The sequence below is a fragment of the Pseudomonas syringae pv. tomato str. DC3000 genome (assembly GCF_000007805.1).
GTDB lineage: Bacteria > Pseudomonadota > Gammaproteobacteria > Pseudomonadales > Pseudomonadaceae > Aquipseudomonas > Aquipseudomonas avellanae.
Genome location: NC_004578.1, coordinates 1991300 through 2106642, shown reverse-complemented (window position 1 = coordinate 2106642; position 115343 = coordinate 1991300). Strand labels below are relative to the sequence as shown.

General features: G+C 58.7%; 95 protein-coding genes, 4 tRNA genes, 2 pseudogenes and 1 riboswitch (2 of these 102 running past the window's edge). Of the genes and pseudogenes, 43 read left to right on the top strand and 58 right to left on the bottom strand.

What is annotated here, in order from left to right:
• Positions 1–80, top strand: partial view of a flagellar brake protein gene (locus PSPTO_RS10005; protein ID WP_005771573.1) — the end only. It extends 667 nt beyond the left edge of the window; 80 of the gene's 747 nt are visible here — the last part of the coding sequence; the start codon falls outside the window, past its left edge; its stop codon occupies positions 78–80.
• A gap of 96 nt (positions 81–176) precedes the next feature.
• Here PSPTO_RS10005 and PSPTO_RS10000 read toward each other — a convergent pair whose 3' ends face one another.
• Positions 177–1574, bottom strand: coding sequence for an MFS transporter (locus PSPTO_RS10000; protein ID WP_011103773.1), 1398 nt, complete (start codon positions 1572–1574; stop codon positions 177–179).
• Positions 1575–1628: 54 nt separating this feature from the next.
• A complete protein-coding gene (locus PSPTO_RS09995) occupies positions 1629–2870 on the bottom strand; it encodes a glutamine synthetase family protein (RefSeq protein ID WP_161797788.1) in 1242 nt (413 codons plus the stop codon).
• Positions 2871–3269: 399 nt separating this feature from the next.
• On the opposite strand from PSPTO_RS09995, the gene vioA reads away from it, so the two are divergent.
• From vioA to PSPTO_RS09975, 4 genes are all read left to right on the top strand, one after another.
• Positions 3270–4388: a dTDP-4-amino-4,6-dideoxy-D-glucose aminotransferase VioA gene (vioA, locus tag PSPTO_RS09990; RefSeq protein WP_007244389.1), complete on the top strand. Its 1119-nt coding sequence runs from the start codon at positions 3270–3272 to the stop codon at positions 4386–4388.
• A complete protein-coding gene (locus tag PSPTO_RS09985) occupies positions 4388–5113 on the top strand; it encodes a methyltransferase domain-containing protein (protein WP_005771583.1) in 726 nt (241 codons plus the stop codon). Before vioA ends, PSPTO_RS09985 begins: the two co-directional genes overlap by 1 nt.
• A 74-nt stretch (positions 5114–5187) precedes the next feature.
• The gene (locus PSPTO_RS09980; RefSeq protein ID WP_011103771.1) at positions 5188–8709 is read left to right on the top strand and encodes a glycosyltransferase; all 3522 of its coding nucleotides are present in this window, start codon (positions 5188–5190) and stop codon (positions 8707–8709) included.
• Between the two features lie 268 nt (positions 8710–8977).
• Positions 8978–10225, top strand: a complete 1248-nt coding sequence (locus tag PSPTO_RS09975; RefSeq protein WP_011103770.1) for an MFS transporter — start codon at positions 8978–8980, stop codon at positions 10223–10225.
• Positions 10226–10274: 49 nt separating this feature from the next.
• Here PSPTO_RS09975 and PSPTO_RS09970 read toward each other — a convergent pair whose 3' ends face one another.
• From PSPTO_RS09970 to PSPTO_RS09940, 7 genes are all read right to left on the bottom strand, one after another.
• Complete coding sequence (locus tag PSPTO_RS09970; protein WP_024667998.1) at positions 10275–11297, bottom strand: ketoacyl-ACP synthase III; 1023 nt, start codon at positions 11295–11297, stop codon at positions 10275–10277.
• On the bottom strand, positions 11297–11938 hold the full coding sequence (vioB, locus tag PSPTO_RS09965) for a dTDP-4-amino-4,6-dideoxy-D-glucose acetyltransferase VioB (RefSeq protein WP_003382700.1): 642 nt from the start codon (positions 11936–11938) through the stop codon (positions 11297–11299). Before vioB ends, PSPTO_RS09970 begins: the two co-directional genes overlap by 1 nt.
• Positions 11935–12696 (bottom strand): SDR family NAD(P)-dependent oxidoreductase, encoded by a 762-nt coding sequence (locus PSPTO_RS09960; RefSeq protein WP_046463592.1) that lies wholly within the window; start codon positions 12694–12696, stop codon positions 11935–11937. Before PSPTO_RS09960 ends, vioB begins: the two co-directional genes overlap by 4 nt.
• A gap of 54 nt (positions 12697–12750) precedes the next feature.
• Positions 12751–12957 (bottom strand): acyl carrier protein, encoded by a 207-nt coding sequence (locus tag PSPTO_RS09955; RefSeq protein ID WP_003382703.1) that lies wholly within the window; start codon positions 12955–12957, stop codon positions 12751–12753.
• Positions 12958–13222: 265 nt separating this feature from the next.
• The gene (locus PSPTO_RS09950) at positions 13223–13918 is read right to left on the bottom strand and encodes a sensor histidine kinase (protein ID WP_005771596.1); all 696 of its coding nucleotides are present in this window, start codon (positions 13916–13918) and stop codon (positions 13223–13225) included.
• Entirely contained in the window at positions 13915–15516 is a 1602-nt protein-coding gene (locus PSPTO_RS09945; RefSeq protein WP_011103766.1) for a response regulator, read from the bottom strand. The genes PSPTO_RS09950 and PSPTO_RS09945 overlap by 4 nt, the downstream gene beginning before the upstream one ends.
• 398 nt (positions 15517–15914) lie before the next feature.
• Positions 15915–16589, bottom strand: coding sequence for a TIGR04211 family SH3 domain-containing protein (locus PSPTO_RS09940; protein WP_007244400.1), 675 nt, complete (start codon positions 16587–16589; stop codon positions 15915–15917).
• A gap of 450 nt (positions 16590–17039) precedes the next feature.
• Here PSPTO_RS09940 and ppnN point away from each other — a divergent pair, with 450 nt between their 5' ends.
• Positions 17040–18413 (top strand): nucleotide 5'-monophosphate nucleosidase PpnN, encoded by a 1374-nt coding sequence (gene ppnN / locus PSPTO_RS09935; RefSeq protein ID WP_005771604.1) that lies wholly within the window; start codon positions 17040–17042, stop codon positions 18411–18413.
• A gap of 51 nt (positions 18414–18464) precedes the next feature.
• Here ppnN and PSPTO_RS09930 read toward each other — a convergent pair whose 3' ends face one another.
• On the bottom strand, positions 18465–19334 hold the full coding sequence (locus PSPTO_RS09930; RefSeq protein ID WP_007244403.1) for a helix-turn-helix domain-containing protein: 870 nt from the start codon (positions 19332–19334) through the stop codon (positions 18465–18467).
• Between the two features lie 150 nt (positions 19335–19484).
• Here PSPTO_RS09930 and pobA point away from each other — a divergent pair, with 150 nt between their 5' ends.
• The 4 genes from pobA (at position 19485) to PSPTO_RS09910 (ending at position 26731) form a co-directional block, all read left to right on the top strand.
• Positions 19485–20669, top strand: a complete 1185-nt coding sequence (gene pobA / locus PSPTO_RS09925) for a 4-hydroxybenzoate 3-monooxygenase (RefSeq protein WP_011103764.1) — start codon at positions 19485–19487, stop codon at positions 20667–20669.
• Between the two features lie 316 nt (positions 20670–20985).
• A complete protein-coding gene (locus PSPTO_RS09920; RefSeq protein ID WP_011103763.1) occupies positions 20986–22311 on the top strand; it encodes an MFS transporter in 1326 nt (441 codons plus the stop codon).
• Positions 22312–22649: 338 nt separating this feature from the next.
• Entirely contained in the window at positions 22650–26048 is a 3399-nt protein-coding gene (locus PSPTO_RS09915; protein WP_159229446.1) for a toxin VasX, read from the top strand.
• Positions 26045–26731, top strand: a complete 687-nt coding sequence (locus PSPTO_RS09910) for a hypothetical protein (protein ID WP_011103761.1) — start codon at positions 26045–26047, stop codon at positions 26729–26731. Before PSPTO_RS09915 ends, PSPTO_RS09910 begins: the two co-directional genes overlap by 4 nt.
• Before the next feature lie 52 nt (positions 26732–26783).
• Here PSPTO_RS09910 and PSPTO_RS09905 read toward each other — a convergent pair whose 3' ends face one another.
• The 7 genes from PSPTO_RS09905 to PSPTO_RS09875 all read right to left on the bottom strand — a co-directional run bounded on the left by PSPTO_RS09905 (position 26784) and on the right by PSPTO_RS09875 (position 34795).
• Positions 26784–29021 (bottom strand): ATP-binding protein, encoded by a 2238-nt coding sequence (locus tag PSPTO_RS09905; RefSeq protein ID WP_011103760.1) that lies wholly within the window; start codon positions 29019–29021, stop codon positions 26784–26786.
• Positions 29018–29632, bottom strand: coding sequence for a biliverdin-producing heme oxygenase (locus PSPTO_RS09900; protein WP_011103759.1), 615 nt, complete (start codon positions 29630–29632; stop codon positions 29018–29020). The genes PSPTO_RS09905 and PSPTO_RS09900 overlap by 4 nt, the downstream gene beginning before the upstream one ends.
• Before the next feature lie 356 nt (positions 29633–29988).
• A complete protein-coding gene (locus tag PSPTO_RS09895) occupies positions 29989–32022 on the bottom strand; it encodes an LTA synthase family protein (protein ID WP_011103757.1) in 2034 nt (677 codons plus the stop codon).
• A 10-nt stretch (positions 32023–32032) separates the two neighbouring features.
• A complete protein-coding gene (locus PSPTO_RS09890) occupies positions 32033–32653 on the bottom strand; it encodes a hypothetical protein (RefSeq protein WP_005767853.1) in 621 nt (206 codons plus the stop codon).
• Positions 32650–33948 (bottom strand): sialidase family protein, encoded by a 1299-nt coding sequence (locus PSPTO_RS09885; RefSeq protein ID WP_011103756.1) that lies wholly within the window; start codon positions 33946–33948, stop codon positions 32650–32652. The genes PSPTO_RS09890 and PSPTO_RS09885 overlap by 4 nt, the downstream gene beginning before the upstream one ends.
• Positions 33949–33986: 38 nt before the next feature.
• Positions 33987–34532: a cytochrome b/b6 domain-containing protein gene (locus PSPTO_RS09880; RefSeq protein WP_007245030.1), complete on the bottom strand. Its 546-nt coding sequence runs from the start codon at positions 34530–34532 to the stop codon at positions 33987–33989.
• On the bottom strand, positions 34532–34795 hold the full coding sequence (locus PSPTO_RS09875; RefSeq protein ID WP_005767847.1) for a PepSY domain-containing protein: 264 nt from the start codon (positions 34793–34795) through the stop codon (positions 34532–34534). Before PSPTO_RS09875 ends, PSPTO_RS09880 begins: the two co-directional genes overlap by 1 nt.
• Positions 34796–34962: 167 nt before the next feature.
• Between PSPTO_RS09875 and PSPTO_RS09870 the strand changes: the two genes are divergently transcribed.
• A complete protein-coding gene (locus PSPTO_RS09870; RefSeq protein ID WP_011103755.1) occupies positions 34963–35625 on the top strand; it encodes a response regulator in 663 nt (220 codons plus the stop codon).
• Positions 35622–36995 (top strand): sensor histidine kinase, encoded by a 1374-nt coding sequence (locus PSPTO_RS09865; RefSeq protein WP_011103754.1) that lies wholly within the window; start codon positions 35622–35624, stop codon positions 36993–36995. The genes PSPTO_RS09870 and PSPTO_RS09865 overlap by 4 nt, the downstream gene beginning before the upstream one ends.
• 12 nt (positions 36996–37007) lie before the next feature.
• Here the strand turns inward: PSPTO_RS09865 and PSPTO_RS09860 are convergent, their stop codons facing one another.
• Entirely contained in the window at positions 37008–38297 is a 1290-nt protein-coding gene (locus tag PSPTO_RS09860; protein WP_011103753.1) for an L-pipecolate oxidase, read from the bottom strand.
• 43 nt (positions 38298–38340) lie between these two features.
• A complete protein-coding gene (locus PSPTO_RS09855; RefSeq protein ID WP_005767841.1) occupies positions 38341–39831 on the bottom strand; it encodes an L-piperidine-6-carboxylate dehydrogenase in 1491 nt (496 codons plus the stop codon).
• 264 nt (positions 39832–40095) lie between these two features.
• Between PSPTO_RS09855 and PSPTO_RS09850 the strand changes: the two genes are divergently transcribed.
• The 3 genes from PSPTO_RS09850 to PSPTO_RS09840 all read left to right on the top strand — a co-directional run bounded on the left by PSPTO_RS09850 (position 40096) and on the right by PSPTO_RS09840 (position 44787).
• Positions 40096–41343 carry a 2-aminoadipate transaminase gene (locus tag PSPTO_RS09850; protein WP_005767839.1) on the top strand — a complete coding sequence of 416 codons (1248 nt, stop codon included), beginning with the start codon at positions 40096–40098 and terminating at the stop codon, positions 41341–41343.
• 23 nt (positions 41344–41366) lie between these two features.
• Positions 41367–42752, top strand: a complete 1386-nt coding sequence (locus PSPTO_RS09845) for a 2-oxoadipate dioxygenase/decarboxylase HglS (RefSeq protein WP_011103752.1) — start codon at positions 41367–41369, stop codon at positions 42750–42752.
• 706 nt (positions 42753–43458) lie between these two features.
• A complete protein-coding gene (locus tag PSPTO_RS09840) occupies positions 43459–44787 on the top strand; it encodes a DUF3100 domain-containing protein (RefSeq protein ID WP_005767836.1) in 1329 nt (442 codons plus the stop codon).
• Positions 44788–44799: 12 nt separating this feature from the next.
• Here PSPTO_RS09840 and PSPTO_RS09835 read toward each other — a convergent pair whose 3' ends face one another.
• Positions 44800–45711, bottom strand: coding sequence for a LysR substrate-binding domain-containing protein (locus PSPTO_RS09835; protein ID WP_005767834.1), 912 nt, complete (start codon positions 45709–45711; stop codon positions 44800–44802).
• A gap of 128 nt (positions 45712–45839) precedes the next feature.
• On the opposite strand from PSPTO_RS09835, the gene PSPTO_RS09830 reads away from it, so the two are divergent.
• Complete coding sequence (locus tag PSPTO_RS09830; protein WP_011103750.1) at positions 45840–47216, top strand: L-serine ammonia-lyase; 1377 nt, start codon at positions 45840–45842, stop codon at positions 47214–47216.
• A 13-nt stretch (positions 47217–47229) separates the two neighbouring features.
• Here PSPTO_RS09830 and PSPTO_RS09825 read toward each other — a convergent pair whose 3' ends face one another.
• Both PSPTO_RS09825 and PSPTO_RS09820 read right to left on the bottom strand, forming a co-directional pair.
• Positions 47230–47871: a LysE family translocator gene (locus tag PSPTO_RS09825; RefSeq protein WP_005616684.1), complete on the bottom strand. Its 642-nt coding sequence runs from the start codon at positions 47869–47871 to the stop codon at positions 47230–47232.
• Between the two features lie 6 nt (positions 47872–47877).
• Positions 47878–48660 carry a YqcI/YcgG family protein gene (locus PSPTO_RS09820; RefSeq protein WP_024666576.1) on the bottom strand — a complete coding sequence of 261 codons (783 nt, stop codon included), beginning with the start codon at positions 48658–48660 and terminating at the stop codon, positions 47878–47880.
• Positions 48661–48811: 151 nt separating this feature from the next.
• Here PSPTO_RS09820 and PSPTO_RS09815 point away from each other — a divergent pair, with 151 nt between their 5' ends.
• A complete protein-coding gene (locus PSPTO_RS09815) occupies positions 48812–49738 on the top strand; it encodes a LysR family transcriptional regulator (RefSeq protein ID WP_005767830.1) in 927 nt (308 codons plus the stop codon).
• A gap of 431 nt (positions 49739–50169) precedes the next feature.
• On the opposite strand, the gene PSPTO_RS09810 is transcribed toward PSPTO_RS09815, so the two are convergent.
• From PSPTO_RS09810 to PSPTO_RS09800, 3 genes are read right to left on the bottom strand one after another with little or no spacing between them, the layout of a single operon-like run.
• The gene (locus tag PSPTO_RS09810) at positions 50170–51327 is read right to left on the bottom strand and encodes a M20 aminoacylase family protein (protein ID WP_005767827.1); all 1158 of its coding nucleotides are present in this window, start codon (positions 51325–51327) and stop codon (positions 50170–50172) included.
• Positions 51328–51331: 4 nt separating this feature from the next.
• Positions 51332–52849 (bottom strand): aldehyde dehydrogenase family protein, encoded by a 1518-nt coding sequence (locus PSPTO_RS09805; protein ID WP_011103748.1) that lies wholly within the window; start codon positions 52847–52849, stop codon positions 51332–51334.
• A gap of 3 nt (positions 52850–52852) precedes the next feature.
• Complete coding sequence (locus PSPTO_RS09800) at positions 52853–53743, bottom strand: NAD(P)-dependent oxidoreductase (protein WP_005767820.1); 891 nt, start codon at positions 53741–53743, stop codon at positions 52853–52855.
• Positions 53744–53903: 160 nt separating this feature from the next.
• Here PSPTO_RS09800 and PSPTO_RS09795 point away from each other — a divergent pair, with 160 nt between their 5' ends.
• The gene (locus tag PSPTO_RS09795; RefSeq protein ID WP_011103746.1) at positions 53904–54755 is read left to right on the top strand and encodes a LysR family transcriptional regulator; all 852 of its coding nucleotides are present in this window, start codon (positions 53904–53906) and stop codon (positions 54753–54755) included.
• Here PSPTO_RS09795 and PSPTO_RS09790 read toward each other — a convergent pair.
• Positions 54686–55919 (bottom strand): IS3 family transposase gene (locus PSPTO_RS09790; RefSeq protein ID WP_159229444.1). Its coding sequence is split into 2 segments (ribosomal slippage): positions 54686–55559 and positions 55558–55919, totalling 1236 coding nucleotides; the frame shifts between segments, so codons are not numbered across the junction. The two genes, PSPTO_RS09795 and PSPTO_RS09790, sit on opposite strands and share 70 nt — an antisense overlap.
• A gap of 52 nt (positions 55920–55971) precedes the next feature.
• Here PSPTO_RS09790 and PSPTO_RS09785 point away from each other — a divergent pair.
• Positions 55972–56136, top strand: a pseudogene (locus tag PSPTO_RS09785) (LysR family transcriptional regulator); the annotation flags it as partial.
• Between the two features lie 104 nt (positions 56137–56240).
• Complete coding sequence (locus PSPTO_RS09780; protein ID WP_005767816.1) at positions 56241–57476, top strand: zinc-dependent alcohol dehydrogenase; 1236 nt, start codon at positions 56241–56243, stop codon at positions 57474–57476.
• 142 nt (positions 57477–57618) lie between these two features.
• Here PSPTO_RS09780 and PSPTO_RS09770 read toward each other — a convergent pair whose 3' ends face one another.
• On the bottom strand, positions 57619–58350 hold the full coding sequence (locus PSPTO_RS09770; RefSeq protein ID WP_005767814.1) for an aspartate/glutamate racemase family protein: 732 nt from the start codon (positions 58348–58350) through the stop codon (positions 57619–57621).
• Between the two features lie 10 nt (positions 58351–58360).
• Entirely contained in the window at positions 58361–59080 is a 720-nt protein-coding gene (locus tag PSPTO_RS09765; protein ID WP_046463915.1) for a GntR family transcriptional regulator, read from the bottom strand.
• 343 nt (positions 59081–59423) lie between these two features.
• Here PSPTO_RS09765 and PSPTO_RS09760 point away from each other — a divergent pair, with 343 nt between their 5' ends.
• From PSPTO_RS09760 to PSPTO_RS09745, 4 genes are all read left to right on the top strand, one after another.
• The gene (locus PSPTO_RS09760; protein WP_011103740.1) at positions 59424–60875 is read left to right on the top strand and encodes an NCS1 family nucleobase:cation symporter-1; all 1452 of its coding nucleotides are present in this window, start codon (positions 59424–59426) and stop codon (positions 60873–60875) included.
• A gap of 347 nt (positions 60876–61222) precedes the next feature.
• Entirely contained in the window at positions 61223–63298 is a 2076-nt protein-coding gene (locus PSPTO_RS09755; protein ID WP_011103739.1) for a hybrid sensor histidine kinase/response regulator, read from the top strand.
• Between the two features lies 1 nt (position 63299).
• Positions 63300–63623 carry a hypothetical protein gene (locus PSPTO_RS09750; protein WP_005767805.1) on the top strand — a complete coding sequence of 108 codons (324 nt, stop codon included), beginning with the start codon at positions 63300–63302 and terminating at the stop codon, positions 63621–63623.
• A gap of 363 nt (positions 63624–63986) precedes the next feature.
• Positions 63987–65399, top strand: a complete 1413-nt coding sequence (locus tag PSPTO_RS09745; protein WP_011103738.1) for a saccharopine dehydrogenase C-terminal domain-containing protein — start codon at positions 63987–63989, stop codon at positions 65397–65399.
• A 32-nt stretch (positions 65400–65431) separates the two neighbouring features.
• On the opposite strand, the pseudogene PSPTO_RS09740 reads toward PSPTO_RS09745, so the two are convergent.
• Positions 65432–66323, bottom strand: a pseudogene (locus tag PSPTO_RS09740) (alpha/beta hydrolase).
• 131 nt (positions 66324–66454) lie between these two features.
• On the opposite strand from PSPTO_RS09740, the gene PSPTO_RS09735 reads away from it, so the two are divergent.
• From PSPTO_RS09735 to PSPTO_RS09705, 7 genes are all read left to right on the top strand, one after another.
• Positions 66455–67054, top strand: a complete 600-nt coding sequence (locus PSPTO_RS09735; RefSeq protein ID WP_005767798.1) for a TetR/AcrR family transcriptional regulator — start codon at positions 66455–66457, stop codon at positions 67052–67054.
• Positions 67055–67317: 263 nt separating this feature from the next.
• A complete protein-coding gene (locus tag PSPTO_RS09730; RefSeq protein WP_005767796.1) occupies positions 67318–68400 on the top strand; it encodes an alkene reductase in 1083 nt (360 codons plus the stop codon).
• A 41-nt stretch (positions 68401–68441) separates the two neighbouring features.
• Positions 68442–69230, top strand: a complete 789-nt coding sequence (locus PSPTO_RS09725) for an SDR family NAD(P)-dependent oxidoreductase (protein ID WP_011103737.1) — start codon at positions 68442–68444, stop codon at positions 69228–69230.
• 16 nt (positions 69231–69246) lie between these two features.
• Positions 69247–70107, top strand: coding sequence for an alpha/beta fold hydrolase (locus PSPTO_RS09720; RefSeq protein ID WP_011103736.1), 861 nt, complete (start codon positions 69247–69249; stop codon positions 70105–70107).
• Between the two features lie 79 nt (positions 70108–70186).
• Positions 70187–71188 (top strand): NADP-dependent oxidoreductase, encoded by a 1002-nt coding sequence (locus PSPTO_RS09715; RefSeq protein WP_005767792.1) that lies wholly within the window; start codon positions 70187–70189, stop codon positions 71186–71188.
• 77 nt (positions 71189–71265) lie between these two features.
• The gene (locus PSPTO_RS09710) at positions 71266–72078 is read left to right on the top strand and encodes an oxidoreductase (RefSeq protein WP_007245058.1); all 813 of its coding nucleotides are present in this window, start codon (positions 71266–71268) and stop codon (positions 72076–72078) included.
• A 103-nt stretch (positions 72079–72181) separates the two neighbouring features.
• Positions 72182–72643 carry a thiol-disulfide oxidoreductase DCC family protein gene (locus PSPTO_RS09705; RefSeq protein WP_032640304.1) on the top strand — a complete coding sequence of 154 codons (462 nt, stop codon included), beginning with the start codon at positions 72182–72184 and terminating at the stop codon, positions 72641–72643.
• A gap of 95 nt (positions 72644–72738) precedes the next feature.
• Here PSPTO_RS09705 and PSPTO_RS09700 read toward each other — a convergent pair whose 3' ends face one another.
• Positions 72739–73284, bottom strand: a complete 546-nt coding sequence (locus PSPTO_RS09700; protein ID WP_011103735.1) for a cysteine hydrolase family protein — start codon at positions 73282–73284, stop codon at positions 72739–72741.
• A 94-nt stretch (positions 73285–73378) separates the two neighbouring features.
• Positions 73379–74260 carry an MBL fold metallo-hydrolase gene (locus PSPTO_RS09695; protein ID WP_011103734.1) on the bottom strand — a complete coding sequence of 294 codons (882 nt, stop codon included), beginning with the start codon at positions 74258–74260 and terminating at the stop codon, positions 73379–73381.
• Positions 74261–74499: 239 nt separating this feature from the next.
• Between PSPTO_RS09695 and PSPTO_RS09690 the strand changes: the two genes are divergently transcribed.
• Complete coding sequence (locus PSPTO_RS09690) at positions 74500–75477, top strand: GlxA family transcriptional regulator (protein WP_046463917.1); 978 nt, start codon at positions 74500–74502, stop codon at positions 75475–75477.
• A 99-nt stretch (positions 75478–75576) separates the two neighbouring features.
• On the opposite strand, the gene PSPTO_RS09685 is transcribed toward PSPTO_RS09690, so the two are convergent.
• Positions 75577–76539 (bottom strand): GlxA family transcriptional regulator, encoded by a 963-nt coding sequence (locus tag PSPTO_RS09685; protein ID WP_011103732.1) that lies wholly within the window; start codon positions 76537–76539, stop codon positions 75577–75579.
• 201 nt (positions 76540–76740) lie between these two features.
• Here PSPTO_RS09685 and PSPTO_RS09680 point away from each other — a divergent pair, with 201 nt between their 5' ends.
• Entirely contained in the window at positions 76741–77022 is a 282-nt protein-coding gene (locus PSPTO_RS09680) for a hypothetical protein (RefSeq protein ID WP_046463918.1), read from the top strand.
• A gap of 95 nt (positions 77023–77117) precedes the next feature.
• On the opposite strand, the gene PSPTO_RS09675 is transcribed toward PSPTO_RS09680, so the two are convergent.
• Positions 77118–79112, bottom strand: coding sequence for a TonB-dependent receptor (locus PSPTO_RS09675; protein WP_226992700.1), 1995 nt, complete (start codon positions 79110–79112; stop codon positions 77118–77120).
• Between the two features lie 195 nt (positions 79113–79307).
• Positions 79308–79697: a DUF2946 family protein gene (locus PSPTO_RS09670; RefSeq protein ID WP_011103730.1), complete on the bottom strand. Its 390-nt coding sequence runs from the start codon at positions 79695–79697 to the stop codon at positions 79308–79310.
• A gap of 544 nt (positions 79698–80241) precedes the next feature.
• Between PSPTO_RS09670 and PSPTO_RS09665 the strand changes: the two genes are divergently transcribed.
• From PSPTO_RS09665 to PSPTO_RS09650, 4 genes are all read left to right on the top strand, one after another.
• On the top strand, positions 80242–82656 hold the full coding sequence (locus PSPTO_RS09665; protein WP_011103728.1) for a DUF3772 domain-containing protein: 2415 nt from the start codon (positions 80242–80244) through the stop codon (positions 82654–82656).
• Positions 82657–83093: 437 nt separating this feature from the next.
• Positions 83094–85286, top strand: coding sequence for a hypothetical protein (locus tag PSPTO_RS09660; protein ID WP_164923174.1), 2193 nt, complete (start codon positions 83094–83096; stop codon positions 85284–85286).
• The gene (locus PSPTO_RS09655) at positions 85262–86851 is read left to right on the top strand and encodes a hypothetical protein (protein WP_164923173.1); all 1590 of its coding nucleotides are present in this window, start codon (positions 85262–85264) and stop codon (positions 86849–86851) included. The genes PSPTO_RS09660 and PSPTO_RS09655 overlap by 25 nt, the downstream gene beginning before the upstream one ends.
• A gap of 86 nt (positions 86852–86937) precedes the next feature.
• The gene (locus PSPTO_RS09650) at positions 86938–87153 is read left to right on the top strand and encodes a hypothetical protein (protein ID WP_226992689.1); all 216 of its coding nucleotides are present in this window, start codon (positions 86938–86940) and stop codon (positions 87151–87153) included.
• A 109-nt stretch (positions 87154–87262) separates the two neighbouring features.
• On the opposite strand, the gene PSPTO_RS09645 is transcribed toward PSPTO_RS09650, so the two are convergent.
• A tRNA-Arg gene (locus PSPTO_RS09645) sits at positions 87263–87339 on the bottom strand.
• A gap of 316 nt (positions 87340–87655) precedes the next feature.
• Here PSPTO_RS09645 and PSPTO_RS09640 point away from each other — a divergent pair.
• From PSPTO_RS09640 to PSPTO_RS09630, 3 genes are all read left to right on the top strand, one after another.
• Positions 87656–87895: a hypothetical protein gene (locus PSPTO_RS09640; protein ID WP_010204340.1), complete on the top strand. Its 240-nt coding sequence runs from the start codon at positions 87656–87658 to the stop codon at positions 87893–87895.
• Positions 87896–87930: 35 nt separating this feature from the next.
• Complete coding sequence (locus PSPTO_RS09635; RefSeq protein WP_057443210.1) at positions 87931–88116, top strand: PA3371 family protein; 186 nt, start codon at positions 87931–87933, stop codon at positions 88114–88116.
• Between the two features lie 444 nt (positions 88117–88560).
• Positions 88561–88887, top strand: coding sequence for an Arc family DNA-binding protein (locus PSPTO_RS09630; RefSeq protein WP_002554423.1), 327 nt, complete (start codon positions 88561–88563; stop codon positions 88885–88887).
• 204 nt (positions 88888–89091) lie between these two features.
• On the opposite strand, the gene mgtE is transcribed toward PSPTO_RS09630, so the two are convergent.
• The gene (gene mgtE, locus PSPTO_RS09625) at positions 89092–90534 is read right to left on the bottom strand and encodes a magnesium transporter (RefSeq protein ID WP_005767763.1); all 1443 of its coding nucleotides are present in this window, start codon (positions 90532–90534) and stop codon (positions 89092–89094) included.
• Between the two features lie 323 nt (positions 90535–90857).
• On the opposite strand from mgtE, the gene bamE reads away from it, so the two are divergent.
• Entirely contained in the window at positions 90858–91349 is a 492-nt protein-coding gene (gene bamE, locus PSPTO_RS09620; protein WP_007245069.1) for an outer membrane protein assembly factor BamE domain-containing protein, read from the top strand.
• Positions 91350–91392: 43 nt separating this feature from the next.
• On the opposite strand, the gene PSPTO_RS09615 is transcribed toward bamE, so the two are convergent.
• The 7 genes from PSPTO_RS09615 to ltaE form a co-directional block, all read right to left on the bottom strand.
• A tRNA-Arg gene (locus PSPTO_RS09615) sits at positions 91393–91469 on the bottom strand.
• A gap of 87 nt (positions 91470–91556) precedes the next feature.
• Positions 91557–91633 (bottom strand) — tRNA-Arg (locus tag PSPTO_RS09610).
• Positions 91634–91742: 109 nt separating this feature from the next.
• Positions 91743–91833: transfer RNA gene (locus PSPTO_RS09605), tRNA-Ser, on the bottom strand.
• A 62-nt stretch (positions 91834–91895) separates the two neighbouring features.
• A complete protein-coding gene (gene csrA, locus PSPTO_RS09600) occupies positions 91896–92084 on the bottom strand; it encodes a carbon storage regulator CsrA (RefSeq protein WP_002554426.1) in 189 nt (62 codons plus the stop codon).
• A 171-nt stretch (positions 92085–92255) separates the two neighbouring features.
• On the bottom strand, positions 92256–93488 hold the full coding sequence (locus PSPTO_RS09595; protein ID WP_005731386.1) for an aspartate kinase: 1233 nt from the start codon (positions 93486–93488) through the stop codon (positions 92256–92258).
• Between the two features lie 90 nt (positions 93489–93578).
• On the bottom strand, positions 93579–96203 hold the full coding sequence (gene alaS, locus PSPTO_RS09590; RefSeq protein ID WP_011103723.1) for an alanine--tRNA ligase: 2625 nt from the start codon (positions 96201–96203) through the stop codon (positions 93579–93581).
• Positions 96204–96347: 144 nt separating this feature from the next.
• Positions 96348–97352: a low-specificity L-threonine aldolase gene (gene ltaE / locus PSPTO_RS09585; RefSeq protein WP_011103722.1), complete on the bottom strand. Its 1005-nt coding sequence runs from the start codon at positions 97350–97352 to the stop codon at positions 96348–96350.
• Positions 97353–97564: 212 nt separating this feature from the next.
• A riboswitch (FMN riboswitch) is annotated at positions 97565–97731 on the top strand.
• A 133-nt stretch (positions 97732–97864) separates the two neighbouring features.
• On the opposite strand from ltaE, the gene PSPTO_RS09580 reads away from it, so the two are divergent.
• Positions 97865–98377, top strand: coding sequence for a 6,7-dimethyl-8-ribityllumazine synthase (locus PSPTO_RS09580; protein WP_005616613.1), 513 nt, complete (start codon positions 97865–97867; stop codon positions 98375–98377).
• A gap of 138 nt (positions 98378–98515) precedes the next feature.
• Here the strand turns inward: PSPTO_RS09580 and astE are convergent, their stop codons facing one another.
• The 14 genes from astE to acs all read right to left on the bottom strand — a co-directional run bounded on the left by astE (position 98516) and on the right by acs (position 114248).
• Positions 98516–99523 carry a succinylglutamate desuccinylase gene (astE, locus tag PSPTO_RS09575; RefSeq protein WP_005767756.1) on the bottom strand — a complete coding sequence of 336 codons (1008 nt, stop codon included), beginning with the start codon at positions 99521–99523 and terminating at the stop codon, positions 98516–98518.
• An 11-nt stretch (positions 99524–99534) separates the two neighbouring features.
• The gene (locus tag PSPTO_RS09570) at positions 99535–99822 is read right to left on the bottom strand and encodes a hypothetical protein (protein ID WP_005767754.1); all 288 of its coding nucleotides are present in this window, start codon (positions 99820–99822) and stop codon (positions 99535–99537) included.
• Between the two features lie 61 nt (positions 99823–99883).
• Positions 99884–101230 (bottom strand): N-succinylarginine dihydrolase, encoded by a 1347-nt coding sequence (gene astB, locus PSPTO_RS09565; RefSeq protein WP_011103720.1) that lies wholly within the window; start codon positions 101228–101230, stop codon positions 99884–99886.
• Positions 101231–101310: 80 nt separating this feature from the next.
• Entirely contained in the window at positions 101311–102780 is a 1470-nt protein-coding gene (astD, locus tag PSPTO_RS09560) for a succinylglutamate-semialdehyde dehydrogenase (RefSeq protein WP_161797808.1), read from the bottom strand.
• A complete protein-coding gene (gene astA / locus PSPTO_RS09555; protein WP_007245075.1) occupies positions 102777–103802 on the bottom strand; it encodes an arginine N-succinyltransferase in 1026 nt (341 codons plus the stop codon). The genes astD and astA overlap by 4 nt, the downstream gene beginning before the upstream one ends.
• A 63-nt stretch (positions 103803–103865) precedes the next feature.
• Positions 103866–104897 carry an arginine/ornithine succinyltransferase subunit alpha gene (gene aruF / locus PSPTO_RS09550; protein WP_005616608.1) on the bottom strand — a complete coding sequence of 344 codons (1032 nt, stop codon included), beginning with the start codon at positions 104895–104897 and terminating at the stop codon, positions 103866–103868.
• Positions 104898–105030: 133 nt separating this feature from the next.
• Positions 105031–106248, bottom strand: coding sequence for an aspartate aminotransferase family protein (locus tag PSPTO_RS09545; protein WP_011103718.1), 1218 nt, complete (start codon positions 106246–106248; stop codon positions 105031–105033).
• 236 nt (positions 106249–106484) lie between these two features.
• On the bottom strand, positions 106485–107477 hold the full coding sequence (argR, locus tag PSPTO_RS09540) for a transcriptional regulator ArgR (RefSeq protein WP_005740596.1): 993 nt from the start codon (positions 107475–107477) through the stop codon (positions 106485–106487).
• 135 nt (positions 107478–107612) lie between these two features.
• Positions 107613–108377 (bottom strand): ABC transporter ATP-binding protein, encoded by a 765-nt coding sequence (locus tag PSPTO_RS09535; protein WP_011103716.1) that lies wholly within the window; start codon positions 108375–108377, stop codon positions 107613–107615.
• A 22-nt stretch (positions 108378–108399) separates the two neighbouring features.
• Positions 108400–109512, bottom strand: coding sequence for a succinylglutamate desuccinylase/aspartoacylase family protein (locus PSPTO_RS09530; protein ID WP_005767739.1), 1113 nt, complete (start codon positions 109510–109512; stop codon positions 108400–108402).
• A 1-nt stretch (position 109513) separates the two neighbouring features.
• Positions 109514–110212: an ABC transporter permease gene (locus PSPTO_RS09525; RefSeq protein WP_011103715.1), complete on the bottom strand. Its 699-nt coding sequence runs from the start codon at positions 110210–110212 to the stop codon at positions 109514–109516.
• Positions 110209–110898 carry an ABC transporter permease gene (locus PSPTO_RS09520; RefSeq protein WP_005740602.1) on the bottom strand — a complete coding sequence of 230 codons (690 nt, stop codon included), beginning with the start codon at positions 110896–110898 and terminating at the stop codon, positions 110209–110211. The genes PSPTO_RS09525 and PSPTO_RS09520 overlap by 4 nt, the downstream gene beginning before the upstream one ends.
• A gap of 84 nt (positions 110899–110982) precedes the next feature.
• Positions 110983–111759: an ABC transporter substrate-binding protein gene (locus PSPTO_RS09515; RefSeq protein ID WP_005767735.1), complete on the bottom strand. Its 777-nt coding sequence runs from the start codon at positions 111757–111759 to the stop codon at positions 110983–110985.
• Between the two features lie 533 nt (positions 111760–112292).
• Positions 112293–114248 carry an acetate--CoA ligase gene (gene acs / locus PSPTO_RS09510; RefSeq protein ID WP_007245081.1) on the bottom strand — a complete coding sequence of 652 codons (1956 nt, stop codon included), beginning with the start codon at positions 114246–114248 and terminating at the stop codon, positions 112293–112295.
• A 356-nt stretch (positions 114249–114604) separates the two neighbouring features.
• Here acs and PSPTO_RS09505 point away from each other — a divergent pair, with 356 nt between their 5' ends.
• Positions 114605–114871, top strand: coding sequence for a DUF2790 domain-containing protein (locus PSPTO_RS09505; RefSeq protein WP_005740605.1), 267 nt, complete (start codon positions 114605–114607; stop codon positions 114869–114871).
• Between the two features lie 96 nt (positions 114872–114967).
• Here PSPTO_RS09505 and PSPTO_RS09500 read toward each other — a convergent pair whose 3' ends face one another.
• Positions 114968–115343: the final stretch of a sigma-54-dependent phenylalanine hydroxylase transcriptional regulator PhhR gene (locus tag PSPTO_RS09500; protein WP_005767731.1), read on the bottom strand. Its footprint extends 1190 nt past the window's final position; 376 of the gene's 1566 nt are visible here — the last part of the coding sequence; its start codon lies beyond the right edge, outside the window — the gene reads right to left on this strand; it ends in the stop codon at positions 114968–114970.

Genomic DNA, 115343 nt, shown 5'->3' with positions numbered 1-115343 from the left:
TGGTGCAGCGCCAGGTCGAGCGCTTTGTCTATCAGTTGCAGCGTGAAGCGCGCCGCTTCGATAAAGACGACGACTTCTGACAGCACATTCTCCGCCTGCCGGTGATTGCGGCAGCCCTGCCGCAATCACCGTTCAGTTACCAGCCTCGAACTATCAGCAACGCCCTTCTGCCTCGATCAGGCCTTCCAGGTCTCGCTTTCGCGCTCCCGCTCGTCTTCTTCAGCCACCTGCGTGCTGGCAGCTGGCTCAGCTTCGGCTTCAGCCACTGTTTCAGGCTCAGGCTCAGGCTCAGGCTCGGGTTCTGGCTCCACAGTGGTCTGCATCTGGTCCTGCACAACCTGTTCGTCCACGCGTGGGTCGAGTGCCACCACCAGCGGCGAGCTGGACATACTGTCCGGCATCGCAACGTGATGCAGTGGCGCGTTCTCGACCTGATGCAGGTGAGTAACCGCTTTGGGCCTGATCAGCAGCACGAGGATGGCAGCAGCGCCACAGACGAACGCGTACAGCATGTGGCCGCCAAACACTTTCATGATCACGCCAGCCGCCAGCGGGCCGATACTCGCACCGATGCCGTAGGTCATGAGCAGCATGGCCGTCAGCGACACCCGGCGCTCGGCCTCGACGTGGTCATTGGCGAATGCCACGGCCAGCGGATAGAGACAGAACTGCATCAGCGAGGCCAGAAAGCCGACGCCGAACAGCACCTCGACCGGCACGCTGGGAAACAATGCCAGCGGCAACGACGCCACCACCAGCGCAGCCGCGAATATGCGCATCAGCACCGACCGGTCATAGCGGTCCGACAGCAGGCCCAGCGGCCACTGCACCAGAAACCCGGCCAGAATGCAGCACCCCATGAACAGACCGACCTGCTCGGTAGACAACCCTTGCTCGGCGGCATACACCGGTGCCAGGCCGTAAAACGAACCGATGATCAGCCCCGCGCCGAGCACCGCCGTCAATGACTGGGGAACGCGCTTCATGAAGAATCGCGGCTCCAGCGGTGCCGGGTGCAAAGGCGCCGGGTGAATGGCGCGGGTCATGGCGACGGGCACCAGGCACAGCGCAAAGCACAACGCCACCAGCATCAGCAGTTCCGGCCCCAGTTGCGGGTGAACCACCAGTACCAACTGGCCCAGTACCAGCCCCAGATACGAGGCAATCATGTAGCCGCTGAACACCATGCCGCGCTGTTTGGCAGCAGCCTGCTCATTCAGCCAGCTCTCGATGACCATGTACTGACACATCATGCCCAGGCCGACGATGACCCGCAGCACCAGCCAGGCGGGCAGCCAACTGATCAGGCCATGACCGAGCACCGCCGCGCCGACGATTCCGGCGCAGGTGGCATACGCGCGAATATGACCGACGCGGCCGATCAGGCGGTGACCGATCTTGCCGCCCAGCACCAGACCGAAGTAGTTGGCCGCCATCAACGCACCGACCCACAGGCTGTCGACCTGATCGGCCGCCAGGCGCAGGGCCAGATAAGTGCTCAGCAGGCCCGAGCCGATCAACATCATCAACGAGGCGAAATAAAGCGCTCGAAAGGATTTCCAGATTTGGCGCATCAACGTTCCAAAAATTGGGAGTCGCCCGAATGAGCGAGCCCGACACTGCGATTCTTAAACCTGGGCAGCCAGAACGCGCCGTTCCCAGGGAGTTATTTCGTCGAAAAAACTGGTCAGTTCCAGGGTCTTCGATGCGACGTAGCCTTCGATGAACTCATGACCAAACAGTTCCTTGGCCAACTGACTGCTTTTCAGACGCTCAACAGCCGCATGCAAGGTACAAGGCAGCGATAATTCTTTCGGCACCTGGATCTCGCCCTGCATCGGCGCCGTCGGCTCCAGGCGCTGTTCGATGCCGTGCAGACCGGCCGCCAGGCTTGCGGCAATGGCCAGATAAGGGTTCGCGTCGGCGCCCGGCAGACGATTTTCCACCCGTCGGGCCGCCGCCGCACTTGCCGGAATACGTAGCCCGGCAGCGCGATTGTCGTGGGACCAGCAAGCATTATTGGGCGACGCATAAGGATGGTAGAGGCGCTGGTAGGAATTCACGTTAGGGGCAAACAGCGCGGTAAAGTCAGCCATGCACGCCTGCTGGCCGCCAATGAAGTGGCGGAAGGTGTCTGTGGCCTCGCCGTTCGCATCGCTGAACACGTTTTGTCCGGACTCGGCTGCCACCACGCTTTGATGAATATGCATCGAGCTGCCCGCGGTGTGCGCGAGCGGCTTGGCCATGCAGACCACAATCAGGCCGTGCTTGAGCGCGACCTCCTTGAGCAGGTGCTTGAACAGAAAGGTCTGGTCGGCCAGCAGCAACGGATCGCCATGCAACAGATTGATCTCGAACTGACTGACACCCATTTCATGCATCACCGTGTCACGCGGCAACCCGAGCGCCGCCATGCAGGCATAGACCTCGGCGAAAAACGGCCGCAGACCGTTGTTGGAACTGATACTGAACGCCGAATGCCCCAGCTCACGTCGCCCGTCCAGCCCGAGAGGCGGCACAAACGGCTGGAGCGGCTCGGGGTTGGCCGCGAAGACAAAAAATTCGAGTTCGGTGGCAACCACCGGGGCCAGCCCCTGCGCGGCGTAGCGGGCGATCACCGACTTGAGCTGGCCGCGTGTCGATAACAGGCAGCGTTCACCATTCAATTGCTCGGCATCGCAGATGGCCAGGGCGCGAGGCTGCTCGCTCCAGGGCAGGCGGTGGACCTGCTGCGGGTCGCTGACCAGCGCAAGGTCGCCGTCATCGCTGCCGTAAAATCGCGCAGGTGGATAGCCGCCCATGATGCATTGCAACAACACGCCCCGCGCAAGCTGCAATCGCCTGCCCTCCAGAAAGCCGGCAGCGGTCATCACCTTGCCACGCGGCACGCCGTTCAAGTCCGGAGTCACGCACTCCACTTCATCAATGCCCATCAGCAGTTGCGCCAGCGAATGGGGGTCATTGCGTGTCATGGTTCAATCCCTTCTTTATGGTTAGAAAGTCAGCGTCCAGGCCGCCAGGCGGCAAGCCGTACAAAATACGCAGCGGGCGTTCGGGATATCAAGCACTGAAACGACTTCGTGCACCCGGTCACAACTGACCTGATGCATCACCCGGCAGCGGCGGTCTTGGCCGGGTTCTTGCTGGTACCCCATACACAACAGTTCGACTGTCATTTTTATGTCAATGGCCATTCCTTTGCAGGGAAGCGCTTGAAGCCAATGCCCTTTCGAACAGCAATCGAATAAAACACGAGCAGAGAACCCTCCATGAGCGCACCGATCCCCGTCACTCGTCCTCTGTTACCGCCTCTGGAGGAGTTCATTCCCTACCTTGAACACATATGGGAAAGCCGTCAGCTCACCAACGGCGGCCCGTTTCACCAACAGCTCGAACATGAACTGGCCGAGTATCTGGGCGTGCAGCACCTCTCGCTGTTCTCCAACGGCACCCTGGCATTGATGACCGCGATTCAGGCGCTGCGCATCAAGGGCGAAGTCATCACCACGCCCTACTCCTTCGTCGCCACAGCGCATTCGCTGCTCTGGAACAGCCTGACACCGGTATTCGTCGACATCGACCCCGGCACCTACAACCTCGACCCGGACCGCATCGAAGAAGCCATCACCCCGGCGACCACGGCAATCATGCCGGTGCACTGCTACGGCATCCCGTGCGACGTGGATCGCATTCAGCAGATTGCCGACCGCTACGGCCTGAAGGTCATCTACGACGCCGCCCATGCGTTCGGTGTCCAGCACCGTGGCCAGAGCCTGCTCAATCATGGCGACCTGTCGGTGCTGAGCTTCCATGCCACCAAGGTTTTCAATACGTTCGAGGGCGGCGCCATCATCAGTCCGGACGCCAAGACCAAGCAGCGCATCGACTACCTGAAGAATTTCGGGTTCGCCGATGAAGTCACGGTGGTGGCACCGGGCATCAACGGCAAGATGAGCGAGATCAACGCCGCATTTGGCCTGCTGCAACTGAAATACATCGATGAAGCGCTGCTCAAGCGCCAGCGCATCGACGAACGCTACCGTGACGTACTGGCGGCGATTCCGGGGCTGAAAATCCTCTGGAAGACCACCGAAAAGCACAACTACTCGTATTTTCCGGTACTGGTCACCGAAGACTTCGCCATTTCCCGCGATGACCTCTATCAGCGCTTTCGCGACCACAACATCCTTGCCCGCCGCTACTTCTACCCATTGATCTCGACGTTCCCGATGTACCGGGGCCTGGACTCGGCAAAACCCGATCGCCTGCAGGTTGCGACCAGCCTGTCCAGCCAGATCCTCTGCCTGCCCATTTTCGACAGCCTGACCGATGAAGCTTTCGACAGCATCATCGATGTGATCGTCGCTGCCAGTAAAGAGAACCGCTAATGCGAACATGCCCGGTCTGCTCAAACCGTTTTGCGAATTTCTACCCGATGGGCAGAGGCCATCTGGAAATTCTCCACCGCTTGAACGTCCATTACTGCATCGAAGACTTTGAAACGCTCAATGTCGGGCAATACAGCTGCCCCGAATGCGCGGCCTCGGACCGCGACCGGCTTTACGCGCTGTACGCCATGCACCTGCTCGACAACCCGCCCGGCCAGCCGTTGCGCATCCTAGACATCGCGCCAGCCGTGCTGCTTTCCCGGTTTCTGCGCAGTTTGCCCAATGCGCGGTATCGCTCGGCCGACCTGTTCTCGCCACTGGCTGACGACGTGGTCGATATCATGGACATGCACATGTACGCCGACGAGTCTTTCGACTTCATCGTGTGTTCGCATGTACTCGAGCACGTACCCGACGACCGCAAGGCCATGTCCGAACTGTTTCGGGTGCTGGCCAAAGGCGGCTCTGCGATCCTGATGGTGCCGATCCTGCTGACCGCCACCACCACCGAAGAAGACCCGGAAGAGTTCAGCGTCGACGAGCGCTGGGCACGCTTTGGCCAGGACGATCACGTGCGCATGTACGCCAGACATGACTTCCAGTCACGCCTGACCCAAGCCGGCTTCAGCGTCGATGCGCTCGGCTCGCAGGCATTCGGTGAAGGCGTTTTCAGGCAGCACGGCATTACCGAGCAGTCGGTGCTGTACATCGGCCGAAAGACCTGACGACACCCGCGGATCATGGACGCCGACTGCGTTGCCCGGTTGGTTTATAAAACTTCTTCACACGTGGTATTGCGATGAGTTCTTCACGCCTGGTCAGTATTGTCATCCCCGCTTACAAACCGGCTTTCTTTGAAGCTGCACTTGCCAGTGCGCTGCGACAGAACCATGACGACATCGAGATCATCATCACCGATGACTGCCGCAACGACGGCATCAAGGACATTGTCGAAAAGCTCAGGCCGACCAGCCCTTGGCCGATTCTTTATGCAAAGAACCAAACGCCGCTGGGCGAGCCGCACAACATCGCGCAGGGCATACGCCTGGCAAGCGGTGAGTACATCAAGTTTCTCTACGACGACGACATCCTGCTTCCCGACTGCGTGCGATTGATGTTCGATGTCCTGCACGACAGCCCCGATATCAAAGTGGTGTCCGCGACCCGAAAGAGAATCGATGCCGCTGGCGCGCTGCTGGCCGACAATCTCTACACCGTCTACCCGTTCGGCAAGAACGTTGTTCTCAACGGTCCCGAGCTGGTGTCGTTTCTGGCCCAGTACCCTATCAATTTCGTCGGCGAGCCGAGTGCCGTCATGTGTCGTCGTGAAGACCTGCTGGTATTTGGTCAGGACATCATGTCGCTGGAGCAGGTGGTGATCTGGGGGCTGGGTGATCTGGCCATTTATGCAAAGCTCTTGCGCCAGGGCAATCTGGCGATGCTGGCCCGCCCGCTGTCCTATTTCCGCGTGTCCGATCAGCAGAGCAGTGAGGCATTCCGAAAAGACCCGACCCTGCCCCGCGAGGGCCACGCCAATTTCACTCGCATTCCCGCAGCGCTGGGCTGGGTAAGGCCCGAGGAGCTTAACGGCAAGGTCAAGATTGCGCCCTTGTCACAACGTGACAACGTCCAGGAAATGGACTTGCTGGCCTACTTCGACAGAAGGTCCGACGCCACGGTGCGCAACACCCGTATCGCTGGCTGGCTGGGTCAGCGCAGACCGACGCCAGCCCAGCACGCCCTGCTCAACGAATACCTGCAGCAGCACAACGGTGGCCCGACGATCGCGATTGTTGTATCGGACTTCAATCAGCAACCCGAAAGCGTACTCAGCACGCTGCAAAGCCTCGCCTCGGATGCGCCGCTGCTCGACAAGCTGAAGGTGTTTGTCCTTGCCGACTACGACAGGGACCAGCAGACACCTCTGCAAGCGCAACTGCCCTGGCGGGATGCCAGCCTGGACAACCGCGCAACCGTCATCAACGAGCTGATGCAGGATAACGACCACGACTGGTGGATTCTGATCGACGCCGGCACAACCTTCACGCCGAGCGGCCTGTTGTGTGCGGCCATGACCCTGATCGACGCGCCACAGGCCTGTGCGGTGTTCGGCGACGAAGTGACCCTGCATGCGCAGGCCGGGGCCCACCTGGCCTTTCGCCCGGATTTCAGTCTCGACTACCTGCTGGCCTGCCCCGCTGCGACCAGCCGCAACTGGCTGTTCAACCGCGAAAAAGCCCTGGCGGTGGGCGGCTTCGACTCAAGCCACGCGCACGCCATCGAACTCGACCTGATCCTGCGCATGATCGAGGACGCGGGCTTTACCGAGTTTGTGCATTCGCCAGAGCCAATGATCATCTCGCCGTTGTGGCAAGCGCAGGACAACTACGATCAGGCGCGCACGATCCAACGGCACCTGCACGCGCGCGGCTATGCGGGTGGTCAGGTGCACGCCCTTGAGTCGGGGCATTACCGGATCGAGTACGGCCATGCCGATCAGCCGCTGGTCTCGATCCTGGTCACCTCTCAGGATCAGTTGCAGACGCTGCTGCCCTGCGTCGAAAGCATCCTGGAAAACACGACGTATCCGTTCTATGAAATTCTGATCTGCGACAACAACAGCCAGTCGGCCGAAACCACAGAATGGCTGGCGACCATCGACTCGATGCAGTCGGAACGCATCCGTGTGCTTCGTCATGAACAGACAGTCAGCCCGTCGGCGCTGCTCAATGCTGCAGCCAGCCACGCACTGGGCGACTACCTGCTGACGCTGGACAGCCATGGGTTGATCATTCAGAAGGACTGGCTCGACCATTTGCTCAACCACGCACTGCGCCCTGAAGTAGGCGTTGTGGGGGCAAAAATCATTTCAACGGATGGCAATGTCGTCGGGGCGGGTATCATCCTGGGGCTCAATGGCACCGCCGGGGCAGTCACCGCCAGCGCGATCGCAGCGTCTGTCAGCTATGCGCAACGCCTCGAAACAGACCAGAACTACAGTGCTGTGAGCGGATCCTGCCTGATGATCCGCAAATCAGTGTATGACCAGGTGCAAGGCCTGGACGAGCACCTGTTCCCTGCCCGGTTCAATGATGTGGACCTCTGCCTGAAGGCGCGCAGCGCCGGGCATCTGGTGGTCTGGACGCCACATGCCATCGTTGCGTTGCGCCCCAATGAGGTCCAACACGACGCCGAGGCAATGGATTTCGCGGCACGCGCCCTCTCCCACCGCTGGCTGCATTACATGGCCTGGGACCCGGCCTACAACAAGAACCTGGCGCTGACCGACAGCTTCGTCACCCAGAGCAACCAGGCGTTGAGCTGGCGGCCTTTGGTTCATCGCCCGTTGCCTGTGGTCCTCGCTCAGCCCTGCAATCACAGCGCTGCCGGCAATCGCATCGCGGCCACACTGCAAAGCCTGTGCAGCAAGCGCGAAGCAGACGGCGTCGTCAGCTATACGGCGCTGCCGCTCGTGGAGGTCGCCAGGCTCAGCCCGGACTCGGTGGTCATTCAGGGGCCGATAGACGAAAACCTGATCGCCAGCATCAGCGCCATCAAAGACCACACCAATGCCTGGGTGACCTACGACCTGCCAGAGTTTCCGTCTTACGCTGAAGTCGACAAGAGCGCAGCCCCACTCGCCACAGTCCAGGCATCACTGCGCCACGGGCTGGCACGGGCAGACCTGATAACCGTTCCGACCAGCGCCTTGGCGCAACTGCTCGAAGACTCACACCCCAATGTTCAGGTCATCGAAACGCGACTTGCACCTGCTCCCTGGTCAACGCTGCACAGCGAGCATCGGACTCGCTCCAAACCTCGCGTAGGCTGGGTCGGCACAGCGAGTGAACTGGGCAACCTGCTGATACTGTCAGAAGTCATCAAGGCGCTGGCAGACCGCGTGGAATGGGTCATCATGGGCCCTTGCACACGCTGGTTGCGCCCCTACATCCACGAGCTGCGCTCGCCAGTGGAGGGCGCATTGTTCCCACAGGCACTGGCCAGTCTGAACCTGGATCTGGTGCTGGCGCCTGCAGAATCCAACCTGATCAACACGAGCAAAAGCCCGGTGGCCTTGCTGGAGTTCGGTGCGTGTGGCTTTGCAGTGATTTGCAGCAACCTACTGAGCATTCCTGAAGGCCTGCCCGTCACCCGCGTTGAAAACAGCACGGATGCCTGGATAAGTGCCATCGAGCAACACATTGATCAGATGGATGAGTGCACCCGCAAGGGCGAAGCGCTGAAGCAGGCGGTCATGGACAACTGGATGCTGACGGCCGATCACCTGCAAGGCTGGCGCACTGCCTGGCTGAAGGGCTGATCAGGCAAGGAGTCGATGGCGACGATGCTCTGCATCCATTGGGGCGCAGAGCAGCCGTGTACTCAGGTATCAGTGAAAGGCCTGCATCATCGTTTGGCCAAATCAGGCGAATCAGCTACGCATGATGTAATGCCCGAATGCACATCGAGTAAAACTGCACATTCTTTTTATCTTTCGCATTCCATAAAGGAATGCAATATATAAAAAACATGAATTTTATTTATTGGAGCACCCTCGTTATTCTGGCTTTTCTTACCAGGAGCTCCCGATGTCATCCTCAACCGAGCGGCCCGCGCTACCACTGAATGAGTGCGACCCTCACTGGCTTCGCAATTTATGGGTGTGTGTATTCGGTGTGTTTACGACCATCGTTGCCATGACTCTACTGCTGCCGTTCCTACCGCTGTATGTGGAACAACTGGGAGTCGATAATCACGCTGCGGTGGTACTTTGGTCGGGGGCGACATACGGGGCAACATTCCTGTCTGCCGCGATAACGGCCCCTTTATGGGGGCGCCTCGGTGATCGTTACGGGCGTAAGCTGATGTTAATCCGTGCCAGCCTGGGCATGGCCGTGGCAATGTCCTTGATTGGTTTAGCGCAAACGGTGTGGCAGTTGTTATTGCTGAGGCTTCTGGCCGGCTTGCTGGGCGGGTACGCCTCAGGTGCAACCATATTGGTCGCCACGCAAACGCCCAAGGCGCGTTCTGGCTGGGCACTGGGTGTTTTGTCATCAGGAATTATGGCCGGAAGCCTGGCCGGGCCTTTGATGGGTGGTGTGTTGCCGCCGCTGATAGGTATCCGCAACACCTTTTTTTTAGCAGGAGGTGTGATTTTCATCACTTTTCTTGCAACCCTGTTGTTGCTGCGTGAAATGCCGCGCAAAGCTCCTTCGCGGGCAACTGATAGTGCGTTGCCAGCAGTGGTGAAGCTCAGCGGCGAGCAGCGACGAATGATCACCTGTATGTTTGTCGTCGCCAGCCTGGTGATGTTCTCGACCATGTCAGTCGAGCCGATCATTACGGTTTACCTCAGGCAATTGAAGACTGATAACGTGACGATGATGGCTGGCGTGGTCATGTCGGCCACAGCACTGGGTAGCATTCTTGCGGCGTCGCGGCTGGGTCGTTTGGCAGACCGAATCGGTTATCTACCGGTGCTGACCAGCTGCCTGGCCATGACAGCGCTTACCCTGATCCCTCAAGCATGGGTCAGCAACGTCTGGCAACTGGCAGCATTGCGTTTCTTCATGGGCCTTGCACTGGGAGGCTTGCTGCCCTGCGTCGCGGCTATTATCCGTCACACCGTACCCAATGAAGTCGCTGGTCGAATGCTGGGCTACTCCACGTCCAGCCAGTATCTTGGGCAAGTGCTCGGGCCGTTGGCCGGCGGGCTATTGGGCGGGTACTTGGGCATAGGCAGCGTATTTTTAGGGACTGCCATGGTGCTCGCTGCCTGTTCGATCATGGTCGGCAGAATGGACATGATACGCACACCTGCCTCAAGCAAGCTTTGAGGTATCTGCCGCATCTCGCATCTGCAGGTGCTTGGTAGCCTGTGACTGCTTACCAGCGTATGACGCACGCACCCCACGAATAACCCACGCCAAAGCCGACCGTTGCAACCCGGTCACCCGGTTTGAGCACGCCCTTGTCCATCGATTCCTTCAAGGCAATCGGAATGGTGCAAGACACCGTATTGCCACAATGCTGGAAAGCCGAAACGAATTTCTCGGCGGGTAATTTCAGGCGTCGGCGCAGTGCATCCAGCATGAAGTGGTTTGCCTGATGGAACACGAAGAGATCGACATCGGACACGCCCACTTCATCATCAAACAAAGAGGCGAACAACTGCGGCACGCGCTTCATGGAAAATTCAAAAATCGCCGGGCCATTCATGTACAGATTGGCATCGGTACGAACATTGCCACTGTCGTCGCCATAGGCCGGAGGCTCGATATTTTCGGCCGAAGGCCTGCGCGCGCCGCCGATGGGCACAATCAGGTTTTCAGCACCGGAGCCGTCACTGCCATAACGGAACCGGTCCAGAAACGGGCCGCCTTCAGTGGCACGGAGCAGCGTCACCGCTGCTGCATCACCAAACAGGGTGCGAACACTTTTATCCTGCGGATGAATGTAACGGCTGTAGGTTTCCGCCGTCACCAGCAATACATTTTTGCATTGCCCTGACTCGATCAGCCCCTTGGCGATGCCCAGCCCGTAAATAAAGCCGGAACAGCCCTGATTGAAATCGAATGCAGCGCACGTCGTGGGCAATTGCAGGCGATGTTGCAGAATGCACGCGGTGGCGGGCAACACGTAATCCGGACTTTGCGTGCAATAGATCAATGCGTCTATTTCATCGCGTTGAATATGGCCCTTGAGAAACAACTTCTCGCAGGCACGGTAAGCAAGGTCCGACGCCGTTTCATTCTTGTCGATGATGTGCCGTTCACCGATACCGGTCTTGGCGAATATCTTGTCGACATCCCACTCGGGAAACTCGCGGGCCAGTGTTTCATTGTCCAGCGAATGAACAGGCAGTTCGTATTCTATGTCCACGATCCTGGCATGAGATGTCATGAGCATTACCCCGATATGCGTTTGGCAGGTACACCGAATACTGTAATGCCTGCGGCCACATTGCGTATCGCAACGCTGCCGGCTCCGACTACAGCCTGTTTGCCGACTTTGACGTTCGGCAGGACGCTGGCATGGGTGCCCATGAACACTTCCTCCTCCAGCACCACGCCGCCGGTAATATCGCAGTGCCCGCTCAATGTCGAGAAGTCACCGATGTCTGCATCGTGCCCCACCAGGCAGCCGATGTTGAGGGTCACGAATGCGCCAATGCGCAGGTCCACCGAAAGAACGGTTGAAGGACAGATAACCGCACCCTGCCCGATAACAACGTTCTCGCCCATGATGACCGAGGGATGGATAAGCGTGAAAAACCGGGCTCCTTTGCCGAGTAGTTTTTCCACGACCAGACGCTTGTCGGCCGGCTTGGCGATGGCGCAGACGAGGTAATCCTCAGGCCCCGGCTCGTAGCCCTCCACCGACGAAACAACCGCCGGGTAATGATCGAATCTGGCGATGGAACCGGGGCCGTCATTGATGAAGCCGGCGATGACCCAGCCTGGGTTCAGCTTCACCCAGTCCAGCAGCCACGCATGCACTTCACGCCCGAAAGCGCCGGCACCGACGATGAGCAATCTGTTCACGTTCATTGCGCCAGATACCCCCCGTCAACGACCATCGACGTCCCGGTCACCCAGCGAGCCGCCGGGGACAGCAGGTAATTGACCGCATAGGCGATGTCCAGCGGCTCACCAAAACCCAATGGATGCCGCTGCTCGACTGCGCTCATGGCATCGACGCCGACCGTGTCCTCAAGTTTGCGAGTCATTTCGGTTTTCACCACGCCTGGCGCGATGGCGTTCACGCGTATTCCGTCGCGGGCCAACTCGAGCGCCGCCGCGCGAACCATGGATTCGACCGCGCCTTTGCTGGCGCAGTAGGCCATCAGCGACGGCTGGGCGACCTGCGCCATCACCGATGACAGCAGAACGATGCTGGCGCCTTGAGTGAACACCCCTTTCTGCCTGAAAGACTTGATCAGCGAAAAGCCCGAGGTGACGTTGGTGGCAAAGACCGTTTCCCACTGATCAATGCCCAATGCGCGAATGGGCAGCGGCATTTGCACACCTGCGGCATGTACCAGCCCGTCGAAGGGAGCATAGGTTTTAGCCAGATTCTTCATCCAGCCGCCAACCACCGAGTTCTCAAGCAAATCGAATGGCTCGACACCATGCCCTTCACCGTGAAGCTGCTGCCTGGTTGCCTCGAGCCGCTCCTGATTTCTGGCAACCAGCACCACCCGAGCCCCCTGCTGACTTAACCAGATCGCAACCTGGCTGCCGATGCCGGAAGAAGCTCCCGTGACCATGACCACTTTGCCGCTCAGTGAAAAAGGATTACTGCCCACTCAACGCTCCTCTTGGGGGCTGACCTGTCCGATCCGGAAAAAACCGATCAAGGATTACTCTGTGACGAGGCTGATGACGTCATCCACACTCTTGCACGCGTTCAAGCGATTGGCCGACAGGCTCTTGCCCAAATGCTCATCGGCAAGCGACATGAAGGTCACCACGGCGATCGAGTCCCAATCGAGATTCTGCCCTTTGCTCAGACTGCCTTCGTCTGCTTCCATCGCTTCTTCGATCAGCCTGAGTACTTTGTCTTCCATCGCTCTGCTCCCTGACACAACCAACTGTTGGATAACGGTCTGCGCAGGCAACGCCTGCACCTGATAGCAACTTAGCAATAATCGAACCAAGCCACAGCAGGTACACGGACGCCCTGATTACAGGGCGAATCACCGAGAAAAAATCAAAGGAGAAGCAAAGAAGCCAAAAATATGGCGACCAGGCGACAGGATGATCGCGGCGTGCCTGCGGCATTGCGTCAATATAATGTCCACGCCCGTCGAGCATCGCTCACAGCAGCGAGATTCAAGGCAAATAGATGCTGAACATCGCCCCGCCGAGCACCCCGCCATTGGCGATCTCGATGCGCCCCTGCATGCCGCCACGGGCGTGCAGTCGGGCGATGTGCGCGGCAAAATACAGGCCCAGCCCGGTGCTGCCGCTGCCCTGATTGATGCCCTGTACATAGTCGGTCTGCTGATCGATCAGATAGGCCGGATAGCCTGGGCCGTCATCGTTGATGGTGATTTTCAGTTGACCGTCTTCATCGCCGACACTGATGACAAGCTGCTCACGAGCAAAGCCAATGGCGTTGACGATGATATTGCCCACCACCGAGCCGACCAGTTCGCGGTCGAAAAAGCCCAGCGGGCTCAGGATGTCGATGTCACAGCGCGCGGTAATGCCACGGCTGGCCAGCACTTCCTGATGATGAGCCAGTTGCGCCTCGATGAAATCGTCCAGCTCGTGATAATCGGGGCGTAACGGCATCTGATTGACGCCCAGTTTGTAGAGGCCGAGCAACTGCACCAGCATGCCATTGAGGTTGGCAAACTCGTAGCCGATGATGCCATGCTCCGGGGTGTCACGCTGCTGGCTGGAAAGCTTTGCCTGCCACTCGCTGTGCGCCTGGGTCAGCATCGCCAGCGAGTTCTTCATGTCGTGCACGGTGGAGGCAATCACCATGGAAAAATCGAGGCCCTGCTCTGGTTGTCGAGTCATGCGCCAAATGCCCTCTCCCTGAGTTTCTGATAGCGCTCGTAACGCGCATCGCTGTCCGGGATCTTGCCCAGTGTCGTCAGGCTGGCACGGCATTCGTCTATCGCCGCCTGCCCAAGGCTCTGGCCCGGATGAAGCAGTGACTGCACCATGTTCAGCACAATACTGATGTTTTTCGGCTGCAACCCCAGCGCACTGCGGAAAAACGCCTGCGCCTCAGGGAGGTTGCCTGCCTTGTAACTGCGTACGCCCTGCAGGTTGAAATCGACGGCCGCCTTGCTGGCCTCCAGAATCGCCGGATCGTCGGTCATGCTGGCCACGCTTTTCATCACGGCCGGGTCATCGCCATAGGCTTGTGCGCAGCTCTTCAAGACACTGGCGCCAGCTTCTTCCTGCCCCAGTTGCTTGAGCTGCGCCGCGACCATCAACGCAGCGTCGGCGCTGAGCACCTGCTCCATGCCGTCGAGTCTGGCCATCGCCTGCTCGGTGAGCCTGGCGGCAGTTTCCGGGTCCGAGTGCTGCAGGCTGGCGGCTTTCATCAGCCGCGTGCGCACTTGCAGGCCTTCGTCGTTGGTGTGTTCCTTGGCGACGTCGACAAGGGCGTTGTTGATCTCGACCCGCGTGCGTGCATCGAGCCCCTGATCACCGCCCTTGCTGATCAGCGCGTGTGCCAGGCCGAGGTTGGTCTCCGGGTCCTTGAAGCGCGAATGCTGGCCTTGGGAAACCGCCTGGCGATACGCCTTGGAGGCGCTCTCGAAATCCTCGTTGCCGAGCGCCAGCTTGCCCAGCAGCTTCTGCCGGCGCACCGCCAGCGGCGACAGGCGCACCGCGCTTTCCAGCACGGTTTGCGCCCGTTTGCCATCACCCAGCGCCACCAGCACATCAGCCAGACCGTCGAACAATGCCGGCATGGTCGGAAACGCCTTGATGGCCTGTTCGTAAACGGCCTGCGCCTCGGCGGTTTTGCCGCGTTTGAGCAGCAGGCTGCCCAGCGCGCCGTACGCCCAGGGCGTGGCACGATCAGCCAGGATGGTCTTGAGAAACGCTTCCAGCGGCTCGTTCTGCTTCAGGTCGCGCAAGGCATCAGCCTTGTGGCGCAGGCACAACGGCGCGTAGCGCGGGTCCTGCTCGATCAGCTTGTTGCAGGCCGCCAGCACCTCGGCCGGCTTGCGACGATCAAGGGCCTGCAAAATCGGTTTGAGCAAGGTCTTGCGCTGTACCAGCTTTTCCAGGCGCTGGGCCAGCCCGGCGCGGTTGAACGGCTTGGTCAGGTAGCCATCCGGCTCCCACTCCAGCGCACTCATGACCATCGCCTGACTGTTTTCCGCAGTCACCATGATGAACACGCTTTCGTAACTCAGCAGCCGCTCGATCATCAGGTCTTCGAGCACCTGCTGACCGTTCTTGCGGCCATCGCCGAGGTTGAAGTCGTGCAGCACGAAGTCATAACGCTTTTGCGAGCACATGCGCAGAGCCTGCTCACCGGAGTCGGCGGTGTCCACTTCCTTGACGCCCAGTTCACGCAGCATCGACCTCACTGAACTGCGAAAGTCAGAGAAGTCATCGACGATAAGAAAGCTTTTTTGGTTGTACGCCAGCATCCGGATTCCTGCACAGGAGAGGGTGAAAATATGAGACCCACAGCCTGAAAATCAATCAGGCCCGGCTCGGCAGCCCATTTTCAGGGCGCACATAATAACTGATGGCAACATGCCATAAACTAATTCGCCGTTACCGCCCTTCCCGCAACAAGCCACGCAGTTCAGGGCAACACTCAGTTTTTCGACCATCCGGGCAGAAACTGTAGAACGAACATCAACTTCGCACCTCATGCGCATGGCAAACAGGCGATGATTTTGCGCAGTGGATCGACATTGCAGAAATGAGAAGGGAGTTTTCGGGAAGCAGAGCACAGATTGGTCGCGCGGCGTACGCGGCGCAAATCAGCAGACAGCGGGCCAACGCAAAAAACGTTGACCCACTCGACATTCAGGCAGGTTTACACCCAGCCATCATTCTTTTTGCGGCCCTTGGTCAGCGCCGGAAGAATCAGGCCGACTAACAGGCCCGCACCAGCAATGCTGCCGCCGTAAACCATGTAACGCATCATGACCTGTTTGTTTTCATCGCCAAGCCGCGCCTGCGTGGAGCGCAGTTCGGCCTGGGAGTCGGCCAACTGATCGTTGAGGACCTTGGTGCGGGCTTCCAGTTCATCGACCAGTTTCTTGCGCGCATCCAGCGTTTCCTGCATGCCTTGCACGCGGGTTTTCCAGGTGTTGTCGATGCCTGCCAGTTGCTCGGTCAGCTCGGCGACCTGTTGGGTCAATTGCGGCACGCGCTCGATCTGGCCAGGGACGTCCTGCAGGTCGCTGCTGGGAATCCACACTGTCGCGCCGCCTTCGCCACGCACCTGGCTGAAGTTACCCGAGGTGGTGAGCAGCTCAAGCTTCTGCCCGGATTTCAACGTGCCGACGATCCGGTGGCCATCAGTCGGCCCGCTGCGTACGTAAGTGGTGAGGCTGTCGCTGACCCAGCGATCATTGCCCGCGGCCTGCACGCTGGCAGGTACCACAAGGGTCAACGCAGCGCCAAACAGGCCAGCGCCGAGCACGCGACGCGAAACGGCGAACAGGCCGGGAGCACGAGAAAGAAGTGCAGAAAAATGACGAGACATGGCGATAATTATCTTTATCTGAATGAAAATAAAGCCTCGTTGAACGGGCCGGCTAACGATGGGAGCGGCAGGCAATTGAACGTTTTGCAACTCCTGCCCGGACGGGGTGTCTGCCAATCAGGCGTAATTGAAAGCGCCTGAAAATCCCTTTCTTGCAGGCCGTCCAGAAAGTCCATCAGCTAACAGACTCTGTGAAAGGGGTCAGGTTCACTATTGCCCTGCACAGGCGCCAAGATTCAGCCGCACGGTCATCGGAGCAAGTGCCTGCTTTCAAACGAATTCACCCCGCTGATTCAACCCCGCGATGCCGTATCAGGGCGCAAACAAGGATCGTGTGCTGTCCGACGTTTGCTTTCCCGGCCAAGTGCTGTAGAAAAGGCCTGACAGGCGTGAACATCAATGATGTTCACCATCCTGATGCTCGACTGCATCGCTCTAATGGAAAATAGAATGCTCCCAAGACAAGTGATTAACGCCACCGTAAGCCCCAAAGGCAGCCTTGAAACCCTGTCCCAGCGTGAAGTGCAGCAACTCAGCGCGGCCGGTTCAGGCAGCACCTACACCCTGTTTCGCCAGTGCGCCCTGGCCATTCTCAATACCGGCGCCCATGTCGATAACGCCAAGACCATTCTTGAAGCGTACGAAAGCTTCGAAGTGCGTATTCATCAGCAGGATCGTGGCGTGCGCCTGGAGCTGCTCAACGCTCCGGCAGACGCGTTTGTCGATGGTGAAATGATCGCCAGCACCCGCGAGATGCTGTTCAGCGCCCTGCGCGACATCGTCTACACCGAAAGCGAACTGGACAGCCAGCGCATCGACCTGAGCAACTCTCAGGGCATCACCGATTACGTGTTCCATCTGCTGCGCAACGCCCGCACCCTGCGCGCCGGTGTCGAGCCAAAGATGGTGGTGTGCTGGGGTGGCCACTCGATCAACACCGAAGAATACAAATACACCAAGAAAGTCGGCCACGAACTGGGCCTGCGCAGCCTGGACATCTGTACCGGCTGCGGCCCCGGCGTGATGAAAGGCCCGATGAAAGGCGCAACCATCGCCCACGCCAAGCAACGCATTGTCGGCGGTCGCTACCTAGGCCTGACCGAGCCGGGCATCATCGCTGCCGAAGCGCCTAACCCGATCGTCAACGAGCTGGTGATCCTGCCGGACATCGAGAAACGTCTCGAAGCCTTCGTGCGTGTCGGTCACGGCATCATCATTTTCCCGGGCGGCGCAGGTACTGCCGAAGAATTCCTGTACCTGTTGGGCATCCTGATGCACCCGGACAACAAGGACGTGCCGTTCCCGGTGATCCTGACCGGCCCTAAAAACACCGAGCCGTACCTGCAACAGCTGCACGCGTTTGTCGGTGCCACGCTGGGTGAAGAAGCGCAGCGTCATTACCAGATCATCATCGACAACCCGGCGGACGTCGCCCGGCAGATGACTCAGGGCCTGAAAGAAGTGAAACAGTTCCGCCGCGAGCGCAACGATGCGTTTCACTTCAACTGGCTGCTGAAGATCGAAGAAAGCTTCCAGCACCCCTTCGATCCGACCCACGAAAACATGGCAAAACTGCAGCTCAACCACGACGTGCCTACGCACGAACTGGCCGCCAACCTGCGCCGGGCGTTTTCCGGGATTGTGGCGGGCAACGTCAAGGACAAGGGCATTCGCCTGATCGAAGAGCACGGCCCCTATCAGATTCAGGGCGACCCTTCGATCATGGGCCCGCTGGACAAGCTGCTGCAGGCGTTTGTCGACCAGCACCGGATGAAGTTGCCGGGTGGCGCGGCCTACGTGCCGTGCTATCAGGTTGTGGCTTGACCCCATAACCTTGACCGGCAGGCAAACGGGGCGCGCTTGAGCGCTCCGTTTTCATTTCTGCTGACGAAATTCTCTGGGCGACTGCCCGGTGGCGCGCTTGAAAAACCGCGAAAAATAAGCCGGCTCGGAAAACCCCAGGCTGTCGGACACCTGATTGATGGTCAGGGTGGTGTAAATCAGGTTGCGCTTGGCCTCCAGCAACAGTCGCTGGCTGATGATCTGCAACGCCGACTGGTCGCACAGCCGCCGACACAGCGCATTCAAATGCGCGGCGCTGATGCCCATGGCCTGCGCATGTTGCTCGATGGACCAGTGCTCGCGAAAACATGTTTCCAGTTGATGCATGAACACCTGCAGATGCTCTCGCCCGCGGTCCATTGTCTGCACCTGTTCGCCGGCCTCTTCGCTGTTGCGCCGACTGAGCCAGACCACCAGCACGTTGATCAATGAATGCAGCATCAGATCACGACCGGCTCTGGGCTGTCGGTATTCACGAGCGATGGCGCTGAACAGCGTGTCGACGTAATGGCTGTCCGCCCCTAGCTCGTAACACCGTGCCGTGCGCATCGCCGAGCTGTCGAGCGTCGTCTCAAGCTGCTCCACCAAGGGTTTGGCCAGGCTGAGAATGTGCCCCTGAATATCTTCGGCAAACCTGAAAGTGTGCACGCTCAATGCGGGGACCACCTGCAGCGAAGCGGTCTCGACCTTCCTGACCCGGTCCTCGACCTTGAGCATCGCCTTGCCCGATTGCACATACAGCAACTGCACCAGGTCGCCATGCCGATGCGGCTTGATCTCCCAGTCGTGCATCCTGCTGCGCTCGGGGATCGACTCGCAGTGGATCAGGTCCGGCGTCGGCCAGGCGGTGGTTTCGCCATAAAGCTTGAACACCGGTATCGCGGTAATGGCAGGTCTGGACATGCGGCACGCCTCCTGAACCCTCGAAAAGTCCACATAATGCGCTGAATATTGCCTTCTTATCTCGACAGCATCCATTAAAAATACAGGAGACAAAAATAAACGCATCCCGCCGATCACGGTTGGCAGGGGGCATCAGAGAGGGCAACCATCATGAAAACCCAAGTCGCGATTATCGGTTCAGGCCCTTCCGGGTTGCTACTGGGCCAACTGTTGCAGCGCGCCGGCATCGACAACGTGATTGTCGAGCGCAAGAACCCCGACTACATTCTCTCGCGCATCCGCGCAGGGGTGCTCGAGCAAGGCATGATCGATCTGCTGCGCGAGGCAGGCGTCAGTGAGCGCATGGACGCCGAGGGCCTGATTCATGATGGTTTCGAACTGGCCTTCGACGGCCGCTGCGAACGTATTGACCTGAAAAGCCTGGCCGATGGCAAGACCGTGATGGTCTACGGCCAGACCGAAGTCACCCGCGACCTGATGAAGGCCCGCGCGGCGATCGGCGCGATGACGGTCTATGACGCGTCCGACGTGAATATTCACGCGCCAAAAACCGACAGCCCCTACCTGACGTTCGTCAAAGACAGCGAAACCGTACGTCTGGACTGCGACTACATTGCGGGCTGCGACGGTTTTCATGGCGTGTCGCGGCAATCGATCCCGTCTCAAGCGCTGAAAATCTTCGAACGCGTCTACCCGTTTGGCTGGCTCGGCGTGCTGGCCGACACACCGCCGGTCAACGAAGAACTGGTCTACGCCAACCACCCGCGCGGCTTTGCCCTGTGCAGCATGCGCTCGGCCATTCGCACGCGTTATTACGTGCAGGTCAGCGCCGACGAGAAGGTCGAAGACTGGTCAGACGAGCGTTTCTGGACCGAACTGAAATCCCGTTTGCCCGCGCACCTGGCAGACCGCCTGGTGACGGGCCCGTCCATCGAGAAAAGCATCGCGCCACTGCGCAGTTTCGTGGTGGAACCCATGCAGTACGGCCGCCTGTTCCTGCTCGGCGACGCCGCCCACATCGTCCCGCCGACCGGCGCCAAGGGCCTGAACCTGGCGGCCAGTGATGTAAGTACGCTTTACCGGATCCTGCTCAAGGTCTATCGCGAAGGCCGCACCGACCTGCTGGAAAAGTACTCGCACATCTGCCTGCGCCGGGTGTGGAAAGCGGAACGCTTCTCCTGGTGGATGACCTCGGTGCTGCACAACTTCCCGGACACCGATGCGTTCAGCCAGCGCATCCAGCAGACCGAACTGGACTATTACGTCGGCTCAGAGGCCGGGCGCAGGACCATTGCAGAGAATTACGTGGGTTTGCCGTATGAGGCGATTGAGTAGCAGATGAGGACGCGGAGCGTCCAGAAAGGCATGCCGACGCGGAGCGTCGCACGATAGCGGTAGTGAGATTATCGTTCCGCACGCTCTGCGTGGGAATGCAGTTCTGGACGCTCTGCGTCCGATCTTGAGCAGCGTCGCAACGAGGACGCCGAGCCACGCAATACATGCCAGCGCAGAGCCATACGTTGTGCAATCACACAACACACCCCCCGCGTAGCCGTGCAAAACCCCAAAGCGTTTTCGCGACCCGCCCCCTATGATCAGGCGTGCACCCGGCAAATCCCCTAAAAACAACAAGCATAGAGGAACACACGCCATGACCCTTACTTCGACCCACGAGGTGGGCGACGCTGACGGCAATCATGTCTACCGTCGCATCACCCTGCGCCTTATACCGTTTATCTTCATCTGCTACCTGTTCAACTACCTGGACCGCGTGAACGTCGGCTTCGCCAAGCTGCAAATGCTTGACGCCCTGAGCTTCAGCGAGACGGTCTATGGCCTGGGCGCCGGTATTTTCTTCATTGGCTACGTGTTGTGCGGCCTGCCCAGCAATCTGGCGCTGAACCGCTTCGGGCCACGCCGCTGGATCGGCCTGATGATGATCACCTGGGGCATCTTTTCCACCTGCCTGCTGTTCGTCACCACGCCGGTCGAGTTCTACGTGCTGCGCTTTCTGACCGGCATGGCCGAGGCCGGTTTCTTCCCCGGTATCGTGCTGTACTTCTCGCGCTGGTACCCGAACCAGCGTCGCGGCCGAATCATGGCACTGTTCATGTCGGCCATCCCGGTCTCCGGGCTGCTCGGCGGGCCGTTTTCCGGCTGGATCCTCAACCACTTTGCCGCCGGTCAGGGCGGCATGGCGGGCTGGCAGTGGATGTTTCTGATTCAGGGCCTGCCTACCGTGGCGCTTGGCGTGCTGGCGTTCTTTGTGTTGTGTGACAAGGTTGAAGACGCACGCTGGCTCACGCCTGAACAGCGCCAGCGGGTCAAGACCGATATCACCCACGATGAACTGAATCGACCGGTGCAAGGCAAAAGCTCGGTGGCTTCGGTGCTGACCATGCCATTCATCTGGGTTCTGGGCTTTATCTACTTCTGCATTCAGAGCGGTGTGTATGCGATCAACTTCTGGCTGCCTTCGATCATCAAGAACCTGGGTTTCAGCGACGCGCTGGTGATCGGCTGGATCAGCGCCGTGCCATACCTGATGGCAGGCGTGTTCATGCTGCTGGTCGGCCGCTCCGCAGACCTGCGCAATGAGCGCCGCTGGCATTTGGTAGTACCGATGCTGATGGGCGCGACTGGCCTGATCATCGCCGCCAACTTTGCGACAGTGCCCCTCATCGCCATCCTCGGCCTGACCATCGCGACCATGGGTGCGCTGACCAGCCTGCCAATGTTCTGGCCCTTGCCCACCGCACTGCTGAGCGCCAGCGTTGCAGCGGGCGGGCTGGCGCTGATCAATTCAATCGGCCAGATGGCAGGCTTCCTCAGCCCGTATCTGGTGGGCTGGATCAAGGACCAGACCGGTTCGACCACCCTGGCGCTGTACTCGCTGGCCGCGCTGACCATCGTCGGCAGCCTGGTGGCCTTGCGGGTCAGCCGTCAGAGCGCGGTGAAGGTCGCAGCCGCTGCCTGAACACGCTTGTCCCCTGCCCCGAGCCAGGCCTGGTGCCTGGCTTTTTCTGTGATGCACTTCGGGGCGCTCTCCGTGTGCAAGCCTTTGCGCACAGAGAGCAGGCCGAAATCAGGTGCGGCTTTTATTTCACGCCCTGCAGCACCTAAACGAGCTTGCGCATATGTGCGCAAAAGGTTGCTCAGTATTGAGTGCTTTTTGCCTGGCAATTGAGCCTGGCCTTTATCGATTAACTCTATCTACTTGTTTTAGATAGATAAAATTTATCTCGGCATAATTTTTGGAACCCTGTTCTGCATACGGCGGGTGAATTGCCCGTTGCTGCGCAGAGAATTTCCCGCATGACCGATAAAAACGGCACCCATCGACAACGACGTGCTGCACTGTTCCCCAAAACCCCGGCGACCGCCACCAGCCTGTGCCCTTTCAGAGGGCCTAATATCGCCATCGTCCCGGTGCGCTATGCGCTGGATCGCTCGCGCTATGACGCTGACCCCACGCAACTGAAGCCACTGCCCAAAGATGGCCAATGGGCCCGCTTGCCGACGCTGAAAACACGCAGTTACACCTTGCGCCAACTGTACGACGGCTACGTTTACGTGTTCGACGAGACGGCCGGCACGTTGCACGAATACGCAGCCTCAGCCAGCGACGGCCATCTGAGCCGCATCGTCTGGAGCGATGCGCACATCGGTAATGACCAGCGAACCGGTGCCGATGAGGGACAACCCTTTCTGCTGTATCCACGAGAGCACCGCCTGCACATCGCCTTTTCCCCGATGCAGTGGACGTGGCGAATGTGCGAGCACATGCGCTCCCATGCCCCAAGCCGCGCGTTGTGGATGAAGGCGCTGGACCTGGCCAGCTACTGCCTCACCATGGCCGAGCCGGACACCCTGCCGCTGGATCGCATCGCCGAGGCCGTGGCGGATATCGACAAAGACTGTGTTGTGGAAGATGGCCGTTTTGCAGATTCGGCGATTCCCAGTGTTCGCCCGCCATCAGAAGGCGCAGAACCCGATCCGTTATGGGCACCGCTGGGCGCCGATGTCTTCTGGCAAGGCAGCGTCTACGATCAGGACAGCTCTCTGGTCATTGCCCTCGATGACCCGCTCGCCGTTTTCAACGACTTGGGCATGCAGCTGGCCGCCGATCAGGCGGCTTTTCGGGAATGGCAAAGCGCCCACGAACACAAGATCCAGATTGCCCAGACCGTCGCCACGCTGTGCGGTGCAGAGAGCGAAGCAGAGAAGCTGCCGGCGTCGGTGCGTGGTGATGCGCTGCGCACGCATCAGTACCTGAGCGAGGTCGAAGCCTACTTTGAACAATGCATTCTTGAAGAAGCACAGATCAGCAGTAGCAACGTTCCTGGAGATTTTCTGCTGCTGCCGGACATGTTCAAGAGCCTGGACATGCGCAAATCGATCGAAACACGTTATGGCAGCGCGCCGACCGATGAGGGCGCGCAGGCCTGGAAAGATCGCCACAAATGGCGGCGCGAGGTCGATCTGAGCAGTGCCCGCCAGTACCTTTTGCAGCACCTGCCGACCGGAGACAAACGCCTGCAACAGGTGCGTGACACGCAAAGCGATTTCCAGCACTGGGCGGCACATATAGGCACCGAACCGCTCAAGCTGTTCATCGACACCACACACCCGAAAACCCTGCTGTATTTGCAGACGATCATGCTCAATCTGCAGATCATCTATGCGCAGGACAGCGCCGCAAATGCCTGGCTGGCCGAGCAGGAAGCCAACACCAGCAGCCTGTTTGGCACCCTGCGTTATGGTTTTTCGCCAGCGCTCAAGCACGCCCTGCATCAGGAAGCCGACGCACTGCTGAACGGCCTCGGCGACGTCACCAATCTGGCCACGCGCATCGGTGAACTCAATGGCGTGCTCAACCATCGGGGCTTTGCCGACAAGCCGTGGATGAAGGCGCTGAAACAGCCTGTTCAAGACACCTTCAAAGCCCTCGGCGAACTGGCCAGCGGTGCCGGCAAAGCCAGGTTTGAAAGTGTATTACTGGCATGGGTGCCCATCGACAGCCGCATGGCCCTTGGCAAGCAGCAGAACATCGTTGCGTTGCTTCGCACCCTGCTGATCGGCCAGATATTGCTCGACTCGACAGCACGCGTCGCGATCAATGAGCAGACAGTGACCAAGCTCAAACAGTGGGTAAGTGAGTGGCAAGTCCTCAACAAGCAAATCAGCGAGCTGGTGCGCAGTTGGCAATACCCGAACGCCTACAACACGCGCCAAAGCACCGCTCGCAAATTGCAGGCCCATAAACACAAACTGCGCGTTCACGAACTGAGCATCCCTGCCCTGCTCGACTTTCAGAACAACGAATACGCCAAGCTATTGCAGGACGAGATTCGCCAGTACTTCCAGTCCGGCAAAACCCTGGCCAAGGACTGGCTCGCCCGCGCCAGAGGCTGGACCGACCGACTGGGCGGCACGGCAGGCTCGATCACCTCGGGCGTGGTCATGCTTAACCTTATCAATACTGCCTTCCTCTATCGGGACCTTACCCGGGATGGGGATTTCAGTACCAAGGACATTGGCAAGGTGACGTATGGATTGGGGTACAGCTTCAATCTGTTGATGGCGGTGTTTGTTGAAGCGCCGTGGGCGATTATCCGTACGGCCAAGCCACTGGTTATTGGCGGGTATGACGTGGGCATTCTTGATAAGTCGGCAGCTTATTGGAAAGCACGGGGTAATGCAGTCTGGGGTGATGCGATACGCGGGTTCAGGGGCTCGATGGTGGCGATGGGTGGGTTTGGGCTAGCGGCGGTTACGCTTGAACTATTTGATGTTATAGATGATTTTTTCGCAGCGAAAACATCAGAGGAAACATATGGGATTGGCATTAAGGGTTTTTCTGTACTGGTGATGGGATTGGGGGCTGCCGCCCAGCTAATGGCAGGCATTTCCCCCGCTGGCGTCTTTACGATTATCGCAATGAGTCCGTGGTTCAGCGTAGCTCTGCTGGCAACTGGTTTTATTTATCTCCTTGCTACGATGGCACTGAATTACTTCAAGCAAGACAGTGTCGGCTGGTGGCTACGCAAGTGCTGTTGGTCCAGTACCTTAGACTATCGCTACGCCGAGACTACCGATGGCGAGCATGAAGAAGTGCGCGCGCTGATGGAAATTCAATTATCTCCGCAGGTTCATGTAAAAAGCACAGTGAATTATGAAAATCGTTATCTTGGCAAAGGCGATTATTACAGCGTAGCGGTACAAAATGGTGCTGGAGTACAAGTGCGATTGCCAAACGTGTTACGCGGGCAGACCGTGCATTTCAATGTCATCAGCAGCAAGCGACCATTGGGCGTGCTGACTGTAGAAAAAATAGACCAGCCAATATATGAAGCTTTTTTGGACCGCGGGCAATTCAGGAACACCGAACAGTTCGGGACGCTTACCAACAAGCCTGCTGGCAAGGCGAGTGAAGACTTTACCTACCCCCGCATGCCACCTGAAAACGAAGACCTCATCTGGGAAACCTGGGTGCCGCTGGACAAGGACGCAACGTATCTTGAGTTGCAAATCTGGTACCCGGCCAATTTTTTAAATCCTGGCGGAGACGATAGAAGCTATCTGTTTCAGATGGAGCTTGGTATACGAGGCGATACCGCTATTGACGGCTTGGCTGCTGTGGAGCTCGAGGTAAAGGCATCAAGCAGGATTGGCGCTTTGACCCTGGAAGTCGCAGAGGGCACACCTGTATGACTCAGCTAGAAAAAGCTTTGGATCTGCCGAAAGGTAAAGACATTCTAAACTGGAAAATAAAAACACTTGCAAGATCACCTAAAGAAATCATGATAGCGCAGTCTATATTTGCCGCAATTCATCTAACTGGAAGCTCACTTTTCATTTGGGGAGGCTGGAAAGTATTTTTAAAAAATCCGCCTCTACTGGTGGGCCTGATACTTGCCCTTGGAGGGGTTCTTGCCTATTTCATAGGCCTGCTCATCCGCCAAAAAACCATCTACAACTACACCCTTAAAACCGACGGTGCCACAGTCGAGTATTACCTCCACTATCCAGACTTTGCCTCAAGTTTCTTTAAGGGCATCGCCGTAGCCGTCATCCTGATATTCGTTTTTATCGCTCTTCTCACCGGCTCACTGCTCTTCCTGATCGGCCCGGTAGCGATGGCCGTTATCGCAGCCGTCAAGCTGCTGAATTGGGAAAACCCCATCCACCATCGACAAACCGCCCCTTGGCACCTGCATGAGTTTGTCACGGTTGATCACAAGCGCCTGATGGTCATCATTCACTGCGACGACGTCACCACAGGCTTCGCCGCCCGCTTTCCCAGTAAGGAATTGATGACAAAGTACCTCGCGTTTCTCCACGAGGTCCTTCCTCCAAGCGCGGAGTACATCGAGAAGGCCTCGAACTGGAAGTAGCGCTGATGCTGTTCAGGCTTGAGTCTTCAACCCTCAAGCCCGAGAAAGCACATCAATGTGCGATCGGCACCGTGAAGCGAAACTCGCTGCCGTGGCCAACCTGGCTTTGCGCAGCTAGTTCGCCGCCGTGGGCCTTGATGATGCCTTGCGAGATATACAGGCCCAGGCCGGTGCCGGTCGGGTTGCCTTCCTTGACGGTCCAGTAGCGCTCGAAGATGTGTGGCAGCTGTTCAGGAGGGATGCCCTCGCCGGAATCGCGTACGGTAAACACCACTTCGTCGCCGTTGGACATCGCCGCCACACCGATCCTGCCCAGTTTCGGGGTGAACTTGATCGCGTTGCCGATCAGGTTGGACAGCACCTGGAACAGCCGCTCCGGGTCAGCATTGACCTTGATGTCGGGCTCGGCATTGAAGGAAATCTCGATGGACTTGTCCATCGCCAACGGGGCGAGCAGCGTATAGGCCTCTTCGAATATCTGGCTGACTTCCAGCGGCTGCGGCGTGATGGTGTAGCGGCCGGCCTCGATTTTCGAGGTGTCGAGCAAATCCTCGAGCAACACGTTCATGCGGCTGGCAGCTTGCTGCATGGTGTCGATTGCCGTGGAAATACGTCGCGAGGTGTGCGGGCCGTCGGAGCTGAACGACTTCTGCATCATGCCGCACAGCATCGAGATGACCGTCATCGGATTGCGCAGGTCGTGAGACACCACCGCCACCAGTTCATCGCGAGCACGCACCGCCTGCTGTTCCTTGCTGACCTGCCGGGCCAGGTCATTTTCCAGTGCGGAGCGGCGCAGGTCGTTGGCGGCGAACACATCGCCGTGGCTCCACTTGGTGGCGATCCCGGTCATTTCGACCTTCCAGATCTCGAACGACGTACGTGGCTGCAAACGCAAAGTGTTGTCCGAGGCGTCCAGGTTCAGCGGTTTGTTCGGGTCGCCGCTCCACTGAACACTTTGCTTGACCTCCGGACGAAACCAGATCACGCCGTTATCCACAGGCTTTGGCAGGCTCATGGCCAGCACGCCGCTGGCCAACGTTTGATAGGCCTCGCCGGGCGGGTAGACACTGGAAAGATGATGACTGGCATACACCGGCTCACCGCCTGCCATCATCCAGGTGTGCAGCGCGCGGATATCCGACGGCTCCGGGCAGTTGCCGTAGCAGTGTGTTTGCCGGTCTTCGATGATGGCGACGCCGGTGGCGCCGACCAGGTCCATCAACAGCTGCGGCTGCTGCGCCAGGCCATCGAACACGTCCGTGTCGGAGGTCGCCATCATCTGATGCAACTGCTGCAGGGTCTGAATCTTGGTCTCGCGCTGGCGGCTGACTTCCAGCGCTTCCATAGCGCTGATCTGCAACGACAGCACCTGGCCAATTGCCTGGCACGCGCTGCGCAGCTCATGGGACACGTACAGCGGCGTGCGATGCCCGCAACTGATCAGGCCCCACAGCTTGCCGCCCTGAATCAGCGAAACACTCATGGACGACAGCACGCCCATGTTTTTCATGTATTGGCAGTGAATCGGCGACACGCTGCGCAGTGTCGAAAAACTCAGGTCAAGCTGCTGCTGGGTGTCCGGGCGCAATTGCGGCACCAGGGGCACCGGCGTGTAGTTGGCATCGGGAATGATGCGCAGCCAGTTGCGGCGATATAGTTCGCGCGCCTGCTCGGGAATGTCCGACGCCGGGAAAAACAAGCCGTTGAACAGTTCCATGGCCGGTGCCGATGCTTCAGCGATCACCTGACCGTGACCTTCCTCTTCAAAACGATAGATCAATACCCGGTCGTAGCCGGTCATCCTCTGGATTTCACGGACACTGACTTCGTAGAGCGTCTGCAAATCAGCGGCGGCATGCAGTTGACGCAACATGCGCCCCATATTACCGGTGCGCTCGGAATAACTGATCGCCTGCGCCGCCTTGTCCTGAATTTCGAGTTCCAGAACCAGCGCCTCCTGGCTGCGGTGCAACAAGGCCTCGAACTCGACGCCTTCGACCGACATCAATAAACGTGGCACATCAACGAGCGAATCGTTGGCACTGGTGCTTCTGATCACTTCAGCCCAGCCTGCACCTAACACGCAATCCAGCGTCTGCCCGGCAAGTTGATCGGGAACCTTGCCCAGCACGCTCTGCACATTGGCGCTGACTTGCAGGATCGTCAGTTCAGGCTCTTTGAGCGTGAACAACAGACCATGAGGCTGAATGGCCCCGGGAAACTGAATGGGCTCATCCGCACAATTGGCCAGGAGGACTTCAAAAGCGTCCTTGTCGAGTTGGCTCATAGCAGTACCTCTTGACCGTCGAGCCAGTGCTCGAAACATGCAAATGTGGAATGGGCCGCATGGGCTGCAGCCTCGGTGAATTCAACGCCCCGCGGCACAGCGTCAAGGTGGTTCAGAAAAACCTTCCAGCGCGGTCCGGTTTCAGCACCGTACACATCAAGAAAAGCCGCTCCGCTGTATTCATCCAGCCCCAGACGCTTGAGCACCTCGCGGCGCAACACTTGCCCGCCCAACGTCGCGCCTTCAAGCACATACATTACGCCCAGACAGGCGCCGGGAGAATTGGTTATCGGTAATTGCGTGCACTGCGGAAGTTGTCTGATGTCATGTTCGGACATACCCAGCGCGCACAAGTCTTTCACCAGCACACACGTCTTGATCCGGTCATCTGGAGTGAGCGCACGGGGCATGAACGTGCTGTCACGCAATGCCGCCTCAAGCGGTGCATAGAAGCCGTAATAGGCCTGCAACAAGCGAAGGTACAGCGCGTGGTCCAGAACAGACGAGAAAAAAGGCATGCGTTTTTCAAGTTGAACGTGCAACTGATTCGTTTCAGCGCGAAGTGCACCAATCAACTTCGGCGGGGTGACAGGTGAAAAACTTGCCGGCATCCAGAAAGGCTCTTAAGAGTGCGATAGACGGAAAACGTATCCGTGCGAAAACAGGCCGCCAAAATACAGATTCAACGCAGAACCTGACAGGCTTTTCCGGAATTGGCGACGAAACACCGTAGTGCATAACGAAAAACCGCCAGCGCTGCACAGTGGCGGTTTTTCATCGCCGGATAAATCTGCTATCGACTCAATGACAATAGTCGAAAACCGGCCGATGTACGTGTTTCGTAAAGATGCGGATCACAGTGGAAAGCACTTTAACATCATCGCGTGCCGAGTCCAGCGCTGCGCAAGCACCCGGCCCCAACGGATGGTTTGCGCACTGCGCTTTGCCTGAAAACATGTCCGATTGGTCAGCGCACGTTCTGGTACAACATCATTCGCGACGTTTCATGCAGGCCACGGGTCAGGTCTCGCAGGCGCTCGAACTCTTGCGGGTTCTGCTCAGCAACGTTGTCCAGCGGCGTTGGCGAGGCCAGGTCGTGAAGCGTCGGCGAGCTACCATCGTGCTCCATCTGCAGCAGGTAATGACGCGTGACCCCGCCGATCAACGGGAACGTACCCTCACGCAACACCAATGGCACAACACGCTCGCCCTCCGGAGCAGGCTGCTGAATGTCGCGCCCCATCGTACCGCTGGTGAATTCCATTCCGGCCATGCCTGCCAGCGTCGGCAGCAGATCGGTGAGGCCGACCGCTTCATCAATGACCCGTGTGCCCAATAAACCGGGCGCGTGAATCAGCATGGGCACATTGTTGCTTTCCAGCCCCAGTTGCTCGAACGCCGGTGCCATGTGCGGAATCTGGCTGATGCGTGTGTTGTGGTCGCCAAACAGCACAAAGATGGTGTTCTCGTAATAGCCGCCAGCCTTGGCCAGGTCCATCAACCGTCCGATATTGAAGTCCAGCAGGCGCACGGCGTTGTACTGCTCCACGCTACGTGAACCGGCAGCCTGAACTTGCTCCAGCGTCTTGTCGCTGACCTGAAAACCGTCGTTGTCCTTGGGAATGGTGAAAGGCCGGTGATTGCCTGCGGTCTGCACGTAGGCAAAGAAAGGTTTGTCGGCGGGCAGCGCACGCAGAATCCGGTCGCTTTCCTTGAACAGGTCGAGGTCGGAAATCCCCCAGACATCCACCTGCGGTGACTTCCAGTCGCGCTCGTCGTACAGGCGCACGTCGTCAATGCTGCGGCGAATCAGCGCGTTCATGTTGGCCCAGCCGGAATTGCCGCCAATCATGTAGAGCTTCTCGTAGCCCTTGAAGTCATTGATGATGGTGTTCTGGCGTGTCAGCAAGGGGTGGCGCGTCGCGGTCTCCTGCCGGGTGACGTCGGGCACCCCGGTAATGCTCGCCCAGACGGTTTTCGCGGTGCCGGTCACCGGCACATAGAAGTGCTTGAAGAACCAGCTTTGCGTGGCCAGATGATCGATATTCGGGGTCGGATTGAGCGGGTTGCCGTAGGCACCCACCGCGCTGGTGCCCAGTGATTCGAGCATCACGAACATCACGTTCGGCGGCCGCTCACCGGGCAGTCGATAAGGCTGCTCAGGTTGCTGACGCTTGAAATTCAGCGCCTGTGCATCGGGCTGCTGAACGCCCAGATAACGCGCCACCACCTCGTAATGCTCGCGCACTTTCGCTTCGTCGAAGTGCGACTGGGAAACCTTGAGCGTGTCGTACAAAAACAGCGCCGGGTTGAGCCCCAGCGCAGCCACCTGACTGTTACCGGAGAAAAACGCATCGCTCCAGCGCAACGGCACGGGGTTCTCCAGATTGAGATTCTCGACCCGGCCCAGCAAGCCGAGAAAGGTCGCGCAGACCATCAATGCCGAGCCCCAGACCACCGACCAGCGTTTGATCGGCCGCGCCTGGCGGTTCAGCGTCACGCGTTCAAGCCTGAGCAACGCCCAGCCCAGCGCGACGACCGTCAGCAGCCAGCCGGCCGTGATCCACACCACCGGGTAAGTTTGCCAGAGCATGTCGCGGGAGATCTGCGCGTCTTCCAGATAGCGCATCACGCTGGCGTTGAGCCGCACACCGAGGTAGGCGTAGTGGCCGAAGTCGACGACATGAATCATCGTCAGAATCGCCAGCGCAATAATCAGATAACCCCGTGCCACCCAGCGCAGGGCAGGCACATTGATCAGGTTCCAGCGTGGCAGCCAGAGCAGCAGCGCAACCGGCAGCACGATCAACAGTGCCAAACGCAGGTCGAAGCGCAAGCCGATGCCCAAGGTCTGCACAACTTCACTGTGGGTAAACAGCGTGCCCGGCTCGACGCCGGAAAACCCGTAGAAAAACACACCCCTGAGTAACGCCGACAGCAGGAACACCAGCGTGACCGCGCCCAGCCAATAGCGCAGGCGTCGCGATTGCAACCAACTCATTGTTCTTCCTCTACACATTGCCGGCAGACAGCGCAGCCGAACGGCGCTGCCCCATTGCCCGGCGATAAACAAAACGGATGGCCAGGCCCAGCAGAGCCCCGCAGCAATACAGCGCAAGCAATGGGTCGATCAGGTAGTCCCAATAGTTTTCCGACGGCTTGATTCTGAACGTGAACGCCAGCGTGGCAAGTGTCAGCATCGCCACGGCCAGCACATTGCGCAGATAGATCAGCCCCAGCGCGATGACGGCGACAATGATGATCATCGGCCGCGGGTTGTAACCCCAGCGGTAGGGGTCGAAATAGGTCAGGCCGAGCGTGGCCGGGTACAGCGTCAGCGCCAGCGCGGCAAACACCAGCAGCATCACCCATCGGCGGGATGGCGCTATGGGCTTGAGCACGCCGAGCCGCTGCAGGGTCAGCCAGCCCAGCACCACCAGGCTGCTGATCGCCAGGTCGTCGGTCAGGCTGCGGGCGTAGGACGCCATCGACAGGCCGTCAACCGAGACCACACTCAACAGCGACGCCGCTGCCAGCATGCCGCAGCGCCACCATAACGATGCGGTCAGCGGGGCGAACACAATAAATAACGTCCAGGCAAATGCCAGATGAGCCAATCCCAAAGCGATCATAAAAGCTGCTCCGCCAGCCAGGCCTCGTTGAAGCTGACATGTTTGATAAAGGTGTTATTCCACGAATAGACCAGGTGATACAGACCGTCAGGGCTACGTATGAAGTACGGATACTCGTACTCGAAATCGCAGCCCTGGGGCGCACAGACACGTTGATCCAGGTTACTCAGAAACTCTGCTTCCATCGGCTGGCGAAGTGCGCCACTGGAAGCCCGAAAGCCCTGACCGATGACCTCTTTATAAACTTCCAGAGAAAACGGGGTGCCCAGCGGATCAGGCGACTTGTCCAGATCAGGCAGCGGTCGCCAGACTTTCATCTGCTCGTCGGTGCTGTACAGGCTGAGTTTGAAGCGCCCTTCGCGCAGGTCATTGAGCGCCACCAGCAGGCCCTTGCCAGGCACACCCACCGCCGCCAGCGACGAGTTAGGGTTGCTCGGCGCCAAGGGATACGGCTCGCTCCAGGTCTGCCCGCCGTCCTCGGTGCGGCTCGCCAGCACGCGGTGGAAGGTTTCGCCTGCATAACGCAGCAAGGCGACCGCGCGCTGCCCGTCGAGTGGTACGACAGTCGGTTGCAGGGAGTTCTTGCCTCGGCTGATGCGAAACTTGTCGATCACCTCGCCGTCAGCACTCAGGTACAGATATTCAGCAAACTTTCCGAGAAACTCATGATACACAGGCAGGCCGATCGAGCCGTCGGCATGAAACACCGGCGCACCCCGAACCAGCGTGCTGATGTTCAGAAACGGTGAGGTCACCAGTTGGCGCGGCGCCGACCAACTGGCCCCCATGTCGCTGGAGACCATCGCATTGACCGAACTGCCGGCCCAGCCACCGACCGAAACCGACACATAGAACAGCCACAGGCGGTTGTCCGGGGCCAGCGCAATCACCGGGTTACCCAGCTTGCGGATGTACTTGCCGGTACCGGTCTGGGTGGATTCGCGGGTCGCCAGCACCTGCTCGCCGCCCCACTCCTCGGCCTGCGCGTCGAAGCGCGAGGTGCGGATTTCCACGTCTCCTGCGCCCTCGCGGGAACCGGCAAACCACACCGACATCAGATCGCCGCCGGGCAACGCCGTCACCGCTGAGGAGTGCACGAAATCGTTCAGGTCAGAGGACGCAAAGCGCGAACTATAGGAAGCCTTGGGTGGCAGGCTCTCGGTGCCAACCGGGGCCGGGGTGACCGCAAAGCCGGAAATACGGTGCAGCGGATGGCTGAGCCATGCGCCGAGAAAAATCGCTACAACAATCAGGCCTGCGCTCCATGCAGTCAGGTTTCGGGAAATAACACGCATCAGGAGGCATCACTGTAGTGAAGGACAAGGATGGGGGTTCAGCGATAGTCATCTTCAGGCAACGGACGTCGTTTTCCTGTCAGCATCGACAACGGCAGGTTGTCACGCACTTGAAAACTTTCGAAGATGGCTGCGGCCATGTGCAGCACCACCAGGGCACACAACGTATTGGCGAGGATTTCATGGGTCTGCAAAGGCCAGTCGGCCCCCCACAGGGCATCGACCTCCTCCATCAGGAAACCGGTCAGGCCCATGCCGAAAATCAGCGCCATCATGAGTACCATGACCAGCGCGCCGAGCGGAGAATGACCGAGCCGGTGGACCGGCTTGCGGTCTATCAGCGAGCGAACATGCGCGCGCAAACGCGCAGGGCTCGGCCAGAAATCGCTCCAACGGGCGCTGGTCGGCCCGAGGAAACCCCACACCACTCGCACCGCCAGCCAGGCAACCGCGTAATAGCCCAGCCAGATGTGCCAGTCGTCGCCCGCTTCATTGAAGAAATAATTGGCAACGAAAACACCCGCGATCGAGACGTGAAATAGCCTGACCAGCGGGTCCCACAGGCGCAGGGAGACCCGGCTCATTACTTGATCTCGGTCTTGACCGCTTTACCGGTGACCGGATCGTGATAGATCTCGACCTTGCGCTTGTCCTTGTCGAAGCCGTAGATCTCGTAGCAGTTGCCGTCAGTCACCTTGAACTTGCTGATCTCGTAACCCTGAGCCTTGAGCTGCTCCTGGAACTTGGCCTGATCCTGCCATTGGGACTTTTCAGCGGTGGTGCATTGCGGGCCGGCGAGCGCCAACGGGCTGGCCAACAACAGGGAAATCAGCAGAATTTTACGCATGGCAAATGCTCTCGGGCAGTGAAGGAGCGCCTACTGTGCGAAACCAATCTTAGGAAAAGCTTAATACGTAACAGCTGGTAACATCTTCCCGGACACACGGCGCTTCGCGGCACTGCGCGCGGGCGGCATCATGGCGCCCTTCTCACCCTACTCATTGGTCACCCGTTATGCGCCTGCTTCTTGTCGAGGATGATCGTGCGATCGGCCAAGGTATCCGCGTGGCCCTTAATACCGAAGGCTATACGCTGGACTGGCTGGAAGACGGGCTGAGCGCGCTGCATGCCCTGCGCAGCGAACCCTTCGACCTGCTGTTGCTCGACCTCGGCCTGCCACGCATGGACGGCTTCGACCTGCTGCGCCAGTTGCGCGCCGAAGAACTCGCCCTGCCGGTGCTGATCCTGACAGCCCGCGACGGCACCGCCAACCGCATTGCCGGGCTGGACGCGGGGGCCGACGATTACCTGATCAAGCCGTTCGACGTCGATGAACTGAAGGCCCGCGTGCGTGCCCTGCTCAGGCGCAGCCAGGGGCGCGCGCAGCCGTTGCTGGAACACGCCGGCATCAGCCTCGACCCGGCGTCGCAGCAGGTCAGTTTTCAGGGCAGCGAAGTACTGATGACGCCGATGGAATATCAACTGCTGCACCAACTGATGATCCGCCCCGGCAAAGTGGTGACCCGCGAGCGCCTGTCCAACACCCTGTACGGCTGGCAGGACAAGGTCGAAAGCAACACCCTGGAAGTGCTGATTCACAACCTGCGCAAAAAACTGTCCACCGAGCTGATCCGCACCGTGCGCGGCGTCGGTTACCTGCTGGAGCTCAAGGCATGACCTCGGTACGTGCGCGCATTCTGGTCCCGGTGCTGCTGCTGTTACTGCTCGGCAACCTGGCCATCAGCCTGCTCGCCCTGCGGGACAGCCATCACGAAATCGAAGAAGTCTACGACGCGCAACTGGCCCAGAGCGCCCGCTTGCTGCAAGGCGTATTGAGCCAGCGGGCAGCCGGCGAACAGGACCTGGACAAGCTTTATCAGGCGTTCGATCAAGCCATGAGCCGGGTGGGCACCAGCGGCGTGGCCCACCCCTATGAAACCCGCCTGACGTTCCAGGTCTGGCGCACCTCGGGCGAGCTGTTGGTGCGCTCGGCCGAAGCGCCCCTGCTCAGTGCGCCACCCGCCGCAGAAGGCTCACATGACCTGATTGAAAACGGCCACGAGTGGTGCGGCTTTTTGCTGGCCGATCCACAGCAGGGTTTCCTGATCTGGGTCGGTGAGCGTGACGATGTCCGTCAGGACCTGATCCAGCGCATTGTCAGTCACACGTTATGGCCGACGCTGATCGGCGTGCCGTTACTGGTGGTGGCGATCTGGCTAGCCATCGGCTGGGGCCTGCGCCCGTTGCAGTCGATGGCCAAGGTCATTCGCAAACGCGATGCCGAAAGCCTCGAACCCCTCGACGTAGCCCCGCTGCCCAAGGAACTGGAGCCCATGCAGCACGCGCTCAATCGCCTGCTGACCCAGATCGAAAGCGTGCTGGAGCGCGAGCGACGGTTCATCGCCGACGCCGCCCATGAACTGCGCACACCGCTGACCATCCTGCGTATCCACGCCCAGAACGCCCGCCAGGCGGAGAGCCCGGAGCAACGTCTGGAAGCACTGGATTTTCTCGTGCACGGCGTCGACCGCGCTGCCCGTCTGGCCAGTCAGTTGCTGACCATGGCCCGGCTTGAGCCGCGCCTTGAAGTCAGTCAGCTGCAAACCTTCGAGCTGAACACGCTGGTACGCGAGGAAATGGCCGAGCTGACCCCACTGGCGCTGGAAAAGCGTGTCGATCTGGTCTTTGAAGCAGGCGATGACTGCGTGATTCACAGCGACCCCTCAGCCATCACCATCGCGCTGCAGAACCTGCTGACCAACGCGCTCAACTTCGCTCCGCCTGCCAGCGAGATTCGCGTGATGCTCCACCGCCAGGAAGACGGCAGCGCGCACTTGTCCGTCGAAGATGCAGGGCCGGGCATCGATGAGAAACAGAAGGCACGTCTGTTTGAGCGCTTCTACAGCCAGGGCCACAGCAATGGGGCAGGACTGGGCCTGGCGATTGTCGACATGATCGTCCGCAAACTGGAAAGCAGCCTGCACCTGCGCAATTCGGCGCAGGGCGGGCTGTGTGCGGAGTTGAGGCTCAAGAGTCGAACAGCCTGACGCTTGATCGCCTCAGAGCACGACGCGCAGGCATTGCCCGGCGTGGTACAGGGTGAAACCGGCGTCGTAGGCCAGCGTGCGCAGGCCATTGGCCGAGACCTTTTTGTTGTTGCTGGAAAAACTCACCGGCAGCGCCGCAGCATCACCGCTCAGCAGGTAATCGGCAAAGCATTTGCCCACCAGCGTTCCGGTGGTCACGCCTCGGCCATTGAAGCCGGTCGCGGCCAGCAGACCGGGCGCAGGCTCGAACAGGCGCAGCAAGTGGTCTGGCGTAAAGCCGATGCGGCCGGTCCAGGTGCTTTGCCACTGGACCCGGCCCAGTTGCGGAAAATAATGCTGCTGGACGCGATCTGCCCACTGACGAATGAACCACAGCGGATAATTGCCAGCATTGCCGAGGCTGCCCAACAGCAGCCGCCCGTGAGCATCGCGGCGAATGTTGCTGAGCACCGTGCGCGTATCCCATGACCCCTGCCCGCCACGCAGAATCTGCGCCTGCTCGGCACCGCTGAGTGGCTGCGAAGCCACCTGATAGTAGTAACCCGTGAAGATGTGATCCTTGATATCGGTCCACTCGCCTTCGGTGTAGGCATTGGACGCGATGATCACTTTCTCGGCGCTCACACTGCCCGCAGCAGTAGAGACCTTCCAGCCGTCAGCGGTGCGTTGCAAGCCGTTGACAGGAGAATCACCGAACACTTGCCCACCCTGCGCCACCACGTTGAGCGCCATGCCCGAGACATAGGCCATCGGGTTCACCGTGCCGGCGCGGTGATCGAGCAAGGCACCGCTGACCTTGTCGGTGCCACAGGCGTCTTCGCAGGGTTTGCCGGTCAGTAATTCGACGTTGGCACCGCGCCGCTGCCACTGTGCGGCGCGGCTGCGCAAGTCAGCCAGGCCCTTGGCGTTATGCGCCATGTGCAGGTTGCCGGTGCGCGTGTCCTGGCAATCGATGCGGTACTGGTCGATGGTCGCAAACACCAGTGCCGGTGCCGCGCCCAATGCGCCATTCAGTCGACTGGCGTCGACGCTGCCCAGTACTTTGTCCAGCTGATCGGGCGCCACCCAGGTCCCGGCATTCACCAGGCCGACGTTGCGTCCGGAACCGCCATGCCCGACCTGGTGCGCTTCGACCACACACACCGACTTGCCGCCTTCCAGCAAGCGCAACGCCGCCGACAGACCGGTAAACCCGGCGCCGATGATGCACACGTCGGCGCTCCGCTCACCGCTCAGGGCCGGGCTGACCGGACGTTGCGGAGTCAATTGTTCCCACAGACAGCCTTCAGCAAACTGCACCATCGAAAAAACTCCAGCAATGTCGGTGATAAGCGCCCGGTTCACATCAGTCGAAAACGATGCCCTGAGCCAGTGGCAGCTCGCGGGAATAGTTGACGGTGTTGGTTTGCCGACGCATGTAGGCGCGCCACGAATCGGAGCCTGATTCGCGACCGCCGCCGGTTTCTTTCTCGCCACCGAACGCGCCGCCGATTTCTGCGCCGCTGGTGCCGATGTTGACGTTGGCGATGCCACAGTCGCTGCCCGCCGCACTCTGGAAAGCCTCGGCTTCGCGCAGGTCAGTGGTGAAAATGCACGACGACAGGCCTTGTGGCACTTCGTTGTTCAGGCGCAAGGCTTCTTCAAAGTCGTCATAAGCCAGTACGTAAAGAATCGGCGCGAAGGTTTCGTGACGGACGACCTCGGTCTGACCCGGCATTTCGGCGATGGCCGGCGTGACGTAATAGCCGTTCGGGTATTTATCCTGCAATTGACGCTCGCCGCCGAACACCTGACCGCCCTCGTCACGGGCCTTGGTCAGGGCGTTCTGCATGGCCGAGAACGCCTGTTGATCAATCAGCGGGCCGATCAGATTGCCTTCGCGCGGGTCACCGACACGCACCTTGGCGTAGGCCGCTTTGACGCAGGCGACCACTTCATCCTTGATCGAACGGTGCACAATCAGACGGCGCAGCGTGGTGCAGCGTTGACCGGCGGTGCCCACGGCGCTGAACAGAATGCCGCGCACGGCCAGGTCCAGATCGGCGCTGGGGGCCAGAATCATCGCGTTGTTGCCGCCCAGTTCCAGAATAGTGCGGCCGAAACGTGCGGCAACCCGCGGACCGACTTCGCGGCCCATGCGGGTGCTGCCGGTGGCGCTGATCAGGGGCACGCGCGGGTCATCGACCAGCGCTTCACCGGCGTCACGATCACCAATGACCAACTGCGCCAACGCGGCCGGTGCGTCACCGAAAATCGTCAGCGCCTTGTCGAACAGCGCCTGGCACGCCAGCGCGGTCAACGGCGTTTTTTCCGACGGTTTCCAGATCACCGGGTTGCCGCAGACCAGCGCCAGCGTGGTGTTCCATGCCCAGACCGCGACCGGAAAGTTGAAAGCGCTGATCACGCCGACCACGCCCAGCGGATGCCAGGTTTCACGCATATGATGGCCAGGACGTTCGGAAGCGATGGTCAAGCCGTACAACTGACGCGACAGGCCGACGGCGAAGTCGCAGATGTCGATCATTTCCTGCACTTCACCCAGACCTTCCTGAGTGATCTTGCCCGCCTCGACCGACACCAGTTCGCCAAGGTCAGCCTTGTGCTCGCGCAGCACTTCACCAAAGATCCGCACCAGCTCGCCACGGCGCGGGGCCGGTACGGTGCGCCACTTCAGGAATGCGCTGTGGGCGCTGTCGATGCGCGCCACCACCTGCGCCTCGTTTTCCAGGGTGACCGAGGCAATCTGGCTGCCATCAATCGGGGTGTAAACCGGATAGTCCCCTTGTGTGTGGGCACTGTTCGCCACGCCCAGACGTGCTAATAACTCGGCAACCATGTTGATGCTCCTGTCATGGACTAAAAATCATTGATGACAGCAGTATCGACCCGGACGCGGCTCGTCCACAAACGACGTTTTTGAAAAACATGATTCCTTTTAGGAATGAACTATTGGGTTTTAAAGCCGTTAAATGCCGCAACATCGGGAATTATTGGAATGACCCGGTGATTTTATTTCGTTTGCGGGCGAGGTCCGATGTTTGTTTGGATACGGCCATCATGATCACCACCAGTACGATCACCTGTAGCCAAGGCCAGACCGATGAGCGAACACATCAGCGAATCCATTTCCTTTGTCCACAGCATGACCTTGTCCCACGGGCGCAACGCAGAAGTATGGGACACCACCGGCAAGCGTTACATCGACTTCGTCGGCGGCATCGGCGTGCTCAATCTGGGGCATTGCAACCCGCAGGTGGTCAAAGCCATTCAGGATCAGGCGGCCAGACTTACCCATTACTGCTTCAATGCCACGCCTCACGATCCGTACATCCAGTTCATGCGGCAACTGACGCAATTTGTGCCGGTGAGCTATCCGCTGAGCGGCATGCTTACCAACAGCGGTGCGGAAGCGGCGGAAAATGCCCTGAAGATCGTGCGCGGCGCGACGGGTCGCAGCGCGGTGATTGCCTTCGACGGCGGCTTTCATGGCCGCACGCTGGCGACGCTGAACCTCAACGGCAAGGTGTCGCCCTATAAACAGAAAGTCGGCGTGCTGCCCGGCCCGGTGTTCCACATTCCGTTCCCCAGCAAGGACAACGGCGTGAGCACCGAACAGGCGCTCAAGGCGCTGGAGCGGCTGTTCAGCGTCGAAATCGATGTCAACGATGTGGCCTGCATCATCTTCGAACCGGTGCAGGGTGAAGGCGGTTTTCTGGCCATGCAGGCGGATTTTGCTCAGGCGCTGCGAGCGTTCTGTGATGAACATGGCATCGTGTTGATCGCCGATGAAATCCAGTCCGGCTTCGGGCGTACCGGGCAGCGCTTTGCGTTCACCCGGCTGGGCATAGAACCGGACCTGATTCTGCTCGGCAAAAGCATTGCCGGGGGTATTCCGCTGGGTGCGGTGGTCGGTCGCAAGGCGCTGATCGACAGCCTGCCCAAGGGCGGACTGGGTGGCACCTATTCCGGCAACCCGATTGGCTGTGCGGCGGGCCTCGCCTCGCTGGCGCAGATGACCGATGAAAACCTGTCCACGTGGGGTGAACAGCAGGAGAGTGCCATTGTTTCGCGCTACAACGCCTGGCAGGCGAGCAACCTGTCACCCTACCTGGGCAGGCTGACCGGTGTGGGCTGTATGCGCGGCATCGAACTGATCACGCCGGATGGCAATCCCGGCACCCGACAGCTCGCCGAACTGCTGGGCGCGGCCCGTGACGCCGGGCTGTTGCTGATGCCCAGTGGCAAGTCGCGGCACATTATCCGGCTGCTGATCCCGCTGACCATAGAGCCCGACGTGCTGCACGAAGGGCTGGATATTTTCGAGCGTTGCCTGGCGGCGCTGGCCTGACCCCGTACGGAGAAAACACCCTGATGAGCACTGCACGCTTTGCCGACCCGGACCAGATTCGCGCCGGGTTCTCACGCGCCATGTCGCAGATGTACCAGCACGAAGTGCCGCTTTACGGCACGCTGATGGAACTGGTGAGCGAGGTCAACGCGCAGGTCATGAGCCGCGACAGCCAGGTGCTGAACAGTTTGCGCCAGACGGGCGAAATCCAGCGTCTGGACATGGAGCGTCACGGCGCGATTCGCGTGGGTACGGCGCAGGAACTGGCCACCCTCGCCCGCCTGTTTGCGGTGATGGGCATGCAGCCGGTCGGTTACTACGACCTGACGGCAGCCGGCGTGCCGGTCCACTCGACTGCCTTTCGTGCTGTGCACGAGCAGGCATTGCAGGTCAGTCCGTTTCGGGTGTTCACCTCGTTGCTGCGTCTGGAGCTGATCGAAAGCGACAGCCTGCGCGAGTTCGCCAGTCGTGTGCTGGCCAAGCGCACGATCTTCACGCCTGGCGCCTTGGCGCTGATCGAAAAGCATGAAGCAGACGGCGGCTTGAGCGAGCCCGACGCCGCCGAGTTCATTCAGCAAGCGCTGGAAACCTTTCGCTGGCATCACACGGCGACGGTCTCGCTCGACGAGTACCGGCAATTGAATGCTCAGCATCGCCTGATCGCCGATGTGGTGGCGTTTCGTGGCCCGCACATCAACCACCTGACGCCGCGAACCCTGGACATCGACGCCGTGCAGAGCGGCATGCCCGGCAAGGGCATTACGCCCAAGGCCGTGGTTGAAGGACCGCCACCTCGTCAGTGTCCAATCCTGTTGCGCCAGACCAGCTTCAAGGCGCTGGAAGAACCGATCAGCTTCATCGGTCAGGGTGGCAGTCAGTCGGGCAGTCACTCGGCACGCTTCGGCGAGATCGAACAGCGCGGCGCCGCCCTGACGCCCAAAGGCCGCGAGCTGTATGACCGGCTGCTGAACGAGGCCCGCGATGCACTGGGCGAGTTCCCCAATGAGGCCAATGCCGTGCGCTATGCCGGGCTACTGGAAAAGGCCTTTCAGGCATTCCCGGACAGCCATGATGAAATGCGTGCGCAGGGTCTGGCGTATTTTCGCTATTTCCCGACTGACACGGGCGTTGCGGTCCGTGTATCCGGCACGCTGGAGCAGCTTATCGAAGCGGGTCATGTACGCTTCGAGCCTTTGGCGTACGAAGACTTCCTGCCCGTCAGCGCGGCAGGTATCTTCCAGTCCAACCTGGGTGACAACGCCCAGGCGCACTACGCAGCGAATTCGAATCGGCAGGATTTTGAGCGGGCGCTGGGGCGTGGGACGCTTGATGAACTGGCGCTGTACGCCGACACCCAGCGGCGGTCACTGGAAGACTGCGCCGAGGTGCTGGGGTTGAATGAGTCATAACGGGTGAGAGTGCGTGGGAATACAATTCGCGACGCTCTGCGTCGTAAAAAGAGGACGCGGAGCGTCCGGAACGGCATGCGACGCGGAGCGTCGCACGATAGTTGAGGTAGTTGAGGTTATCGTTCCCTACGCTCTGCGTGGGAATGCAGTTCGCGACGCTCTGCGTCGCAAAAAGAGGACGCAGAGCGTCCGGAACGGCATGCGACGCGGAGCGTCGCACGATAGTTGAGGTAGTTGAGGTTATCGTTCCCTACGCTCTGCGTGGGAATGCAGTTCGCGACGCTCTGCGTCGCAAAAAGAGGACGCAGAGCGTCCGGAACGGCATGCGACGCGGAGCGTCGCACGATAGTCACTTTCAAGGGCCGTGCGGCCCTTCCTGTGTTCTGTTTAAAGCAACGGTAAATAAAATTCGCAATATTGGTGTGCACCCCTGCGCTATGCATACTGCGATGGCGAGTGGACAGCAAGGTGCTGTATTCACAGGCTCATCCCTTCGAATAACGCACATGATGATCCGCTGGCATTGGCTCGAAGCAGCCTGGGTCTGAGTCACGTTCCAGACCTCATAAAAATACTCGGCCGGATAACGGTCTCCATGGCTCCATGGACTTCAAAGCTGCCCTGGCGTGTGACTGCGCCGACCTGAAAAACAGAATAACGATTGATAAGGCCTGTAAAAGGCCATTCAGCAGGCAAGGGGATCATCATGCAAAACTCACACGCTGCAGCGTCGGGCGACAATCAGGCCGTCTCATCGATGGTGAAACTGTATGTCTGGGCCGCCGTTATCCTCATCATTGCCGAAATGATCGGCGCGATCAGCATTCCGCTGGGCCCCGGCAAAGTGGTGTTGCTGCCCATGGTCTGGGCGCTGCTGATCGGTGCGATGGTCGGCATCGCCAGCCGCCGCCTGCCGGGCAGTATCGGGATCGATCACGGCATCCAGCTGCGTGCAGCCTCGATCCTGCAACCCGCCCTGCTGATTTTCATCGCCAAACTCGGCCTGGTGGTCGGTGGTTCGCTGCCCGTGGTGTTCGCTTCCGGATGGGCGCTGGTGTTTCAGGAGTTTGGGCACTTTGTCGGCACCGTGGTCCTGGGCCTGCCGGTGGCACTGATGCTCGGTATCAAGCGCGAAGCGATTGGTGCGACATTCTCGGTCGGCCGCGAGCCAAGCCTGGCAATCATCGGCGAACGTTACGGCATGGACTCCCCGGAAGGTCGCGGGGTGCTCGCCGAGTACCTGACCGGCACGCTGTTCGGTGCGCTGTTTATTGCCATCGTCGCCGGTTACATCGCCAGCCTGGGGATTTTCCACCCCAACTCGCTGGCGATGGGTTCGGGCATCGGTTCGGGCAGCATGATGGCGGCCGCAGCAGGTGCAATCGCCGCGCAACAAACGCCGGAAGTCGCCAAGGAAGTCATGACCCTGGCCGCTGCGTCCAACCTGATCACCACCACCATCGGCACCTACTTCACCCTGTTTATCTCCCTGCCGCTGGCGGTGTGGGGCTATCGCGTGCTCGAGCCGCTGATCGGCCGCACTACCAAAGCGTCCATGAGCGAGGAAGGCATACGCCACAGCGACGTGTCGCTGGACGTGCCGGAGCTGGGCTGGTCGGGCAAGATCAGCGCGTGGCTGGCAGCCGGCGCGCTGGCATTGATTGCCAACTATGTCGGCTACAAGACCTTGTCGGCGGATGCGTTTACCGGCATGGGCATCATGATTTTCTGTGCCTTTGTCGGCGAGGCGCTGTGCAGCCTGATCGGCCGCAAGATCCCGGCAGTGTGCATGGTTTCGCTGGTGGCGATGTTCCTCACCTCCCCCGCTTGCCCGTGGGCCGCCGAGATTGCGCGGCTGACCAGTTCGATCAATATGCTGGCGGTCATCACGCCGATGCTGACCTTCGCCGGCCTGTCGATTGCCAAGGACCTGCCAGCCTTCCGCCGCCTGGGCTGGCGCATCGTGCTGGTGTCGTTCCTGGCCAACTTCGGCACCTTCATCGGCGCGGTGTTGATTGCCGAGATGTTTCACTGATTCTGTGCACGGCTAATGTGCTGCCTCGCCCACCAGCCAGTCATGCACCGCGCGGCGTGCCGGGGTGCTGAGCGCACCTTCGCGATAGGCCAGGACGTATTTTTTTCTGGCCTTGATCGGATGCCCGAACGGCACGATCAGCAAGCCTTGTTCCAGCTCGTCGGTAATCAGTGCCTTGCGGGCAATGGCCACGCCCATGCCCATGCGCGCGGCGTCGATGGTCAGGTGATTGCGGTTGAAGGTGTGGCCGCGACGCACGTCGATGCCATCTGCACCGATGGCGGTCAGGTAAAACTCCCACTCCGCGTATTCGTAGCTGCCGCGCCAGGCAGTAATGTCGTGCAACAACGGAAAATGCACCAACTGGCTGGGCGTATCCAGCGGCGGCTTGCCCACCAGCAGGCTTGGCGAACAGACCGGGAACAGCTCTTCTTCCAGCAACGGCGTGGTCGATAACCCCGGATAGCTGCCGTCATTAAGGTCAATGGCCAGATCGAAATCGTCATCGCGCAACGACCCGCTGCTGTCTTCGGCGATGATCCGCAACTGGATGTCCGGAAACGCGTCCTGCAAGCGCGGCAGGCGTGGCATCAGCCATTTGCTGAGGAATGACGGAATGCAACGCAGCTTGAATACCCCGCCGATGCGCCCCGAATACAGCAGGCGCAGCTCTTCGCTGATGCGGCTCTGCACTTCGTTGGCGACCACCGCCAGGCGCTGACCTTCGGCGGTCAGCTCCAGCCCGCGCCCGACCCGATGAAACAGTGCAAAACCCAGACGCTCCTCAAGCTGGCGCATCTGCTGGCTGATCGCGCCGGGGGTGACGTGCAGTTCCTCCGCGCAACGGGTGAAAGAGAGGTGTCGGGCCGCACAGGCAAAGACCTGTAACCAGGCGTGCATCTGCGCGTTGAAGATTCTGCTCATTGAAGAGTTCCGCTAAAGCGTTGCATAGCAACAATCGTTTGTCGTTTTGCCAGTCCAAGCCAAAGATGAAGACCAGAAAGAAGGAGTCTGCAACTCCTCTGCATCATCTCATTTGAAGGACCTCCGTGATGGCCATCAGCGTCTTCGACATGTTCAAAATCGGCATCGGGCCGTCCAGTTCCCATACTGTCGGGCCGATGCGTGCCGGGGCACTGTTCGTGACCGAGCTGCGCAACCAGAACCGGTTGCATAGCGTAGAACGTATCGAGGTGCGATTGTACGGTTCTCTGTCGGCCACGGGCATCGGTCATGGCAGCGACCGTGCGACCGTCATGGGCCTGATGGGCGAATGGCCAGACCAGATCGACCCCAGCCAGGTCAACCAACGCATCGACGCCTTGCGCGCCGACAACCAGCTGATGCTGGCGGGCGAACAGGCCATCACCTTCGTTTGGGAGCGGGACATGTGCCTGCTCGACGAAAGCCTGCCCTACCACCCCAACGGCATGACCCTGTGCGCCTACGGCAAGACCGGTGAAGTGCACGAGCAGACCTACTATTCAGTGGGCGGCGGTTTTGTGATCGATGCCGAACAGGCCGCCAGCGGCGTGCTGGACAATGACACCACCGTGCTGCCCTACGATTTTTTCAGCGGCGCGCAGTTGCTGAAACTGTGCAAGACCCACGGCATGAGCATTTCCGAACTGATGATGGCCAACGAGAAGGTCTGGCGCAGCGAGGCAGAAATTCGCGAGAAGATCATGGTCATCTGGACGGCAATGCGCGCCTGTGTGGACAAGGGCCTGCTGGAAACCGGCATTCTGCCGGGCGGTTTGAACGTGCGTCGTCGCGCTTATCGCCTGCACCAGAGCCTGCAAAACCTCGACAACCCGAACGTGATCGGCTCGACCCTGAGTGCCATGGAATGGGTCAACCTGTTCGCCCTGGCGGTCAACGAAGAAAACGCCGCAGGCGGGCGCATGGTCACCGCGCCCACCAACGGCGCGGCCGGTATCGTGCCTGCGGTGCTGCATTACTTCATGAAGTTCAAGCCCACGGCCAATGACGACGATGTGGTGCGCTTCTTCCTGAGCGCCGCAGCGGTCGGCATTCTGTGCAAGAAAAATGCGTCGATCTCGGGTGCCGAAGTGGGTTGTCAGGGTGAAGTCGGCTCGGCCTGCGCCATGGCCGCCGCCGGGCTGGCGGAAATTCTCGGTGCGACCCCCGAGCAAGTCGAAAACGCCGCCGAAATTGGCCTGGAACATAACCTGGGGCTGACCTGCGACCCGGTCGGCGGGCTGGTGCAAATCCCCTGCATCGAACGTAACGCGATTGCTGCCGTGAAGGCCATCAATGCCGCACAAATGGCCCTGCGCGGCGACGGCGAGCACCACATCTCGCTGGACCACGCCATCCGCACCATGCGCGACACCGGTGCGGATATGCACGACAAATACAAGGAAACCTCACGCGGCGGGCTGGCGGTGAACCTGATCGAGTGCTGATCGGCCCAGGCGTTTACTGATTCAACAGCGTCGAGCCCGAATAGAAAATCCCGCCCAACGCGATCAGCAGCAAGGTCACGCTGGAAACGATTTCGATCTTGCGCTTGTACTTCAAGGCCAGTTTCTGACGCATGAGGAAGATGTAGGCGAACAGGATCGACAGGTCAATGATGATCCACAGCACCGACAACAAAGCGATGCTGCCCTTGAACGACTCGGTGACGTGGATGAACTGCGGGAAAAACGAGACGAAGAAGATAATGTCCTTAGGGTTGGAAATCCCTACCAGAAAGCCGGTCACCAGCCCGCTGTGCCGGCTGCGCGCAGGCAACGGCGCTGGCGCGGCTTCGGGCTGCGACGGGGCGTAACGCAACGCCTGCTCCAGCGCCTGCACCGACAGGTAAGCGATAAAGAAACAGCCGACCAGACTGATCCAGTTGAGCATGCTGACGCTCACCGACAACGTGCCCGTCAGGATCAATGCCGCGACCATCACCAGCACCAGCGACGCCCAGTTGGTGCCCAGCGCCGTCAACATCGCGCGTTTGGGCCCGCACGCCAGGCTGGTGTTGACGATCAGCGCCACCACCGGGCCCGGGGTGATGATCAGCATGAACACGCTGAACATGTAAATCAGCAGCAACGATATATCCATGGGTACTCAACGCTCGTTCAAATGGTCAGTCTTGTCGACTTTGATGTGCAGAGGGCAACGGGACAACGCCAGCCCGCCCTCTTCATATAACTGATACTGCTTCCATTCCAGGCTGCTGCGATCACCGAAAAAGCCCAGTGTGTCGGGCACTACCCCGTTGTTGTAATCGGCGATGCGCTGACGAATCTTTTCCCTGACCTTGCGACCGCTTTCCGTCTCGGCGCTCGCTACTTCGTCAAAGTTCTCCCGAGGGTTGACCACAAACACGATGTGCCCACCCAGCGAGCGGCTTTTCATGGCGCTGTGACGGGGAAAGCTCATGTTGATGAACATCGGCAGCCCGGCGAAGTGATAAGTCCATTCGAACACCTCAGGGTCTGTGCAGGCCTTGGCTGGCCAGGGCGATCGGTCGCCGTCATGCAACTGTTGCAACGTGGCCCACGCATAGGCCTGTTCTTCAGCCAGGCTGTTGAAATCGTTTTTCTCGAAAATGACAATCAGCGGGTTGAACAGACGGTCTTCAAGGGGCGTGTCGTTGACGAACTTCACGTACTCTTCCATGCCGTCACGAAGCGCTTGTTGCTCATGTTCACAGGGGATGAACAGCAGCAGACAACTTCCGGACTTGTTGGCACGGCGTCCAAACAGGCAAGGGAACCCCTTGTCACTCAGCACCTGTTCAAATTGCCTGTAAGCCTGAACCCTCCAGCCCATTTCCAGGGCGGTGTCACTTTCCAGCAAGTGCCTTACAACGGATTGACGCAACAGCATTTCGGACTTGGGCAGCATATTCCCTCACGCACGCAGCAGATAAGAACACCGCCTTATTGTTTAATTTTTACGACAGTGGATGAACAGGCGATTCTGACCGCAGGCGCGTGCGCGGAAAAATGGAAAAAGGTGTAACCTACTATGACAAATAATCATGGTTAGTTATCACATGACTGAACGTATCCCGCCGCTTTACGCGCTGAGAGCCTTTGAAGTAGCGGCTCGATCATGCTCGTTTACGCGTGCTGCGCAGGAATTGTCGCTGACCCAGAGCGCCATTAGCCGCCATATTCGTACGCTGGAAGAAACCCTCGGCTGCCGATTGTTCGAGCGCAATGGCCCACGGCTTTCGTTGAGTGACGAGGGGCGGCGGTTGTCGAGTCAGCTCAAGATCGGCTTCCGGATCATCGAAGACGCTTGTCAGCCCTTCCGGGGTCAGGGCGCGAATTTGCGCCTCAAGTCACCGTCTACCCTGACCATGAGATGGTTGCTGCACGCACTGGAATCCTTTAAACGACCCGCGCCCGCCCTGCCGGTCCAGCTTTCCAGCGTGTGGATGGACTTTGACAGCGTGGACTTTTACTCGGAGCCGTTCGACTGCGCGATTCTGCTGGGCAATGGCAGCTTTGGTGCCGAGGTGGAAACCTGCAAGCTGTTCGATGAATGGCTGATTCCGATCTGCTCGGCAGACACTTTGGGCGATCAGCCGTGGGGAACGGAGCGTTTGCAGGCGGCTGAACTCATTCATCCGTCCAGTGACCGTCGCGACTGGCGGCGCTGGTTGAACCGGATGGATCTGGCCGGTCAGGTGACATTGAGCAAAGGCAAGGTGTTCGACACGCTCGATCAGGGCATTACGGCTGCTGTCAGGGGGCATGGGGTGTCGATTGGCGATCTGTTTCTGGTCGCTGATGACCTGAACGAGGGGCAGGTGTTTTTGCCGTTCAATGCGGCGGTTGGCACCGGGGACGCCTATTACCTGGTCTGGTTGCAGGACAGTTTCAAGCGCCAGCGGGTACTGGAACTGCGTGACCACCTGCTGACCTGCCTGCCGGACATCTCCAGTATTGAAGTGCAATTGCTCACTGCGCCTTGATTTGCCGCCTACCGCCAGCGTTATAGATAAATCTGAAGACCCCGACAATGCGAGCTTCTGCGGGAGGGTGTGCGACCGGGGCGGCGGTCCGCATTGTTCGCAAATACGGTAGTTCAAACGATACACTTTCGCTGAATGCACTGGCGCTTTCGTGAACAAGTTCACTCCCACGGCCTTCGGCCAGAAGCAGAAGCAGATTTTGCTCACCTGGCATTGATTCGCCGCGGCTCGCTAGCGTCATGCACACATCTAACTGACTATCGTGCCGATGCTGCGCGTCGGCATGCAGTTCTGGACGCTCTGCGTCCTCTTTGTGGCGCTCCGCGTCACATAGCGGTTTTGCGAGGTCAGTTGCAGGCATGACGTTGTGCTGCAACATAGATTTGACGCGCTGCGCGCTCAAGATCAAGCGCGCAGGCAAGCCATTTAACTCAACTCACCGGCAAACACTGCTCCACCAGCGAAGTCCAGACCGCGACACCCGGCTCAATCACCTGGTCGTTGAAGTCGTAGTAGGGGTTGTGCAGCGCCGCTGACGGTTTTTCGCCATCGACGCCCATCCAGATGTAGGCACCCGGACAGGCGTGCAGCATGAAAGCGAAGTCTTCGGAGGCCATGGAGGGGTTGCAGCCCCACTGCACGTTGACTTCGCCCACGGCCGCAATCGCTGCACGGCGAATCGTGGCGGCGGCTTCGACGTGGTTTTCGGTCACCGGGTAACCGACGTTGTAGACCAGTTCGCCACGTACGCCAAAAGCCGTCGGCAGACGCTCGACGAATTCGCCGATCAGTTGCTGGACCTTTTCGCGCACCGGCGTTTGCAGGCAGCGCACGGTGCCGCGCAACACCGCGGTTTCCGGTATTACGTTGATGGCCTCGCCGGCATTGAACTGGGTGATGCTGACCACCGCAGAATCCAGTGGCGACAGGCGCCGGGAGACAATGGTTTGCAGCCCCAGTACCAGCTCGGCGGCGGCCACGATCGGGTCATTGCCCTTGTCCGGCATGGCCGCATGGCTACCTTTGCCGGTCAGGGTGATTTCGAAGGTGTCCAGCGACGCCATCATCGGCCCGGGATTGATCACCACCTTGCCCGCTGGCACGCCTGGCCAGTTGTGCAAGCCGTAGATGGATTCCATCGGGAAGCGCTCGAACAGACCGTCTTCGATCATGCGTTGCGCGCCGCCAAGGTTTTCCTCGGCAGGCTGAAAGACGAAGTGCACGGTGCCGGCGAACCGGAGGGTTTCCGACAGGTGCCGGGCGGTGGCGAGCAGAATCGCCGTGTGGCCGTCGTGCCCGCAGGCGTGCATGCAGCCCTTGTGGGCCGACTTGTGCAGGCTGTCGCCCAGCTCCTGAATCGGCAAGGCGTCCATGTCGGCACGAATGCCGATAGTCGGGCCCTCGCCGTTGCGCAAAGTGCCGACCACGCCGGTGCCGCCCAGCCCACGATGCACCTCAAGGCCAAAACCGGTCAGCAGCTCAGCCACTTTGTCGGAGGTTTTCAGCTCTTGAAAACCAAGCTCCGGTGCAGCGTGGATCGTGCGGCGCCAGACGGTTGCTTCGTCAATCAGTGTCTTTGAAATAGGCATTTACTTACTCCAGGCTCGCGCCGTAGCCAAAACTGGCGGCCGGCTTGGCGGCGGTTTCGACCCAGACGCTTTTCACTTCGCTGTACTCGCGCAAGGCATCCAGACCGGAAGAGCGGCCATAACCGCTTTCACCATAGCCGCCGAAAGGCGAACTGACGTGAATAGTCTTGTAACCATTGACCCAGAACGTCCCGGCCCGCACCTGTTTGGCGACTCGGTGAGCTCGGCCGACGTCGCGGGTCCAGACGCCACCGGCCAGGCCGAAGCGGCTGTCGTTGGCAATGCGGATCGCGTCTTCTTCGTCCTTGAACGCAATAGCCACCACCACCGGGCCGAAGATTTCTTCCTGCGCGCAATGCAGCTCGTTGGTGCCTGCCAGCACGGTCGGGTTGATGTAGTAACCAGGTCTGTCCGGGATCGGATCAGCCTGCTCGCCAACCAGTTTTGCACCGTCTTTCAACGCGCGTTCGACCATGCTTTTCACATGGTTGTACTGCTTGGCGTTGTTGATCGGGCCGATCTGGGTTTCCGGGTCGCCGGGGTCGCCGACCTTGAATTGCGTGGCGGCTACGGCCAGCGCATTGGTGAATTTCTCGAAGATCGATTGCTGCACCAGCAAACGCGAGCCCGATACGCAGCTTTGCCCGGCACCGGAGAAAATCGCCGCCTGAGCGCCGCGCAAGGCGACCTCCAGATCAGCGTCGTCGAACACGATATTGGCTGATTTGCCGCCCAGTTCCAGCACCGCCGGAATACAGCGCTGCGCCGCTGCCACGGCAATATGCCGACCGGTCGCTGGCGAACCGACGAACACCACTTTGCGGATATCGGCCTTGGCAATGAACGCCTGACCGATGGAATGGCCGAAACCGGCAATCACGTTGACCAGCCCTTTGGGCACGCCCGCGCGCTCGATCAGCACGCCGACTACCAGCGAGCTGAGCGGCGTCAGTTCCGACGGTTTGAGGATGACTGCGTTACCCGCCGCAATAGCTGGGGCAATCTGCCACCCGCAGGTGAAAATCGGCGCGTTCCACGGCGTGATCTGCAACACCGTGCCCAGCGGTTCGTAGGTGACGTAGTTGAGGTGCGTGGTCGGCACCGGAATAACCTCGCCGTGCAGCTTGTCTGCCCAACCGGCGTAATACTCGAACATCTCGGCGACTTTGAGCACTTCGACGCGAGCATCACGGATCGGCTTATTGGCGGTCAGGGACTCGATCTGCGCGAGGTTTTCCTGCTCTTCACGAATCAGATTGCCCACCTGATACATGGCACGGCCCCGCGCCTGGGCAGTCATTGCCCACCACTGTTGCTGCGCCGCTTTAGCAGCCTTGTCGGCCACTTCGACCAGCGACTCATCGGCATCCGGAAAGCTCAACAGCAGGCTGTCATTGTGGGCATTGCGCACTTCAACCGGCGCGCCGTGGCCTTCGATGAAAGCACCGCCGACGTAGCTGGCGATGACACTGCGATCGCCCCAGTAAGGGCGCATCAGTTCGAGGATAGTTGCAGTGCTCATCGGTTATTCTCCATGACCGTAAAGGGTGGCATCGGTGCGTTGCACGATGGCGCAGAAGTCTTCGTTGTCCGCCAGGGTCTCGCTGCTGGCTTGCCACAACTGCGCGACCACGCGCGACAGCGGCAGGTCCATGTCGAGGCTGTCCGCCAGGTCGCTGGCCAGGCCCACGTCCTTGCGCATCAGGCCCATGGTGAAGCCCGAGTCATAGGCTTTGTTGAGCACCCAGGTGGGGAACATCACTTGCGTGGCACCGCTACGGCCGGAGCCGGCGTTGAGGCCTTGCAGGAGTTTTTCCGGGTCGACGCCCGCGCGCGCTGCCATCGCTACGGCCTCGGCGGTGCTGATCAGGTGGCAGGCGGCAAGCATGTTGTTGGCGATCTTGGCCACGTTGCCCGCGCCGCATTGCCCGACATGCACCCGCGTGCCGCTCATGCCTTCCAGCACCGGCATGGCGCGGGCAAGGTCGGCATCTTCAGCACCGATGACCATCGACATGGTGCCGGTGGCAGCACCTTTCGGGCCGCCCGAGACCGGCGCGTCAATAAACGCGATGCCGGTTTTCGCCAGTTCGGCAGCCACCTTGCGGCTCATTTCCGGCGTCGAGGTGGTGGTATCGACCACGATCAGCCCCTCGTGACCCCATTCGCTGATGCCGCCTGCACCCAGACACACCGACTCCACATGCTCGGCCTTGGGCAGCGACAGGATCAGGATGTCCACGCTCTGAATCAGTTGCTTGCGCTCGGCAACCGGCTTGACGCCTTTGCTCTCGGCCTGGGACAGCGCAGCCGACGACAAGTCGAAGCCACTGACATCAAAGCCCTTGCTCGCAAGCGTCGCGGCCATGCCACCGCCCATGTTGCCCAACCCGATCACACCTGTTTTCAACGTCATGTCTGCATCTCGATTAGTTTTATAGGCGTTCAAGAAGGATGCCGGCAGCCCTGTGAAGGCTGCGATTTGCTGATGAACCGAGTATGGACAGCGCTCTCCCCTCTCAGCAATAATCCAAAAATCGAATTTATGTTGCCTTTAGCGCAACACAGGAAACCCCATGAGCCTCGTTCAGGATCGACGTATTCTGTATTTCTTCGAAGCGGTGCGTCTGGGCAGCGTCCGGGCAGCGGCTGACTATCTAAACGTCGCGCCGTCTGCGGTCAGCCGGCAGATCGCCCAGCTCGAACAGGAACTCGGCTCGCCGCTGCTGGAGCGCCATCGCCGTGGGGTCAAGCCCACGGAAGCAGGTGACAAGGTGCTGGCCTATTACCGCCAGCGGTTGACTCAGCAGGAAGTGTTGCTGGATTCGATTCAGGCGCTCAAAGGCCTGCACAGCGGCTCGGTGACGCTGGTGTCCGGGGAAGGCTTTCTTGAGAGTCTGGCGCAACCGCTGGCCAGGTTTTCCGAGCTGTACCCGCGAATCGAGCTGATCGTGAACGTCTGCGGCAGCAACGAGGTGATTCGTCAGGTGGTGGAGGATGAGGCTCACATCGGTCTGGTCTTCAACCCTGCCGCCGACCCGAAAATCCGCTCTCACGCGCATCAGCGCAAGCCGGTGTGCGTCATCACTGCGCCCGATCATCCGCTGGCTCAGGAGCAGAATCCCATAGCGCTGCAGGCGCTTGAGCACTACCGTGTCGCGCTGCCTGCCGTGTCTTACGGCATTCGCCAGATTCTTCTGCAAGCCGAGCATCAATTGGGCATCACGGTGCAGCCGACGCTGACCTGCAGCACGTTCGCCATGCTCAAGCATTTCGCCGTGCAGGGCGGCGTCACGCTGCTGCCGACCTTCGTTGTGGAGGTGTCTAGTCCTGAAATAGGTTTACACCTGTTTCACGCTCAAAACGCCCGATGCACCGCATCTGGCGTTTTGTATTTCAGGGATAAGTGTGGCCGCTCCCCATTGTAGATCTGCACCGATTCGTCAACCATTTTCACTGCATCTGCCAAGTCTTTAGGCCGATGGAGTAGAAACTCGGTCTTCAAAATCCCGTTTACTCGCTCGGCCATAGCGTTCTGATAACAGTCATAGCCATCAGTCATCGAGCACCGGATTCCATGCCTGGTATGCAGCTGCTGATAGAGATCGGAGCAGTACTGGGCGCCGCGATCTGAATGATGAATCAGCATCTGATCGGTTTTTCGCTCTCCTACCGCTTTTTCCAGTGCCTTCATCACCGATTGGGCATGCAGGCTCTCATGCACGTGATGGCCAACGATCTTACGTGAGTACGCATCTGTCACAAGGCTCACGTAGGCCACGCTTTCCTGCGTAGGCAGATAGGTTATGTCTGCAACCCAGACCTGTTCGGGTCCATTGGCCACGACTTGTTCTGGACCTGCTTTGAGCAGGTTGGGGTGGCGACGGAAGCGATGATGGCTATGAGTGGTCTTGTGATAAGCCCGTTTACGCGGAACCAGCTCGCGCGCACCACGAAGGATAGTAAACATACGATCTCTACCCACGCACGACGACGCAGGAGCTTCGACGCTCATCAAGTAGTGCAGCTTGCGCGTTCCCAACTTGGGCTGGCGACGCCGCTTTTCCAGGACGAAGTCCACCACCTCTTGGTCTTGGCAGACTCTCGCGTCAAAAGCGCGATTACGCTTGTAATACGCTTGTAATACGCTTGGCGCGAAATACCCATGAACAGGCAAGCCCTGGTAATGCTCAGGTCTTGGATTTGCCCTTGCGAGAGGACTTGCCGGGTGGCTTTTTTACGACAGAAACGCCGTAGTCATTTTTCAGAACGTTGACGACGGCTTCAAAGAACTGAGCCTTCTGATTGCTCAGCTCCAGCTGTTCTTCAAGCTCTTTAATCCGCTGCTCGGGTGTCGGCGGGAGGGTTGGCTCGGTCATGGACCTGCTCCTCTGCTCTCGAATTGATGCGCCTTGGCTCCAATCCTGTCGACCGTGCTTTCGTAACCAGACCAGCACCGTCGACCGGCCTTGGATGCCATAGCGTCGTTGGGCTTCTTTATAACTCAACTCGCCTTTTTCAACCTGATCTACGACCGATAATTTAAAGGCTAGCGTGTAATCGCGCTGGCTGCGCCTTTTACCCGAATCCATTGAGTCCTCCTGAGGAAAGGTCAGAAGGTGTAAACCTTATTCAGGACGGGACAAGGAAGAAATAAAGGCCGGTAAATTGCGCGCGCTGCCGCTGCAGGATGAAGTCTTCAGCAGCCCACAGACCCACCTGATCAGCCGCCTGGGCCGTCAGCTCAGCGTCGGTGCCAATCGCCTGATGGGCATGCTGTTGCAGGACATGACGGCGTTTCGTAGCTGACGACGCCGTTAGTCTCGCTTCAGCCAATCGCGCTGAACCATCAAAAATCCTGTGGTTCCTCTTTAGTAACGGATCAGAACGTCTGGTGCGATTGAGGATTAATCATGAGAGCTCTGACTTACCACGGCGCCAACAGTGTCAAGGTCGACAGCGTCCCAGACCCGGAACTACAAGAAGCCGACGATATCATCCTGAGAGTCACCGCCACAGCAATCTGCGGCTCAGACCTGCACCTTTACCGTGGCAAGATTCCGACGGTCGAGCATGGCGATATTTTCGGCCATGAGTTCATGGGTATTGTTGAAGAAACCGGGTCGGCAGTGACCGCAGTGCAAAAAGGTGATCGCGTGGTGATCCCTTTCGTCATCGCCTGCGGCAGCTGTTTTTTCTGCAACATCGACTTGTTCGCCGCCTGTGAGACCACCAACACCGGGCGTGGCGCAATCATGAACAAAAAGTCGATTCCGCCAGGCGCGGCGTTGTTCGGCTTCAGCCACCTGTATGGCGGCATTCCTGGCGGCCAGGCTGAATACGTGCGCGTGCCCAAGGCCAACGTCGGCCCGTTCAAGGTGCCCGGCACCCTGGCTGACGAGAAAGTGCTGTTTCTCTCCGACATTCTGCCCACTGCGTGGCAAGCGGTGACCAACGCCGGGATTGGTCCGGGATCGAGCGTTGCTATCTATGGCGCTGGCCCGGTGGGACTGATGAGCGCGGCATGCGCAAAAATGCTCGGTGCCGAACGTATTTTCATGGTCGATCACCACCCGTATCGCCTGGCCTATGCGCAGAAAACCTACGGTGTGATCCCGATCAACTTCGATGACGACGATGACCCGGCCGACACTATCATCCGCCAGACGCCCGGCATGCGCGGCGTCGATGGCGTGGTGGACGCAGTGGGCTTCGAGGCCAAAGGCAGTACAACGGAAACCATTCTGGCGACACTGAAACTGGAAGGCAGCAGCGGCAAGGCTTTGCGCCAGTGCATCGCAGCAGTCAGGCGCGGCGGAGTGGTCAGTGTGCCGGGGGTTTATGCGGGGTTCATTCACGGCTTCATGTTCGGCGATGCCTTCGACAAGGGCCTGACCTTCAAAATGGGCCAGACGCATGTGCACCGCTTCATGCCTGAATTGCTCGAGCATATTGAAGCGGGCCGACTCGCACCTGAAGCCATCATCAGCCACCGCATGTCACTGGAAGATGCAGCGAAGGGTTACAAGCTGTTCGACAAGAAGGAAGAGGACTGCCGCAAGGTCATTCTGACGCCTGGTGACAACACCATTGTCGTGCCTGACACGCAAACCGAAGCGCTGGTTGGGGGTGTCGTGCCAGCGATGTGAGGCGCATGCACGGCGCTGCGTCGCCCTCTCAAGATCGGACGCAGAGCGTCCAGAAGTGCGCTACCACGCAGAGCGTGGGAGCGATAGCCCCTTGGGTATCGTTCCCTACGCTCCAGCGCGGGTATGCAGTTCTGAACGCCCATCACCGGCTCAGGTAGGCAAATCGCCCTTTGAACGGTTTGCCTACAGGATCTGCCAAGTCGCCATGCTTGCTGGTACTCAGCCCCAGTTCTACCAGTGATTCGGCCAGTTTCACCGCCGCCGCCACACCATCAATCACCGGCAAACCAATCGCTTCGCTCAGTTGCCTGGCAAGATCCGCCATGCCGCCACAACCAAGCACGATTGCTCCAGCCCCCTCTTGATCGCGGGCGATGCGTGCCTGTTCGGCCATCGTTTCGATCAGTTCCGGCCCGCTTTCTTCCAGTGCCAGCACCGGCAGGTCGATACAGCGCACCGACGTGCACAGCTCGCTGAAGCCGTAACGCTGCAACAAGTGCTCGGCAATGATTCGTGTCCGGGTCAGCGTTGTGACGACCGCAAAACGGGTGGAAATCAGACTGGCCATGTGAAAGGCCGCTTCGGCGATGCCGATGACCGGCGCGCGGGCGTATTCACGCGCAGCCAGCAGGCCGGGGTCGCCAAAACAGGCGATGATGTGCGCATCGACCTGCTGCTCGCGGCCCTTGCGCACTTCTTCCAGCACACCAAGGGTGGCGATGGCCTCGTCAAAGTGCCCTTCGATGGACACCGGACCATCGGCCGGGCTGCAGGCGATGATCTGTGTGCCTGGACGCGCCACGGCTTGCGCCGCCAAGCCAATCTTGCGGGTCATGGCTTCGCTGGTATTGGGGTTGATCACTTGAATACGCACCGGAACTCCTTCAGCGCTGCTTGAAAATGCTATGAAAATCCACTGTTTCGCTGACCGGTTCATCCACGTTCAGGCTGGCACGAATACGCCGCAAGTGCTCGGCCATCCATTCGCGCGCCGGCTCGCCCTGCCCGGCTTCGAGCAGCGCCAACAAGTCCACATGGTCGCCGCAATCACAGCCCACGCTGCGCCGCGAGCCATACACCGCGACGACCAACGAAGAGCGCGTGGTGAGCTGCGCGACCTGTTCGGTCAACACCTGATTGCCCGCCAGCGCGCACAGTTGCACATGAAAACGCGCCGACAACTGAATGGCTTCGCTGTGTCGGCCAGCACGTTGCGCCTCGTGCTCCTGATCGCAAAGCGCACGCAGTGTCTCAAGACGCTGGCCACTGACCCGTGCCGCGATATCCGCCATCAGCGCCGGTTCGATCAGTTGCCGGGCGCCCAATACATCCTGCGCTTCCTGCGCCGAGGGCTGCGCCACTTCAGCGCCGCGCTTGGGACGCAAGGTCACCAGCCGCTCCAGCGCCAGCCGTTGCAAGACCTTGCGAATGCCGGTCCGGCTGATCTCGAAAACCTCGGCCAGCGCGTCTTCCGGCAACCGCGTGCCCGGTGCCAGCCGGTGCTCGACGATGGCTTCCAGCACATGTTGATAAATCTGTTCGTCCCGGCCTTTTTCATCGGCAGCGGGCGTGAGAAACAAAGGAGCGCTGGAAGGTCGGGTCATGGCGTCACATCGTATTGGCGGTACAGATCGTATACAAGAATAGTGCCCGATGCCGCGCCTGATGAGTAGCGCTTTTTCAATGCAGCAATAAACGTCCCACAGTCTAAAATCCACAAAATCGCACCGCTAACGAGCAAAAGCGCCCTGTTTACGTGCACTTCACTGGCAAGGCCAACCTGCCTGATACAACAGCGCTTGCTCCGAAGATGGCCAGCCCGCAACGTCTGCGTTCATTTCAAAACCGGTAAAAATCGTCTGGCACAGCTTTTGCGTACACGATCGTATACAAAAATACCGTCGATCGTACCCCGATCCCGTCATGACTCAGCGAGGGAGTAATGCAATGACAGACCAACGCCCGGCCGGATACAGCCCGCGCCTGCACAACGACGACCTGGGGCCGGTGCCGCAGAAATGGACCTGGTACAACATTCTGGCGTTCTGGATGAGCGACGTGCACAGCGTCGGCGGTTACGTGTTCGCCGCCAGCCTCTTCGCGCTTGGCCTGGCCAGTTGGCAGGTGCTGATCGCCCTATTGGTCGGTATCTGCATTATTCAGGTGATTGCCAACCTGGTCGCCAAACCCAGCCAGCAAGCCGCCGTGCCCTACCCGGTGATTTGCCGTCTGGCCTTCGGCGTCTTCGGCGCCAACATCCCAGCCATCATTCGCGGGCTGATCGCTGTGGCCTGGTATGGCATTCAGACCTACCTGGCGTCCAGCGCCCTGGTGATTGTGGTGCTGCGTTTCTTCCCGGACCTGGCCGCGTACCAGAGCGTGACCTTTCTTGGCCTGTCGTGGCTTGGCTGGTTCGGTTTTCTCGCGCTGTGGGTGGTGCAGGCCGCGGTATTCTGGACCGGCATGGAGTCGATCAGACGCTTCATCGACTGGGCCGGCCCTGCCGTTTACGCCGTGATGTTCGCGCTGGCTGGCTGGATCGTCTGGCGTGCCGGCTGGGAAAACATCAGTTTTACCCTGGCGGAAAAAGAGCTGTCTGGCTGGGCTGCGTTCGGCCAGGTGGTCATGGCCATCGCGCTGGTGGTTTCGTATTTTTCCGGGCCAACCCTGAACTTCGGTGATTTCAGCCGCTATTGCCGCAGCATGGCGGACGTGCGCCGGGGCAACTTCTGGGGCCTGCCGGTGAATTTTCTGGCGTTCTCGCTGGTGACGGTGGTGATTGTCTCGGGCACCCTGCCGATCTTCGGCGAAATGATCCACGACCCTATCGCCACCGTCGCACGCATCGACAACACCACGGCAGTGCTGCTTGGCGCGTTCACCTTTGTAACCGCCACCGTCGGCATCAACATCGTCGCCAACTTCGTCTCCCCGGCCTTCGATTTCGCCAACGTGGCGCCCAGCCGCATCAGCTGGCGCGTGGGCGGCATGATTGCCGCCGTGGCGTCGATTTTCATCACGCCCTGGAACCTGTTCAACAACCCTGAGGTAATCCATTACACACTGGACGTGCTGGCAGCCTGCATCGGCCCGCTGTTCGGCATCCTGCTGGTGGATTACTACCTGATCAAGAAACAGCAGATTGATGTCGACGCGCTGTTCAACGACACGCCGAGCGGCCGCTACTGGTACACCAACGGCATCAACTGGATTGCCGTCAAAGCCTTGCTGCTGACGGCGCTGGTCGGCCTGTGCTTCACCTTCATCGAGTGGTTCAAGCCGATTGCCAATTTCGCCTGGTTCACCGGCTGCATCCTCGGCGGTGCGCTGTTTTATGCAATGACCCGCTGGTCGCCCGTGCAGTCGGCGAACATGCCGACACCCGTCGCCCAGAGCTAGACGCAGCAGCAGGCGCCAGCCGCTTGAATCGCGCTGGCGCCCGAACGCTGTCCCCCTGCCCGTCAACAACCGGACCCAGGGCGGATACACCGCCGCCCGGATCACCCGCAAACGCAACGCCCGCTACGACGTAAACCCCCGCCTGTCTTGAAGATCACACAACGGCACAGCTGAAATGATATTAATTTAATATCACCCATCACCCGAACCCCCAGAATGATTGTGTGTCCCCGAACGGCAGCACAGACGTTCGTAAAAAATAGAATAAATTTTGTACAACTTTCAGGCCGCAGCGCTGCCCTAACACTGATGCTTTGCGAACCAAGCGTTCAAGTGGGTTGATAGTAATGAGCAATGATGTTTCCGGCGGCAGATCGTTTGCCCCTCAAGTACCCCGTCCCTCGGCGCATGAAGCTGCTGAAAGGCTGCAACTCGCCCTGGATTCAGGCGCGGTTGCCGGCACGTGGGTGTGGGACATCATTGCTGATCAACTGACCGGTGACGAGTGGTTTGCCCGCACATTCGGTTTGTGCCCCAAGCTGTGCGCCAAAGGGTTGCCGCTGGCGTTGGTGACCGCGTCCATTCACCCGGACGACGCGCTCAGGGTCGACAAGGATATCGAGGAGGCGCTGTCCAACGGCGATACCTATCGATGCGAGTATCGGGTGCTTCATCAGGACGGTGTCTATCGCTGGGTTGAAGCCAGTGGCCGGATCGAGCGTGATGTTCAGGGCAAGCCGATTCGCAGCCCTGGTGTGCTGCTCGACATAGACAGCCGACGCACTGCCGAGGCAGAGCGAGACCGTCTCAACGAACTGCTGCAGATATTCACCGCTGCCGTCCCGGGTGTCGTGTATGCCAAGGATCTGGAAGGCCGAATGCTCGTCGCCAACCGTGGCACCGCCGAACTGGTCGGCAAGCCGCCGGAATTCTTCATCGGCAAGACCGATCTGGAGTTTCTGGATGATGAGCAACAGGCGCGCGTCCTCATGGAAACTGATCAGCGGATCATGCAGAGCAACGTCAGCGAACAGATAGAAGAGAAGGTCAATCTGGCGGATGGCTCCGCTGCAATATGGTTGTCCACCAAGGCCCCGCTGCTCGATCGCAACGGCGACGTTATCGGCCTGATCGGCTCTTCCATCGACGTAACGGCACGAAAGAAAGCCGAAGAAGCGGTCAGGGAACTCAATCAGACACTGGAACAACGCATCGAGCAGGCCGTTTTCGAGCGTGAGCAGATCGAGGATGCCCTGCGCCATTCGCAGAAGATGGACGCCGTCGGGCAATTGACGGGTGGCATCGCACATGACTTCAACAACCTGTTGGCCGGTATCTCGGGCAGCCTGGAACTGATTACCAAACGACTGGCTCAGGGACGCGTCAGTGACGTGGACCGTTATGTGTCAGTCGCCCAGGGCGCGGTGCGTCGCGCAGCTTCACTGACTCACCGCCTGCTGGCCTTTTCCAGGCGCCAGACCCTGTCGCCGAGAGTGACCGACGTAAACGTGCTTATTCATGACATGGAAGAAATGATCGCGCGCACGGTCGGCCCGGAAATAGACATCAAAGTGGTCGCCCAGAATGATCTGTGGCCAGCCTTGATCGACCATGCCCAACTGGAAAGCTCGCTGCTGAACCTGTGCCTGAATGCCCGTGATGCGATGCCCAATGGCGGGCACATCGTCATTGAAACCGCAAACGCTTCGCTCGCCGAGTGTAACGACCCGGACCACGGCATTCCTGCCGGTGAACACCTGAGCATCCGTATTACCGACACCGGCAGCGGCATGAGCCCGGCGATAGTCGCCAAGGCCTTCGAGCCATTTTTCACCACCAAACCCATTGGTGCAGGTACCGGCCTGGGACTGTCGATGGTGTATGGTTTTGTACGCCAGTCCGGCGGGCAGATCCGGGTTGAATCGGTCGAAGGCCAGGGCACCAGCGTGGTGATGCACCTGCCGCGCCATACGTCCGAAAGCACTCCGCGCGCGGCCGAACCCGAAGTCTTCGAAGAGCCGGCGCATCACACCGGTGAAACCGTACTCATCGTCGATGACGAATCCTCCGTGCGGATGCTCGTTGCCGAAGTGATTACCGGGCTGGGCTTCAACTGCCTGGAAGCAGCCGATGCTCAGGCCGGGCTGCAGATTCTGCAATCCGACGCCCGCATCGACCTGCTGATCAGCGACATAGGGCTGCCGGGTGGTATGAATGGCCGCGAAATGGCCGATGCCGCAGGCGATTGCCGACCCGGTCTGCCGACATTGTTCATCACCGGCTACGCGAAAAGCTCCGTGCTGGACGACTGCCACCTGCGGCCCTGCACGCAAGTATTGACCAAGCCATTCGGGCTGGACGCGCTCGCCGGACGAGTCACCGGGCTGATTGGCGCTGACGCCGTGGCACGGGGTTATCAGTAGGGTGAATCCGACCACGCCAGACGGTCGCTATTTTGTGGTCAAGGAACAGCTCTGGCGCTGCTCCAATCCTTCTTTGAGCGAAGACGTTCGTCAACGGCTGGTGGACGAACTGATGGCTGCGCGGCGCGCGGTCAAGAATGCCAAGGCTGGGGCAGATGATGCGGCATTGAAGACAGCTCGCGCCGGGGTCAACAAGGCCAAGGTCGCACTGGGGGAGCGCGGCGACGTCTGGTGGACCGACGGTGCCGAGGATTTCAATCGGCGCCAGGTCAAGAACACGCCGTATGCGCAGTGGTATGAAAGCCTGAATAATCCTCAAGCCTGAACCCGCCGGGCGATATTTCTATTCAGCCACTCATCATGCATTCATATGTCCTATCAGCATTGGTACTGAATGCCGAAAGGCTGTAGATATCAATCATCACGCTAACGTTTTAACGCCTGGTATGCAGCGTGTAACGTTGCATCATGCTCTACACGTTGCAGGACGATAACTCATGGACGATAACGTTATTACCGGTAACACCACGGATAGGTTTCTGCATTGCGCGCGCCTAACGGCAGACATAAAAACCTGTAAAGCTGGCTAATCACTTATTGCTTTTACGCGACAGCGCCTGTCCATGAGCGCATCGGTATTCATGTGCCTGTTTAGCCTGTTGAGTACAATCAGCGGGAGACCCCTGAAATGAACCACAAAGCGTTGTTCTCTGGAAAACTGGTATTTATCGGTTTTGGTTCCATCACCAGAGCCACTCTCGGATTACTTGGCAACGTCCAGAGATTCGACGTGTCCAGGATTGTCGTCATCGCACCGGGCATCAAGGGCTCTGAACCGTTCGTCAAGTCAGGGGTAACCTTTATCGATCAGGCACTGACGTCAGACACAATGGAAAGCGTGTTGGGCAGCATTGTGGGGCAAGGTGACTTTATCGTTAATCTTTCGGTTAATGTCTGCAGTGCCGACGTCATCCGATTTGCATACGCCCACGATGCGCTGTACCTCGATACGTGCATCGAGCCTTGGGGAAACACGTACAACTCACCCAGCCTGACAGCGTCGCAACGTTCTAACTATGCGCTGCGTGATCAGTTGCGTACGCTGGGTGCAGAACTTGGCCCAGGGCCCACTGCGGTGGTGGCCCACGGTGCAAATCCGGGCTTGATATCACACTTTCTCAAGTGCGCATTGTCAGCGCTTGCTGAACAACTTTCGGTGGCTGTACCGCGACATCAAGGGGGCATTGATTGGGGCAATCTGTCGATGAAGCTGGGCGTCAAGGTCATCCACATTGCCGAGCGTGACACTCAACGTTCAACGCGTATCAAGTCCGATGGCGAATTCGTCAACACCTGGTCTGTCGATGGATTTGTCAGCGAGGCGGGACAACCCGCCGAACTGGGCTGGGGCTCCCACGAAAAAAACTGGCCGCCCTTCGCCCGTCATCATCAGTTTGGCTCTGACAACGCTATCTACCTTGATCGGCCCGGAGCTTGCGTGTCAGTCAAAACCTGGACGCCCAACGGCGGGCCTTGCAACGCAATGTTGATCACGCACAACGAAGCGATCTCCATTCCTGAATTGCTGACCGTCAGAAACGAAGGAGCGCTTAGTTACCGCCCGACCGTGCACTATGCCTACCACCCGTGTGACGATGCGTTGCTTTCAATCAATGAATACACCGGGCGAGGATGGCACGCGCAGGACCGTCAACGAATCATGCTGGATGAAATTACCCCAGGCGGTATCGATGCACTGGGTGTATTGATCATGGGGCATAAACTTAATGCCTATTGGTACGGTTCGATCCTGAACATTGATGAGGCTCGACGCCTCGCGCCCTTTAATAATGCCACCAGCCTGCAAGTTGCAGCAGGCGTTTATTCGGGCATTATCTGGGCCATCGAAAACCCTGACCGGGGAATCGTCGAACCCGAACAGATGGATCACCAGCGAGTCATGGAGATCGCCCTGCCCTTTCTGGGTAAGTTCGGAGGCGTGTTGACTGACTGGACACCGTTGAAGACTGGCAATGCGCTGTTCCGTAAACCCGACGCCGATGCCTGCCCCTGGCAGTTCGAGCATTTCACGGCAGCGTGACCGTATCGGGTTCACCCATGATCACCTACAACTTAATGCTCAGGCACATCCGGCGTTGCGCAGTGGTTATCCAACGTCAGAAACTTCATTACTTCGTCAATAACCGACGGGTGATCGATCAGCCGATTGTGCCCAAGCCCTTCGGTAGTAAACAGACGTGCTCCAGGCCATAACTTTGCAAACCGGGCACCCTTTTCCCATGGGGTTTCACGATCTCGGCGGTCATGAATAATCAGCGCCGGACGATCAAGCAAGTGCAGTCGAACAGACGCGTCATAATCCACGAAACGGCGGCCGCTCAGCGCATGCAGGTATCCTTCAAAATGGGGGAAGACCCTTATGTGCGACACCAAAAGCATCAAACTGATGAAACGCATTGTCAGCAGGGGCCAGGAACGGCGCGATCAACACAAACCGTTCAGGACGCCAATGCTCTTCCTGAGCGAATACGATTGATGAAGCGCCCAACGAATGAGCAATTACGGCTGCTGGCTTTCCGAAATGACGTCCTACCTGCTGCAGTATCTCTACAAACTGCGGCATGTGGCTGGTCGTGCCGCCGCTCAGGCCATGGGCAGGCTGATCAAAACCGACCACCGCGTAGCCCATCGATTGCAGTGAAGGCACCCAATCGGCAAAACGCATCGCGTAACTTGACCAGCCATGCGCGAGCAATACATAGGGTTGCTGCGCCGGGTCGCCCCACACATAAGTGGATATCTTGATGCCGTCCAGTTCCAGCGTGCCTGTTTGCACATCCTGCGAGGTGCGCAGAACGGCGGCCGCCCTGGCTCGTCCGGCAGCCTGAGGTGTCACGAAACGTCGGCCAAGGTATCTTCCGGTAAGGCCCGGTAGAATGCGGCTGGCAAGCATGAGTGTGCCGCGCATTGTCATTAGTCGAAGCGTGTTGGTGAATTTACTCATCGGTATTTTCCGCGTCAGCCACAAGACTTGACGGCATTAAAACAGCCAATCTTGTCAGTGACAAGTTTGCAAGCGCAAGATAGCGCAGTCCGATGGGTTTCTAACGTTTATTTCATGATAGGGAGCGTCATATGTCGACATCAGACACCCCGCGAACCTACCACCACGGCAATCTGCCTGCCGTGCTGCGCCAGGCGGCCTGGGACATTGTGGGGGAGGCTGGCGTGCGTAGCGTCTCGCTAAGGGAATGCGCCAGGCGTGCGAATGTTTCCCACGCCGCGCCGGCTCATCACTTCGGCTCTCTGGAAAATCTTCTGGCGGAGGTTGTGGCAGATGGTTATGAGCGCATGGTCGACGCTGTTCAAGCTGCGCAACGCGAACTGGACGACCCTGTTCTCGGCTGCGGAATGGGTTACGTAAACTTCGCCAGACAGTACCCGCAGCACTTTCGCCTGATGTTTGGCATGACAGGTGTCAACCGCGCGTTACCCAGACTCGTAAACTCAGGCGAAGCCACGCTGCAATTGCTTCGTCAGTCGCTGCGCACGGCCTGGATAGCTAAAAACGGCGTAGAGCCTGAGCCTGCCTTGCTTGAGCAACGCACCTTGCTTGCCTGGAGCACTGCCCACGGCTATGCGTCACTGGCGATCGATAGAACAACCGTAGAACCGTTTGTGGTTTCAGCCGAGTCAATACTCCAGCCGATGGCTGTGTTTCTGCTGACGCCGTAACCCGCCAAACGCCAGAAATACGGTTTGATCCATGGGGCACTCCGCCCCTCTTCTCCTCCTCTGAACCCCCATCATCAACCGTGCGCTTGCCTGAGCGCAGGCAATTTGCAACGCCCGCAATTTGCCCTTTCCCAGCCTGATCGCTCCGAAAAACCCGTGCTTGCGGTATTCCCCGCTTTGATTTCGATCAACATCAATGCGTTGACATTTTAGATTTTGATCGTAATCATAAGCGCCATCCCCTACGTCGGAAACTGAATGACATGTCCGAGAAAACGCTTTTCCAACCTTATGCCCTGGGCAACCTGACCCTAACCAGTCGCATTGTCATGGCGCCGCTGACGCGCAACCGTGCAGGCGCCGGTCTGGCCCCTACCGACCTGGCTGCCACCTACTACGCCCAACGGGCGTCGGCCGGCCTGATCATTACCGAAGCCACGCAAATCTCCCCTCAGGCTCAGGGCTACCAAGACACGCCGGGGCTGTATACGCCGGAGCAGATCGCCGCCTGGCGCGTCGTCACCGATGCCGTGCATGCCGAGGGCGGGCGCATTTTTGTGCAGCTTTGGCACGTTGGCCGGGTTTCTCACGTCGACCTGCAACCGGGCGGCGCAGCACCGGTCGCGCCATCCGCTATCCGGGCGCAGACCAAAACCTTCGTCAATAACGCATTCACCGACGTCTCAGAACCACGCGCGCTGGAACTGAGCGAATTGCCAGGCATCGTCAACGACTTCCGCCAGGCCGCTGCAAATGCCATTGAAGCGGGCTTCGACGGTGTGGAAATCCACGGCGCCAACGGTTATCTACTCGATCAGTTCATCAAGGACAGCGCCAACGTGCGCACCGATGCCTATGGTGGCTCAGTGGAAAATCGCGCGCGCCTGCTGCTGGAAGTCGTCACCGCCGTGGTCAAGGAAATCGGTGCGCACCGCACCGGCGTGCGGATCTCGCCGGTTTCCCCTGCCAATGGCGTTGCCAGCAGCGACCCGCAACCGCAATACGAGTACATCGCCGAGCAACTGAGTGAACAGGGCATTGCCTTCCTGCACGTCGTGGAAGGCGCCACGGGCGGCCCGCGTGATGTTGCGCCGTTCGACTACGACGCGCTGCGCCAGCGCTTCAAGCACACCTATCTGGCCAATAACGGTTACGACCTTGACCTTGCAACGGCACGTGTCAATGCGAACAAGGCTGATCTGGTCGCCTTCGGTCGCCCGTTCATCAGCAACCCCGACTTGATCGAGCGTTTGAAAACCGGCGCACCGCTGGCAGAACTGAACCCGGCCACGCTCTATGGCGGCGGCGCTGAAGGCTACACCGACTACCCGACTATCGCAGGCTGAAACCCACTACTGCCCCCGCGAATTTTCCAAGGACATTCTCAATGACTACGTTCCCTACTGTTCTCATCACTGGCGCGTCCAGCGGTATTGGTGCTGTCTATGCCGAGCGTTTTGCCCGTCGCGGCCACAACCTGGTACTCGCCGCACGTGACAAGCCACGCCTCGATGCGCTGGCAGCGCGGCTGATCAAAGAGCATGACATTGCCGTCGACGTGCTGCAGGCCGACCTGACCAACGCTGCCGACCTCACCGCACTCGAAACGCGGCTGCGTGATGATGCGCAGATCGGCATTCTGATCAACAACGCTGGCATGGCTCAATCAGGAGGCTTCCTTGAGCAGAGCACCGAGGCCATCGAAAGGCTCATCGCACTCAACGTGGTTGCCCTGACGCGGCTCGCCGCAGCAGTAGCGCCGCGTTTTGCAGAGTCTGGAACGGGCTCAATCGTCAACCTGGGGTCGGTGGTGGGCTTTGCGCCGGAGTTCGGCATGACTGTTTACGGTGCCACCAAGGCATTCGTGCTGTACCTGTCTCAAGGCATGCACCTGGAACTGGCGCCAAAAGGCGTCTACATCCAGGCGGTACTGCCAGCGGCAACCCGCACCGAAATATGGGAGCGCGCGGGGATCGACCTCAACACTCTCTCCGAGGTGATGGACGTCGAAGAACTGGTCGATGCAGCGCTGGTGGGCTTCGATCGTCGCGAGCTGGTCACCATCCCGCCGCTGCACGTCGCGTCTCGCTGGGACTCACTGGATGGCGCCCGGCAAGGATTGCTGTCGGACATTCGACAAGCCAAGGCCGCAGAGCGCTATCAGCCGCAAGCCTGAAACCAGGGTATCCATCATGAGCCGCTCAAACCTGGAAACTCAACTGGCGCAGTCGTATATCCAGGCGCCCAATAAAATCGCGACAGTCGGCGACATTACCTTCGCCTATCGCGAATCAGGTGTGCGCAGCGGCGTGCCAGTCGTTCTGCTCAACTATTGGGGCGCGGTACTGGACGATTTCGACCCGCGCATCGTCGACGGCCTTGCCAGTCAACACCACATTATCGCTATCGACTATCGAGGCGCCGGCTTATCCGGCGGTGCCTCGCCGGTGACGATAGACGCGATGGCTCGGGATACCGTCGAGCTGATCCGGGCACTGGGCTACAAGCAGGTTGATCTGGTCGGCTTTTCAATGGGCGGTTTCGTGGCCCAGGAGGTGGCATCAAAAGTACCCGGCCTGGTGCGCAGGCTCATTCTGGCGGGCACTGGCCCGGCAGGCGGCAAGGGCATCGACCGCATAGGTGCGTTGTCCTGGCCGCTTATCCTCAAAAGCCTGCTGACGCTGCGCGATCCCAAGGTGACTATGTTTTTCACCCCGACACTCAACGGCCGACACGCCGCCAGAGACTATTTGAGCAGGGTAAAGGAGCGCACGGTTGCCCGCGACAAGGGGCCGACGCCTCGTTTGCTTTTTCGCCAACTCAAAGCAATCAAGGCATGGGGCAAACAGCCACCGCAGGATCTCGCACGCTTGCGCATACCCGTCCTTATCGCCACAGGGGACAGCGACATCATGGTCGCGAGCGAGCTGAGCCGCGATATGGCCCGACGTATCCCGCTGGCGCAACTTGTGGTCTATCCGGACGCCGGGCACGGCGTCGTATTTCAGTATCACGCGGACTTCGTCTCGAAGGCTCTGGAGTTCCTGAAATAACGCCTTTCACGTTCAACTGCGCGCCGTTTTTTGTACAGCAACCCCATCATAGTGACGACGACCCTGGAAACCGAGCGACATGAAAGCACTGACATTTGAAAGCTATGGCAAGTCGCCTGAAATCGCGATTGCGCATGTTCCTCGGCCGACCATCAAGCCTGACGAACTGCTGGTGGAAGTTCACGCTGCCGGTTTGAACCCGATCGACAACATGATCACCACGGGGACGTTCAAACCGGTCTTGAAGTACGAACTGCCGGCCATTATGGGCAGCGATCTGGCCGGCGTAGTCCTGGAAGTAGGCAGCGCTGTGACGCGCTTCAAGGCCGGTGACGCCATTTTCGCCAGCCTGTTTGATCTTGGCAGAGGCTCCATCGCCGAACTCGTCGCCGTCCCGGAGCGCACCGCCGCACTGAAACCGACCAACCTGGACTTTGTACAAGCGGCCTCTATTCCGATGGTCGGGCTTACGTCGTGGCAGGCCTTGAAAGAGCGCGCCAATCTTCAGCCTGGCCAGAAGGTATTCATACCTGCCGGTTCTGGTGGCATCGGCACCTTCGCCATTCAATTGGCAAAACACCTGGGTGGCAAAGTGGCCACGACCACCAGCAGCGGCAATGCAAAGCTGGTTGGCAGCCTGGGCGCAGATGAAGTCGTGGATTACAAAGAGCAGGCGTTCGAGCAAGTACTGCGAGGCTATGACGTGGTACTTGGCACCACCCGAGGCGACACGATTAAAAAAGCCGTCGGTATCCTCAAACCCGGGGGCAAGATCGTGTCCCTGGTCGGCCCGCTGGATAAAGCATTTGCTCAGGCCCGCGGGATGAATGTCTTCTTCGCCTTCCTCTTCGGGCTGATGAGCCGCTCGATCATCCGGCGTGCGAGAAAAAACGACGTGGCGTACTCGTTTTTGTTCGTGCGCCCGGACGGGGCTCAACTGGGGAAAATTGCCGAACTGCTTGAAAGTGGGCAAATCAAGCCGGTGATTGACAGGGTCTTTGCGTTTGAACAGGCCAGAGAAGGGCTTGAATATCTGGGCCGGGGCCGAGCCAAAGGCAAGGTTGTCGTGAAGATCAAGTGAGTGTTGAAGCCCTACCTGTTCGGCTACTCGCATCACCCACTTGTTGGCATCCTGCCTTTTGAACATTGGAGTATCACATGAGCACATCGTCCAAAAAAACCGCCATCGTCACCGGCGCATCCTCCGGTATCGGTCGCGCGACGGCCGAAGCGCTGGTGCGGGCGGGCTATACCGTATTTGGCACAACCCGCAAGGTCGGCGACAGCTCGACGCAAGTGTCGATGCTCACGTGCGACGTGACCAACGATGAGTCTGTCGCCACGCTCGTTTCCACCGTACTCGCGCGGACCGGGCGCATCGACCTGCTGGTCAACAACGCCGGTATTGGCCTGGTGGGGGGTGCTGAAGAGTTTTCGATCCCACAGGTGCAGGCACTGTTCGATGTCAACCTGTTCGGCGTCATCCGCATGACCAACGCAGTACTACCATCGATGCGCCAACGTGGCGAAGGACGCATCATCAATATCGGCTCGATCCTGGGCTTGATACCCGCGCCCTACTCTTCTCATTATTCGGCGGTCAAGCACGCGGTGGAGGGCTATTCGGAGTCACTTGATCACGAAGTTCGCGCCTTCAATATCCGGGTCTCGGTCGTCGAGCCGGGATTTGTGCGAACCGTCTTCGATCAAAACGGCATTGAGCCGGATTCGCCCCTGAAGGAATACGATCAGGCCCGCGCCGGGTTCAAGGCATTGCTGGCCGATGTCATGCCAAAAGCCGACCTGCCGGAAGTGGTGGCGGCGGTCGTGCTGAAGGCGGCGAACGACACCCGCCCAAAGCATCGCTACACGGCCGGCAAGAGCGCTCGACAAATCAGCCTGCTGCGCCGGTTTGTGCCGACGGCGGCGTTTGACAAAAGTTTGCGCAAGCAACTTCGTTTGCCGGTTTAAGGCGCTGTGCGTAGGTTTCTCGTTCAGCAGCCAGCCTCGGCGACCATTGTCAGCGCGTGTTTTTAAGAATACCTTGTGGAAAACCTATACAAGGTATCAAGCCGTGTACAAGAAAGCCCAGTGGCCATTGACACTCTACTTTGACGGCGAATGCCCACTTTGCGCTCGAGAAATAAAGGTCCTGCGGGCACGGGCTGCAGCGGATCGTCTTTTGTTTGTTGATATCAGTGACGACGCGTTCGACGCCAGTTTGCTGGGGCTGACACTGCCCCAAATGGAGTCGTCACTGCATGCCCGGTTTGACGATGGGACCTGGGTAACCGGGCTGGATGCCACGCTCTGGAGCTGGCGGGCAGCGGGCCTCGGCAAGTGGGTCGCACCGCTATCCTGGCCGATTCTCAGGCCGCTATTTACCGTCTTGTATCGTCTTTTTTGCCGCTTTCGCCCTCACCTGGCCTGGCTGCCTCATCCTGATGGTGGCCGTCGCTGTAGCAAGGGCAGCTGCACGGTTGCGGAATCGGTGGTGATGAAAAGCGAAGCGTCGGCCGAGAAAAAGATTTCATAGATTCCAGCACGGCAGCTGCCGTTCGAGTTTTGGGTATAAGAATCGATTGGCAGCTCCCCATCCGCATGGGCTCCGAAAATCTCAGCGTTGGGCGTTCAAGCCGAGAGGTAATCGTCCACCGATTTGACGGCGGCGTAGCCGAACTCAAAGGCTGCCATCATCGCCGCATGCGTTTGAGCGGCAGGCACGGTGACTCCGCCAAAGGTGAGATCCAGCGTAGCGCACGCATCATGCAGCACAGTAACCGGATAACCCATGTCCGCCGCTGCACGCACTACAGCGTCGATGCACATGTGGCTCATGGCACCAATGACGACAATATCCTCGATATCGAACGTATCCAGCTGCGTCTTGAGGTCCGTGTCTCTGAAGGCATTGATATGATTTTTAGTGATCACGGGTTCTTGACCCACCGGCGCTACAGCGGGCTGTATTTGCGTTCCGTCGGATCCTTTGGTGAATATCGCGGCACCCTCATTATCGGATTCATGGCGTATGTGGAAAACCGGAATACCGGTATCACGCGCGTGGCTGATCACTCGGCTGGCATTCGCCGCAGCGGCTTCGATCCCGGACAACGGCAACTTGCCGGTCGGCAGGTATTCGTTTTGCAGATCAACAACTACGAGGCCTCGTTTCATAACGCTCTCCAGTCAAATTATCAAAGTGATGTGTTCGTTGAGAAGGGTTGCGGTCAGGTCAGCCGCCCGCTCCTTCGGTAGAACATGGCTTGAATCAGAACTCCAGTGAAGCGCCATCTTCCGGTATGTCTACACGACTTTCGATACCCTGCTGCTTGACGTAAGCGCGCAATTGCTCACGGGTCAGGGACATATGGTTGATTGCATTCATGTGTACAGCGACGATTTTCGCGTTCTTCGCGACCTGTGAAGCGCGCAGTACATCCTCTTCCCCCATGATGATCGCCCCCTCATACCCCGTCATTTTTGCTTTGCCGGCATTGAGTACGATGACTTCGGGACAATAGTTCTCGATAGCCTGATCGACCTCTTTACGCCAGACAGTGTCACCAGCGAGGTAGAGGGTCTTGTAGCCCGGGGCTTGAAATACAACGCCCATTGCTTCACCCAGAGGCTTCGCGAGGGCTGGCACGGCATACATTTCGTCGGTGCCATGCTGCCCACCGGTCTTGGTAATTTTGACGCCGCCGAATTCGGCTTCATCAGTCAATACGCGTACGTTCTTGAAACCTTGAGAGCGAATCAGCTGCGCGTCTTTTTCATGCTGGGTGAACAGAGGGATGTCTTTAGGCAGCACTTTTTGTGCAGCATCGTCCCAATGGTCAAGGTGCGTATGAGTGACGATAACTGCGTCGATACCGGCGATCACTTCGGTGGGCGATTCGGTCAGATCAACCAGTGGATTGCGCAGATTGCTTCGATAGGTATTTTCAAACCCTGGGTAGGTTCCCTTTTTGGCCAGCATCGGGTCGATCAGAAAGGTCGTGCCGCCGTAGGAGATCTTTACCGTCGCGTTACGAACTTGCTGCACATTCACTTTGTGTGAAGCCTCAGAGACGCTTGTGCCCGCGAAGGCAGGTGTGATGGCCGCAGCGCAAGCAATGCTGAGCGCAAGAGGAAGTGTTGTGAGATTCATGGGGGTTAATCCTGTCGATACATCGAGGACATCATTCTTGCCCAATGCCTTGGGACCCGACAGTGGCCTGAATGACATATTTCGCTATAATCGGGCCAAGTGTCTGTGTTGCCGGAAATGTGGGGTGAGACGGAGATATCCCCTTACCTCCCCCGCCCCTCAAAACAAGTCACAGTGAGCGCTTACTCATGGTTCCTGCGCACTCCATAGCAAGTACACGGCAAATCCGAGGCTGTCTGATGCAATCCATTCGTGTTGCTGTTCTGGCTTTCAACGGCGTCAGCCTGTTCCATCTCTCTGTACCCGGCGTGGTGCTGGGGACGGCCCAGTCTGCACCTGGCGAGCCTCGATACGAGGTCAGCTACTGCGCGCAGTCGCCGGGAATGATAAGCAGCGATCAGGGCATCGGACTGCAAGTCACTCATGGCCTGGAACTGATGGCCGCGTGCGACGTAATTGTCATTCCGGCGTGGGGTGATCAATCGGTTGCTGCATCTGCACCGCTTGTCAAAGCCCTTCAGCTTGCCAACGCCCAAGGCAAGCTCATGGTCGGGTTGTGCCTGGGGGCATTCGTGCTCGCAGATGCCGGCCTGCTTGATGGCAAAGAAGCAACCACTCACTGGGCAGCGCGAGAAGAGTTTGCTCGACGCTTCCCTGACGTGCGTTTCAGGCCAGAAGTGCTGTATGTCAGTGATGGCAACATCATGACCTCTGCAGGAACCGTGGCGGCCATCGATTGCTGCCTGCATTTGATACGCCAACGGCTCGGTGCCGACGTGGCAAATCACACCGCGAAGATGCTGGTGACGCCGCCGCACAGGCAAGGCGGTCAGGCTCAATATGTCGAGCGTCCTGTGCCGCAACTGTCCAGCGAGACGCATTTGTCTGATGTGCTGGCGTGGGCCAGGATGAACCTGTCCAGTGATCTGTCACTCGACGTCCTGGCAGAGAGGGCGAAAATGAGTAGGCGCACGTTTACTCGGCGCTTTCGGGAGACCACCGGCAGTACCGTTTCCAGATGGCTGAACGCCGAGCGAGTCGTCAGGGCGCAAGCGCTGCTGGAAACGACCGATTTACCTATCGAGTGCGTTGCCGACGAGGCAGGTTTTAGAACGCCTTTATCCTTGAGGCAGCAGTTTACTGTTCATCTTGGCACTTCACCTTCGGCGTATCGGCGAATGTTTTTTCGTCAAATCAAGGCAGAAGAAAAAGCGTAGAAAGCGGTGGACTTTCTCAGGTCTTGCGTCAGAAAACGTGCGTGATCAGCCATTTATAAATGTTCTCTTTTTGTTGCTGACCTGGATTCAAGTATTCGCTCAGCGCTGTGACTTGAAGCGTTCTCTATATTCTCTGGGCGTGACAGCGTAGTTTTTTACAAAACTACGGATAAAGGTTGATTCATTGCCCAAACCGCACTTGCTGGCGACTGTCTTGAGTGGAGCACTTGAAGTGACCAGCAAATGACGAGCCGCTTCCAGGCGGAGTTGCTCGACCATTTTGCTTGGCGTACTGCCTGTGACTTCACTGTATTTTCGCGCAAATGTTCTTTCACTCATGCTCATGAAATCTGCTAGCACTGACACGGATAAATCGCCACTGAGGTTGTTGTTCAACCAGGCATGAAGGTCTGAAAACTGACTGCTCTTGGATTGCAGAGTCAATGATGAGCTGAACTGGTTCTGATCCCCGGGGCGTTTCAGAAACACAACCAGATGCCGTGCAACCTCGAGCGCAGCAGCATGCCCCAAATCCGCCTCAACGATTGCAAGAGCCAAATCGATTCCAGAAGTGACACCTGCTGAAGTCCATAAATCCCCATCATTTATGAATATAGGACCGCGCCTTACCTTGACAGAAGGAAAGTCACTTTCCAGCTTGTCATAGGCCGACCAATGGGTAGTAACGTTTCGTCCATTCAACTTTCCAGCGGTGGCCAGCGCAAATATCCCTGTGCACACAGAGACCAGACGCGTAACTTTTTCGGTATGTTTTACAAAGTGTGTAAAAAATTGGGGGTGATCACAAAACTTATGTATTCCGGGCCCGCCAGGCACGATAAGTGTGTGCGCGGCAGGCGTCTCCTTCAGCAAAACCGCAGCGTTCAACGAGAAATCAGAGAATATCTCCGTCGTCGGGCTTAAGGCGAGGATGGATAAAGAGTATGGCGCAGGATCGGGGTGCGCCAGATGGTTGGCAGCAATAAACACATCCAGAGGGCCTGCCAGATCCAGCAGGCTAACTTCAGGGTAGGTCATGAATTGGATGGACTTTACTGGCATTTAGAGCGATCCCCCCGAAAGAATACCTGCCGGGCTCTAATGATTTTGGCAGGATTCGTCAACGTTTTGTCATTATTTTTGGCCATTTTCCGGCTATTGTATTTTTTATATTTAACGCTGTAGAGCGCATTGGCACGAAGGGGCTTCTTGCATCCAGCGTTGGCAGTAACGTAATTTAAAATCCACTGTGGAGTCAGGTCAATGTCGAGCCTTGTAAAAAGCGCTATGGGTTTCGAAGTTAACATGGACGATGATTTTGAGAGCAGGATTTCCATTATTCTTGGCCTGGTAGAACGCAACGCTTCGGGCATTGCCAACTGTGAGCTAAGGAGAGTGCCCGAAACCAACAGCTGGATAATTGAGTGTTTATGGCATGACCCACAAGCCATGCATGCTCATTTCCTGTCCTGCCAACTGCAGGACCTGATAGCGTTACTGGTCTCCAGATCACGCAAAATTGTGTTTGAGTGCGATAGCAAATGAGCCTCCTTAAATTTTCAGCCTTTGCAGTCACGGCTGGAAAGCAAGCTTGATACTGTGAATGGCCGAGCCCCATAGGGCCTCGGCAATCTTCCCTATCAGAAGTCCACAGTCACTCCGGTGTAAAGTGCGCGACCATCACCTGGGGAATGCAGAGATCCCTGGGCACCGTCCGGGTCGTACCAGACGTATTCATAATATCGGTTGGTGAGGTTTTTCAACTGCAGGTCAACGCTTACTGACTGCGTCACCTTGTAGGTTGCACCGAGGTTCATCAGCACGTAACCGCCGTAAGTCCCCTTGGTATTTTCCCGCTCCAGATAATAGTTCGTCTGGCCATTCATCCAGGCAGTCAACTGTAATGCGGGTGTCGCGTCATAGCTGATGCCAGCGTTGTAAAGGTGATGCGGGATATGGTCGATTTCCCGACCTTTGCTGCCCGGCAACGTGGCACTCGGCTGGAGTATTTTCGAATACTGCCAGGAATAGGCCAGCCATATCTCAGTGCGCTCGTCAGGGTGCAGATTCATTTGCACGTCATAACCCCACCGCCGGGTTTCCCCAACGTTATCGGACTCACCACTCGGGTCGTTCAGCCTGCGACTGACTTCCCCGGAAGCCTCTTGCTGCCAATAGGCGACTCGACCATCCACCCAGTCCGCCGGCGTGAACTTGATCCCGGTTTCCCAACCCTCGTTGATAGAAGGTGCAAGGTCCGTATCCCTCGGCGGAATCTTGTAGGCAGCAGCCCCCGTCCCTACTTGAAAGGTACGCCCCCAGTTCGCATAGAAACTGGCGACATCCCACGGAGAATAGACAATGCTGATTTTCGGCTGCTTGATCAGCCCGTAATCGTTGATGTCGTAATCCGTGCCAGTCATTTCGTTAGTGAAGTCGCCCTGAATCTTGTCGACCCGGTAAGCCGGTACGATCTTCAGCGATTCAAACGGTTTGATTTCGGCCTGGACATAAGCGCCATAGGTGTCGAAATCAAACTGCTGGTCGCGAGTGGTCGCCAGGCGTGCACGGTCTCTGGTGCGATAACGCTCACTCTGGTTTTGCTGTTGCTGTACGTCCGTACCGCCCTCAAGGGCGAAATCGTATAGCCAAATGACTTCCGGGCGCCAGGTCAGTGAAGTAAGGGCGCCGTATTGAGTCTCGTAAGTGTCGCGCTCCTGCTGTGAGCTCGTGCGCCAGTACTGCGTCCAGCGCCTGTCATCGAGGGTGTTTACATAGGTCTTCGCTGACCAAGCGAGCGTATCGGCCAGGTCTGTATCGAAATGCAGACTGACCTGGTTCATACGCCGGGTGCCTTTATCCGTCGCGTTGAAACTGTTGGTCATTTCGGGGTGATGACGTGCATCGTCCTCGGTCAGATACCCCGGCTCCTGCGCCTCGGTTTCATAGTGGCGAGCGATCAGGCCTATACGGTAACTGTCATCGTCCGGCGTAAAAAACCATTTGCCTGACATTGAAAACTTGTCTGCGTCGGCGTGATCCCGGTAACCGTCTGACTTTTGATAGGCGAAGAAGTAATTCTGAGTCCAGTTGCTGCTCTCAAGGCCTTTGGCTAGCTGAGTTTCCTGGGTATTGAAGCTGCCGTAACGAAACCGCGCCTTATTGTAGTCGCCGCCCGTGCGGGTCAGCATATTGACGTTGCCGGCAATGTTATTAAGGCCATAGCGCGCATCACTGGTGCCACGCACCACCTCGATGCTGTCCAGCTCCATCGGAAAGATCATGTCCATGTACGGCATGTTGCCGTCGTTGCTGTTACTTGGAATGCCGTCAATCAGCAATTTGATGGCGTTCACCTCCCCTTCGCCGTTAAAGCCGCGGAAAGAAATCTTGCCGGATGTGGTGCCTTGATTGAACTCGGTCAACATCACACCCGGCGCGCGCCTGAACAGTTCCCAGCTGTAGTTGACTGGCATCTTTTCAAGGATGTCGCCCCCCAGGATATCCACTGAGCTAAGTACGCTGCTGGTGCTCAAAGGGCCACTGGTCGCGCCCTGAACAGTTACCGTACCGAGCGTCAACGTCGAATCTTCGACTTTAACGGTGTCGGCCAATGCAGAGCACAACGGGCTCATTGTGAATAAACCGGCCGACATCAAGGGCCATATGGAACGGGACACGGACAAACGCTTTGCGTGACGCAAAGTAAAGGGGGCAGGCATAGCTCGCACTTCCTGATGATCAAGAAACTTAAGGGCGTTCAGCGTCCATCGCAGGCCGCTAAACAGTTTCAAAGAGAGCAGCACCGCACAATTTCAGCGGTGATGTGATCAGGCGACAGGAGAGGCGCGCGGGCTTAGGCTGGGCCAACGAATCCTTGGATGCAGCGTCAGCAGTTCAGGATTTTCGAGGGTGGTATTGAATGTGTATTGCGGCAGGAAATGCCGATAGTAACGGGAGGGTAATGCTGCCAACCCGGCATGACCACAGCAGCAGTCGCCATGTTGCATGACGGGTTTGGACTGGGGTATCTGCAAGGCATCGAGCATCTTGCCGAGTTCTTGAGGCAGCGCGCCCGAGCCGCCACCGGAACAGAATCCACCCAAAAACATCAGGCGCATGTCCGGCGTCTGCATCGCTCGACTCAGCGGCATGGCGAACATATTCAGCAAGACCGCCAGACAGGCAATCCAGGGGCTGATGCGTTTCAACGAACTCATAAATGAAATCGCCGCGAAGGGGGCGCCATTTAGCCCGTTTTATCGAGGTATGTAAATTTTAAAGGGGTGCGCCGTTTCGCCACAGAGTGCTGCGTAAGCAAGGAGGTGTGATGAGTGAATGCTCGGTTTTGATCGGTTCAGCAGGCATGCGCAAACCGCTGTGCCAGAATTAGTCGCAGGATCATGGAAACCCCATCAAAACATCGACGATGTCTGTCGATCATGAGCGGAGCAACGACCATGCGCTACGACGATAAATAGATACGAAGCGTGACGTAATACCAGGTTTATGCCACCGGCCAGTTCTGCGAAACAGCGGCTGTCGTTTACACTCTCAACCCCAGCCAGCGCCGGTGATGGAAATGATGAGAAGCTTCATAAGTCTATCGCCCGCTTCTATGAAAAAAAGACGGGGTCCAACTCTGTCCGCTGTGTTCACGTGACTCATGAGTACAACTCAAAGAAAGACACGACAGCGAATGCCGAGACTAACGCCTGAAATACCCAGCCCTCGCCAGGCGGCTTAACCAAAGAAGGGAAGAAAATGCAGCACGCTTCGCTGAACCGTTTTTATACTGGGCTGCTGGCCTTGCTTTTGCTGTGCGTGACTTTGCCAGCCTTGGCGCAAAATATTCCCGCTCCCCAGGCCGACAGCTCCAGCAGCGCATCCCCGGCAGTGGACGCGCCAAGCCTGGATGACTTGAATGAGCAGCTCGACCAGATCCGCCAAAAGGTCGCGGCCAGCGCCAATGATGACTTGCTATCGGGCTTGCGGCAGGCCGCCTTGCAGGTTCAGAAACAAGCCGACAATCTGATTGCCCAGCAAGCTGTCGACATCGAACACCTGAATGATCAGCTCAACATTCTCGGGCCGGTGCAACCAGACGAAGCGCAAAATCTGACCAGTCAGCGCAAGACATTGACCACTCAGAAAAACGCACTGGTCAATGATGAACGTCAGACCAATACCCTGAGCCAGTCGGCCCGGGATCTGGCTACACAGATTTTCAACCTGCGCCGCAGCCTGTTCGATTCACAGATCAGCACCCGCACCGCAAGCCCACTCAGCTCGGCATTCTGGTCCACCCTGATTCGCCCTACCGATGACGACCTGGGACGCTTGAACAGGCTGCTGGTAGACGTTCGTCAGGTGCTCACCAGCGCACTGGCACCGGGCAACCGCATGCAGTTCATCAGCATCGTGTTTGGCGCGCTGTTGATATGGTTCGTTGTTCGGCGCTTGCTGGAGCGTCTGCTGATCTGGTCAATGATCCGTTGGCTGCCTGAGGGCCGCCTGCGCCGCAGCGCCCTGGCATTGGCCGTCGGACTGTCGACGATCCTTACCATTACCGTTGCCACTTCCTTGCTGCGCTGGGGAATCGTGAGCAATGCTGTGCTCAGCAACGACGTGGTCAACCTGCTTGATCAGGTGCAGACGCTGATCACCTTTTGCGCCTTCATTCTCGGCCTGGGCCGCGCCCTGCTGATGCTGCCGCACGCCTCATGGCGCCTGCCGCAAATTCCTGACGAGATCGCAACGGCCATGGGCCGCATCCCGGCCGTACTGGCGCTGGCACTCATGGTCATCGGCACACAGGAGCGAATCAACAGCGTGATAGCCAGCAGCCTGGCGCTGACTGTGGCAGTCAATGGCCTGACGGCATTGGCGGTGTCGCTGGTATTCCTTTACGCCCTGGTGCGCTACCGTCGAACCCGCCGAAGGTTTGGGCTGGAGCGCCTGGGCGGCTTCGCCGGGCTGATCCCGTTCATCGTTACAGTGTGGGTCGGGTTGAGCTTGCTGGCGTTGGTGAGCGGCTACCTGACGCTGGCTTACTTCCTGGCGGTGAAACTGCTTTGGGTGAGCGTGGTAGCGTCCACTGCGTATCTGTTGATCGCTTGCTTCGGTGACATCTGCGAAACCCTGCTGTCACCCAAACAACCTGGCGGCATGGCGCTGGGTTCCGCGCTGGGCTTGTCCGCCCGCCATCAGGCTCAGGCAAGCACCGTACTGGCGGGCATAGGCCGTACCTTGCTCCTGCTGACCGCTGTGTTGCTGGCTTTCCTGCCCTCGGGTTCCAGCCCGGGCGATTTGCTCGCAAGTTTTGCTCAATTGGATGTCACCTCCAAATCGCTGGGCAATCTGAGCATCGTCCCCAGCGATATTCTGATGGCATTGGTTTGCCTGGTCGTGGGTCTGCTAGGTGTACGTGTGCTCAAGGAATGGTTTGGAGAGCGCCTCCTGCCGGAAACCAACATGGATGCAGGGATGCAGGCCTCACTGGTGACCCTGATCGGTTACATCGGCTTTGTGTTGGTGGTGGCCGTGGTGATGTCCACGCTCAAGATCAGCCTGACCAATTTGACCTGGGTGGTCAGTGCGCTTTCGGTGGGGATCGGTTTCGGCCTGCAAGCCATCGTGCAGAACTTCATCTCCGGCTTGATTCTGCTGACCGAACGTCCGGTTAAAGTCGGGGATTGGGTGAGCCTGGCTGGGGTCGAAGGCGATATTCGCCGGATCAACGTACGTGCCACCGAAATCCAGATGGGCGACCGCTCGACGGTGATCGTGCCGAACTCGCAGTTCATCACGCAAAACGTGCGCAACGTCACCATGGGCAATGCGCTGGGTGTAGTCGGAATCACGCTGACCCTGCCTTTGGAAACAGATGTCCTGCAAATACGCGAGTTGCTGTTGCAAGCCTTCACCGAGCACGAAGCGATACTCGACGCGCCAGCGCCTTCTGTCACGTTCAAAGACCTGACCAACACAGGTTTGATTATCAGTGCCAGCGGTTACGTGAACAGCCCACGTTCGGTAGGTGGAGCGCGGAGCGATCTGTTGTTTACGGTGTTGGGGCGTCTGAGGGAGCTGGGTGTAGCGCTGTCTGCGCCGCAGAGTATGGTGTTGATCAATGAGGGGGCTGGGAAGGAGGCTACGGAAGAGTCGGTGGCGCCTTAGGGTAGGGATGAAGTGCGGGAGCAGGTGGTTATGCCGCCTGCTCCGGTTTTTAATCGGTTAAAACGAGCTGGGGACTGATGTGGCCTAATCATTCCGGACACCACCAAAGGAGACCTGGTTAACCGTAGGTTGACCACGAGCTCTCTGGGGTCTCAGCACGCAGAGGCGCCAGTACAAGCGATTGGGCGTTCGGAATGGCTGTGGGCGCCATGGAGGTTTCGGGGGTGGGTTTGCGAGGGGCGCAGCTAGCGATAAGCAAACCGCCATGCCGCATGGAAATCGCCGTGCTTACCTCTTTCGATTTAAGAGGTTTTGCGCCCATAGGTAAGAAAATCCCTCGCAAATCTCAACCGCCCGAGAATAAAGTGGCGGCGGTCCGTCCAGTAAAGCTGAATGGAAAATGGAACCTGCTGGCTACTGAAAACAGGAGATGAAAGTTGCAGTGGATCAAAGCGCTTAATCTGGAGATGTGGGCCGAAACAGTCCAGGCTAAAGGCAAGATGCCCGGCCTCGTGAGCGACCTAATATGGGCCACGGCATCAAAAGTCAGATACCTAAGATTTCCAAACGGGGATAAAGGCCAGGTTCGAGGCTACGATGGCGAACTTGACGCAGAATCCTCCTCATCGTTCATCCCGGACGGCAAGTCCGTCTGGGAGTTTGGAACAAGTGGTGCAGGTAAAGCCAAGGCTGAGAGTGACTATAAAAAACGCACCAACGAGGTCGCGCCGGCTGATCGCGCGAACCTTACGTTGGTGATTGTTACACCTCGAACTTGGGACACCGGAGGAGAGAAACTCCCTGACTGGCTTGCGGAGAAAAACGCCCTAGGGGAGTGGAAAAAAGTTGAGTATCTCGAGGGAACGCGGTTAGAGAACTGGCTCGCCCAGTGCCCGGCCGTCGCGTCGAAATGGGCCAGTTGCGAGCTCAAGCTGACTCCCCAAATCGGAGTTCAGAGCACTGAAGAATTCTGGCAGTTCTACTCAAGCCGATTCTCACCCGAACTGAAGGAATCGGTATTGCTCGCCAGCCGAGAGGATCAAGCGAAAGAGTTGCTGGAAAAGCTGACTCAAAACAGCGGCCGCCTTGCATTTGCAGCCGACTCTCCTGACGAGGTCATTGCTTTCGTCATCGCGGCAATACGTAGCGCACCGGAACCCATCCGCAACGTACTGGAGGCCCGCACCCTAGTCGTAGAAACGGAAGAAGCCGTCAGGCATTGCTTAACACTGGACAATCTTATTTACCTTCCACGACAAGGCGCTAGGGCTTCGGCAGGGCGACTCGCTCGTGAAGGTGTTACCGTCATCAGTGCCGGGGCAGATGAGAAAAGCCATGATCACGTTCTCCTTCGCAGGCCAAGCAGCAGAGAAATGGGCAAGGCGTTCATGAATATGGGCATGAACGAAGACGCAGGTTACCAACTGGCTAGAACATGTGGCCGCAGCCTAGCGGTTCTGGCTCGACTGCACCCTAGTGGCACGGCTGAAAATCCTGAGTGGATTGAAGATGCTGACTTGTTGATCCCTGCCCTACTCGCTGGATCCTGGATGGCTGACGTGGAGCCGGATCGCTCAATCCTGAGTCTGCTCACCCGTAAAGATTACGATGACGCAGAAGAAGAGCTGCTCAAATTTACCAAGATGCGGGATGCACCATTAGAGCGCATTGAAGATCTCTGGGCGATGAAAGCATCAGTGGACGCTTTTGTATACCTAGGGCATCTCATCAGCAGCAAACATCTGGATCGCTTCAAGGAAGCTGTAACCTCGGTTTTTTCAAAAGCTGCGCAAGCGCACAAACCTCCTACTGCGGATCAGCCCTTTTTGATGCCAGGCAGTAGAGATCAAAATCCGCTGCATACTGACTCCCTAAAAAGCGGCCTTATGAACACACTGCTGCACATGGCCGTGTTACATGAGCAAGCGCAGTTCAAAGTCTCACGCTCGAACCCTCAAACTTTCGTTGACGAGGTCGTCCGGGGCCTGCCAGGCCTGTCCAGCGATCACCGGCTCATTGCGAGTTTAGAGCAACAACTTCCCCTGCTGGCGGAGGCCTCCCCACACCCTTTTCTTGAGGCCCTTGAGCGTCAGCTTGAGGGCGACGCCACGATCCGTCCTATCTTCGACGAATACCCGGGCCTAATCACCCCGACTACCTATCATTGCGGTTTGTTGTGGTCTCTGGAGGCGCTGGCGTGGCTTCCGGATTTCCTACAACGAGCAGCACTCTGCCTCGCAAAGCTTGCAGCTCTGGATCCTGGTGGAAAGCTGACGAACCGGCCCATCAATAGCCTACGCTCGATCTTCCTTTCATGGAGTCCCGGCACTGCCGTCAGCACTCAACATCGGCTCGCGATTCTTGAGTCGATCATTAACGACGTCCCCTTCATCGCATGGCCGCTCCTGGAACAACTACTCCCTCGATTTAGCGACACCAGCACGCCGACGACGAAGCCGAGATTCAGAGAGCCCGAACAGAGAGAGAACGAAAACCTGACATACGGGCTTGTCTGGAAAAGTGAAGAAAGAATCGTTGAGCTCGCGATAACCCGGGCAGAATATGATCCAGCCCGCTGGGGCTCGCTGATCGACTCTTGGGCTCCGTGCAGGAACCCACGTTCGAACTGATCGTAAACGGCCTCGGACAGGTTCTCGGTGCTACCCAAGACGAACAGCAATCCGACATATGGAATGCACTTCGCAAACAAACCCTGCGCCACCGTAAGTATCAAGACGCGGACTGGGCATTGCCCTCTGACAGTATCGAAACGCTCGAGGCTTTGATCGAAAGACACAAGCCCGCAGCTTTGGTGGAATCTATAAGCTGGCTCTTCGACGATTGGATGCCCTCGTTCGATTTGGGCGATCAGACCTCCGACCCAATTCAGGCGGTGGAGGACGCCCGCCTGGCAGCTCTCAGGGGCATCATGGATGCGACGGGAATCGATGGCGTGGTGGGTTTGATGGAGCGCGTTAAGGTTCCTCGCTTGGTGATGTTCTCGATTCGCGGCCTACAGCTTCCTGATAACCAGCTTCTGCAACTGCTCACCAGGCTGCTCTCAAGCACCATTGGCGAGTCAGCCCTCGCTGCAAGCATCGTCTTGGCACATGGTATGGAACGGTTTGGTGACAGTTGGGCCACAGATGCAAAGGACGCTCTGCAGAAGAGTGGCTGGGATCATCAGAAGTGCGCTCTCGTGCTTTTGGGACTGGATGAAACCAAGGAAAGCTGGAATTACGTCACGTCTTTTGGGAATGAGACGGAGGCAGCGTACTGGAGCCAAAAATCGCCTATCAGGATCAACGGGCCGCTAGAAGATCTCACATTTGCCATCGAAAAATATCGCTCAGTGGGGCGATCTGCAGCAGCCCTGGCCGCAGCAGAGAAACGATTGGAGGAGCTTTCCGTCGCAACGACTCAGGCGATCATGTCGTCTGCAGTGTCTGAACATAACGCAGATCCAGAGGCGAAAAGCACATTTGGATTTCTAGACGTAGACAGGATTTTCTCCGCATTAGCGCAAAGATCTGACCTCCCACGGGAAAGCCTGGCAGCACTGGAGTTCATGTACCTTCCCATGCTCCGTACCGATAACCTTACGATCCATGAGCTTTTGCTGGAGCAGCCAGTGTTCTTTATGGGCATGGTTAGCAGGGTATTTCGAGCCAAAGACGAAGAGCCTCGAGATCTTTCCGAAACGGATAGAAAGCTGGCAACCGCTACCTATCGGCTACTCAAGGGGCTAAAGAAGCTGCCAGGTCAGAAAGGAAACGACGTGGATGAAGCTGCTCTGAGGACTTGGTGCGTAGATGTCCGAAAACTGGCGCAGGAATCGAACAGGGGTATGGTCACAGATCAACTGATTGGACAAATACTGGCACACGCCCCGCTTGGAGCGAAGGACTCGGCATGGCCTCACGAGGCCGTCAGAAACGTCATTGAAGTTTTGGCATCGCCTGAGGTTGAGCGAGGCATCAGCCTCGAACGTTACAACATGCGCGGGGTGTACAGCAAAATGCCGGATGAGGGCGGGGATCAGGAACGCGCCCTCGCCTCTCAATCGCGTGAGTGGGCTGCGAAAACGATAACATCAGTGAGAACGTCAGCAATGCTCCGCAGGATTGCTGAAGGCTGGGAAGCCGATGCGGAGCGGGCAGATATTGCTGCTGCTCAGCGAGCTACGCGTTGGTAGAAGTGCAGCTAAGAGGGGCTTGGCGTGAGTTGAGTTGAGTTTTGCCAGCACAGGTCAAGCACCTCTCCTACATTTGAATCGCTCGGATGGAAGCGCTGAAGAAGGAAATCTTTGTTTTCAAGGACAACGTTACCGACCCGGCAGACAAGGAGTGGGTTTTTCCACAATTGAAACAGTACGCAGACGAACAGCTACCTAAAAGGGCCGTGCCTAAGGAGGACGAGTTCGTAAGCGCAGAGATTGCCAGTGCCTACATCCGTGAACGTGGGCTGCTTATGCGCTCAATGAATTTGGAGAATTAAGACACGCGATGACAGATCAAAAAGGCAGACCGTAAAGTATGCCGCTGTCACCCTGCTGTCATGGCCACCGTTCTGAAATATAAGAAGTCGTTGAAAGCGCTGAATTGTATGGTGTCCCAGGCGGGGTTCGAACCTGCAACCTTCCCCTTAGGAGGGGGATGCTCTATCCAATTGAGCTACTGAGACACTGCGTGCCAGCACACCGATCGGTGCCAGCGATGACGGCGTGCATCTTAGCGGCATGCACCGCTTTTGTCATGTCGTCATTGCCCTCCAGGGCTGTAGCCGATGTCGCTACGAAACACAGCTGAATAAACCAATCATGCATTTTGCAATCCTCCAAAAAGCCACCATTGCAAAACGCACTGAAGACCACTTTTTTTCGATTTATAAACCATTGATTTTAATAGTTTTTTTATCTATTTCAGCTTGGCATGCAGACTGCATTATCGATATCTGTGAACACATCTCATCCCAAACGGTCGGGCACAGGTACTGGAAAATGAACAAGACTCTCTCAGCGTTGAATGCGGCAGCTCTGGTGGCTCTGGTGGCATTTCATTTCCAGGATTCCGGTGCCAAGGACACGCAGGTCACTGCGCCTGCTCCTGTCCATCACCAGATCAGCCATGCGCCTCAGTTGGCAATCATGACTGACCGTGTTGCCAGTGCAGCGGTGTTGGCAACTGACGATGATGCTTCCGTACAGATGCCTCGCGCCGAGCAGCGTTGGGTTTTCTGAGACCGTTTGAATCACCCAGTTACGAGAGTGTAGCCATGTCAAAATCCGCGTTGTCATTTCTGGTACTGGCGATCATGGCTGTGATCGTCAATCTGTTGCTGCCCGTTCATGCGCAGGCCTTAAGTATCGCTTCCAATATCGCTGCAGGCGTGTTCGCCAGCCTTTTCGTCGTCGCGCTATTCCTTGGCCGTCGCTTCAAGTTCGACCCGGTGCTGCGTTAAGCCCCATAGCCTCCCCCTTCATAGCCTCCCCCTTCGAGTAAACCGGCCGCAGCGCTCGACTGCACCTCTTAACCTCTGAAATCCTGCCTTGCCCCCCTCCCCGCCAACCCTTTGTCGGCTGGCTTCGTCTGCGCTGAATTCCGACCTAATTTCAGAGTCAAATGGCCATGATGGCAAAAAGCAGCTCGGTAGCGATTCCTTTTATCTGCGGGCAAACGCAATGACTTTGCAAATTTGCTCGCATTTCTGATAATTGGTGCTGGCCAAACGCCTTTATCTGAGTCAATATTTGTCACAGAATTGACGCCAAGGACTCGACGTTTTACTGCATTATGTTGGCTCCTTGGATCCCCGGTTGAACATTTGGCCAAAACGATTGTCTGACGAAGACAATCTTGCGGCCACTTGCTAGAACCGCTTCCCCTGAACTAACCGGTTAAATATATGAGCCCTATGAAACAGGCTACTTATTCCAGCCGCACGGCTGACAAGTTCGTCGTTCGCCTACCAGACGGCATGCGTAATCGCGTGCAGGAAGTAGCCAAGAATCATCACCGCAGCATGAACTCGGAAATCATTGCCCGCCTCGAACAAAGCCTGATTCAGGAAGGTGCACTTGGCGATGAGCCAAGCCTGCGCCTGGATAGTCCTGAGCTGTCCTTGCACGAACGCGAGCTGCTGCAACGTTTTCGCCAGCTTTCACATCGTCAACAGAATGCTCTCGTTTCGCTGATCGCCCATGACACGGAACTTGCTTCCGAAGAGTCCTGAGACTCAGCGCAAATGACCAAGGCCAGCGAAAGCTGGCCTTTTTTGTTGTAGTATTTTTCTTAGTTGACCGTCGGCATCACTAACAACGCACCCGCAACACAGCACCTTTTTTCGAGACACTGCGCAAACATAACGCGTCCACATAAAAAAACCGCCTGGTCATGGCGGTTTTTTTATTACAGCGTCGTTGCTGGAACAGAACTTCTAGAGCAGGAAGATCGTCGCCAGCCCGAGAAAGATGAAGAACCCGCCGCTGTCAGTCATCGCCGTAATCATGACGCTCGCACCCATTGCGGGGTCGCGACCCAGACGCGCAAGCGCCATAGGGATGGATACGCCCATCAAGGCGGCCAGCAGCAAGTTAAGCGTCATAGCTGCCGTCATGACCACGCCAAGTGACCAGCTGCCATACAACAGGTAAGCGACAACCCCGATAACCCCACCCCACAGCAGGCCGTTGATCAGGCCCACAGCCAGCTCCTTGCGCAGCAGCCGGGACGTATTGCCGGTGTTGACCTGATCCAGCGCCATTGCGCGCACGATCATGGTGATGGTCTGGTTACCCGAGTTGCCGCCAATGCCGGCGACGATGGGCATCAGCGCAGCGAGCGCCACCAGCTTCTCGATGGAGCCTTCAAACAGGCCAATTACCCGCGAAGCGAGGAATGCAGTGACCAGGTTGACCGCCAGCCACGCCCAGCGGTTGCGCAGCGAGCGCCATACCGAAGCGAAGATATCTTCCTCTTCTCGCAGACCCGCCATGTTGAGGACTTCGTTTTCGCTCTCTTCACGAATCAGGTCGACGATTTCATCGATGGTCAGACGGCCAATCAATTTGCCGTTTTTGTCCACAACCGGCGTGGAGATAAGGTCGTAACGCTCGAAAGCCTGCGCGGCATCGTACGCATCGTCCTCAGGGTGAAAGCTGACCGGGTCGTTGGCCATGACTTCGCCAACCTGCTTCTCCGGATCATTGACCAGCAGTCGCTTGATCGGCAACACGCCCTTGAGAACGCCCTCGGAGTCGACCACGAATAATTTGTCGGTATGACCAGGCAGCTCTTTGAGCCTGCGCAGGTAGCGCAATACAACTTCAAGGCTGACATCCTCGCGGATCGTCACCATCTCGAAGTCCATCAACGCACCAACCTGGTCCTCGTCATAGGACAAGGCAGACCGGACACGCTCGCGCTGCTGAGAGTCCAGCGCTTCCATCAGTTCATGAACAACGTCGCGGGGCAATTCGGGAGCAAGGTCGGCCAGTTCGTCGGCGTCCATGTCCCGTGCCGCCGCGAGCAACTCATGATCGTCCATGTCGGCGATCAGGGTTTCACGAACGGAATCGGATACTTCAAGCAGAATGTCGCCGTCGCGATCGGCCTTGACCAGCTGCCAGACGGTCAGGCGATCTTCCAGAGGAAGGGCTTCGAGAATATAAGCGACGTCGGCGGAGTGAAGGTCTTCGAGCTTGCGCTGCAGCTCGACAAGGTTCTGCCGGTGAACCAGGTTTTCTACGCGGTCTTGATTCTGACCCTCCTGACGGTGGGTCAGGTCTTCAACAATACGCTGGCGCTGCAGCAGATCGACGACCTGAGCCAGGCGATCCTGCAAGCTTTCCTGCGTTTTTTTTACTTCTCTTTCGGTCATAGGCGAGCTCCACTCCCAGCAGCGGGGCACGCCGGGAGATCAATCAGTTAATTCATGATTGTTGAAAAACATTATTAAGTAACGACTGGGTAAGTCCATGGAGGTGTTCCACAAGCCCCGGCGGAGCTGACGGGCGCAATGATACACCGCTTTGAGCCAAGCGCATGCGAGAAATTCAGCTTATAACAATCGTTTGCAGCGCAAAGCTGCACAGCCACGTGAGCCGCCAGAGACGCTGCGTCACATTCAGCCAATAAAACGCGCTCGCCCCGGCTAACGACCACCGCTAGGCTCTCACCACACCCGTCACGGAGGACCTGGCCATGCGCGCCGCCATTCATCTGACCCTTTGCAACGCCCTGCTCTGCCTGCCCCTGCACGCAATCGCCAGCAGTGTTCAGCGCTGCGAGGACGCATCAGGAAAGATCATGTTCACGACGCTGGGCTGCCCGGCAGGTCATAGCACTCGCCTGCAGAGCGCCTTCAACGCACCACCCGGGACCCGGATCGATTTGCTTCCTTCTGCAAACAGCCGAGAGCCTGCGCGCCAAAGATCATCAGGCCAGGAACTGGTCGTGGTTGGCACCCGCGATGATGGCTGCGGCAACCGCTTGAGCGCCGAACAGCGCCGAGCGGCCATCATCAACCAGCGGACCCCTCCCGGTATGACGCAACGCGATGTGGAAAGCCTGCTGGGGCGTCCAGACAAAGTCAGCAACCGCAATGGGGAATTGCGTTACGTGTATAACCAGAAGAAAGGCCGCAGCAGTAGCGTGACATTTGATGAGCACGGGTGCGTTAAAGGAAAACGCTAGAAAGCAAAAAGCCCACATCTTTCGATGTGGGCTTTTCGTTGTATGGTGCACTCGACAGGATTCGAACCTGTGACCGCTCGGTTCGTAGCCGAGTACTCTATCCAGCTGAGCTACGAGTGCATTGGTACTTTTAGACCAGATCACCTCTGGTTGAAGCCAGTTATCGGAAATTCTGTAATTGCTTACAGCGCTTCAAACAACTTTAAATGGTGCACTCGACAGGATTCGAACCTGTGACCGCTCGGTTCGTAGCCGAGTACTCTATCCAGCTGAGCTACGAGTGCATGTGTTGGTGCCGCGCATTATAGATCGTCAGATTGTTTTGTCAATCACTTTTTCTAGTAATTTCAATAACTTACCGATCAAGCCCAATCTGACGCGCTACATAAATAATGGCGGAGAACGGGGGATTCGAACCCCCGACACCCTTTTGAGGTGTACTCCCTTAGCAGGGGAGCGCCTTCGGCCACTCGGCCAGCTCTCCGCAACACGGGGCGTATAATAACCACCCTTTTCCCCGTTTGCAAACCAAAAATTCAATAAAAATTAATGGCTTGGTTCTTCGTCCTTCTCTTTCTTGATCCGCAGGTAAATCTCTTCACGGTGAACCGCGACTTCTTTGGGCGCATTGACACCAATACGCACCTGATTACCCTTCACTCCGAGCACGGTTACGGTGATTTCACCATCACCAATGATCAGGCTTTCTGCGCACCGACGAGTCAGAATCAGCATACTTTTCTCCTTACGCCTTTATTAAGGGACCACGGTCTGCAACCGGCAGGCAAAGGTCGCTGGCGAAAAGCCATGACCGTTAACCTGTGTATCGACTAACGCAAAGAAAACAACAGCCTTTCTGCGCAGTACCCGAAAGACGCGGTCAGCCCGCGCCCTTCGACGACAGAGTCATTCACCCTGCCGAGGAGCATCCAGCTCGAACGCGGTGTGCAATGCGCGCACAGCCAGCTCCAGGTACTTCTCTTCGATGACCACAGAGACCTTGATCTCCGATGTGGAGATCATCTGGATATTGATGCTCTCCTTGGCCAGTGCTTCAAACATGCGACTGGCGACACCCGCGTGCGAGCGCATGCCGACACCGACGATGGACACCTTGGCAATCTTGGTATCGCCGGAAACTTCACGGGCACTGATTTCACGCGCGGTCGTCTCAAGCACCTGCAAGGCCGCCTGATAGTCGTTGCGATGGATCGTGAAGGTGAAATCGGTGGTGTTATCGTGCGAAACGTTCTGCACGATCATGTCCACTTCGATATTGGCCGCGCTGATCGGGCCGAGAATCTTGAACGCCACGCCGGGGGTGTCTGGCACACCACGGATGGTCAGCTTGGCTTCATCGCGGTTGAAGGCGATGCCGGAAATGATCGGCTGTTCCATGGATTCCTCTTCATCGATTGTAATAAGGGTGCCCGGCCCCTCTTTGAAGCTGTGCAGGACGCGCAGCGGGACGTTGTATTTACCGGCGAACTCGACCGCGCGGATCTGCAACACCTTGGAACCGAGGCTGGCCATTTCCAGCATCTCTTCAAAGGTGATCTTGTCCAGACGCTGAGCCTGCGACACCACACGTGGGTCGGTGGTGTACACACCATCGACGTCGGTGTAGATCTGGCACTCGTCAGCCTTCAGCGCAGCCGCCAGGGCCACTCCGGTGGTGTCAGAGCCGCCACGCCCAAGCGTGGTGATATTGCCGTGCTCATCGACACCCTGGAAACCGGCAACCACCACCACCCGACCGGCTTTCAGGTCGGAACGAATCTTCTGGTCGTCGATTTGCAGGATGCGCGCCTTGTTGTGCGCGCTGTCAGTGAGAATGCGCACCTGGTTGCCGGTGTAGGAAACCGCAGGCACGCCGCGCTTCATCAGCGCCATCGCCAGCAGCGCAATGGTCACTTGCTCGCCCGTGGAGACGATCACGTCCAGTTCACGGGGAACCGGCTGATCACTGATCTGCCTGGCCAGCTCGATCAAACGATTTGTTTCACCGCTCATGGCTGACAGCACGACCACCAGGTCGTCGCCCGCCTCACGGAATTTCTTGACCTTGTCGGCCACCTGCTCGATGCGCTCTACAGAGCCCACGGAGGTGCCGCCAAATTTCTGTACGATCAAAGCCATCTCAAAGCCGCCTCAGAACCCGTTAAGAGCACCTATTAACATTCAAACCTTACATGGCCTGCCGGCAAGCGACAGGCCTGCAGATTCGACTCAGATACCCTGCTCTACAAAAGGAACGGCCAGTGCCAGCGCTGAATCCAGCGCAGTTGCATCGACACCACCGCCTTGAGCCATATCAGGACGACCACCGCCTTTACCGCCTACTGCGGTTGCCGCCTGTTTCATCAAATCACCGGCTTTGAGTTGGCCAGTCAGGTCCTTGGTCACGCCTGCGACCAAGACAACCTTGTCTTCATGAACACTGCCGAGCAGGATCACTGCGCGGCCGAGCTTGTTCTTCAACTGGTCGACAAGCGCCAACAGCGCCTTGCCGTCCTGGCCATCCAGGCGCGTAGCCAGAACCTTGACCCCTTTGACATCCAGCGCGGCCGACGACAGGTCGTCACCGGCGGCGCTGGCTGCCTTGGCTTGCAGTTGTTCCAGTTGTTTTTCCAGCAGACGGTTGCGCTCAAGCACCGCCGTCAGCTTGTCCAGCAGGTTGTCGCGATTGCCTTTGACCAGCGTCGCGGCTTCCTTGAGTTGATCTTCAGCCGAGTTCAGCCAGGCCAGCGCAGCCGCGCCGGTCACCGCTTCGATACGGCGCACGCCTGCGGCAACGCCGCCTTCACTGACAATCTTGAACAACGAGATGTCACCGGTGCGGCTGGCGTGAATACCGCCGCACAGCTCGACGGAGAACTCGCCGCCCATGCTCAGCACACGAACGCTGTCACCGTACTTCTCGCCGAACAGCGCCATGGCGCCTTTCTTTTTCGCGGTGTCGATGTCGGTTTCTTCGGTGACCACCGGCGTGTTCTTGCGAATTTCGGCGTTGACGATGTCTTCCAGTGCACGCAGTTGCTCAGGCTTGATCGACTCGAAGTGGCTGAAGTCAAAGCGTAGACGCTGACTGTCGACCAGCGAGCCCTTCTGCTGCACGTGCTCGCCCAGCACTTGACGCAATGCGGCGTGCAGCAAGTGAGTGGCCGAATGGTTCAGTTTGGTTGCATCACGAACTTCATCGGCCACCTGTGTTTCAACCTGTACGCCGACGCTCAGGCTGCCGGACGCCACAACACCGTGGTGCAGGAATGCCCCGCCGGTCTTGGTGGTGTCACTGACGTCGAAGCGCGCATCACCAGCCAGCAGGAAGCCGCTGTCGCCGATCTGGCCACCTGATTCGGCATAGAACGGGGTGGTGTCGAGAATCACCACGCCCTCTTCGCCTGCGTTCAGATGAGTCACCGACTGCCCGTCTTTATAGAGGGCAACGACGCTGGCGCTGCCGGTGGTCGCCGAGTAACCGGTGAATTGGGTGGCCACATCGACCTTGACCAGACTGTTGTAGTCCATGCCGAACGAGCTGGCCGAACGTGCACGCACGCGCTGGGCTTCCATTTCGCGCTCAAAGCCCTCTTCGTCCAGCGTCAGGTTACGCTCACGGGCGATGTCACCTGTCAGGTCCATCGGGAAACCGTAGGTGTCATACAACTTGAACACGATTTCGCCGGGAACCACGGTGCCTTTGAGCTCGGCCAGATCCTGCTCGATGATCTTCAAGCCTTGTTCCAGAGTCTTGGCGAACTGCTCTTCTTCGCCTCTGAGGACGCGCTCGATGTGCGACTGCTGTTGCACCAGTTCAGGGAATGCCGAACCCATCTCGGCGACCAGCGCGGCGACGATCTGGTAGAAGAAGCTGCCCTTGGCACCGAGCTTGTTACCGTGACGGCAGGCGCGACGAATGATGCGGCGCAGCACATAGCCACGGCCTTCGCTGGAAGGCAGTACGCCATCGGCGATCAGGAAGCCGCAAGAACGAATGTGGTCAGCCACGACTTTCAGCGAAGCCTGGTTGTCGTTGCTGCAACCGATGGCATTGGCCGATGCGGTAAGCAGGCTCTGAAACAGGTCGATTTCGTAGTTGGAATGCACGTGCTGCAGAACGGCACTGACCCGCTCAAGACCCATGCCGGTATCGACCGACGGCGCTGGCAGCGGGTGCAGCACGCCATCAGCGGTACGGTTGAACTGCATAAAAACGTTGTTCCAGATTTCAATGTAACGGTCGCCGTCCTCTTCCGGCGAGCCTGGCGGGCCACCCCAGATGTCCGCGCCGTGGTCGAAGAAAATCTCGCTGCACGGGCCACACGGGCCGGTGTCGCCCATGGTCCAGAAGTTGTCGGAGGCGTAAGGCGCGCCTTTGTTGTCACCGATGCGAACCATGCGTTCGGCCGGGACGCCGATCTCTTTGGTCCAGATATCGTAGGCTTCGTCGTCGGTCGCGTAGACGGTGACCCAGAGTTTTTCCTTGGGCAGGTTCAGCCACTTCTCGGAAGTCAGGAAGGTCCAGGCGTAGGTAATGGCATCACGCTTGAAATAGTCACCAAAGCTGAAGTTACCCAGCATTTCGAAAAAAGTGTGGTGACGAGCGGTATAGCCGACGTTTTCCAGGTCGTTGTGCTTGCCACCGGCACGCACGCATTTCTGACTGGTCACGGCGCGGGTGTAGGCGCGTTTTTCCTGGCCCAGGAAGCAATCCTTGAACTGGTTCATGCCTGCGTTGGTGAACAGCAGGGTTGGGTCATTGCCCGGAATCAAGGAGCTTGAAGGGACACGGGTGTGGCCTTGCTCTTCGAAGAAGCCAAGGAAGGCTTCACGGATTTCTGCGCTTTTCATAGGTTCTTCCACGGAGACTGCGGCCAGAGGCAAGTGCAAAACGTCAAATGACGTAGCGACGGCAAAGGGCCGCATTATATAGGCGTTGCGCCCTCGGTACAGTGTGTTTGTGCGATAGAGACAAGTAACTGGATTATCGGCATGTCATGGGTGTTCAAAGGCTGCGAATGCCGCGATCACTTGCTCTGCCTGAGCACGCGAAACATTCAGGTGAGTGACCATGCGCAGCCGCGACGCGGCAGTGAGCACGATGCCACGCTCGGCGCAGAATGCCTTGAGCGCTGCGGCGCGATCACCGATCTGCACATAGACCATGTTGGTCTGCACAGGCTCGACACTGTAACCCAGCCCGCTCAAGCTCTCGGCCAGAAACGCCGCATTGGCATGATCGTCGGCCAGCCGCTGGACCTGATGATCCAGCGCATAGAGCCCGGCAGCGGCCAGCCCGCCTGCCTGACGCATGCCCCCGCCGAGCATCTTGCGCAGACGCCGCGCCTTGACCATCAGCGGCTGCGAGCCGCACAGCACCGAGCCAATGGGGGCGCCCAGGCCTTTGGATAGGCAGATGGAGACTGAATCGAAGTGCCGGGTGATCTCCCGGGCATCAACGCCCAGCTTGACCGCCGCGTTGTACAGCCGCGCGCCGTCGAGGTGCAGCGCGAGGCCTTTTTCCAGGGTCAGCTTGCGCGCGGCGGCCAGGTACTCAAGCGGCAGCACCTTGCCCTGCATGGTGTTTTCCAGGGCCAGCAGGCGTGTGCGGGCAAAGTGGAAGTCGTCCGGCTTGATGGTGTCGAGCACCTGTTGCAGGCTCAGCGAACCGTCCGCCTGCACGTCCAGCGGCTGAGGCTGAATCGAGCCCAGTACCGCCGCGCCACCCCCTTCGTATTTATAGGTGTGGGCCTGCTGACCGACGATGTATTCATCGCCCCGCTCACAGTGCGCCATCAACGCCAGCAGATTGCTCATGGTGCCGGAGGGCACGAACAAGGCGGCGTCGAACCCGAGGCGCTCGGCGAGCGTGGCCTCGAGCAGATTGACCGTAGGGTCTTCACCGTAGACATCATCGCCCACCGGCGCATGTGCCATGGCGTCAAGCATGCCTGCGGTGGGCAGAGTCACTGTGTCGCTGCGCAGATCGATGACCGTCACGAAAAAGCTCCCTGAAATTGAAGATCGATAATGCATGCAACCTTTGGCTTGCAACAAGGCATTACTGAGGCTGCGGTACATGATAATCAAGCGCTGCCGCTCTCGATACTCCGCGTCCTTATAAGAAAAAGGCAGGTGCACTGTACGAAAGTGTCCATGCATGATCGAACAAACTGTGATAAAAATCCCGCACTGGACACGTAATGTGCCGGTAACGTTCTCAGGGCGGGGTGCAACTCCCCACCGGCGGTAATGGCGCGCAATGCGTCTAGCCCGCGAGCGCTTGGGGGTTTCAGCTTTGGCTGACGACCTGCAAGGTCAGCAGACCCGGTGTGATTCCGGGGCCGACGGTCATAGTCCGGATGAAGAGAGAGCGGGATTGGTGTCTGCAAGAACGTCTGCAAAACCTCATCATGAACGACATCGTTCAGGAGGCTTTCCTACGCGACTTGAATCCCTTTCGATCCAAAATGCCCTGTTTTTTTCATTAAATTAAACAGGAGTCAGAACACGTGCAACCTACTGCAATCGACAGCAAAAGCAAAAGCCATCCGAACGAACGCGTCGCTTTCATCCAGGCCTGCTGGCATAAGGATATCGTCGATCAGAGCCGTAAAGGTTTTGTCGCCGAAATGGCCAAACAGGGTTATGCCGAAAGTGACATCGACATCTTTGAAGTCGGCGGCGCCTTCGAAATCCCGCTGCATGCAAAACTGCTCGCCAATACCGGCCGCTACGCCGGCATCGTCGGCGCTGCACTGGTGGTGGACGGTGGTATCTATCGCCACGAATTCGTTGCGCAGTCAGTGGTCAGCGCATTGATGCAGGTCCAGCTGGAAACCGAAGTACCGGTTTTCTCCGTGGTCCTGACGCCGCATCACTTCCATGCGGGTGAAGAGCACCAGAAGTTCTTCTTCGATCACTTCTCGCACAAAGGCGAAGAAGCGGCCAAGACCTGCGCGGATACCTTGAACAAGGTGCGCAGCCTGCGTCGTCTGGATGCGCAGCAGAAAGCTGCCTGCTGAAACGCGAAACATCGGCACGAGAGGCGTTCGTCAGTACGACTCTCGTTGCGCAGTCTCTGCGTCGCAAATGCAAAGAGGACGCGCAGCGTCCTTAACGGCATGCCGACGCGGAGCGTCGCACGATAGTTGAGATTATCGTCAACCAAGCCCATCCGCATCAGCCGGCACAATCACAATGCCCGCCCGCAGGCCATTTTTGACCTTGGGGTTGGGGAAGATGATTCTTGCGCCCTCTTCTTTCACCACCCAGCGTGAATCACTCACGTCTTCGGCCAGCACGTAGCCTTTTTCCAGCTCGGAGAAGTTCTCCACATCATCCGCCAGGTTGAAGGTGAACGCATCGCTGCGCTTGATCACTTCACGTGCGACGCTGAACAGTTGCAGCCCCTCAAGACGCTCATCCGGCTGGGGTTCGCTGCCTTCAATGATCTGCTCCAGACGCAAACGCAATGGCGCGAGATTAACGTGCCGGTTCTGTCCAAACGGGCGGGCCTTGCCCAGTTCCAGTGTAAAAGCCTCGGCCCCGAGCTGTTCGTAGGTGTAGGCGCTGAACACTATGGAGGGTTTGTTCTGCAGCAGCACTGCACTGATGCCCGCCGCACGCAGCCGGGCCAGTTCAAAGCGTGAGTGCTGACGGCCCTCTTTCCACGGATACAGCGCAAACTGCTCGATCTTTGAGCCGCGAATGGCAGTGTGCAGGTCGTAATGCAGCCGATAGCGGTCCGGCAGGCTGAAAAAGCTGGCAGCCAGCCGCTCCAGTTCACAAGCGCGCAGGGCTTCCGCGCCACCGCTTTGTTCGTGCCGGCCATTGAACAGCCGGTTGACGTCCTGCTCGACATAACGCGCACCCAGCCGCATGGCAGCAGGGTTGCCAAACAGAAACAGAATACGTGCGCGCGGTTTGAGGTCGCCACGCGCGATGCTGCGGATCAGTTCATCAAGCAGCTCGATGGGCGCTGTCTCGTTACCATGAATACCGGCAGACAGCAGCAGGTCAGTGCCATTGTCACGAGCCTGTGGCGGGCGGACTTCCAGAGCCCCCTCAGCCAGCCAGCGCATCCGCACGCCTTCGACGGTCAGTTGAGTCTTTTCCGCTGGTTCACGTCCAGCCAGGGTCAGTTCAAGCAGTTTGCCGAGGGCGAGCATGGCGCGCTTCCTTAGTGGTTGCAGTCAGGGCCGTGAACGTGACCGTCTTCTTCGGCACCGACGTCGGCCGGTTCCATTTCCAGTTGCAGGCTGACCAGATTGGTCGCCAGCGGGCGCAGCAGCAGATTGGCGTATTCGGCATCGTCTTCTTCGACGTCCACGCCGATCAGCAACTGGCCACGGCCGTCTTGCTGAATCCACAGCTCCTTGCCCTGCCAGATGATGGCAACGCGGGTGCAGGAGGTTTCCAGCTGGGTGCCATCAGTGTCTTCAAGGATCAGTTGCAGGGCGTCGCTCATGTCGAAATGCTCTCTATAAAGGAAGTCGTGCGCCGGCCAATGGCCCGGCGCGCAAGGTGTTTCAATTCAGTTGAAACGGATAAACGGCGCCCAGTTTAAGGATTTGCGTCAGTTCATCCAATGCCGTGCGGCATTCAGTCAGTAATCGGGGGTCGGCCAGATCGTTTTCGCTCATGCGATCACGGTAGTGCCTGTCGACCCATTGCGTCAGCGTTTCATACAACGGCGCGGTCATGATCACGCCGGGGTTTACTGCAGCCAGCTCGGTTTCATTGAGCGCCACGCGCAGGCGCAGGCACGCCGGGCCGCCACCGTTCTGCATGCTCTGCTTGAGGTCGAAGACCTTGACCTCGGCGACCGGGCCGGCATCGGCAATCAGCCGTTGCAGGTAGCCCCAGACGTTGGCATTGGCCTGGCATTCCTGTGGCACGATCAGCAGCATCGAGCCATCCGGACGCGACAGCAACTGGCTGTTGAACAGATATGAGCGCACCGCATCCTGAACCGAGACCTCGGCGCGTGGCACGCAAACAGCCTGCAGCTGGCCGCCGGCCCGGCTGAGTTTGTCGCGCAGCTCGCCCAGCATCTGTTCGGTGTGGAGAAAGGCGTCCTCGTGATAGAACAGCACTTCACCGTTGCCGACCGCGATCACATCGTTATGAAACACGCCTTGATCGATCACCGCCGGGTTCTGCTGCCCGTACACAACGCACTCATCGCTCAGACCATGCAGGCGCGCCACCGCTCGTGAAGCTTCCAGCGTCTGCCGCGCCGGGTACTTCTGCGGTGCTGCGTAGCGGGTATCGAAAGCGCTGCGGCCAAACACAAAAAACTCTACCCCGGCCTGACCGTAGTCCTGACAGAAACGCGTGTGGTTGGCCGCGCCTTCATCGCCGAACTGCGCCACTGATGGCAAGGCCGGGTGATGAGCGAAGTGCTTCGCGTCGGCAAACATGGCCCCCAGCACGCGGCTGGTGGTCGGATGCTCGATGCTGCGATGGTATTTGCAGTTGAGGTTGGCCGCCGTGAAATGCACACGGCCATCAGCGGTATCGGCGCTGGGGCTGACCGTCGCCGCATTGGCCACCCACATGCTCGATGCCGAGCAACTGGCGACCAGCAACGGCATGTCCTGACGGGCAGCTTTCTCGATCACTTGCTCATCGCTGCCGGTAAAACCCAACTGACGCAGACTGGCAACGTCAGGACGCTCCTGAGGTGCCAGCACGCCTTGGGTAAAACCCATGTCCATCAGCGCCTTCATTTTTGCCAGGCCCTGCAGCGCCGCTTCACGCGGGTTCGAGCACTGCTGGCTATTACTCTGGGAGGCGACGTTACCGTAGGACAACCCGCCGTAGTTGTGGGTTGGCCCGACCAGACCGTCAAAATTCACTTCACAGGACTTCATCGGCAAGGCTCCGTGGATCTGTTTTTATAAGCATTCTTTCTTTACGCGCATGCTTTACGCACATTCTCTAGGCAAGGCACTCAGCTCAGCCGCACACCCGGGGTCAACGTCGCGGGCAGAGTCAGGCTGCCGGTCTCCAGCGACGCCACCGGATAGGCGCAGTAATCGGCCGCGTAATAGGCGCTGGCGCGATGATTGCCCGACGCCCCGACGCCACCGAACGGCGCGCTGCTGGCGGCCCCGGTCAATTGCTTGTTCCAGTTGACGATGCCGGCGCGGCTTTGCAGCCAGAACTGCTGATAACGCGCTTCGGAGTCCGAGAGCAGGCCCGCCGCCAGACCGTATTGAGTGGCGTTGGCCTCGGCGATCGCCGCATCAAAACCGGCGTAGCGGACGACCTGCAACAGCGGGCCGAACAGCTCTACATCGGGCCTGTTTGCGACTGCGCTGACATCGACAATACCGGGCGTCAGCAGCGCCGCACCGGGTTGCGGCTGACGCATTTCCAGCAAGGTCACCGCGCCATTGGCGAGCAGATGACGCTGCGCGTCGAGCAAAGCCCGCGCGGCCTCAAGCGAAATGACAGAGCCCATGAACGGCGCAGGTTGCTGATCAAACGCCCCCACGTCGAGGGTCGCGCTGACGGCAACCAGCCGCGCCAGCAACGCATCTCCCCAGTCGCCCTCGGGCACCAGCAGACGACGCGCACAGGTGCAGCGCTGGCCTGCGGAGATAAACGCCGATTGAATGATGGTGTAAACCGCCGCGTCGATGTCCTGGACCTGATCGACCACCAACGGATTGTTACCGCCCATTTCCAGGGCGAGAATCTTGTCCGGTCGCCCGGCGAACTGCTGATGCAGCGCGTTGCCAGTGCGGCTCGACCCGGTGAAGAACAGGCCATCGATACCCGGATTCGCCGCCAGGGCGATACCGGTTTCGCGTCCACCTTGCAGCAGGTTGAGGACACCGGCAGGCAAGCCGGCTTCGATCCAGCATTTGACGGTCAGTTCGGCGACTTTCGGCGTCAGCTCGCTCGGTTTGAACAGCACCGTATTGCCTGCCAGCAAGGCCGGGACGATATGGCCGTTAGGCAGGTGGCCCGGAAAGTTGTACGGCCCGAATACGGCAACCACACCGTGCGGCTTGTGGCGCAACACAGCGGTAGCATCGCCCAGCGGAGCGCTTTTCTCGCCGGTTCTTTCGCGATAGCTCTGCACTGAAATGGCGATCTTGTTGACCATGCTGGTCACCTCGGTCGCCGATTCCCACAACGGCTTGCCGGTTTCTTCACCGATGCAATTCGCCAGTTCGTCAGCGTGCGCCTTGAGGCTGACAGCAAAAGCGTCCAGCACGGCGATGCGCTGATCAAGTGAAAGCAGCGCCCAGGCGGGAAACGCCTGGCGCGCGGCCTGTACAGCGTGATCCACCTGTTCAGCGGTCGCGCCTTGCCCGGACCACAACACGTGCAGGGTCACCGGGTTCAACGAATGGAACAGCTCGCCCTGCCCGGCTTGCCAGGCACCTGCGATATACAGGGTACTCATCAAACGCCCTCCCGCGCGGCGGACAACGGCACTGCGCGCACGTTGTCGCCAGCATTCATACGCAGCCGCTTGGCGGTTTGCGGCGCGACCACCAGCGTACCGGCAGCAAACCGCGCAGCGCCTACGGTCACGCGGCAATCTTCACGCTTGCGGTTGTAGATCAGGAACTGTGGTGCGTCGTCGCCCGGCGTGCCGATGGCCAGCACCAGGGCCTGGCTGTCCTTGACCGCGCGGATCTTGCCGGTCTCGCACTCGATGGCCGGGCCCGCATCGAAGATATCGACGTAGCCCTGATACGAGAAGCCCTCACCCTTGAGCATGGTCAGCGCAGGCTCTGTGTCGGCGTGCACGCGACCGATCACGTTGCGTGCGTCTTCGGACAGAAAGCAACTGTACAGCGGAAACTTGGGCATCAGCTCGGCGATAAACGCCTTGTTACCCACGCCGGTCAGGTAATCGGCCTGGCTGAACTCCATCTTGAAGAAGTGCCGCCCCAGGCTCTCCCAGAACGGCGAACGGCCATTCTCGTCGGACATGCCGCGCATCTCGGCAATGATCTTGTTACCGAACAGTTTCGGAAACTCAGCAATGAACAGCATGCGCGCCTTGGACAGCAGGCGACCGTTGAGGCCGCTGCGCGAATCGCTGTGCAGGAACAGCGAGCACAATTCGGAATTGCCAGTCAGGTCGTTGGCCAGAAACAGCGTAGGAATTTCCCGGTAAATGTTCAGTTCCTGGGAGGCGCTGACCGTCAGCCCGACCCGGTAGTTGTACCAGGGCTCACGCAGGCCGACCGCGCCAGCGATGGCGGAAATGCCCACCACTTTGCCGTCGTCGTCTTCGAGCACGAACAGGTAATCGGCGTCGCCGCGCTCGGCTTCTCCGCGAAAGGTCTTTTCAGCCCAGCCAACCCGATGGGCCAGGCGTTGCTCGTTGGCCGGCAGGGTGGTCAGACCGGCGCCGGTGCTGCGCGCCAGCTCGATCAACGCGGGCAGGTCGCTGCTGCGTACGGGACGAACGATCATGTTATCTCCTCAGCGGCTCATCGAGAGCCTTGAAACGGGCTAATCCGCAATCGAACGTCCGGCTCAGACCGCGACGATGCGCACACTGGCACCTTCACCCACACCCAGCGCGTCGGCGGCCTGCAGGCTCAGAACCACCGGCCGGCCGGGTGCCCAGTCGAGTTCCAGCAACACCGCGCGGTAATCCTGCAGCAGACCATTGGCAACCAGATACAGACGCCCGCCCTTGCCCACGTCGCTGCTGTGCGCTGTCTCGACCTTGACCGGTACCAGACGACTCTGCGCGATGGAGCGGATGCCGGACACTTTGGCATGCAGGGTCGGGCCACCGTCGAAGATGTCGATGTAATGATCGGTTTCAAAACCTTCGCGCATCAGGATGTCGAAGGTGATCTGCGCACGCGGATGCACCTGGCCCATCGCCTCTTGCGCAGCGTCGGGCAGCAATGGCACGTAGATCGGGTAATGCGGCATCAGCTCGGCGAGGAACGTCCGGCTTTTCAGCCCGCACAGACGCTCGGCAGCGGCATAGTTGAGGTCAAAAAAGTTGCGCCCGATGGCGTCCCAGAACGGCGAATCGCCCTGCTCGTCGCTGTAACCGACGATTTCGGTGACCACTGAATCAGCGAAGCGCTCGGGGTGGCTGGCGACAAACAGCAGACGGCCACGCGAGTTGAGCTCCGACCAGGACGTGCCCACCAGCTCCGGGACCACGTAAAAGCTGGTCAGCAGGCTGTTGCCAGTCAGGTCGTGGCACTGGGAGAGCACATGGATCTTGTTGTGGATTTTCAGTTCGCGAGAGGCATGCACGAAGGTTTCGTTGCGAAAGCTGTAGAACGGCTCGGAGTAACCCGCCGAAGCGACGATGCCCGAGCAGCCCACCAGCTTGCCGCTCTCGCTGTCTTCGAGGACGAAGAAGTAGGTTTCTTCACCGTTGAAGCTGACCTCGGCGGCGAATGAGGCCTCCGACGAGCCGATCTTGTCGGTCAGGCGGCCAGCATCGTCGGGCAAGGACGTGACACCGATAGGGCTGTCGGCAGCGAGGCGTTGAACCTCGGCCAGATCAGCCATTTGCGCAGGGCGCATCACCAGCATGGTGCCACTCCTTGTAGATCGACCGGCCTCTGCGGCTGGCACTGATAAGTGCGCCAGGCGGCGTCAGGCCGCATGGCACAGGAAAATGTCCGGTGTTCGCCGATCGGGCAAGCACCGGAATACAGCGGATGAATCAGGACGTAAGCTTGGCGATGGCGCGCTCGAAGCGGTTCAGGCCTTCTTCGATGTCGGCGTCTTCGATCACCAGGCTTGGCGCGAAACGAATCACGTCGGGACCGGCCTGCAGAATCATCAGGTCCTGGGCTTCGGCAGCGTTGAAGATGTCCTTGGCCTTGCCTTTCCAGGCATCGGACAGCACGCAACCGATCAACAGGCCCAGGCCGCGCACTTCGGTGAACACGCCATATTGCTGGCCGATGCTTTCCAGGCGAGTCTTGAATTGTTGATGCTTACGCTGCACGCCAGCCAGCACTTCAGGCGTATTGATGACGTCGATCACTGCCTCACCCACCGCGCAGGCCAGCGGGTTGCCGCCGTACGTGGTGCCGTGCACACCGACTGCGAAGTGCTTGGCGAGCTTTTCAGTGGTCAGCATGGCCGCCAGCGGGAAACCGCCGCCAATGCTTTTGGCGCTGGAAAGGATGTCCGGGGTCACGCCGTAATGCATGTACGCAAACAGATGGCCACTACGGCCCATGCCGCTCTGCACTTCGTCGAATACCAGCAGCGCGTTGTGCTCGTCACACAGTTTGCGCGCGCCTTGCAGGTAGTCGAGCTCGCCCGGCAAAACACCGCCTTCGCCCTGAATAGGCTCCAGCACCACGGCGCAGGTCTTGTCGGTCACAGCCGCTTTCAAGGCTTCAAGGTCGTTGTAAGGCACGTGGCTGATGCCGGTGATTTTCGGCCCGAAACCATCGGAGTATTTCGGCTGGCCACCGACGCTCACGGTGAACAGGGTACGGCCGTGGAAGCTGTTTACCGCCGCGATGATTTCGTACTTCTCGGGGCCGTACAGGTCGTGCGCCACACGGCGCGCCAGCTTGAAGGCCGCTTCGTTGGCTTCGGCGCCCGAGTTACAGAAGAACACGCGCTCGGCGAAGGTCGAGTCCACCAGTTTTTTCGCTAGACGCAGGGTCGGCTCGTTGGTGAACACGTTGGACACATGCCAGAGGTTATTGGCCTGCTCGGTCAAGGCACCGACCAGCGCCGGGTGGCAGTGGCCCAATACGTTGACGGCGATCCCGCCCGAGAAGTCCACCAGTTCGCGCCCCGCCTGATCCCAGACGCGGGAGCCCGCACCACGCACAGGGATGAACCCGGCAGGGGCGTAATTGGGGACCATTACCTGGTCGAAATCGGCGCGTTGCACCGCAGCATGCTCAACGGACATCGGAGTCTCCTGATGAGGAACGCCTGCCTGAAACTGGCGAGCGATGGAAAGATTGTAAGGACTGAATGGTGTTCGGCCTTGCCGCCAGGCGACAACTTGTTACAGCGCAAAACCGGGTTTTTTCAAGGCTTTCGGCAATGCGACATATTGCGTCACAAAGGCGCAGTTTAAACGGATTGAGGCCGGCCTGTCTGGACCAGAGCTGTCGCGGCAGCACTTCTATCGCGACAAGACAATCAACCGCGCTCGGCAGGCACCGGCGAAAGCTCGAACGGGCTGCTGCTGCGTCGCTGGTTGCGGTCTTCACGCGGCGTGGCGCCGAAGAAGTTGCGGTAGGCGCTGGAGAAGTGCGGCCCCGACGAGAATCCGCAGGACAGGCCGATCTGAATGATCGATTTGCTGGTCTGCATCAGCATCTGGCGGGCCTTGTTCAGGCGCAGTTCCAGGTAGTACTGACTGGGCACACGATTGAGGTATTGCTTGAAGATGCGCTCCAGTTGGCGGCGTGACACGCACACGTGCTGGGCGATTTCGTCGGTGGTCAGTGGCTCTTCGATGTTGGCTTCCATCAACAGCACCGCTTGGGTCAGCTTCGGATGGCTGGAACCCAGACGGTTCTGCAGCGGAATGCGCTGACGCTCGCCGCCTTCGCGAATGCGCTCGACCACCAGTTCTTCGGAAACCGCCCCGGCCAGTTCCGCGCCATGATCGCGGGACAACACCGCCAGCAACAGGTCGAGCACCGACATACCGCCACAGGCGGTCAAGCGGTCGCGATCCCAGTCAAACAGATGGCTGGTGGCGATGACTTTCGGGAAACGCTCGGCGAAATCGTCCTGCCAGCGCCAGTGCACGGCGGCGCGATAGCCATCCAGCAGGCCCAATTGCGCAAGCGGGTAAACGCCCGCCGACAGCCCGCCAATCGAACAACCGGCACGCACCAGTTGCTTGAGCGCGCTGCCCAGCGCAGGCGCCACGGCGGCAGGTGGTTCATCGGCCAGCAAAAACAGTTTCTGCAACCCTTCCAGCCGCCCGGTCCAAGGCTCGCCCGGCAATTGCCAGCCGCCGGCAACCGCTGCGGGCTCGGCAAGCTCGGCCTGCAGAAACGACAATTCGTAGACCACTTCAGGGTGCACGCGCTGGGCAACACGCAAAGCTTCCTCGGCAAGTGCCAGGGTCATGGCTTTGGTGCCAGGCCAGACGAGGAAACCTATTCGATGGGCAGTCATTGGGACATCCGATACGTATTGCCGCAAAAGCCAAGCCTTGAAACAAGGCTCGATCTGGAACATCCAGGTCATGTCACGCGTCGCGCAGCATGCCCTGTTCTGCTGTAAAAAGGCATCGCCATGCGATGCCGATCGTCACTTGAGGCTGCCGGACAAAAACTGCTGCAAGCGCTCGGTCTGCGGATTGGCCAGCACTTCGCGTGGGTCGCCACGCTCCAGCACCACACCCTGATGCAGAAACACCAACTGGTTGGAGACTTCCCGGGCAAAGCCCATTTCGTGAGTCACCACCACCATGGTCCGGCCTTCCTGGGCCAGGCCCTGCATGACCTTGAGCACATCGCCGACCAGTTCAGGGTCGAGCGCAGAAGTCGGCTCGTCGAACAGCATCACCTCGGGCTCCATCGCCAGCGCGCGGGCAATCGCCACACGCTGCTGCTCGCCACCGGACATGTGCCCTGGATAAGCGTCCTTGCGGTGCGCCACCCCGACCTTGGCCAAATAATACTCGGCCTTTTCCAGCGCTTCCTTTTTCGAAACGCCCAGCACGTGAACCGGCGCTTCGATGATGTTCTGCAGCGCCGTCATGTGCGACCACAGGTTGAAGTGCTGAAACACCATCGACAGCCGCGAGCGCATGCGCTGCAACTGTTTGGCGTCGGCCGCCTTGAGGCCGCCGTCCTTGTTCGGCACCAGCTTCAACTCTTCGTTGTTGAGCAGGATCTTGCCGGCATGGGGCTGTTCGAGCAGGTTGATGCAGCGCAGAAAGGTGCTTTTGCCCGAGCCGCTGGAGCCGATGATACTGATGACATCGCCAGCCTTCGCGGTCAGGGAAACGCCCTTGATCACTTCGTGACTGCCATAGCGCTTGTGCAGATCCTGGACTTCCAGTTTGTTCATGCTTTGGGTTTCCACAGAACGGTCAATCACTGAGCAGACGCCCATGACGCAGCGCGGTACGCCCCGCCACTTTGGCCAGCCAGAAACCGGGTTGAGCGTAGCGAAGCCGCTCGATGGCGAACAACACCCCGGCAGTATTCGCGCAAATGGTGCTGACCTGATCGGACAGCGGGTCGATGACCTCGAACAGCGGATCGCCGACTTCGACCCTGTCGCCTGCGGCGCGCAGGAATGTCACCACGCCAGGATGCGGCGCATAGAGCAATTCAGTGCCTTCGAACGGCATGCCTTCGCAGGCTTCGTGCGCAGGCTGCGGCCAGTCGCCACTGATCAGACCCTGCTCGGCCAGAAACGCCAGAATGCCCTCGGCGTGCGCTTCAGCCTGGGGCTTGCCAGTGTCGGCCTGACCACCCAGTTCGATAGTGGTCGACAGGCAGGCCAATGGAATCTGTGCCTGCGGGAAGGCCCGTGACAGACGCAACCACGGCAGCGAGCAGGCTTCATCGAACGAGCTGCCGCCGGAATCCTCGGCCAGCAGTGCCACCTGAACATTCAGGTGCGCCGACAGCGAACGCCACTGCGGCCAGTGTTGCGGCAAGGCATACATGTGCAGCGCGGCGTCGGCATCGCAATGCAGGTCAAGCACCACATCGGCGATGCAGGCGTGCCTGAGCAAAATGCGCTGCATGCCCTGCAACTCGGATTGCGCTGCGGGCAGACTTTCCAGCGCAGTGGTCATCGCCTGACGAATCAAATGGATATTGGCACGCGGGTCATCGCCCAGCTGACCTTCAAGCAATTGGGCGACCGGCTCGCTCAGCTCGGTGAAGTCGCGATTGAAGTTCTTGCCGCTGCCGAACTCGAAGCGCCCCTGGTGCGCGCCTTGCAGCAACTGCCCCAGGCCCAGCGGGTTGGCGACCGGCACCAGTTCGATGACGCCCTTCAGCGCGCCCTGCTGTTCCAGCTGGGTCAGGCGTTTTTTCAGCTCCCAGGCGGTGCGCATGCCAGGCAGCTCGTCAGCGTGCAGACTGGCCTGAATGTAGGCTTTGCGCTCACCGGTGCCGAAGCGAAAGACACTGAGCGTGCGTTCGGTGCCGAGGGTGCTCCACGGCAATACATGATCGATTCTTTGCATTTCAGACCTTCCGTGGGGCGAGATAGCCCAGCCAGCGGCGTTCGGCGATCTTGAACAGCCGCACCAGAATGAATGTCAGGCATAGATAGAAAACGCCTGCGGTGACGTAGGCCTCGAAAGGCAGGTAGAACTGCGCATTGACCGTGCGCGCCGCACCGGTGATGTCGATCAGGGTGACGATAGAGGCCAGACTGGTGGTCTGCAGCATCATGATCACCTCGTTGCTGTACTGCGGCAGCGCCCGACGCAGGGCCGACGGCAGCAGAATGCGCCGATACATTTTCACCTTCGACATGCCCATGGCCCGCGCCGCCTCGATTTCGCCGGCCGGCGTGGCCTTGAGGCTGCCGGCAATGATCTCGGCCGTGTAGGCGCTGGTATTGATAGCGAAGGCCAGGCAGGCGCAGAAGGTTGCGCTGGACAGCCACGGCCACAAAAAGCTCTCGCGCACCGCCGCAAACTGAGCCAGGCCGTAGTAGATCAGAAACAACTGCACCAGCATCGGTGTGCCGCGAATCACGTAGGTGTACAGCCAGGCCGGCACGTTCACCCACGGTTTTTTCGAGACCCGCATCAGGCCCAGCGGCAGCGCCGCGAGCAGTCCGAAAGCGAGGGAAATCGCCAGCAATTTGAGGGTGGTCAGCAGACCGCCAAAGTACAGCGGCAGGCTGTCCCAGATCACGTTGTAGTCAAAGATCATAGGTCAGCCGCCCTGACGCCTACCGAGTAGCGTTTTTCCAGATAACGCAAAGCGAGCAGCGAAACACTGGTGATCACCAGGTACATCGCCGCAACCGCCAGGAAGAAGGTAAAGGGTTCGCGGGTGGCATCGGCCGCCTGCTTGGCCTTGAACATCATGTCTTGCAGGCCGACCACGGAAATCAGCGCGGTGGCCTTGGTCAGTACCAGCCAGTTGTTGGTGAAACCGGGTATCGCCAGACGAATCATCTGCGGCACCAGAATGCGGAAGAACACCTTGCCGCTGCTCAGGCCATACGCCATGCCCGCCTCGGCCTGCCCTTTGGGGATGGCCATGAACGCGCCACGAAAGGTTTCCGAGAGGTAGGCCCCGAAGATGAAGCCCAGCGTGCAGATGCCTGCCAGCAATGGATCAAGGTCGATGTAGTCATCGAAACCCAAGAGCGGTGCCACGCGGTTGAGCAGGTCCTGACCTCCGTAGAAAATCAGCAGGATCAGCACCAGATCGGGAATGCCGCGCACCACGGTGCTGTACAGATCGCCCAGCCAGGCAATCCAGCGCACCGGCGACAGACGCAGCGCCACGCCGATCAGACCGAGAACGATCGCCAGAGCCATCGACGACAGGGCCAGCTGCAACGTCAGCCAGGCACCTTCGAGGATGACAGCCCCGTAACCTTTCAACATGATGTGCGGTCCTCAAGCGTGGAATAAAAATGGCGCAACCCAGGCAATTCTGTTTGCGCCATTGATCAGAATCGGTACGAAGACTTACTTGCCGTAGATATCGAAGTCGAAATACTTGTCCTGAATGGCCTTGTACTTGCCGTTGGCGCGGATCGCGGCAATGGCAGCATTGAGGCGATCGAGGTTGGCCTTGTCACCCTTGCGCACGGCGATGCCGATGCCGTCGCCGAAGTAATCCGGGTCAGTGAACGCCGGGCCCACAAAGGCAAAGCCCTTGCCGGAGTCGGTTTTCAGGAAGCCATCCTGCAGCAGCGTGGCGTCAGCGATGGTGCCGTCCAGACGACCCGCACCGATGTCCAGGTAGATTTCGTTCTGCGAACCGTACGGGGTCACTTCAACGCCTTTAGGGGCGAGGACTTCACGGGCGAAACGCTCGTGGATCGAACCGCGCTGTACGCCGATCTTCTTGCCCTTGAGCTCGGCAAGGCTGTCGCTGACGGTCACGCCGTCCTTCATCACCAGGCGCGCCGGGGAATTATAATACTTGCCGGTGAAATCCACGGACTTCTTGCGGTCGTCGGTGATCGACATCGACGACAGGATCGCGTCGATCTTGCGTACTTTGAGCGCCGGGATCAGGCCGTCGAACTCTTGCTCGACCCACGTGCACTTGGCTTTCATTTCTTCACACAGTGCATTGCCGATGTCGTAGTCGAAACCGACGATGCTGCCGTCCGGTGCCTTGGACGCGAACGGAGGATACGCCGCTTCGATACCGATTTTCAGTGGTTTTTCGTCAGCGAATGTCGGCTGGGCAAGCACGGACAACGCCAGCGCGCCAATAAGCATGAGCTTTTTCATTTTCAGAACTCCATCGGTAAAGCACGACAAGTGGCAGAGTGAGCAGGTGCCCACTGTGCGAAAGGACAATCTCGGGGGAGAGCGACGCCTGATGCGTGACACCGGATTGGCGGGTCATCGGCCTTCGGCGAATGAGGGGCATTTTAACGACAGGCTCGAAGTCGATATTTCTTCAATGCGACAACTAGTTACAGAAGCGCCTGAAAAGCCACTCTACGCTATTGACGGAGCATATTTCTACTGATCCATCAGATCAGGCCTAACCTGTGACTACAGCAAAAAGCGCGCCCATTATTGGCAAAGCCTTCTAATCCGGCAAGCCCAGCGTTACACATGACGGGTGAAACGCACTGACGCGTCGCGCCTTCCTACAAAAAAACCCGCAACGTCCCACAACGAAGCACGGCCCTGCAACAACGTGTAAACCCGTAACAACCCGATATATATCCCGTTTCATCACCAGCCATCAGCACCGAAAACAAAAACGCCCCGCCCGGCTTGCACCGGACGGGGCGCCTTCACTCATCGATCGGTCAGGCCGCGCTCATGCTCTTGTGCGTTTCGATCAGGTGCTGCACCACGCCTGGATCGGCCAGGGTGGAGATATCGCCCAGCGCGTCGTACTCAGCGGTGGCGATCTTGCGCAGGATGCGGCGCATGATCTTGCCCGAACGGGTTTTCGGCAGGCCGGGTGCCCACTGGATGAAGTCCGGCGAGGCAATCGGGCCGATTTCCTTGCGCACCCAGTTGCGCAGTTCGGTGCGCAGCGCATCGCTCGGCTCTTCGCCAGCATTGAGGGTAACGTAGACGTAAATGCCCTGCCCTTTCAGATCGTGCGGCACGCCGACCACGGCGGCTTCCGCGACTTTAGGGTGCGCAACCATCGCGCTCTCGATTTCAGCCGTGCCCATCCGGTGGCCGGATACGTTGAGCACATCGTCCACGCGCCCGGTGATCCAGTAGTAGCCGTCTTCATCGCGACGGGCACCGTCACCGGTGAAATACATGCCCCGGAAGGTCTTGAAATAGGTGTCGACAAAACGGTCATGGTCGCCGTACAGGGTGCGCGACTGACCCGGCCAGGAATCGAGAATCACCAGATTGCCCTCGGCCGCGCCCTCGATGAGGTTACCCAGATTGTCCACCAGTGCCGGAATCACGCCGAAGAACGGCCGTGTGGCCGAGCCCGGTTTCAGCGCTGTTGCACCTGGCAGCGGGCTGATCAGGATGCCGCCGGTTTCGGTCTGCCACCAGGTGTCGACAATCGGGCAGTTCTGCTTGCCGACGGTGTTGTAGTACCAGCCCCAGGCTTCCGGATTGATCGGCTCGCCCACCGAACCCAACAGGCGCAGGCTGGAACCGTCCGCGCCTTCGACGGACTTGGTGCCTTCAGCCATCATGGCGCGAATCGCGGTGGGCGCGGTGTAGAGGATGTTGACCTTGTGCTTGTCGATGATCTTCGACACGCGAGTGATGTCCGGGTAGTTCGGCACACCTTCAAACAGCAGCGTGGTCGCGCCATTGGCCAGCGGGCCATAGACGATGTAACTGTGCCCGGTGACCCAGCCAACATCGGCCGTGCACCAGTAGATTTCGCCCGGCTTGTAGTCGAACACGCGCTCGTGGGTGAGCGCGGCGTAGAGCAGGTAGCCCGCCGTGGTGTGCAGCACGCCTTTGGGTTTGCCGGTCGAGCCCGAGGTGTAAAGGATAAACAGCGATTCTTCCGCGCCCATCTCTTTGGGTGCGCAGGTGCTGGACGCCACTTCAAGCAGCGCGTGATACCAGATGTCGCGGTGACGGTTCCACTCGATCTCGCCACCGGTGCGCTTGCAGACGATCACCTTCTGCACGCTGCTGGTTTCCGGGTTGGTCAGGGCGCGGTCGACGTTGGCCTTGAGCGCGGTTTTTTTACCGCCACGCAGGCCTTCGTCGGCCGTGATCACCACCTTGGAGCTGCAATCGATGATGCGCCCCGCCAGTGCTTCCGGCGAGAAACCGCCGAACACCACCGAGTGAATCGCACCGATCCGGGCGCACGCCAGCATGGCGACCACAGCCTCGGGGATCATTGGCATATAGATGGTGACAACGTCGCCGCGGTGCACGTCCTGGCCGCGCAGGGCGTTGGCGAATTTGCAGACCTCTTCGTGCAGCTCGCGGTAGGTGATTTCGCGGTGCTCGGAAGGGTCGTCGCCTTCCCAGATGATGGCGATGGTGTCGCCGCGCTCGGCCAGGTGACGGTCCAGGCAGTTGTAGGCAACGTTCAACGTGCCATCGGCAAACCATTTGATGTCGACGCGATGGTCGTCGAACGAGGTCTGCTTGACCACGCTAAACGGCTTGATCCAGTCGAGGCGCTGCGCCTGCTCACGCCAGAAACCATCCGGGTTGACCACCGACTGCTGGTACATGGCCTTGTAGGTCGCCTCATCCGTCAGCGTAGTCGCTGCGACTTCTGGGCGGACGGGGTACAGGGAAGCTGCACTCATCTTGGTTACCTCGGTGGATAGTTGTTGTTTTATGCACCCGTTGTATCCCGCCCTACCCAGGGGAGCCATTCGACATTGGTATTACCGGGCGGGGCCGGAGCTTCAAGCTAGCCAGCTGCAAGCTTGCGGCTTGCAGCTAATAACCTGGAGCTGCCCTCAGGATTATTACCGTTTTGATGAAAGCGCTTATCCAAAGTCTTTATATATGTCGCATCACGACGCGCCTAGAATCCATTTGGCCAACAAGGCAAACATCCGCTGCCCCCACGCAGCTCGCTTCAACTATCAGACAGCGCTTGCACATAACGTCGAAAAACGTGATGCGGCCGCTCTCACGCTCAAAAAGGTAAAACACAATGAAAGCTTTATTAGTGGCATTGGCACTTTGCGGTGTCAGCAGCCTGGCCATGGCCGAAGAATCGCAAACCAAAGTGGCTGCTCAACAAGCGCGTGTCGAGCAGTACACCTACGGCACTCACCTGGACATCGCCCGGGTCATTTCCATCAGCCAGATCCCCAGCGTCTGCGAAGTGGTGCCGGCACGCATGGTCTACGAAGACTCGCAGGGCGCGCGGCACACCATGAGTTATCAGGTGATGGGCAACGGCTGCAGCAACGGTTGATTGTCCGTGCCGCTGTCACGCAGGTACGACGCCTCGCAGCTTCAACGGCGAGGCGCTTGCCGTGCGTTGATTGCCGGGTGTTGGACTGACCATTTGTTAATCCGTTTTTGCCTCCTTGCTTATTTGATAGTCGCGTAACTTGTTGGCAATGGTTGTATGCGATACACCCAGGCGTTTACCTAACTGACGACTGCTGGGGTAATGCGCATATAACTGCTCCAGAACCGACCGTTCAAAACGGCCGACAATCGCGTCCAGCCCACCCTCCAGCGACACCTCGCTCAGGCCCTGGCGCACGCCGTAATCGGGCAATCGAATATGCTCGGCCTGCACCTTGCCGCCGTCACACAGCGAAACGGCCTGAAACAATACGTTTTCCAGTTGCCGGACATTGCCGGGCCAATGGTACTGGGTCAGACGCTTTAGCGCGGCAGGCGTCATACGTGGCAACGAGCAGCCAATCTGACGGCTG

Bases quoted from the DNA above. Each gene is read 5' to 3' on its own strand.
- PSPTO_RS09515 (WP_005767735.1), bottom strand. From the start codon at position 111,759: ATGAAAAAGCTCATGCTTATTGGCGCGCTGGCGTTGTCCGTGCTTGCC.
- ppnN (WP_005771604.1), top strand. From the start codon at position 17,040: ATGCTCCCAAGACAAGTGATTAACGCCACCGTAAGCCCCAAAGGCAGC.
- PSPTO_RS09985 (WP_005771583.1), top strand. From the start codon at position 4,388: ATGCGAACATGCCCGGTCTGCTCAAACCGTTTTGCGAATTTCTACCCG.
- csrA (WP_002554426.1), bottom strand. From the start codon at position 92,084: ATGCTGATTCTGACTCGTCGGTGCGCAGAAAGCCTGATCATTGGTGAT.
- PSPTO_RS09830 (WP_011103750.1), top strand. From the start codon at position 45,840: ATGGCCATCAGCGTCTTCGACATGTTCAAAATCGGCATCGGGCCGTCC.
- PSPTO_RS09780 (WP_005767816.1), top strand. From the start codon at position 56,241: ATGAGAGCTCTGACTTACCACGGCGCCAACAGTGTCAAGGTCGACAGC.
- pobA (WP_011103764.1), top strand. From the start codon at position 19,485: ATGAAAACCCAAGTCGCGATTATCGGTTCAGGCCCTTCCGGGTTGCTA.
- PSPTO_RS09850 (WP_005767839.1), top strand. From the start codon at position 40,096: ATGAGCGAACACATCAGCGAATCCATTTCCTTTGTCCACAGCATGACC.
- PSPTO_RS09595 (WP_005731386.1), bottom strand. From the start codon at position 93,488: ATGGCTTTGATCGTACAGAAATTTGGCGGCACCTCCGTGGGCTCTGTA.
- PSPTO_RS09670 (WP_011103730.1), bottom strand. From the start codon at position 79,697: ATGAGTTCGTTGAAACGCATCAGCCCCTGGATTGCCTGTCTGGCGGTC.
- PSPTO_RS09520 (WP_005740602.1), bottom strand. From the start codon at position 110,898: ATGTTGAAAGGTTACGGGGCTGTCATCCTCGAAGGTGCCTGGCTGACG.
- PSPTO_RS09920 (WP_011103763.1), top strand. From the start codon at position 20,986: ATGACCCTTACTTCGACCCACGAGGTGGGCGACGCTGACGGCAATCAT.
- PSPTO_RS09815 (WP_005767830.1), top strand. From the start codon at position 48,812: ATGACTGAACGTATCCCGCCGCTTTACGCGCTGAGAGCCTTTGAAGTA.
- PSPTO_RS09635 (WP_057443210.1), top strand. From the start codon at position 87,931: ATGTCAAAATCCGCGTTGTCATTTCTGGTACTGGCGATCATGGCTGTG.
- PSPTO_RS09710 (WP_007245058.1), top strand. From the start codon at position 71,266: ATGAGCACATCGTCCAAAAAAACCGCCATCGTCACCGGCGCATCCTCC.
- PSPTO_RS09680 (WP_046463918.1), top strand. From the start codon at position 76,741: ATGTCGAGCCTTGTAAAAAGCGCTATGGGTTTCGAAGTTAACATGGAC.
- PSPTO_RS09900 (WP_011103759.1), bottom strand. From the start codon at position 29,632: ATGCCGGCAAGTTTTTCACCTGTCACCCCGCCGAAGTTGATTGGTGCA.
- PSPTO_RS09995 (WP_161797788.1), bottom strand. From the start codon at position 2,870: ATGACCGCTGCCGGCTTTCTGGAGGGCAGGCGATTGCAGCTTGCGCGG.
- PSPTO_RS09570 (WP_005767754.1), bottom strand. From the start codon at position 99,822: ATGAGCGACGCCCTGCAACTGATCCTTGAAGACACTGATGGCACCCAG.
- PSPTO_RS09760 (WP_011103740.1), top strand. From the start codon at position 59,424: ATGACAGACCAACGCCCGGCCGGATACAGCCCGCGCCTGCACAACGAC.
- PSPTO_RS09855 (WP_005767841.1), bottom strand. From the start codon at position 39,831: ATGGTTGCCGAGTTATTAGCACGTCTGGGCGTGGCGAACAGTGCCCAC.
- PSPTO_RS09825 (WP_005616684.1), bottom strand. From the start codon at position 47,871: ATGGATATATCGTTGCTGCTGATTTACATGTTCAGCGTGTTCATGCTG.
- PSPTO_RS09860 (WP_011103753.1), bottom strand. From the start codon at position 38,297: ATGGTGCAGTTTGCTGAAGGCTGTCTGTGGGAACAATTGACTCCGCAA.
- PSPTO_RS09630 (WP_002554423.1), top strand. From the start codon at position 88,561: ATGAGCCCTATGAAACAGGCTACTTATTCCAGCCGCACGGCTGACAAG.
- mgtE (WP_005767763.1), bottom strand. From the start codon at position 90,534: ATGACCGAAAGAGAAGTAAAAAAAACGCAGGAAAGCTTGCAGGATCGC.
- PSPTO_RS09690 (WP_046463917.1), top strand. From the start codon at position 74,500: ATGCAATCCATTCGTGTTGCTGTTCTGGCTTTCAACGGCGTCAGCCTG.
- PSPTO_RS09940 (WP_007244400.1), bottom strand. From the start codon at position 16,589: ATGTCTCGTCATTTTTCTGCACTTCTTTCTCGTGCTCCCGGCCTGTTC.
- argR (WP_005740596.1), bottom strand. From the start codon at position 107,477: ATGACTGCCCATCGAATAGGTTTCCTCGTCTGGCCTGGCACCAAAGCC.
- PSPTO_RS09685 (WP_011103732.1), bottom strand. From the start codon at position 76,539: ATGCCAGTAAAGTCCATCCAATTCATGACCTACCCTGAAGTTAGCCTG.
- astA (WP_007245075.1), bottom strand. From the start codon at position 103,802: ATGATCGTTCGTCCCGTACGCAGCAGCGACCTGCCCGCGTTGATCGAG.
- PSPTO_RS09765 (WP_046463915.1), bottom strand. From the start codon at position 59,080: ATGACCCGACCTTCCAGCGCTCCTTTGTTTCTCACGCCCGCTGCCGAT.
- PSPTO_RS09675 (WP_226992700.1), bottom strand. From the start codon at position 79,112: ATGAGCCCGTTGTGCTCTGCATTGGCCGACACCGTTAAAGTCGAAGAT.
- astE (WP_005767756.1), bottom strand. From the start codon at position 99,523: ATGCTCGCCCTCGGCAAACTGCTTGAACTGACCCTGGCTGGACGTGAA.
- PSPTO_RS09890 (WP_005767853.1), bottom strand. From the start codon at position 32,653: ATGATCGCTTTGGGATTGGCTCATCTGGCATTTGCCTGGACGTTATTT.
- PSPTO_RS09725 (WP_011103737.1), top strand. From the start codon at position 68,442: ATGACTACGTTCCCTACTGTTCTCATCACTGGCGCGTCCAGCGGTATT.
- PSPTO_RS09880 (WP_007245030.1), bottom strand. From the start codon at position 34,532: ATGAGCCGGGTCTCCCTGCGCCTGTGGGACCCGCTGGTCAGGCTATTT.
- PSPTO_RS09795 (WP_011103746.1), top strand. From the start codon at position 53,904: ATGAGCCTCGTTCAGGATCGACGTATTCTGTATTTCTTCGAAGCGGTG.
- PSPTO_RS09975 (WP_011103770.1), top strand. From the start codon at position 8,978: ATGTCATCCTCAACCGAGCGGCCCGCGCTACCACTGAATGAGTGCGAC.
- PSPTO_RS09720 (WP_011103736.1), top strand. From the start codon at position 69,247: ATGAGCCGCTCAAACCTGGAAACTCAACTGGCGCAGTCGTATATCCAG.
- PSPTO_RS09735 (WP_005767798.1), top strand. From the start codon at position 66,455: ATGTCGACATCAGACACCCCGCGAACCTACCACCACGGCAATCTGCCT.
- PSPTO_RS09865 (WP_011103754.1), top strand. From the start codon at position 35,622: ATGACCTCGGTACGTGCGCGCATTCTGGTCCCGGTGCTGCTGCTGTTA.
- PSPTO_RS09835 (WP_005767834.1), bottom strand. From the start codon at position 45,711: ATGAGCAGAATCTTCAACGCGCAGATGCACGCCTGGTTACAGGTCTTT.
- PSPTO_RS09505 (WP_005740605.1), top strand. From the start codon at position 114,605: ATGAAAGCTTTATTAGTGGCATTGGCACTTTGCGGTGTCAGCAGCCTG.
- alaS (WP_011103723.1), bottom strand. From the start codon at position 96,203: ATGAAAAGCGCAGAAATCCGTGAAGCCTTCCTTGGCTTCTTCGAAGAG.
- vioA (WP_007244389.1), top strand. From the start codon at position 3,270: ATGAGCGCACCGATCCCCGTCACTCGTCCTCTGTTACCGCCTCTGGAG.
- PSPTO_RS09885 (WP_011103756.1), bottom strand. From the start codon at position 33,948: ATGCGTGTTATTTCCCGAAACCTGACTGCATGGAGCGCAGGCCTGATT.
- PSPTO_RS09895 (WP_011103757.1), bottom strand. From the start codon at position 32,022: ATGAGTTGGTTGCAATCGCGACGCCTGCGCTATTGGCTGGGCGCGGTC.
- PSPTO_RS09805 (WP_011103748.1), bottom strand. From the start codon at position 52,849: ATGAGCACTGCAACTATCCTCGAACTGATGCGCCCTTACTGGGGCGAT.
- PSPTO_RS09915 (WP_159229446.1), top strand. From the start codon at position 22,650: ATGACCGATAAAAACGGCACCCATCGACAACGACGTGCTGCACTGTTC.
- PSPTO_RS09730 (WP_005767796.1), top strand. From the start codon at position 67,318: ATGTCCGAGAAAACGCTTTTCCAACCTTATGCCCTGGGCAACCTGACC.
- PSPTO_RS09530 (WP_005767739.1), bottom strand. From the start codon at position 109,512: ATGCAAAGAATCGATCATGTATTGCCGTGGAGCACCCTCGGCACCGAA.
- PSPTO_RS09755 (WP_011103739.1), top strand. From the start codon at position 61,223: ATGAGCAATGATGTTTCCGGCGGCAGATCGTTTGCCCCTCAAGTACCC.
- PSPTO_RS09640 (WP_010204340.1), top strand. From the start codon at position 87,656: ATGAACAAGACTCTCTCAGCGTTGAATGCGGCAGCTCTGGTGGCTCTG.
- PSPTO_RS09970 (WP_024667998.1), bottom strand. From the start codon at position 11,297: ATGCTCATGACATCTCATGCCAGGATCGTGGACATAGAATACGAACTG.
- PSPTO_RS09650 (WP_226992689.1), top strand. From the start codon at position 86,938: ATGGAAGCGCTGAAGAAGGAAATCTTTGTTTTCAAGGACAACGTTACC.
- PSPTO_RS09945 (WP_011103766.1), bottom strand. From the start codon at position 15,516: ATGCTGGCGTACAACCAAAAAAGCTTTCTTATCGTCGATGACTTCTCT.
- PSPTO_RS09800 (WP_005767820.1), bottom strand. From the start codon at position 53,743: ATGACGTTGAAAACAGGTGTGATCGGGTTGGGCAACATGGGCGGTGGC.
- acs (WP_007245081.1), bottom strand. From the start codon at position 114,248: ATGAGTGCAGCTTCCCTGTACCCCGTCCGCCCAGAAGTCGCAGCGACT.
- PSPTO_RS09955 (WP_003382703.1), bottom strand. From the start codon at position 12,957: ATGGAAGACAAAGTACTCAGGCTGATCGAAGAAGCGATGGAAGCAGAC.
- PSPTO_RS09910 (WP_011103761.1), top strand. From the start codon at position 26,045: ATGACTCAGCTAGAAAAAGCTTTGGATCTGCCGAAAGGTAAAGACATT.
- bamE (WP_007245069.1), top strand. From the start codon at position 90,858: ATGCGCGCCGCCATTCATCTGACCCTTTGCAACGCCCTGCTCTGCCTG.
- PSPTO_RS10000 (WP_011103773.1), bottom strand. From the start codon at position 1,574: ATGCGCCAAATCTGGAAATCCTTTCGAGCGCTTTATTTCGCCTCGTTG.
- PSPTO_RS09905 (WP_011103760.1), bottom strand. From the start codon at position 29,021: ATGAGCCAACTCGACAAGGACGCTTTTGAAGTCCTCCTGGCCAATTGT.
- PSPTO_RS09875 (WP_005767847.1), bottom strand. From the start codon at position 34,795: ATGCGTAAAATTCTGCTGATTTCCCTGTTGTTGGCCAGCCCGTTGGCG.
- PSPTO_RS09845 (WP_011103752.1), top strand. From the start codon at position 41,367: ATGAGCACTGCACGCTTTGCCGACCCGGACCAGATTCGCGCCGGGTTC.
- PSPTO_RS09950 (WP_005771596.1), bottom strand. From the start codon at position 13,918: ATGACTCGACAACCAGAGCAGGGCCTCGATTTTTCCATGGTGATTGCC.
- PSPTO_RS09700 (WP_011103735.1), bottom strand. From the start codon at position 73,284: ATGAAACGAGGCCTCGTAGTTGTTGATCTGCAAAACGAATACCTGCCG.
- astB (WP_011103720.1), bottom strand. From the start codon at position 101,230: ATGAAGTCCTGTGAAGTGAATTTTGACGGTCTGGTCGGGCCAACCCAC.
- PSPTO_RS09695 (WP_011103734.1), bottom strand. From the start codon at position 74,260: ATGAATCTCACAACACTTCCTCTTGCGCTCAGCATTGCTTGCGCTGCG.
- PSPTO_RS09545 (WP_011103718.1), bottom strand. From the start codon at position 106,248: ATGTCCGTTGAGCATGCTGCGGTGCAACGCGCCGATTTCGACCAGGTA.
- aruF (WP_005616608.1), bottom strand. From the start codon at position 104,897: ATGCTGGTGATGCGCCCTGCGCAAATGGCTGATCTGGCCGAGGTTCAA.
- PSPTO_RS09870 (WP_011103755.1), top strand. From the start codon at position 34,963: ATGCGCCTGCTTCTTGTCGAGGATGATCGTGCGATCGGCCAAGGTATC.
- PSPTO_RS09745 (WP_011103738.1), top strand. From the start codon at position 63,987: ATGAACCACAAAGCGTTGTTCTCTGGAAAACTGGTATTTATCGGTTTT.
- PSPTO_RS09535 (WP_011103716.1), bottom strand. From the start codon at position 108,377: ATGAACAAACTGGAAGTCCAGGATCTGCACAAGCGCTATGGCAGTCAC.
- PSPTO_RS09810 (WP_005767827.1), bottom strand. From the start codon at position 51,327: ATGCCTATTTCAAAGACACTGATTGACGAAGCAACCGTCTGGCGCCGC.
- PSPTO_RS09820 (WP_024666576.1), bottom strand. From the start codon at position 48,660: ATGCTGCCCAAGTCCGAAATGCTGTTGCGTCAATCCGTTGTAAGGCAC.
- PSPTO_RS09715 (WP_005767792.1), top strand. From the start codon at position 70,187: ATGAAAGCACTGACATTTGAAAGCTATGGCAAGTCGCCTGAAATCGCG.
- PSPTO_RS09525 (WP_011103715.1), bottom strand. From the start codon at position 110,212: ATGATCTTTGACTACAACGTGATCTGGGACAGCCTGCCGCTGTACTTT.
- PSPTO_RS09930 (WP_007244403.1), bottom strand. From the start codon at position 19,334: ATGTCCAGACCTGCCATTACCGCGATACCGGTGTTCAAGCTTTATGGC.
- PSPTO_RS09840 (WP_005767836.1), top strand. From the start codon at position 43,459: ATGCAAAACTCACACGCTGCAGCGTCGGGCGACAATCAGGCCGTCTCA.
- PSPTO_RS09980 (WP_011103771.1), top strand. From the start codon at position 5,188: ATGAGTTCTTCACGCCTGGTCAGTATTGTCATCCCCGCTTACAAACCG.
- PSPTO_RS09665 (WP_011103728.1), top strand. From the start codon at position 80,242: ATGCAGCACGCTTCGCTGAACCGTTTTTATACTGGGCTGCTGGCCTTG.
- vioB (WP_003382700.1), bottom strand. From the start codon at position 11,938: ATGAACGTGAACAGATTGCTCATCGTCGGTGCCGGCGCTTTCGGGCGT.